The 115,343-nt window shown below is 70.3% G+C and carries 90 protein-coding genes, 10 pseudogenes and 1 riboswitch; of the genes and pseudogenes, 59 read left to right on the top strand and 41 right to left on the bottom strand.

Annotation, left to right across the window (positions count from 1 at the left end; all coding sequences use genetic code 11):
• Positions 1–102 precede the first annotated feature (102 nt).
• The gene (locus ACIRJP_RS26560; RefSeq protein ID WP_404178995.1) at positions 103–990 is read right to left on the bottom strand and encodes an SDR family oxidoreductase; all 888 of its coding nucleotides are present in this window, start codon (positions 988–990) and stop codon (positions 103–105) included.
• 234 nt (positions 991–1,224) lie between these two features.
• On the bottom strand, positions 1,225–1,689 hold the full coding sequence (locus ACIRJP_RS26555; protein ID WP_404178954.1) for a hypothetical protein: 465 nt from the start codon (positions 1,687–1,689) through the stop codon (positions 1,225–1,227).
• Between the two features lie 318 nt (positions 1,690–2,007).
• On the opposite strand from ACIRJP_RS26555, the gene ACIRJP_RS26550 reads away from it, so the two are divergent.
• From ACIRJP_RS26550 to ACIRJP_RS26510, 9 genes and pseudogenes are all read left to right on the top strand, one after another.
• Positions 2,008–3,012: an NAD-dependent epimerase/dehydratase family protein gene (locus tag ACIRJP_RS26550; RefSeq protein ID WP_404178952.1), complete on the top strand. Its 1,005-nt coding sequence runs from the start codon at positions 2,008–2,010 to the stop codon at positions 3,010–3,012.
• Between the two features lie 12 nt (positions 3,013–3,024).
• Positions 3,025–4,659, top strand: coding sequence for a carbamoyltransferase (locus ACIRJP_RS26545; RefSeq protein ID WP_404178950.1), 1,635 nt, complete (start codon positions 3,025–3,027; stop codon positions 4,657–4,659).
• Positions 4,656–5,705 (top strand): glycosyltransferase family 2 protein, encoded by a 1,050-nt coding sequence (locus ACIRJP_RS26540; protein WP_404178947.1) that lies wholly within the window; start codon positions 4,656–4,658, stop codon positions 5,703–5,705. The genes ACIRJP_RS26545 and ACIRJP_RS26540 overlap by 4 nt, the downstream gene beginning before the upstream one ends.
• Positions 5,706–5,707: 2 nt before the next feature.
• Positions 5,708–6,310 (top strand): D-glycero-alpha-D-manno-heptose-1,7-bisphosphate 7-phosphatase, encoded by a 603-nt coding sequence (locus ACIRJP_RS26535; protein WP_404178992.1) that lies wholly within the window; start codon positions 5,708–5,710, stop codon positions 6,308–6,310.
• Positions 6,311–6,314: 4 nt separating this feature from the next.
• The gene (locus ACIRJP_RS26530; RefSeq protein WP_404178944.1) at positions 6,315–7,322 is read left to right on the top strand and encodes a glycosyltransferase family 9 protein; all 1,008 of its coding nucleotides are present in this window, start codon (positions 6,315–6,317) and stop codon (positions 7,320–7,322) included.
• Positions 7,319–8,279 (top strand): annotated as a pseudogene (locus tag ACIRJP_RS26525) (glycosyltransferase). Before ACIRJP_RS26530 ends, ACIRJP_RS26525 begins: the two are co-directional and overlap by 4 nt.
• Positions 8,276–8,818 (top strand): annotated as a pseudogene (locus ACIRJP_RS26520) (glycosyltransferase); the annotation flags it as partial. The pseudogenes ACIRJP_RS26525 and ACIRJP_RS26520, both read left to right, overlap by 4 nt.
• Positions 8,819–8,825: 7 nt before the next feature.
• Positions 8,826–9,548, top strand: a pseudogene (locus ACIRJP_RS26515) (glycosyltransferase family 2 protein); the annotation flags it as partial.
• A gap of 369 nt (positions 9,549–9,917) precedes the next feature.
• Entirely contained in the window at positions 9,918–10,334 is a 417-nt protein-coding gene (locus tag ACIRJP_RS26510; RefSeq protein WP_404178941.1) for a CBS domain-containing protein, read from the top strand.
• Between the two features lie 183 nt (positions 10,335–10,517).
• On the opposite strand, the gene ACIRJP_RS26505 is transcribed toward ACIRJP_RS26510, so the two are convergent.
• Positions 10,518–10,769 (bottom strand): hypothetical protein, encoded by a 252-nt coding sequence (locus ACIRJP_RS26505; protein ID WP_404178937.1) that lies wholly within the window; start codon positions 10,767–10,769, stop codon positions 10,518–10,520.
• Positions 10,770–10,922: 153 nt separating this feature from the next.
• Here ACIRJP_RS26505 and ACIRJP_RS26500 point away from each other — a divergent pair, with 153 nt between their 5' ends.
• A complete protein-coding gene (locus tag ACIRJP_RS26500) occupies positions 10,923–11,888 on the top strand; it encodes an LLM class F420-dependent oxidoreductase (protein ID WP_404178934.1) in 966 nt (321 codons plus the stop codon).
• 61 nt (positions 11,889–11,949) lie between these two features.
• Positions 11,950–12,624 (top strand): HAD family hydrolase, encoded by a 675-nt coding sequence (locus ACIRJP_RS26495; protein ID WP_404178931.1) that lies wholly within the window; start codon positions 11,950–11,952, stop codon positions 12,622–12,624.
• Between the two features lie 63 nt (positions 12,625–12,687).
• Here ACIRJP_RS26495 and ACIRJP_RS26490 read toward each other — a convergent pair whose 3' ends face one another.
• The 3 genes and pseudogenes from ACIRJP_RS26490 to ACIRJP_RS26480 form a co-directional block, all read right to left on the bottom strand.
• Positions 12,688–13,872: an alcohol dehydrogenase catalytic domain-containing protein gene (locus ACIRJP_RS26490; RefSeq protein WP_404178928.1), complete on the bottom strand. Its 1,185-nt coding sequence runs from the start codon at positions 13,870–13,872 to the stop codon at positions 12,688–12,690.
• A gap of 161 nt (positions 13,873–14,033) precedes the next feature.
• The gene (locus tag ACIRJP_RS26485) at positions 14,034–14,213 is read right to left on the bottom strand and encodes a hypothetical protein (protein ID WP_404178925.1); all 180 of its coding nucleotides are present in this window, start codon (positions 14,211–14,213) and stop codon (positions 14,034–14,036) included.
• Positions 14,214–14,398: 185 nt separating this feature from the next.
• A pseudogene (locus ACIRJP_RS26480) lies at positions 14,399–15,701 on the bottom strand (MFS transporter).
• A gap of 640 nt (positions 15,702–16,341) precedes the next feature.
• Here ACIRJP_RS26480 and ACIRJP_RS26475 point away from each other — a divergent pair.
• Together ACIRJP_RS26475 and ACIRJP_RS26470 are read left to right on the top strand one after the other, a co-directional pair.
• Positions 16,342–17,169 carry a class II glutamine amidotransferase gene (locus tag ACIRJP_RS26475; protein ID WP_404178922.1) on the top strand — a complete coding sequence of 276 codons (828 nt, stop codon included), beginning with the start codon at positions 16,342–16,344 and terminating at the stop codon, positions 17,167–17,169.
• Positions 17,170–17,358: 189 nt separating this feature from the next.
• Positions 17,359–17,544, top strand: a pseudogene (locus tag ACIRJP_RS26470) (catalase); the annotation flags it as partial.
• 121 nt (positions 17,545–17,665) lie between these two features.
• Here ACIRJP_RS26470 and ACIRJP_RS26465 read toward each other — a convergent pair.
• The 4 genes from ACIRJP_RS26465 to ACIRJP_RS26450 all read right to left on the bottom strand — a co-directional run bounded on the left by ACIRJP_RS26465 (position 17,666) and on the right by ACIRJP_RS26450 (position 19,980).
• Positions 17,666–18,460: an RNA polymerase sigma factor SigF gene (locus tag ACIRJP_RS26465; protein ID WP_404178919.1), complete on the bottom strand. Its 795-nt coding sequence runs from the start codon at positions 18,458–18,460 to the stop codon at positions 17,666–17,668.
• A gap of 229 nt (positions 18,461–18,689) precedes the next feature.
• Positions 18,690–18,845, bottom strand: a complete 156-nt coding sequence (locus ACIRJP_RS26460; RefSeq protein WP_148833239.1) for a DUF6131 family protein — start codon at positions 18,843–18,845, stop codon at positions 18,690–18,692.
• A 240-nt stretch (positions 18,846–19,085) separates the two neighbouring features.
• Positions 19,086–19,316 carry a CDGSH iron-sulfur domain-containing protein gene (locus tag ACIRJP_RS26455; protein ID WP_404178916.1) on the bottom strand — a complete coding sequence of 77 codons (231 nt, stop codon included), beginning with the start codon at positions 19,314–19,316 and terminating at the stop codon, positions 19,086–19,088.
• Positions 19,300–19,980, bottom strand: a complete 681-nt coding sequence (locus ACIRJP_RS26450; protein ID WP_404178913.1) for a HemK2/MTQ2 family protein methyltransferase — start codon at positions 19,978–19,980, stop codon at positions 19,300–19,302. The genes ACIRJP_RS26455 and ACIRJP_RS26450 overlap by 17 nt, the downstream gene beginning before the upstream one ends.
• 414 nt (positions 19,981–20,394) lie before the next feature.
• On the opposite strand from ACIRJP_RS26450, the gene ACIRJP_RS26445 reads away from it, so the two are divergent.
• The 3 genes from ACIRJP_RS26445 (at position 20,395) to ACIRJP_RS26435 (ending at position 23,659) form a co-directional block, all read left to right on the top strand.
• A complete protein-coding gene (locus ACIRJP_RS26445) occupies positions 20,395–22,887 on the top strand; it encodes a molybdopterin oxidoreductase family protein (RefSeq protein WP_404178910.1) in 2,493 nt (830 codons plus the stop codon).
• Positions 22,884–23,375, top strand: coding sequence for a hypothetical protein (locus ACIRJP_RS26440; protein ID WP_404178907.1), 492 nt, complete (start codon positions 22,884–22,886; stop codon positions 23,373–23,375). Before ACIRJP_RS26445 ends, ACIRJP_RS26440 begins: the two co-directional genes overlap by 4 nt.
• Positions 23,376–23,536: 161 nt before the next feature.
• Positions 23,537–23,659, top strand: coding sequence for a hypothetical protein (locus ACIRJP_RS26435; protein ID WP_404178904.1), 123 nt, complete (start codon positions 23,537–23,539; stop codon positions 23,657–23,659).
• A 106-nt stretch (positions 23,660–23,765) separates the two neighbouring features.
• Here ACIRJP_RS26435 and ACIRJP_RS26430 read toward each other — a convergent pair whose 3' ends face one another.
• Both ACIRJP_RS26430 and ACIRJP_RS26425 read right to left on the bottom strand, forming a co-directional pair.
• The gene (locus ACIRJP_RS26430) at positions 23,766–24,302 is read right to left on the bottom strand and encodes a cysteine hydrolase family protein (RefSeq protein WP_404178901.1); all 537 of its coding nucleotides are present in this window, start codon (positions 24,300–24,302) and stop codon (positions 23,766–23,768) included.
• 51 nt (positions 24,303–24,353) lie between these two features.
• The gene (locus tag ACIRJP_RS26425; protein ID WP_404178898.1) at positions 24,354–24,914 is read right to left on the bottom strand and encodes a hemerythrin domain-containing protein; all 561 of its coding nucleotides are present in this window, start codon (positions 24,912–24,914) and stop codon (positions 24,354–24,356) included.
• 346 nt (positions 24,915–25,260) lie between these two features.
• Here ACIRJP_RS26425 and ACIRJP_RS26420 point away from each other — a divergent pair, with 346 nt between their 5' ends.
• The 11 genes from ACIRJP_RS26420 to ACIRJP_RS26370 all read left to right on the top strand — a co-directional run bounded on the left by ACIRJP_RS26420 (position 25,261) and on the right by ACIRJP_RS26370 (position 36,522).
• Positions 25,261–26,229 (top strand): NADPH:quinone oxidoreductase family protein, encoded by a 969-nt coding sequence (locus ACIRJP_RS26420; RefSeq protein WP_404178895.1) that lies wholly within the window; start codon positions 25,261–25,263, stop codon positions 26,227–26,229.
• The gene (locus tag ACIRJP_RS26415; protein WP_404178892.1) at positions 26,226–27,413 is read left to right on the top strand and encodes an acyl-CoA dehydrogenase family protein; all 1,188 of its coding nucleotides are present in this window, start codon (positions 26,226–26,228) and stop codon (positions 27,411–27,413) included. Before ACIRJP_RS26420 ends, ACIRJP_RS26415 begins: the two co-directional genes overlap by 4 nt.
• Entirely contained in the window at positions 27,410–28,540 is a 1,131-nt protein-coding gene (locus ACIRJP_RS26410; RefSeq protein WP_404178889.1) for an acyl-CoA dehydrogenase family protein, read from the top strand. Before ACIRJP_RS26415 ends, ACIRJP_RS26410 begins: the two co-directional genes overlap by 4 nt.
• Positions 28,541–28,711: 171 nt before the next feature.
• Entirely contained in the window at positions 28,712–30,316 is a 1,605-nt protein-coding gene (locus ACIRJP_RS26405) for an ABC transporter substrate-binding protein (protein ID WP_404178886.1), read from the top strand.
• A gap of 23 nt (positions 30,317–30,339) precedes the next feature.
• Entirely contained in the window at positions 30,340–31,305 is a 966-nt protein-coding gene (locus ACIRJP_RS26400) for an ABC transporter permease (protein ID WP_404178883.1), read from the top strand.
• The gene (locus tag ACIRJP_RS26395; RefSeq protein ID WP_404178880.1) at positions 31,298–32,155 is read left to right on the top strand and encodes an ABC transporter permease; all 858 of its coding nucleotides are present in this window, start codon (positions 31,298–31,300) and stop codon (positions 32,153–32,155) included. The genes ACIRJP_RS26400 and ACIRJP_RS26395 overlap by 8 nt, the downstream gene beginning before the upstream one ends.
• 17 nt (positions 32,156–32,172) lie before the next feature.
• Complete coding sequence (locus ACIRJP_RS26390; RefSeq protein ID WP_404178989.1) at positions 32,173–33,135, top strand: ABC transporter ATP-binding protein; 963 nt, start codon at positions 32,173–32,175, stop codon at positions 33,133–33,135.
• Complete coding sequence (locus tag ACIRJP_RS26385) at positions 33,128–33,874, top strand: ABC transporter ATP-binding protein (RefSeq protein ID WP_404178878.1); 747 nt, start codon at positions 33,128–33,130, stop codon at positions 33,872–33,874. The genes ACIRJP_RS26390 and ACIRJP_RS26385 overlap by 8 nt, the downstream gene beginning before the upstream one ends.
• 151 nt (positions 33,875–34,025) lie before the next feature.
• Complete coding sequence (locus ACIRJP_RS26380) at positions 34,026–35,141, top strand: ricin-type beta-trefoil lectin domain protein (protein WP_404178875.1); 1,116 nt, start codon at positions 34,026–34,028, stop codon at positions 35,139–35,141.
• Positions 35,142–35,275: 134 nt separating this feature from the next.
• Positions 35,276–36,160 carry a phosphatidylinositol-specific phospholipase C/glycerophosphodiester phosphodiesterase family protein gene (locus ACIRJP_RS26375; protein WP_404178872.1) on the top strand — a complete coding sequence of 295 codons (885 nt, stop codon included), beginning with the start codon at positions 35,276–35,278 and terminating at the stop codon, positions 36,158–36,160.
• Between the two features lie 167 nt (positions 36,161–36,327).
• The gene (locus tag ACIRJP_RS26370; protein ID WP_124720290.1) at positions 36,328–36,522 is read left to right on the top strand and encodes a hypothetical protein; all 195 of its coding nucleotides are present in this window, start codon (positions 36,328–36,330) and stop codon (positions 36,520–36,522) included.
• An 83-nt stretch (positions 36,523–36,605) separates the two neighbouring features.
• On the opposite strand, the gene ACIRJP_RS26365 is transcribed toward ACIRJP_RS26370, so the two are convergent.
• Both ACIRJP_RS26365 and ACIRJP_RS26360 read right to left on the bottom strand, forming a co-directional pair.
• Positions 36,606–36,929 carry a DMT family transporter gene (locus ACIRJP_RS26365; RefSeq protein ID WP_404178869.1) on the bottom strand — a complete coding sequence of 108 codons (324 nt, stop codon included), beginning with the start codon at positions 36,927–36,929 and terminating at the stop codon, positions 36,606–36,608.
• Positions 36,926–37,576, bottom strand: coding sequence for an FMN-dependent NADH-azoreductase (locus tag ACIRJP_RS26360; RefSeq protein ID WP_404178866.1), 651 nt, complete (start codon positions 37,574–37,576; stop codon positions 36,926–36,928). The genes ACIRJP_RS26365 and ACIRJP_RS26360 overlap by 4 nt, the downstream gene beginning before the upstream one ends.
• Positions 37,577–37,671: 95 nt before the next feature.
• Between ACIRJP_RS26360 and ACIRJP_RS26355 the strand changes: the two genes are divergently transcribed.
• On the top strand, positions 37,672–38,226 hold the full coding sequence (locus tag ACIRJP_RS26355; protein WP_404178863.1) for a TetR/AcrR family transcriptional regulator: 555 nt from the start codon (positions 37,672–37,674) through the stop codon (positions 38,224–38,226).
• A gap of 44 nt (positions 38,227–38,270) precedes the next feature.
• Here the strand turns inward: ACIRJP_RS26355 and ACIRJP_RS26350 are convergent, their stop codons facing one another.
• On the bottom strand, positions 38,271–38,969 hold the full coding sequence (locus tag ACIRJP_RS26350; protein ID WP_404178860.1) for a response regulator: 699 nt from the start codon (positions 38,967–38,969) through the stop codon (positions 38,271–38,273).
• Positions 38,966–40,564 (bottom strand): ATP-binding protein, encoded by a 1,599-nt coding sequence (locus tag ACIRJP_RS26345; RefSeq protein ID WP_404178857.1) that lies wholly within the window; start codon positions 40,562–40,564, stop codon positions 38,966–38,968. The genes ACIRJP_RS26350 and ACIRJP_RS26345 overlap by 4 nt, the downstream gene beginning before the upstream one ends.
• A gap of 219 nt (positions 40,565–40,783) precedes the next feature.
• Between ACIRJP_RS26345 and ACIRJP_RS26340 the strand changes: the two genes are divergently transcribed.
• From ACIRJP_RS26340 to ACIRJP_RS26330, 3 genes are all read left to right on the top strand, one after another.
• Entirely contained in the window at positions 40,784–41,599 is an 816-nt protein-coding gene (locus ACIRJP_RS26340) for an ABC transporter ATP-binding protein (protein WP_124720284.1), read from the top strand.
• Positions 41,589–42,452: an ABC transporter permease gene (locus ACIRJP_RS26335; protein WP_404178854.1), complete on the top strand. Its 864-nt coding sequence runs from the start codon at positions 41,589–41,591 to the stop codon at positions 42,450–42,452. Before ACIRJP_RS26340 ends, ACIRJP_RS26335 begins: the two co-directional genes overlap by 11 nt.
• A 71-nt stretch (positions 42,453–42,523) precedes the next feature.
• On the top strand, positions 42,524–43,561 hold the full coding sequence (locus tag ACIRJP_RS26330) for an ABC transporter substrate-binding protein (protein ID WP_404178851.1): 1,038 nt from the start codon (positions 42,524–42,526) through the stop codon (positions 43,559–43,561).
• A 78-nt stretch (positions 43,562–43,639) separates the two neighbouring features.
• Here the strand turns inward: ACIRJP_RS26330 and ACIRJP_RS26325 are convergent, their stop codons facing one another.
• Together ACIRJP_RS26325 and ACIRJP_RS26320 are read right to left on the bottom strand one after the other, a co-directional pair.
• Positions 43,640–44,923: a hypothetical protein gene (locus tag ACIRJP_RS26325; protein WP_404178848.1), complete on the bottom strand. Its 1,284-nt coding sequence runs from the start codon at positions 44,921–44,923 to the stop codon at positions 43,640–43,642.
• An 11-nt stretch (positions 44,924–44,934) separates the two neighbouring features.
• Complete coding sequence (locus tag ACIRJP_RS26320) at positions 44,935–46,965, bottom strand: transglycosylase domain-containing protein (RefSeq protein WP_404178845.1); 2,031 nt, start codon at positions 46,963–46,965, stop codon at positions 44,935–44,937.
• A gap of 493 nt (positions 46,966–47,458) precedes the next feature.
• On the opposite strand from ACIRJP_RS26320, the gene ACIRJP_RS26315 reads away from it, so the two are divergent.
• From ACIRJP_RS26315 to ACIRJP_RS26285, 7 genes are read left to right on the top strand one after another with little or no spacing between them, the layout of a single operon-like run.
• A complete protein-coding gene (locus tag ACIRJP_RS26315; protein ID WP_404178842.1) occupies positions 47,459–48,493 on the top strand; it encodes a pyridoxal-phosphate dependent enzyme in 1,035 nt (344 codons plus the stop codon).
• 2 nt (positions 48,494–48,495) lie between these two features.
• A complete protein-coding gene (locus ACIRJP_RS26310) occupies positions 48,496–49,725 on the top strand; it encodes an MFS transporter (RefSeq protein ID WP_404178839.1) in 1,230 nt (409 codons plus the stop codon).
• A gap of 60 nt (positions 49,726–49,785) precedes the next feature.
• Positions 49,786–50,859, top strand: coding sequence for an ornithine cyclodeaminase family protein (locus tag ACIRJP_RS26305; protein WP_404178836.1), 1,074 nt, complete (start codon positions 49,786–49,788; stop codon positions 50,857–50,859).
• A gap of 9 nt (positions 50,860–50,868) precedes the next feature.
• Positions 50,869–51,684, top strand: coding sequence for a class I SAM-dependent methyltransferase (locus tag ACIRJP_RS26300; protein WP_404178833.1), 816 nt, complete (start codon positions 50,869–50,871; stop codon positions 51,682–51,684).
• Positions 51,681–55,022 (top strand): amino acid adenylation domain-containing protein, encoded by a 3,342-nt coding sequence (locus ACIRJP_RS26295; protein ID WP_404178830.1) that lies wholly within the window; start codon positions 51,681–51,683, stop codon positions 55,020–55,022. The genes ACIRJP_RS26300 and ACIRJP_RS26295 overlap by 4 nt, the downstream gene beginning before the upstream one ends.
• Positions 55,019–56,773 carry an AMP-binding protein gene (locus ACIRJP_RS26290; protein ID WP_404178827.1) on the top strand — a complete coding sequence of 585 codons (1,755 nt, stop codon included), beginning with the start codon at positions 55,019–55,021 and terminating at the stop codon, positions 56,771–56,773. The genes ACIRJP_RS26295 and ACIRJP_RS26290 overlap by 4 nt, the downstream gene beginning before the upstream one ends.
• Positions 56,770–59,043 carry a M20/M25/M40 family metallo-hydrolase gene (locus tag ACIRJP_RS26285; RefSeq protein WP_404178824.1) on the top strand — a complete coding sequence of 758 codons (2,274 nt, stop codon included), beginning with the start codon at positions 56,770–56,772 and terminating at the stop codon, positions 59,041–59,043. The genes ACIRJP_RS26290 and ACIRJP_RS26285 overlap by 4 nt, the downstream gene beginning before the upstream one ends.
• 46 nt (positions 59,044–59,089) lie before the next feature.
• Here the strand turns inward: ACIRJP_RS26285 and glpK are convergent, their stop codons facing one another.
• From glpK to ACIRJP_RS26270, 3 genes are all read right to left on the bottom strand, one after another.
• Entirely contained in the window at positions 59,090–60,607 is a 1,518-nt protein-coding gene (glpK, locus tag ACIRJP_RS26280; protein WP_404178821.1) for a glycerol kinase GlpK, read from the bottom strand.
• A 46-nt stretch (positions 60,608–60,653) separates the two neighbouring features.
• Positions 60,654–61,499, bottom strand: a complete 846-nt coding sequence (locus ACIRJP_RS26275; protein ID WP_360926745.1) for an MIP/aquaporin family protein — start codon at positions 61,497–61,499, stop codon at positions 60,654–60,656.
• A 137-nt stretch (positions 61,500–61,636) separates the two neighbouring features.
• Complete coding sequence (locus ACIRJP_RS26270; RefSeq protein ID WP_404178818.1) at positions 61,637–62,110, bottom strand: MarR family winged helix-turn-helix transcriptional regulator; 474 nt, start codon at positions 62,108–62,110, stop codon at positions 61,637–61,639.
• Between the two features lie 57 nt (positions 62,111–62,167).
• Here ACIRJP_RS26270 and ACIRJP_RS26265 point away from each other — a divergent pair, with 57 nt between their 5' ends.
• Positions 62,168–62,992, top strand: a complete 825-nt coding sequence (locus tag ACIRJP_RS26265; protein WP_404178815.1) for an alpha/beta fold hydrolase — start codon at positions 62,168–62,170, stop codon at positions 62,990–62,992.
• Positions 62,993–63,049: 57 nt separating this feature from the next.
• Here the strand turns inward: ACIRJP_RS26265 and ACIRJP_RS26260 are convergent.
• Positions 63,050–63,265: pseudogene (locus ACIRJP_RS26260) on the bottom strand (transcriptional regulator); the annotation flags it as partial.
• A 196-nt stretch (positions 63,266–63,461) separates the two neighbouring features.
• Here ACIRJP_RS26260 and ACIRJP_RS26255 point away from each other — a divergent pair.
• From ACIRJP_RS26255 to ACIRJP_RS26245, 3 genes are all read left to right on the top strand, one after another.
• Complete coding sequence (locus tag ACIRJP_RS26255) at positions 63,462–63,887, top strand: hypothetical protein (RefSeq protein WP_404178812.1); 426 nt, start codon at positions 63,462–63,464, stop codon at positions 63,885–63,887.
• Positions 63,888–63,990: 103 nt separating this feature from the next.
• On the top strand, positions 63,991–64,665 hold the full coding sequence (locus ACIRJP_RS26250; RefSeq protein ID WP_404178809.1) for a DUF305 domain-containing protein: 675 nt from the start codon (positions 63,991–63,993) through the stop codon (positions 64,663–64,665).
• Positions 64,666–64,835: 170 nt separating this feature from the next.
• A complete protein-coding gene (locus tag ACIRJP_RS26245) occupies positions 64,836–65,018 on the top strand; it encodes a hypothetical protein (protein WP_404178806.1) in 183 nt (60 codons plus the stop codon).
• 26 nt (positions 65,019–65,044) lie between these two features.
• Here ACIRJP_RS26245 and ACIRJP_RS26240 read toward each other — a convergent pair.
• Positions 65,045–66,701: pseudogene (locus ACIRJP_RS26240) on the bottom strand (ABC-F family ATP-binding cassette domain-containing protein).
• A gap of 562 nt (positions 66,702–67,263) precedes the next feature.
• Positions 67,264–67,417, top strand: a riboswitch (cyclic di-AMP (ydaO/yuaA leader).
• A 4-nt stretch (positions 67,418–67,421) separates the two neighbouring features.
• Here ACIRJP_RS26240 and ACIRJP_RS26235 point away from each other — a divergent pair.
• On the top strand, positions 67,422–67,913 hold the full coding sequence (locus ACIRJP_RS26235; RefSeq protein WP_383722573.1) for a transglycosylase SLT domain-containing protein: 492 nt from the start codon (positions 67,422–67,424) through the stop codon (positions 67,911–67,913).
• Between the two features lie 45 nt (positions 67,914–67,958).
• Here the strand turns inward: ACIRJP_RS26235 and ACIRJP_RS26230 are convergent.
• Positions 67,959–69,057 (bottom strand): annotated as a pseudogene (locus ACIRJP_RS26230) (FAD-dependent monooxygenase).
• A 147-nt stretch (positions 69,058–69,204) separates the two neighbouring features.
• Complete coding sequence (locus ACIRJP_RS26225; RefSeq protein ID WP_404178802.1) at positions 69,205–69,525, bottom strand: hypothetical protein; 321 nt, start codon at positions 69,523–69,525, stop codon at positions 69,205–69,207.
• Positions 69,526–69,872: 347 nt separating this feature from the next.
• Between ACIRJP_RS26225 and ACIRJP_RS26220 the strand changes: the two genes are divergently transcribed.
• The 4 genes from ACIRJP_RS26220 to ACIRJP_RS26205 all read left to right on the top strand — a co-directional run bounded on the left by ACIRJP_RS26220 (position 69,873) and on the right by ACIRJP_RS26205 (position 74,341).
• Positions 69,873–71,270, top strand: coding sequence for an APC family permease (locus ACIRJP_RS26220; protein WP_376312677.1), 1,398 nt, complete (start codon positions 69,873–69,875; stop codon positions 71,268–71,270).
• A gap of 203 nt (positions 71,271–71,473) precedes the next feature.
• Entirely contained in the window at positions 71,474–72,583 is a 1,110-nt protein-coding gene (locus ACIRJP_RS26215) for an NAD(+)/NADH kinase (RefSeq protein WP_404178799.1), read from the top strand.
• 93 nt (positions 72,584–72,676) lie between these two features.
• Positions 72,677–73,330, top strand: a complete 654-nt coding sequence (locus tag ACIRJP_RS26210) for an HD domain-containing protein (RefSeq protein WP_404178796.1) — start codon at positions 72,677–72,679, stop codon at positions 73,328–73,330.
• Positions 73,331–73,468: 138 nt separating this feature from the next.
• Complete coding sequence (locus tag ACIRJP_RS26205) at positions 73,469–74,341, top strand: EamA family transporter (RefSeq protein WP_404178793.1); 873 nt, start codon at positions 73,469–73,471, stop codon at positions 74,339–74,341.
• Between the two features lie 25 nt (positions 74,342–74,366).
• Here the strand turns inward: ACIRJP_RS26205 and ACIRJP_RS26200 are convergent, their stop codons facing one another.
• Positions 74,367–74,687 carry a substrate-binding domain-containing protein gene (locus tag ACIRJP_RS26200; RefSeq protein ID WP_404178790.1) on the bottom strand — a complete coding sequence of 107 codons (321 nt, stop codon included), beginning with the start codon at positions 74,685–74,687 and terminating at the stop codon, positions 74,367–74,369.
• Between ACIRJP_RS26200 and ACIRJP_RS26195 the strand changes: the two genes are divergently transcribed.
• Positions 74,638–75,291: a hypothetical protein gene (locus ACIRJP_RS26195; RefSeq protein ID WP_404179001.1), complete on the top strand. Its 654-nt coding sequence runs from the start codon at positions 74,638–74,640 to the stop codon at positions 75,289–75,291. The genes ACIRJP_RS26200 and ACIRJP_RS26195 overlap by 50 nt on opposite strands.
• Positions 75,292–75,391: 100 nt before the next feature.
• Positions 75,392–75,907: a phosphotransferase gene (locus ACIRJP_RS26190; RefSeq protein ID WP_404178787.1), complete on the top strand. Its 516-nt coding sequence runs from the start codon at positions 75,392–75,394 to the stop codon at positions 75,905–75,907.
• A gap of 94 nt (positions 75,908–76,001) precedes the next feature.
• Here the strand turns inward: ACIRJP_RS26190 and ACIRJP_RS26185 are convergent, their stop codons facing one another.
• On the bottom strand, positions 76,002–76,592 hold the full coding sequence (locus ACIRJP_RS26185; RefSeq protein WP_404178784.1) for a lytic polysaccharide monooxygenase: 591 nt from the start codon (positions 76,590–76,592) through the stop codon (positions 76,002–76,004).
• A 258-nt stretch (positions 76,593–76,850) separates the two neighbouring features.
• Here ACIRJP_RS26185 and ACIRJP_RS26180 point away from each other — a divergent pair, with 258 nt between their 5' ends.
• From ACIRJP_RS26180 to ACIRJP_RS26150, 7 genes are all read left to right on the top strand, one after another.
• Positions 76,851–78,359, top strand: a complete 1,509-nt coding sequence (locus ACIRJP_RS26180) for a glutamate synthase subunit beta (protein WP_404178782.1) — start codon at positions 76,851–76,853, stop codon at positions 78,357–78,359.
• A gap of 411 nt (positions 78,360–78,770) precedes the next feature.
• Complete coding sequence (locus tag ACIRJP_RS26175) at positions 78,771–79,712, top strand: sterol desaturase family protein (RefSeq protein ID WP_404178779.1); 942 nt, start codon at positions 78,771–78,773, stop codon at positions 79,710–79,712.
• Positions 79,713–79,762: 50 nt separating this feature from the next.
• Positions 79,763–89,269: an amino acid adenylation domain-containing protein gene (locus ACIRJP_RS26170; protein ID WP_404178776.1), complete on the top strand. Its 9,507-nt coding sequence runs from the start codon at positions 79,763–79,765 to the stop codon at positions 89,267–89,269.
• Entirely contained in the window at positions 89,259–90,941 is a 1,683-nt protein-coding gene (locus ACIRJP_RS26165) for a phytoene desaturase family protein (protein WP_404178773.1), read from the top strand. Before ACIRJP_RS26170 ends, ACIRJP_RS26165 begins: the two co-directional genes overlap by 11 nt.
• Positions 90,938–92,686, top strand: coding sequence for a phytoene desaturase family protein (locus ACIRJP_RS26160; protein WP_404178770.1), 1,749 nt, complete (start codon positions 90,938–90,940; stop codon positions 92,684–92,686). The genes ACIRJP_RS26165 and ACIRJP_RS26160 overlap by 4 nt, the downstream gene beginning before the upstream one ends.
• The gene (locus ACIRJP_RS26155; protein ID WP_404178767.1) at positions 92,683–93,738 is read left to right on the top strand and encodes an MDR family NADP-dependent oxidoreductase; all 1,056 of its coding nucleotides are present in this window, start codon (positions 92,683–92,685) and stop codon (positions 93,736–93,738) included. Before ACIRJP_RS26160 ends, ACIRJP_RS26155 begins: the two co-directional genes overlap by 4 nt.
• A 74-nt stretch (positions 93,739–93,812) precedes the next feature.
• Entirely contained in the window at positions 93,813–95,015 is a 1,203-nt protein-coding gene (locus ACIRJP_RS26150) for a cytochrome P450 (protein ID WP_404178764.1), read from the top strand.
• Between the two features lie 25 nt (positions 95,016–95,040).
• Here ACIRJP_RS26150 and ACIRJP_RS26145 read toward each other — a convergent pair whose 3' ends face one another.
• The 6 genes from ACIRJP_RS26145 to ACIRJP_RS26120 all read right to left on the bottom strand — a co-directional run bounded on the left by ACIRJP_RS26145 (position 95,041) and on the right by ACIRJP_RS26120 (position 101,837).
• Entirely contained in the window at positions 95,041–95,895 is an 855-nt protein-coding gene (locus ACIRJP_RS26145) for an NmrA family NAD(P)-binding protein (RefSeq protein ID WP_404178761.1), read from the bottom strand.
• A gap of 108 nt (positions 95,896–96,003) precedes the next feature.
• Positions 96,004–97,872 carry a serine/threonine-protein kinase gene (locus ACIRJP_RS26140; protein WP_404178758.1) on the bottom strand — a complete coding sequence of 623 codons (1,869 nt, stop codon included), beginning with the start codon at positions 97,870–97,872 and terminating at the stop codon, positions 96,004–96,006.
• A gap of 99 nt (positions 97,873–97,971) precedes the next feature.
• Positions 97,972–99,228: an MFS transporter gene (locus ACIRJP_RS26135; RefSeq protein ID WP_404178755.1), complete on the bottom strand. Its 1,257-nt coding sequence runs from the start codon at positions 99,226–99,228 to the stop codon at positions 97,972–97,974.
• 43 nt (positions 99,229–99,271) lie between these two features.
• On the bottom strand, positions 99,272–99,733 hold the full coding sequence (locus ACIRJP_RS26130) for a hypothetical protein (RefSeq protein WP_404178752.1): 462 nt from the start codon (positions 99,731–99,733) through the stop codon (positions 99,272–99,274).
• 182 nt (positions 99,734–99,915) lie between these two features.
• Positions 99,916–101,388 (bottom strand): NAD(P)/FAD-dependent oxidoreductase, encoded by a 1,473-nt coding sequence (locus ACIRJP_RS26125; protein ID WP_404178749.1) that lies wholly within the window; start codon positions 101,386–101,388, stop codon positions 99,916–99,918.
• The gene (locus ACIRJP_RS26120; protein ID WP_404178746.1) at positions 101,385–101,837 is read right to left on the bottom strand and encodes a TetR family transcriptional regulator C-terminal domain-containing protein; all 453 of its coding nucleotides are present in this window, start codon (positions 101,835–101,837) and stop codon (positions 101,385–101,387) included. The genes ACIRJP_RS26125 and ACIRJP_RS26120 overlap by 4 nt, the downstream gene beginning before the upstream one ends.
• Here ACIRJP_RS26120 and ACIRJP_RS26115 point away from each other — a divergent pair.
• Positions 101,749–103,193: pseudogene (locus ACIRJP_RS26115) on the top strand (amidohydrolase). The gene ACIRJP_RS26120 and the pseudogene ACIRJP_RS26115 overlap by 89 nt on opposite strands.
• Before the next feature lie 152 nt (positions 103,194–103,345).
• Here the strand turns inward: ACIRJP_RS26115 and ACIRJP_RS26110 are convergent.
• The 5 genes from ACIRJP_RS26110 to ACIRJP_RS26090 form a co-directional block, all read right to left on the bottom strand.
• On the bottom strand, positions 103,346–105,409 hold the full coding sequence (locus ACIRJP_RS26110) for a right-handed parallel beta-helix repeat-containing protein (protein ID WP_404178743.1): 2,064 nt from the start codon (positions 105,407–105,409) through the stop codon (positions 103,346–103,348).
• A 41-nt stretch (positions 105,410–105,450) separates the two neighbouring features.
• Positions 105,451–106,317 carry a carbohydrate ABC transporter permease gene (locus ACIRJP_RS26105; protein WP_404178740.1) on the bottom strand — a complete coding sequence of 289 codons (867 nt, stop codon included), beginning with the start codon at positions 106,315–106,317 and terminating at the stop codon, positions 105,451–105,453.
• Positions 106,314–107,267: a carbohydrate ABC transporter permease gene (locus ACIRJP_RS26100; RefSeq protein ID WP_404178737.1), complete on the bottom strand. Its 954-nt coding sequence runs from the start codon at positions 107,265–107,267 to the stop codon at positions 106,314–106,316. The genes ACIRJP_RS26105 and ACIRJP_RS26100 overlap by 4 nt, the downstream gene beginning before the upstream one ends.
• A 4-nt stretch (positions 107,268–107,271) precedes the next feature.
• On the bottom strand, positions 107,272–108,534 hold the full coding sequence (locus tag ACIRJP_RS26095) for an ABC transporter substrate-binding protein (RefSeq protein ID WP_404178734.1): 1,263 nt from the start codon (positions 108,532–108,534) through the stop codon (positions 107,272–107,274).
• Positions 108,535–108,603: 69 nt separating this feature from the next.
• Positions 108,604–109,854: a Gfo/Idh/MocA family protein gene (locus ACIRJP_RS26090; RefSeq protein ID WP_404178731.1), complete on the bottom strand. Its 1,251-nt coding sequence runs from the start codon at positions 109,852–109,854 to the stop codon at positions 108,604–108,606.
• Positions 109,855–109,933: 79 nt separating this feature from the next.
• On the opposite strand from ACIRJP_RS26090, the gene ACIRJP_RS26085 reads away from it, so the two are divergent.
• A complete protein-coding gene (locus tag ACIRJP_RS26085; protein ID WP_404178728.1) occupies positions 109,934–111,085 on the top strand; it encodes an ROK family protein in 1,152 nt (383 codons plus the stop codon).
• A 216-nt stretch (positions 111,086–111,301) separates the two neighbouring features.
• On the opposite strand, the gene ACIRJP_RS26080 is transcribed toward ACIRJP_RS26085, so the two are convergent.
• Positions 111,302–112,282, bottom strand: a complete 981-nt coding sequence (locus ACIRJP_RS26080; protein ID WP_404178725.1) for an RNA polymerase sigma-70 factor — start codon at positions 112,280–112,282, stop codon at positions 111,302–111,304.
• Between the two features lie 132 nt (positions 112,283–112,414).
• Here ACIRJP_RS26080 and ACIRJP_RS26075 point away from each other — a divergent pair, with 132 nt between their 5' ends.
• On the top strand, positions 112,415–112,900 hold the full coding sequence (locus tag ACIRJP_RS26075; RefSeq protein WP_404178722.1) for a carboxymuconolactone decarboxylase family protein: 486 nt from the start codon (positions 112,415–112,417) through the stop codon (positions 112,898–112,900).
• A gap of 122 nt (positions 112,901–113,022) precedes the next feature.
• Here ACIRJP_RS26075 and ACIRJP_RS26070 read toward each other — a convergent pair whose 3' ends face one another.
• Together ACIRJP_RS26070 and ACIRJP_RS26065 are read right to left on the bottom strand one after the other, a co-directional pair.
• Positions 113,023–114,468: a glyceraldehyde-3-phosphate dehydrogenase gene (locus tag ACIRJP_RS26070; RefSeq protein ID WP_404178719.1), complete on the bottom strand. Its 1,446-nt coding sequence runs from the start codon at positions 114,466–114,468 to the stop codon at positions 113,023–113,025.
• A 388-nt stretch (positions 114,469–114,856) separates the two neighbouring features.
• Positions 114,857–115,032: pseudogene (locus ACIRJP_RS26065) on the bottom strand (AraC family transcriptional regulator); the annotation flags it as partial.
• Positions 115,033–115,343: the final 311 nt, after the last annotated feature.

Genomic DNA, 115,343 nt, shown 5'->3' with positions numbered 1-115,343 from the left:
CGGCGGGGCCCTGGAGAACGCTTCCGCCGATGTCGAACCGCGATCCATGGCGGGGGCACCGGTTGAAGGCGACGAGACACCCCAGGTCGGTACAGCGTGGCCCTACGGGAGCGGCGTCCCGCCCGTCGCGTTCAGGATCTCGCCCGTGATGAAGGAGGCGTTCGGAGATGCCAGGAACACGTAGGCGGGAGCCATCTCGGCGGGCTGTGCGGGCCTTCCGAGCGGACTCTGCTTTCCGAATTCCCGGGTTTCCGGAAGAGTGGCCGGGATGAGCGGAGTCCACACGGGTCCCGGCGCCACTGCGTTCACTCGAATACCATCCGATGCCAGCATCTGGGCAAGGCCCTGGGTGAAGGTGACGATGGCCCCTTTCGTCATGGCGTAGTCGAGGAGATGTGGGCTCGGCTTGTACGCCTGGACAGAAGTGGTGTTGATGATCGAGCCGCCGGCCGGGATGTGGGGAAGCGCAATTTTGCAGAGCCAGAACATTCCGTAGAGGTTCGTGCGCACCACGCGGTCGAACTGATCGGTGGAGATGGCCGCGATGCCATCCGGCTGGGACATCTGGAACGCCGCGTTGTTTACCAGGACGTCGATCCGGCCGAACTCCGAGACTGCCGTCCCGACCAGGCCCCGGCACTCTGCCTCCTGGCGAATGTCGCAGGCCACAGGGAGAGCGGTCCGCCCCGCCTCCTCGACCAGACGGGCAGTCTCCCGGGCCTCGCCCTCTTCGGACGCGAGATGGGTGAACAGCACATCTGCGCCTTCCCGCGCATAGGCCAGAGCGACTGCCCGGCCGATCCCGGAATCCCCTCCGGTCACGACGGCCTTGCGGTCGTCGAGAAGAGCGTTCCCGCTATAGGTGTCCTCCCCGTGATCGGGCGGCGGATCCATCGGCCCGGTCCAGCCGGGGTACTGCTGATCCTGCTCGGGGAAGTCGGGCTGCGGATACTTCCGGGTGGGGTCCTGTGGGCGTTCGGTTTCATTCATGGGTCGGCGTTCCATTTCTCGTGGTCGATGAGGCGACGGCCGCGCCATGCCGTGACGTGTTTCTTCGGGTTCCCCGGTGGAGAAGTCCAAACGTCTCGGTCAAAGCCGGGGGAGCTTCACGCACGGGAGTCGATGATGCAGTCAGACGTCCTGGCAAAGGGCTTCCGGCCGCATAACCGGCTCCGCGCCGGAGCGGTGGTGCTCGCTCTGGGTGCGGTGCCGGAGACCCTCGGCTCAGACGTGCTGTGCCACGCGTGTCCGGCGGTCGTGTGCCGCGGCCACTCCCGCAGGGGGCAGACACCAGTCCCAACAGGCGTCCAGCGCTCGCGGCGAGAGAGCGCCGCGGGCCGGCAGGACGGGCCAGCGCACCTCCGCCTGCGCGGACACCTTGGCGCCGCCCTCCACAGGGTCGACCACGAGCACCGGCACGCCCAGAGGCCGGCCCGCAGACGAACAGCACCAGTTCTCGGGAAACGCGGCGTCCAGGGAGAGCTCACCGGGAGCGTAGACCGGGCTCCATGCGGTGTCGTGGCGGACACCCAATTGGCCGAGAGAGCCGGGCACGGAGCGTTGGCCCAGCGCGTCCCCGGCCGTGACCTCTCCGTGCCGGAAACTGAACCAGCCCGTGAGCAGCACACGGCCCGTATCGCCACGTGGGGTGAGCAGTTCGCCGAGTGCGGCGCGAAGGCCACGAGGCATGACCGGGCCTGCCTTCCCTCGTCCGTTCCACGGTACCTCCGAGATGCGGGCTGTCCGTGGATGGGCTGAATCAGTATGAGTGTGTGTGCCGGAGCAGCCGAACTCCGGTCAGTGCCGTCAGCAAGCGGCGGCGCGGTCAGGCCCAGGCACGCACGCAGATGAGCCTTCGCAAGGGCCATGGAAGCGCAGCACGGCCTCCCGGCGCACGCAGTCGGGCGAGAAGACGATGTCCGCAGCCCCGTGACGCTGCCCGCAGGTTTCCGAACCATCGGCGCACGTACCCGACTTCCCGTGCATCGACGCAAGGAGAGTCCTCCCATGACGCCTTCAGTGGCTGAGCGTTGGCCGTGGCGACGAGCCGCGGTGGCCGGTGGAGCCGGCTTTCTGGGCTCACACCTCTGTGAACGCCTGAGGGCGGGCGGCGTGGAGGTCGACTGTGTCGACAATCTGTCGACCGGGTCGGCCGAGAACGTGGCGCATCTGGCCGGAAAGCCCGGGTTCAGGTTCGTGAACTGTGGCGTGGCGGGCGTTTCCTGTCCTCAGGCGCTGGCCGGGCCCTGCGACCTCGTCCTGCACTTCGCCTGCCCCGCGTCCCCGGCCGATTACCTGCGGCTGCCCCTGGAGACCCTGGACGTGGGCAGCCTCGGAACCCGCAACCTCCTGGCCGTCGCCGCCAGGGATGGGGCGCGCCTGCTGCTGGCTTCCACCTCGGAGGTGTACGGCGACCCGCTGATACATCCTCAGCGGGAGGACTACTGGGGCAACGTCAACCCGGTGGGGCCGCGCAGTGTCTACGACGAGTCGAAGCGGTTCGCGGAGGCCCTGGTCACCGCGCACGTCGGTGCCCGAGGGGCGAACGCGGGCATCGTCCGGCTCTTCAGCACCTACGGGCCGAGAATGCGGGCGCACGACGGACGGGCGGTTCCCACGTTCATCTGCCAGGCCCTCGCCGGTGAGCCGTTGACCGTGGCGGGGGACGGCAGCCAGACCAGGTCACTGTGTTACGTCGACGACACGCTCGACGGGGTGCTCAGAGTTGCCGCCAGCCGGTCCGTACGGCCCGTCAACATCGGCGGCAGCGACGAGACCACTGTCCGGGAGATCGCCCGGAGAGTTGTCAAGTTGACCAATTCCACCTCCAGGGTCGAGTACATCGATCGTCCGGTCGACGATCCCGCGCGTCGGCGCCCCGACACGACCCTGGCCCGAGAGCTCTTCGGGTGGGTGCCTCAGGTTTCCTGGGAGGAAGGGCTTGAGCGCACCATCGCGTACTTCGCCGCACGCCCCGAACCGGCAGCCGAGCAGTCGGCCCGGAATCCCTGAAGGAGCGTCCACATGCGTGTGCTCGGCATCAACGCGCTGTTCCACGACCCGTCAGCGGCCCTCGTCGTGGACGGCGAAATTGTGGCCGCCACTGAGGAAGAACGCTTCAGCAGGCGCAAGCACGGCAAACGTCCGGTGCCGTTCTCGGCCTGGGAGATGCCGGAACTCTCCGCCCGGTGGTGCTTGCGGAGCGCGGGCCTGACCCCGGCGGACCTGGATGCGGTCGCGTACTCGTACGATCCGGAAAACGCTTTGCCCGCGGACCGGTTGGGACTCGACGACCCCTGGGACGAGTTGCGGCAGCTCTATGCCCGAAGAGCTCCCGAATTCCTGGCCGAAGTGCTGCCGGGGCTGGATCCGGCCAAGGTGCGGTTCGTCGCTCATCACGTGGCACACGCGGCCTCGGCGGGTCTCGCCGGTCCATTGGGCGACTGCGCGGTGCTGGTACTCGATGGCCGTGGTGAGTGCTCCTCGCAGCTCGCCGGTCTCTACAACACTGGTGCACTGGAGGTCCTGCGTACCCAGTTGCTGCCGGAGTCGCTCGGCCTCAGCTACGAAGAAATTACTGAGCACCTCGGGTTCCTACGAAGCAGCGACGAGTTCAAGGTGATGGCTCTCGCCTCGTACGGCAAGCCGCGCTTCGCGGAGGAGGTCGCGCTGTATGTACACGGGACGGGCGACGGCGGATTTCGTGCCAGTGGAGTCCCCTGGAGCGAGTTCGTCCCCCGTCGACGGCCTGGCGAACCGTACACACAGCGGCATGCCGACCTTGCGGCCAGTGCCCAGCACTGTCTGGAGGAAACCGTTCTGGAGACGGCGAGATGGCTCCACGACCGTACCGGGGCATCCTCGCTGGCGCTCGCCGGCGGAGTGGCCCTGAACTGCGTCGCCAATGCGCGGCTGCACAGGGAAGGTCCGTTCGACAGCATTTGGGTGCAGCCTGCCGCCGGCGACGCGGGCACCGCCCTCGGAGCGGCCTTGCACCTCGCCGCCGGCCGGGAGCCGATCCGGCCGATGACGACGGCGGCACTCGGCAGGGCCTGGGACGACGAGCAACTGCGGCGCCTGCTGGAGGCGGCGGCCCTGCCCTACGAAGAGCCGGAGGACGTCGCCACGGCCGTCGCGGAAGAACTGGCACAGGACGGCATCGTCGCCTGGTTCCAGGGACGGAGCGAATACGGGCCACGGGCCCTCGGGCACCGGTCGTTGCTCGCCCACCCGGGACGCGCCGAGAACCTCCAACGGCTGAACGCGGTGAAGGGGCGGGAAGAATTCCGGCCCGTCGCCCCGATGGTCCTTGCCGAACGCGCGGCCGAACTCTTCCGGGGCCCGCTGCCCAGTCCCTACATGCTCTTCGTCCATGAGGTCGCCGAAGCGTGGAAGCCCCGCATCCCGGCCGTGGTCCACGTGGACGGCACGGCTCGGATCCAGACCGTGGACAGTGATGTGGAACCGCTCGTCGCCCGGATGCTCAGGGCATTCGAACGCCGAACCGGACTGCCCGTTGTGGTGAACACCAGCCTCAACACCGCCGGACGGCCCATGGTCGACCATCCTCGCGAGGCGTTCGAATGCTTCGGGTCCGCCCCGGTCGACCTCCTGGCCATCGGCCCCTACCTGGTCCGTCGCGCGAAGGCGTTCACATGACGAGCAACGAGGAAACCCACCGGGCTGAGCACTCGCGGTCACCAGGACAGCAGACCGGCGAGCCGCGCTACTGCGTGGTCATCCCCACCATCGGCAGGCCCTGTCTCCAGGACTGTCTGCGGGCTCTCGCCAAGGCTGCGCTGCTGCGGCCGCACGAGGTCCTTGTCGTTGATGACCGCCCGACTCCGGACGGCCCGCTGGCCATCCACGGAGCCGGCCGGCTGGCAGGCCGCCTGCGGGTGCTCGCCAGCCACGGCCGGGGCCCGGCCGCCGCCCGCAACGTCGGACTGCGGGAAGTGACCACCGAGTGGGTGGTCTTCCTGGACGACGACGTGCGGGTGCTGCCGGACTGGGGTGCCGGCCTCCGGCACGACCTCCGAGGCGCCGCACCCCGCACCGCGGGGGTGCAGGGGCGCCTGCGCGTCCCCCGGGCCGCCGGCCGCAGGCCCACCGACTGGGAGCGTTGCACAGCGGGATTGGAGAAGGCTGCCTGGGCCACCGCCGACATGGCCTACCGCACCGAGGCGGTCGGCCCGGCGGGAGGATTCGACGAACGCTTCCCGAGGGCCTTCCGCGAGGACGCCGACCTCGCTCTCCGGCTGCAGGACGCCGGCTGGATCCTGACAAGAGGCAGCCGCTCCACACTGCACCCTGTCCGGCCTGCCGATCGCTGGGTGTCCGTGCGCTCGCAGCGCGGAAACGCGGACGACGCGCTGATGCGCCATATCCACGGACGGGACTGGTGGTCCAGGGCCGAGGCACCACGCGGTCGCTTGCCGCGCCATCTCGCGGTCACCGGCGCCGGTGCCGGTGCCGTGGTCCTCGCCCTTGCCGGGCGGCGCCGGGCCGCAGCAGTCGCGGCGGGCCTCTGGGCGATCGGCACCGCGGAGTTCTCCTGGGCCCGGATAGCCCCAGGCCCCCGAACGGCATCCGAGGTCACCACCATGATCGGAACGAGCATCCTCATCCCGCCCCTCGCCGTCCGCCACTGGACCGCGGGGCTGTTGCGGCACCGGGGCGCCGCCCCATGGGGAGGCCGGTCGTGACGATGCGCCACCGAGCGGATCCTTTGCCGCACGACCCGGCCGACCACCCCGGGTGTCGGCCGGTCGCCGTGTTCTTCGACCGGGACGGAACCCTTGTCCACGACGTGCCCTACAACGCGGATCCGGACCGGGTGCGCGTGATTCCCGGTGTGCCCGAGGCCGTGCGGCTCGTTCGGGAGGCTGGGATCGCGACCGGCGTCGTGAGCAACCAGTCCGGCATCGGGCGCGGCCTGCTCACGCATGACGACGTGCGCCGGGTCAACGCACGGGTGGACGAGCTGCTCGGCGCGTTCGACGTCTGGGTCTACTGCCCGCACCACCCGGACTCCGGATGTTCCTGCCGCAAGCCGCAACCCGGCCTCGTGGCCGACGCCGCCGGGCGACTCGGCGTACGGCCCGAGGAGTGTGTGCTGATCGGCGACATCGCGGCGGACGTGCACGCAGCCAGAGCGGCGGGGGCAGAGGGCATCCTCGTTCCCAACACGGCCACTTGCCCGGCGGAGATCGCGGCCGAGGCCGACCGGGCGCCGGACGTCCTGACAGCGGTGCGCCGAGTCCTGGCCCGGCCCCGGCCGGCCGGGCGCACCGCCCGAGGAACGGGGTGACGGCATGAAGGCACTCGTCGTACGACTCGACAGCTTCGGTGACATGCTGCTCGCCGGCCCGGCCGTGCGCGCGACTGCGGCGTCGGCGTCGTGTGTCACCGTGCTCTGCGGCCCGTCGGGGGAGCCCGCGGCACGGATGCTCCCCGGAGTGGACGACGTGATCACCTGGCGGGCCCCATGGGAAGGTGCCGACGCGCCGGCTGTGGACGAATCGGACGTGACGGGCCTCGTCGAGGGCCTGCGGAAGCGGGCGTTCGACGCGGCGCTCGTACTGACCTCCTTTCACCAGAGCCCACTGCCGACCGCGCTGCTGCTCCGCCTGGCCGGGGTACACCGGATCGGCGCCGACAGCGTCGATCACGCCGGCCGGCTCCTGGACGTGCGGCATCATCGCCTGCCCGACCGCCACGAGGCGGAAGCCGCCCTCGACCTGGCCCATGCGATGGGCTTCGCGTCGGCAACGGCGGACGACGGCCGCCTGCGCGTCCTGCCGCCCCCGGACACCGCCGCCCTCACCGGGAACGGGCCCTACGTGGTCGTGCATCCCGGGGCGAGCGTCCCGGCACGGAGCTGGTCCGCCGACCGGTACGCCGAAGCGGTCGATCTGCTGGCCGACGCGGGGCACCGCGTGGTGGTCACCGGAGGGCCGGACGAGCGTCGTCTGACCCGCCTGGTGAGCGGTGACGTCGCGGTCGACCTGGGCGGGGGAACGAGCGCCCGGAAGCTGGCCGGTGTCCTGCGAGGAGCCGACGTGCTCGTCAGCCGCAACACCGGCCCCGCACACCTGGCGGCCGCCGTCGGCACCCCGGTCGTGTCGCTCTTCGCGCCGGTCGTGCCCGCCTCCAGGTGGGCGCCCTACGGCGTCCCGACGGTGCTGCTCGGCGACCAGCGAGCGCAATGCGCCGGCACCAGGGCCCGGGAGTGTCCGGTGCCGGGTCACCCCTGCCTCAACGGCATCACCGGCCAGGACGTGGTGAGCGCGGTGCAAAAGCTCGTGAAGGAGAAGGCATGAACATCCTCATCTGGCACGTCCACGGCTCCTGGCTCACCTCCTTCGTGCAGGGCCCGCACACCTACCTCCTGCCCGTGACGCCCGACCGCGGACCTGATGGGCTCGGCCGCGCACGCACCTGGAACTGGCCGGCATCGGTGCTTGAACGAACCCCCGGAGACCTGCGCGGGAGCGACATAGATCTCGTCGTGCTGCAACGGCCGCACGAGTGGGAGCTAACCCACGCGTGGACGGGCCGCATGCCGGGAGTGGACATCCCCGCCGTGTACGTCGAACACAACAGCCCGCACGAGACGCCCGCGGACACGCTGCATCCGCTCGCAGGCCGAACGGACATCCACCTGGTCCACGTCACCCACTTCAACCGGCTGATGTGGAACAACGGCCGTGCCCCCACCAGTGTCATCGAGCACGGCATCATCGACCCCGGGCACCTGTGGACCGGCGTCGAACCCAGCGGCGGTCGTCGTCAACGAGCCGATGCGGCGCGGCCGGACCACAGGGACCGATCTCCTGGCCGACTTCGCCGCGGCGGCGCCCCTGGAAGTGTTCGGCATGGGCACCGAAGGGCTGGCCCGGCACCTGGGGCTGCCACCTCAGCTGTGCCGGACTTCCGATCTGCCCCAGAACCAGCTCCACCGGGCCATGGCACGGTGCCGGGTCTATCTGCATCCCGTCCGATGGACATCCCTCTGCCTCTCGCTCCTCGAAGCCATGTTCCTCGGCCTGCCCGTGGCCGCACTCGCAACCACCGAGGTCCGCGCAGCGATACCCGCGGGCGCCGTGGTCATCTCCAACAGGCCCGAAATACTCAAGGATGCCCTGAGGCAATTTTTGGCGGACGCCGGGCACGCCGAGCGAACCGGGTGCCAGGCGCGGGCCGCGGCCCGCGCCAGGTACGGAATGCAGCGGTTTCTGGACGACTGGGAACGACTCATGAAAGAGGTCACGCGATGACGCACCCAAAGCCGCGACCCGGACGGATCGCCCTGGTCTCCGAGCACGCCAGCCCACTGGCCGAGCTGGGCGGCCCGGATGCGGGCGGCCAGAACGTGTACGTGGCACAGCTCGCCGAGCGACTGGCCCGGCACGGCCACGACGTCACGGTCTGCACCCGCCGCGACAGTCCCGAGACGGCGACCATGGTGCGCACCCCTCGCGGGGTCAAGGTCGTCCATGTGCCGGCCGGACCGCCGACCAGGGTGCCGAAGGACGAACTCCTCGCCTGGATACCGGAGTTCGGCGCATATCTGGCCAGAGTGTGGCGACTGTCCCGTCCCGACATGGTCCACGCTCACTTCTGGATGTCCGGGCTGGCCGCGCTCACGGGAGTCCGCGGCATCGACGTCCCCGTGGTTCAGACCTACCATGCGCTCGGCACCGTCAAGAGGCGCTACCAGGGCACGGCGGACACCAGCCCGCGCGAACGCATCGACGCCGAGTCGCACATCGGGCGGGAAGCCGACCGGATCATCGCCACCTGCGCCGACGAGCTGGTTCCTGCTGCTCACGCCGGGGCACAACCTCGGCGCCGTCGGCCGCAACCTCGCCGTGCGGCACGTCCGGACCCCCTACGTCGCCTTCTGCGACGACGACACGTGGTGGGAGGCCGGGGCCCTGCGCACGGCGGCCGATCACCTGGATCGTCATCCGCGGCTCGCCGCGGTCAACGCGAGAATCCTCGTCGAGCCGGAGGGAGAGGACGAGCCGGTGGTGGCGGAGTTGCGCGAATCACCGCTGACGGGGCCCGGTTGGCTTCCGGGGCCGCCCATCGGCTCCTTTCTCGCGGCGGCAACCGTGATGAGAACGGAGGCGTTCCGCGATGTCGGTGGTTTCCACCCGGGTCTCTGGCTCGGTGGCGAGGAGGAACTGCTGGCGACCGACCTGATGCGGTCCGGCTGGTGGCTGGCCTATGTGCCGGATGCGGTCATCCACCATGCGGCGTCGGCCGTGCGGGACAGCACCGCACGGCGTGTCATCGGGCTGCGCAACACGTTGTGGTTCACTTGGCTGCGCCGTCCGGCGGGGCCGGCACTGAAGCGCACGGTGCGTCTGCTCACCACGGTACCGAGAGACGGAGCCTCCCTCCGCGCGTTCCTGTACGCGGGCCTCGGTTTGCCTTGGGTACTGCGGCAGCGCAGACCAGTGCCTCCTGGGATCGAAGCCAGGCTGGCCGCGCTGGAGGAAGCACAGCGGAGAGGAAGGGCAAGGCGCTACGTCGGCTGACACGCCGAAGACGCGCCCAGCACAACCCCCGGGATGTCGCTGTGGTGGTGGGGCCCGGAGGGCTCGTCTCGTGCTTGTCGGGGCGATGGGCTTCGTGCGAGGGCCGGGCGCCCGCGTTTTCGTACCCCGTCGGCCCGAACGCGTTGCTCGGTTGCGCACCCCGCCTCCGGCGAGCCTGTGCATCCGGCGACGCAGTCGACCGGCCCGACCGGACGGGAAGGTTCGGAGACCTGGAAATTGGTGGGCGGTTCTCGTATTGGAAACCGTCGTCGAAGGGTACTCGGCGCTCGCACCGGTACAGCTGCTGACGGTGCCGGCGCCCGCGGCGGTCCGAAGCCGCGGCGGAAGAGACGGAAGGGGCATTTCCTCATGGTCACCGCACGAGAAATCATGACGCCGGACGCCGAATGCATCGGTGCGAACGATTCCGTTCTGCAGGCCGCACACAAGATGGCGGAACTGGGGGTCGGGGCCCTCCCCATCTGTGGTCTGGACGAGCGCCTGAAAGGCGTGCTCACCGACCGTGACATCGTGATCAAGGTGCTGGCCGCCGACAAGGACCCTGCGGCAACCACTGCCGGAGAACTGGCCCAGGGCGAGGCCGTCACCATCGGCGCGGACGACGACGCGTCGGAGATCCTTCGCACGATGAGCGCGCACAAGGTCCGTCGGCTTCCCGTCATCGACGGCCACACCCTGGTCGGGATGGTCGCTCAAGCGGACGTCGCACGGGCCCTGCCGGACCAGGCGGTGGGCGACCTCGTCGAAGCTCTGTCCACGGACTGACCGGCCCGTCACCGGGGATAGGGAACGGACGACGACATCGCCGTGATCGAAGTATGGACGGCTCCGGCGCCTTGCCGAGGGCCGTCCGTACAAAGGGGATGAGTGGTATGCCGGGCGGCAGGAACTGCCCCCGGCGCTGCGGAGGCCCGCGCGCTCGTTCACCGGTCCGGGCCGCGGGTGACGTCAATCTGGCGACTCGTCCGGGGCGGGAAGTCCGGGGTGGTCGCCTTGCCGCTCTTCGGCCCGGTTCGCTGCGGACTCGTCCGAAGGGGGCACTTCGTCGGCGCCGCCGTCGCCCCGCCGCTCGTCCACGCGCCGGGGAACGGGCACGTCCAGCGCGTCCTCACCGTCCCGCTGCTCATCAGGCATGTCCCGGGGGACGGGTGCGTCGCCACCCCGGTCGCCGGGAGTCTCTGGCCCAGGTCCGTGTCGCATGATGCTCCATCCTGCTGGCCCCCTGTGCCGGTGGGGCTGGGGGCAGTCCGCCGGGTACCCCCGTACGGCCTGGTGAACCTGCTTCGGGCATGGTCGTTGGGCCATTGATCTGAACCCGGGTTTCGCTGCCACGAGACCGGAGAACCGTCTTATATGGCGCAATTCGGATATACGATGATGACTGAGCAGTCCGGGCCACGAGAGCTCGTTGATGATGTGGTCGCGGCGGAGCAGGCGGGTTTCGACTTCTCCGTGACCTCCGACCACTACTTCCCCTGGCTGGCTTCCCAAGGCCATGCCCCGTACGCGTGGAGCGTGCTCGGTGCGGCGGCGCAGGCGACGTCGGCCATCCGGCTCATGACGTACGTGACCTGCCCCACGACCCGCTATCACCCTGCGGTGGTCGCGCAGAAGGCGGCCACAGTGCAACTGCTGTCCGAAGGCCGCTTCCGGCTCGGACTGGGATCCGGCGAGAACCTCAACGAGCATGTGGTCGGGGCGGGGTGGCCTGCCGCGCAGGTACGGCTGGAGATGCTGGAAGAAGCCGTGGAGATCATCAGGGCGCTTTTCGGCGGTGATTACGTCAGCCATCGCGGCACTCATTTCGATGTGGACAACGCCAAGCTGTGGGACCTGCCCGAGACACGTGTGCCGATCGGCATCGCGGTGTCCGGGCAGCGGTCCTGCGAGATCGCCGGCCGACTGGCGGACCTCGTCATCGCCACCGAACCCGAGCAGGAGCTGTTGACCGCGTTCGACCGGCACGGCGGTGGCGGGAAGCCACGGATCGGCCAGCTGCCGGTGTGCTACGACACGGACCGGGACGCGGCGGTCGAGCGCGCTCACGATCAGTTCCGCTGGTCGGTCGGCGGCTGGAAGGTCAATTCCGAACTCCCTGGTCCGGCCGCCTTCGACCAGGCCACCGAGTACGTCCGCCCCGACGATGTCGCGCGGGCCATCCCGTGCGGCGACGATGTCGAGGAGTTCGTCGACGCGGTACGCGCATACACCGAGGCGGGCTTCACCGAGATCGCACTCGTCCAGATCGGTGGTGAGCACCAGCGGCCGTTCCTGCGCTGGGCGCAGGACAAGCTGCTGCCGGCCCTGCGTGAACTCTGAACAGGTCCGGGCTCGCCCCGCGACCTGCGCACCATCGGCCCCGGAATGTGAAGGACACGTCATGACTCGCGCCGCTCTGTTCGACGTCGACGGGACCCTCGTGGACACCAACTACCTGCATGTGACCGCGTGGTGGGAGGCCTTCCGCCAGGCAGGACACACAGTGCCGATGACCGCGTTGCACCGGGCCATCGGCCTGGGCTCGGCCGATCTGATCGAGTACGTCCTCGGGGCGGACCGGAACCGTGATCAGGACGAGCGGATCAGTGGCGCGCACAGTTCCCTGTACGCCACCTGCTTCGAGCGCCTGCCCGCGCTGACAGGTGCGGCAGAACTCCTGCGCGCCCTGGCGGCAAGAGGCTGGACGATTGTTCTGGCGACGTCCGCGTCCTCCCGGGAACTGGCAGCGCTGCGCCGGGCACTCGACGCCGACGATGTCATCGCGAACACGGCGAGTGCCGACGATGTGGACGAAGGGAAACCCGCACCCGAGCCGATCCGGCAGGCGATGGAGATTGCTGGTGGAAGCCCGGAGGAGACGGTCTACGTAGGCGATTCGGTCTGGGACATGCGGGCGGCGACCGGCGCGTCGGTGGCTGCTGTCGCTCTCCTCTCCGGAGGAATCCCGCGAGCGGCCCTTGAGCAGGCGGGAGCCACCGAGGTCTACGCCGGCCCGGCCGACCTCCTCGGCCACCTCGACACCAGTGTGTTCACGCGGATCGGCGCAGTGCGCTGAAGGGTGAGCGGGTGCTCCGCCGACATCGGGCATCCATCGGTCGGCGCCTGGCGCCCGGCGCGTCTACGGCTTGAGGAGGGTCTTCACCATGCCGTCCTCCTTGGCCTGGAACCTGGCGTACGCCTTCGGTCCGTCCGACAGCGGAAGGTGATGAGTGGCGAAGTCGTCCACGCCCAACCGGTCCTCGTCGGTGAGCAGCGGCAGGATGTCCGGCACCCAGCGCTTCACGTTGGCCTGACCCATCCGGAGCTGGATCTGTTTGTCGAACAGGGTGAGCAGCGGCATGGGATCCGCCGCACCCCCGTAGACGCCGGACACCGAGATGGTGCCGCCGCGTCGTACCACGTCGATCGCTGTGTACAGCGCGGCGAGGCGGTCCACGCTCGCGTGCTCCATGAGTGTCCGGGCGATCTTGCCCGGCAGCAGGCCGGTCGCCCACTGCGCTGTCCTGGCGAGAGGTGCCCCGTGGGCCTCCATGCCGACGGCGTCGATGACGGCATCGGTGCCCCGACCGTGCGTGAGGTCCCGGATCGCGTCGGGCAGATCCTTCCCGTACCGGCTCACGTCCAGGACCTGGACCTCGCGTCCCGCCGCCCTGGCCAGCCGCTCGGGCACCAGATCAACGCCGATGACAAGTTCGGCACCGAGGTGCCGGGCGACCCGCGTCGCCATGTCACCGATCGGTCCGAGGCCCAGGACCGTGACGCTGCCCCGGGGTGGGACGTCCGCGTACGCGACCGCCTGCCAGGCGGTCGGCAGCACGTCGGACAGATAGACGTACCGGTCGTCGGGCGGGCCGTCCGGGACTTGGATCGGCAGCCGGTTCCCGAACGGAACCCGCAGGAACTCCGCCTGCCCGCCCGGAACCTGCCCGTACAGCTTCGTGTAGCCGAACAGGGAGGCCCCCGTCCCGTACTCGCGGACCTGGGTGGTTTCGCACTGGGACTGGAGGCCCCGGTCGCACATGAAGCAGTGCCCGCAGGAAACGTTGAAGGGCACTACGACGCGGTCACCCTTCCTCAGGGCTGTGACGTCCTGGCCGACGTCCTCGATCACCCCCATGGGCTCGTGGCCCAGAATGTCGCCCGGCTCCAGATAGGGCCCGAGCACCTCGTAGAGATGGAGATCGGAACCACATATTCCGGTCGAGGTGATCCGGACGATGATGTCGGTGGACTTCTCGATACAGGGATCCGGGACGGTCTCGACACGAACGTCTCGACGCCCCTGCCACGTCAGTGCGCGCATGATGGGCCTCCTCACTGCCACGCGCCCGCGAGGTGCCGGGCTCTCCCCGGCCTCCCCGGGACGGCCTTCGGGCTGACGGCCTTCGGGTCTCCCGCGCCGATATGGGAGCGGTCACCGGACCACGACATCGCCCAGGGCGAACCGCCACCCGTCGGCGCCTCTCAGCGTCGGGAATCGCGTCGACGCTCCTTCGCGCGGGCCTGCTGTTCCAGGGCCGCGGCCTGCTCGGCCCGGCCCTCGGACTTCAGGGCCTCGTCACCGAGTGCGATCCCGTCGCACTCCTTGATCTTGCCCTTCAGTCTTCGCGCCTTCGCGCGAGCGATCTCCGTGGTGGTCCCCACAACTTCCTCCGTGCGGCGCATTGGTTCGTCCCACCGTGGGTATCACGCGGTCCGTCCCTCTCGCGCGTGCGGACATGCCGCGCGACCGAGGCCGGTACCGAAGCCGAACGCGCGGACCGGCGGTCCCGGGACGTCGGAGACACCAGTATCCAGAGACGCCGTGATGAAACACCACCGCGCAAAGGTCAGGAGACCCGCGTCAGAGCGGGGGAGTGGCATCGGGGCTGCTGTGGGCTGTACCGGAAGCCGTGCCCTTCGCCGGCGCGGTGACGCAGGCCCCCGGCGAGGACGACGCCGGCGATCAGAAGACCACCCGCGACCAGAGCCACCCGCGCACCCGTGTATTCCAGCAGCAGGCCGAGCAGCGGTGGGCCCGCCAGTTGCCACCCCGTGCTGGCGCTGCGCCACACACCGAGTACCCGGCCGCGCATCTCCGGGGCAGGATCGGTCTGGAGCACCGTGGCCCCGGCCGTGTCGGAGACGGACTCCACCACGGCCATGGGGATGACCAGAGCCATGAGCACGATCAGGCCCGGGGAGAGCCCAGCGGCCATCTGCAGCACGCCCCCGCAGGCGGCCAGGACGCCGACCAGCCTCACGGTGGGATTCCGGAGCCGTCCGGCGAGCACGGATCCCACGATTCCGCCGATGGCCAGGACGGTCGAGACCGTACCGAAGTCGCTCTGGTCTGCGTGCAGGGGGCCGATGACCAGCACGGCCAGGGTCAGCTGATAGTTGCGCCCGAAGACCGAGCTCACCGCCGTGATGCCGGCGAGGGCCACGAGGCGTGGACGGCCCATGAAATAGGCGAGGCCGGCCAGGGCGCCGTCCGGCGTTCGAGCCGGACGGTTGCCTCTGCGTTCACGGGCGCGCCCTGCCGCACGGGCATCCGGCGCCCCGTGCCTCTTCGCCCCACCGGCCGACACGGTCTCCCGCAGGTTCTGTGCGGCCGGTTGCAGGAAGGGATGACCGCGGCCACGAAGAGGAAGGAGACACCATTGGCAACATAGGCGGACCCCGTGCCGAGTACGCCGACGACCACTGCGGCCAGTGCGGTACCGGCGAGTCGCCCCGCGCTGTGCACCATCGATCCCAGCGCTATGGCCGACGGCACGTCGCTCCGGGGCACCAGATCATTGCCGAGAAGGGAGGTCGCGGGCCCGTCGATGGTGCTCACGATGCCGGTCACCGCGGCCAGCAGAAGCAGCACGGGCACACTGAGCAGGTCGAATCCGATCAGGACCGCCGTCAAGAAGGCGATCGCACCGAGTACGGCCTGGCTCACCGCGGCGGTGACCTTGCGGGGCCACCGGTCCACCACCGCGCCGCCGAAGACGCCCAGCAGCAGACCTGGCCCGGCCTGTACGGCGAAGACAGCCCGGTGGCCGCGGCCGAGCCGGTGATCTGGAGCACCAGCAGGTTCTGCACCGTGAGCTGCATCCACGTGCCGGTGTTCGACACCAGGTTGGCCACGGACCACCAGCGCATGCTCGGGATCCTCAGGCACCGCCACGGGCTGCTGCCGCTTCGGCGACTGCGCCGCTTCGGTTCAGGGGCGGGCTCGGACGGACGAGGATCAGGGGCAGCAGAAGCAGGCGCAGTAAGACACATTCCGACGAGGGCGGGGAGGAGGCACACGACGGATTCCGGAAGGAGCATGGCGGTGGGTGCCTCGGCTGCCGGGCGGGCACATCGTGGATATCGAGCCACCCTCCGGCGCCCGTACATCCTCACAAACGCGGTGCCTTCGCCGGAAGGGCAGGGGCGTGACAGCAGCCTCGACAGGCACCTTGACCGGCTCAACTCCCTTGCGGAGAAGGCTTATGCGCCGTCCGGTGTCCTTGCTCACACACTTCGCCGCAGCGTCCGCAGCGCTTCTTCGTGATGGCTTCTTCGGTTACGCGCCCGCCTGCCGGCCCGAGAGCGGGTACGCGCGCTGGCGCGGACCCCTTCACGCTTCGGCCGGGCGGCCGGCACCAGTGCGGATCGCTGGGGCCGGTCGGTACCCGCGTGACGGGGAGCGCCCCGGCACGGCACCGGGCGGCGTGGGACGGCTCGGCTCGGTACCGTGGGTAGCGCGGGCGCCGCGGGCCGGGCCACCAGGGTTCGCCCAGGGAAGTGATGGTTCATGTGCAGGTGGCTTGCCTACTCGGGACAGGACGTATTGCTCGGCGATCTTCTCTACAAGCCCGAGCACTCCCTCATCGACCAGAGCCTGCACGCACGCATGGGTGTCGAGACGACCAACGGTGACGGCTTCGGCGTCGGCTGGTACGGAACCGAAGCCGCGACCCCGGCGGTCATCCGGGACACCGGCCCGGCCTGGAACAACCGCAACCTCCGGGAAATCGCCTCTCACGTGCGTTCGCCGCTTTTCTTCGCCCATGTACGCGCCTCGACGGGCACCGCGGTGCAGCAGACCAACTGCCACCCGTTTCGGCACGGTCGCTGGATGTGGATGCACAACGGGGCCATCGCGGAGTTCCACCGTCTTCGGCGGGACCTGTCCCTGGCCATCGACCCGGCGCTCTTCTCCGAACTGGAAGGCTCCACCGACTCGGAAGTCATGTTCTACCTGGCCATCACTCTCGGTCTCGACCAGGACGTCCCCGGTGCCGTCGCCAGAATGGCCGGGCTGATCGAACGAGTGGGCCATCGCGAAGGCGTGGAACACCCGCTCCAGATGACCGTCGCGGTGGCTGACGGCGAGCGACTGTGGACCTTCCGCTATTCGAGCCGACGGGCCTCCAGGTCGCTCTTCTACAGCAGCCGGGTTGACACCGTCCGGGCGCTGCACCCGGACCTGGAGTTCCTGAGCGGAGCATCCGATGAGACCCGGCTGGTGGTCTCGGAGCCGCTGGGCGATCTGCCGGGTGTCTGGAACGAGGTGCCGGAGGGAAGCTGCGGGGTCGTGCAGCCCGGCACCGATGAATTCCTTCCCTTCGAGCCGGTGTGAGCCACCGGTTCCCGGGGTGCTGACCCGCGGGCAGACGGGACACGAGGCACGGACCGAGTCTCCTCCGGGAGGAGCGGGTTACCCGCAGGGGACGTAGCCGGACCGACGACCCGGGGCCGACGCCCGGCCGCCTCGGGCGTGCCGTACCGGATGTGAGCACATCACGGAGGAGGTCTTGATGAACGACAAGGCCAGTACCCGGAGTGGGAGCTCGGCGTCCAGCTCATCCCGGAAGCGGACGAGCACTCGTTTGATTTCGACCTCCTCGACGCGACGAAGATCGTTCCCGAGGAACTGGTCCCGGTCCGGCCCATCGGCCGAATGGTCCTCGACCGCAACCCCGACAACTTCTTCGCCGAGACGGAGCAGGTCGCCTCAAGGGTGAGTCGGCAGGCGTGTGAGAGGCCCGTCGGGGGCGGGCCCCTCACACGAAGCTGCTCAACCGGCTGTGCGCGGAGTCGAGCGCGCCCATGAACCCGGGCCAGGCGTCGGTATCTCACGGTGCGTTCTGCAGGGCCTGACGGCGCAATTGTTCGCAGCACCGGGTCAGGAGCCGGGAGACGTGCATCTGGGATATGCCCAGCGCCTGGGCGATGCTTCCCTGGGTCATGTCGCAGAAGAAGCGCATGTAGAGAATGGTCCGCTCGCGCTCCGACAGGCGCCGCATGCCGGGCTTCACGGCTTCCCGGTCCACAGCCACCTCCAGGGCCGGGTCGCAGGAGCCGAGCGTGTCGCCGAGGGAGCACCCGCCGTCCGTGCCGGGCACGTCCGCGTCCAGGGACAGCGTGCTGTAGCTGTCCAGCGCCTCAAGCCCCGACACAACGTCCTCGTGGGTGAGCCCGGTCGCGTTGGCGATCTCGGCGCTCGTGGGGGTACGCCCGCCCAGCCCCTGGCTGAGGTCGCGACGCGCCACGCGTACCCGGTTGCGCAGATCCTGGATCCGGCGTGGCACATGCACGTCCCAGGTGTGGTCCCGGAAGTGCCTCTTGAGCTCCCCCACGACCGTGGGCACGGCGTAGGTCTCGAACGCCTTGCCCCGGAACGGATCGTAGCGGTCCACCGCATTCACGAGACCGATTGCCGCCACCTGGCGCAGGTCCTCCAACGACTCACCACGGTTGCGGAATCGGGAGGCGAGGCGGTACGCCATGGGCAGCCAGGCGCAGATGGTGGCCTGTCGGAGCTCATCCCGCTCCGGCCCGGGGGGCAGGGTGCAGAGATGGCGGAAGGCCAGAGCGGTCGATGGGGTGTCGCCGTGGCGACGCGGTGCCGTTCGGGTGCCGTCAGCCATAGTGGTGCTCACTCCCTCGGCAGTACCCTGACGCACCCGATCGATGTGAGTACGGTGAGCGAACCGGGTCGGGCATCAACTGCTGCGACTCGTCACCCTGACACTCGGCCCGTCAAGGTCGCACCGGAACTCAGCCGCCGCCGAAAGAGGCTTGATCTCCAGCGCGTCATGGCCCTGTTCCCGTCCTGGAGCTTTCGTACCGCCCGCCGGGACGAGTGCCGTGGCCGCTCTACCAGTAGTGCCTTCGGCCGGCGACCGCGTGCCCCATCCCGCCCAGGATCCACAGGATCAGACCCACCACGGCGAGAATGATCCCGATCGTCCACAGGATGGAAATACCGGTCACGAAACCGATGACGAGCAAGATGACTCCGAGAATGATCACGAGGTCCTCCCATCTCGTGTGAGCGCTTTCTCTTCACTCTGTGCCCGGTTGGCCGCCACGGCAACTGCGAAGGGTGAAGGCCCGGCGGCACGCCCGTGTGACCAGGATGGTCCGTGCGGCACGCCGCTCGTACGCCTCATGGGTGTACGAGCGCAACGCGGTCAATCCCCACTGCTTCCCGGCAAGCAGGGCGGTGTCCTCGCCGGCGTCGCGGCGTACGCCGCTGAGGCACAGCGCGGATCACATGTCCTCCGTCTTCGTACCAGGTGTTCGCCGGCTGGCTCGGCGCCGGTGGCTGGTGTCGCACCACGGCGGGGTCCGACTGCGCCGGCACGTGCAGACGGCAACGACGAAGCGGTCGGAGACAGCGGTCGTCCCGTCCGCGCCGACCACTTCCACCGGGCCTTCCACCAGCAGGGGGCCGCGGTCGGTCAGGGTGACACGTCGTGGGGAATCAGATTCGTTCGGCACGAATGACCACCAGTTCCTCGTATTCGTCCTCCGCACGCAAGAGCTCTCTCTCACGCAGCCAGTCCATTCGGGAGAGCAGAACCGGCCCGAGCGGTATGCGAACCCGCGCCGTGACGGACGCCTTCAGGCCGGCCCGGGTCAGGCGGCGCAGCGTGGCACTGGGATCGCAGAACCCGGAGTGCACCATGAGAAGAACCCCTTCACGACGCAGCACCCCGGGGGCGGCGTCACAGACACGGTCCACCACCGCCCGCCCGTCGGGCCCCGCATCCCATGCGCGTGAAGCACCGCGCGCGGGGACTCCCACGCTCGGGGACGGCACGTACGGAGGGTTGCAGAGCACCAGGTCGTAGGCGTGTTCGCCGAGCTCGGAAGTAAGGTCGCTACGGCGTACGGTGATTCGCCGACGGTGGAGAAGAGCGTTGAGCCGCGCCGTCGCCACGGACCGGCGGGCCACATCGACGGCTGTCACGCTTCCGCCCAGTTGCGCGGCTCGCAGTGCCAGCGCGCCGCTTCCCGTCCCGAGGTCCAGAACGTCGGTCCCGGGGCGCACACCCTCCCGCTCAAGAGCAGTCATCAGCAACTCGGTGTCCCGCTGTGGTGCGTAGACGCCTGGCAGTTTGACGAGGAAGAGACCCAGGGGTTGCTCGGTTTCCCCGGCCATACGCGTACTCCCGTCGTAGCGAACCACGCCGTGTCTCCAGGCTCCCTCCGGGTGCCGCCGACCGCCTCCCGAAAGGCGGTGCGGGCGGCCTGGCCGTACGAGCACCAGCGGCGATTCCGGCGTCGGGCGCCCCAGCCCGCGAACAGCCGATCGGGAGAGGCGGCGGCCGTCCAGTGGCGAGGTCGTGGCGGCACTCACCATGTCCGGTTCCAAACCGGGCTCGTCGCGATGGTCCGCCCGTGCGCTCACGTATCTCCTGCGTCACGGGCCCCGGGCTGCGGGTGCCACCGGCGGATGAGTGAACGGCACGCACCATCTGTGTGCGCGGCCGCACGACTCGTTATGGCCTCGGACTTCCGGGTACCTCTGACCGGACGGTGCGGCGAGTGCCGCCCGGTATCGCTGGAGGCAGGTATGGGGAACGTGGTGGACCGCATTGCTCAGCCGTGGGGCGGCCGCACTCCCTACGATCGGCACGGGGCGTGGCCTGTGCGGGTGGACACCTACCTGGCCGGGGGAGTGAGGCCCGAAGCGGTGGACCAGTGGGTGCGGACGGCTTCGATCCTGCATTCCGACGGGGATGCCATGGACGTCGCCGTCAGGCACGGTCAGGTCGTCGGCGTACGCGGACTGGTCACGGATCGGGTCAACCGTGGCCGGCTGGGCCCCAAGGATCTGTTCGGATGGCAGGCGAACGCCTCCACCGACCGTCTGACCAAGCCGCTGGTGCGCGAGGACGGAAGACTGGTGGAGTGTGATTGGGACACGGCGATGAGCCGCATCGTCTCCCACTCCCGTGCTCTGCTCAGGGACCAGGGCCCCGGATCGATCGGGTTCTACACCTCGGGCCAGCTGTTTCTTGAGGAGTACTACACACTCGCGGTCCTTGCCCGGGCAGGTATCGGGACCAACCACCTGGACGGCAACACACGCCTGTGCACCTCAACCGCGGCCGAGGCGCTCAAGGAATCGTTCGGCTGCGACGGACAGCCCGGCAGTTACGACGACATCGACCATGCCGACGTCATCGCCTGCTTCGGCCACAACATGGCGGAAACCCAACCGGTGCAGTGGATGCGCGTTCTGGACCGGCTCCACGGCGACGACCCACCCCGGCTGGTGTGTGTGGACCCCCGGCCCACCCAGGTCGCCCGCCGTGCCACCGTGCACCTCGCCCCGCGCGGCGGGACGAACGTGGCCCTGTTCAACGCGCTCCTGCACGAGATCATCCGGGCCGGCCACATCGACGGCGGCTACATCGAAGCCCACACCGTCGGCTTCGATGAGCTGGCGAAAGCGGTCGAGGAGTGCACGCCGCGGTGGGCCGCGGACATCTGCGATGTACCGGCCGCCCGGATCGGTGAAGCGGCGGAGCTGCTCGGTACGGCCGAAGCGCTCCTGTCCACCGTGCTCCAGGGCGTCTACCAGTCTCACCAGGCGACGGCAGCCGCCGTCCAGATCAACAACATTCATCTCGTGCGTGGCATGCTCGGCCGGCCCGGGGCCGGTGTGTTGCAGATGAACGGCCAGCCCACCGCACAGAACACCCGCGAGTGCGGTGCGAACGGTGATCTGCCGGGATTCCGCAACTGGGAGAACGACGAGCACGTGACTGACCTGGCCCGGGTGTGGAACGTCGATCCCGCCACGATTCCGCACTACGCACCACCCACGCACGCCATGCAGATGTTCCGCTACGCGGAACAGGGCTCGATCCGGATGCTGTGGATCAGCGGCACCAACCCGGCCGTTTCCCTCCCCGACCTGTCCCGCGTTCGCGCGGTCCTCTCCCAGGACAGGCTGTTCACGGTGGTACAGGACCTCTTCCTGACAGAAACCGCCCAACTGGCCGACGTGGTGCTGCCCGCGGCCACCTGGGGCGAGAAGAAGGGGACCTTCACCAACGCCGACCGCACTGTGCATCTCTCGGACAAGGCCGTCGAGCCGCCCGGCGAGGCGCGGCCCGACCTGGACATCTTCCTCGACTACGCGGCCCGTATGGAGTTCAGGGACAAGGACGGCGGACCACTGATCGACTGGACCGACGCCGAGTCGGCCTTCGAGGCATGGAAGCGCTGCAGTGCCGGCCGCCCGTGCGACTACACCGGTCTCACCTACGACGCACTGAGTGGCGGCAGCGGAATCCAGTGGCCGTGCAACGAGCAGGCACCGGACGGGACCGACCGTCTGTACACCGGCGGTATCACCTGGGCGCGACCGGACGAGTGCGAGACCTATGGGAAGGACCTCGTCACCGGCGCTTCGGTGTCAGCGGTCGAGTACCGGTCACTCAACCCGGGCGGGAAAGCGATGCTCAAGGGCGTTGAGTTCCTTCCGCCGCACGAGTCACCGAGCAGCACCTATCCGTTCCAGCTGACGAGCGGACGTACGGTCTACCACTTTCACACCCGCACCAAGACCGGCCGCGTGCCGCAACTGAACACCGCAGCGCCGGATGTGTGGGTGGAGACCGCGGTCCGCGACGCGGAGGCCCATGGCCTCGGCGAGGGCGACCTGGTGGAGGTCACCAGCCCGCGAGGATCCATGCGGGCACGGGTGCGGGTCACGGACATCCGGCCCGGACTTCTCTTTGTTCCTTTTCACTACGGGTACTGGGACACCGCCGGCGGTCATGAACCGAGTGGCACCACGCGCGGCCGGGCCGCGAACGAGACCACGATCACCGACTGGGATCCGGCCTCCAAGCAGCCGGTCTTCAAGACCTGCGTCGCCGCGATCAGCCTGGTCGAGAAGAGCACAGGCCAAATCTCGGCGGCCCCCACCACCACTGCCTCCGCACCCGCCCGCACCGACACCGGCGTGCCCGCCACCGAGGGCCGGGCCGCCGGCCTCGCCGAAGAGACCACCGACCCGTACGGGCACGGCACCCCTGGAGACAGGCTGTGAACGGCATCAGCGTGACACTGCGCGCGCTTTACCGCGGAGAATTCCGGCTCGCGAATGAACTTGCCGCGGCCGCCGAACGCCACAGCGCCGAGCACGGGATCCACTACGTCGCCATGGACCTGGCACAGTGGTCCGACCAGCACCACAGGCAGCTGGCCGACGTGGGCCGCAACCACGGCCTGGAGCTGGAGGGATCACCGGAGCAGTCCTCCCCAGGACCTGTTCCGGCCGGGCTGGAGACGCCCTTCGAGGCCGTCGGCCATGCGCCGGAACCGGGCCTCGTGCTCCTGTGCGACCTGCACAGACTGCATCTGGGCGCTGTCAGTAATTCCTTGTACTGGGAGATGCTCGCCCAGGCGGCGCAAGCCACCGAGGACATCCGTCTGCTGCGGCTGGCAACGGCCTGCCATCCCCGGACGCTGCGGCAGATGCGCTGGACCAACACAATGCTGAAGGACCTGGCCGCTCAGGCACTCACGAGTGTCTGAACGTGTCGACCCCACTACCGGCCGGACACGGTGGAATCGACCTCCTGAAGCTGGTCCTCGCCCCTGTCGAACTGCTACGACAGCTCAGCGACGACAGTACTTGCGGAGGGCGACGCAGGAGACCTCCCCGAGGTGCAGGAGGAGCGCCTGGGGGAGACGCTGTGCTCGATTTCGGTGGCATCGCACCGGGATCGGCCATTGCGGTGCGTTCTGCCGCAGCGCGGGACGGCTCGCTCGACGGCATGAGTCACGGGCATTTCAAGGACGCGAAGCGCGAGCGATAGGGCCCCATTCGTCGCAGCAACACACTCCACAGCTGTGCGGGACCTCGTGAGTCACCAGGTCAACCTCACCGTGCGGCAAAGCGCAGTACTTGGTCCCGGCCCGGCCTCACCACACAACCTCAGCGGCCCGTGTGATGTCCGCGTCCATGTTCCGGCGCATCATGGTCAGCGCAGCGGCCGCGAGATCCGGCTGGATGGCAGCCACGGCATCCACCGGCACGATCACGCTGAGGCGTCGGATATGCGCGTCGAGCGCCGAGTACAACACGCACTGTTCAGTCACCTGACCGGTCAGAACCAGTCGGTCCACCCCGAGTTCCGTCAGCAGATAGGTCAACGGCGTCTCGTAGAAGATGGAGTGCCTGGCCTTGACGATGAAAAGGGAATCCGCGTCCGGCCGCAGCGGCTCGACGAGAGCGGCGTGCGGCGTCTCCAGTGCCTTGTCGAGCAGTTCCCCGTGGTGGGAACGCCACTGTCCCCAGTTGTCGTTGGCGTAGATCACCGGGATCCCGTCCGCGCGGGCGCGGCTGAGCAACGAAACGATCCCGGGTAGCGCTGCCGCAGCGGCAGGCAGTAGAAGTTCCGCGTCCCTGTGCTCATAGGTGTTGATCATGTCGATGACGATGAGTGCCGAGCCGGTCATGCCGCCACCATCTCCTGTTCGAATCCGACCAGACCCGGACGAAGACTGGATTCAGCTCCTGCCGCGGCCGGTCAGCAGGTCGCGGGCGCGGTCCACCAGCCCGGTGCCGGGGGCCATCAGCTTGTTTCCGGGCGGGGTACTCGGGGCGCAGGGGTGTGGACGGGTCGGGGCCGTCTTCTTCGCAGTGCGTACCTTGTCACCCAGTTCATCCAATGCCTCGGGGGTCCAGGCCGCCGTGAGCAGGGGGAACAACCGGCCTTCCTCGTCGCGCACGTGCTCGCTCACCTCAAGCTTCAGCTGCGCCACCAGCGGGTCGAACCGTGGGTCGTCCGCAGCCATGCCTTCCAGATCCTTGAGGTGCCGCTCCACCCGGGCGTGATCGGAGAGTTCCTTGTCCGCGATCACGTCCCCGTCTGCTACGTGCTTGCGTACGGCCGGGTACAGGTACATCTCCTCTGCGACGGAGTGGCGTACCAGTTCGATGGTGAGCTCATCGGCCAGTTTCCTACGCTGCTCGTCGCCGACCGGCTGAGCCTCGATCTTCGAGAGCAGTTGGTCAACTTCCCGGTGATCGGTGGTGAGTTCCACGATCACATTGCCGCCATGTCCCATAACGGTAAATCCTTCCATTCTTGCGCGTGAACTGAAGTCAGCTCACCGTTCCACAGCAGGCAATCGGATGCCGCTCAACGCGCCTGGGGCGTGACCGTCCAGGTGACGAACCGTCGGCTGCACGGGTCCGGGGTGCGGGCGCGGCCCGCGACGGCTTCCGGCGCACCCAGGTTCGGGGCAGCAGGGGCCACCAGTGTCTTCGCGTTGACGGAAGCTGAGTACGACTCGTAGGCCGTTGTCCGCTCAGTCAGGAAACCGGCACCGGCAGGTTGTTCCCAGGGGGGCAAGCGACCGCTTAGTATGTGCCCGGAGCAGTGGAAATGCCGACAGTGTTGTGGAGGCCCTCATGCAGGCATGGCGAGTGCACCGGAACGGCGAGCCGAGCGAGGTGATGCGGCTGGACGAGGCGGACCGGCCCGCGCCCGGCGACGGGCAGGTGCTCATCGAGGTGCTCGCGGCGAACATCAACTTCCCCGACGCGCTGCTCTGCCGCGGCCAGTACCAGGTGCGGCCGCCGCTGCCGTTCACCCCCGGCGTGGAGATCTGCGGCCGGACGGCGGACGGGCGGCGGGTGCTGGCCACCCCCGCCCTGCCGAGCGGCGGGTTCGCCGAGTACGTCGTCGCCGACGAGGCGGCACTGCTGCCCGCCCCGGACGCACTGGACGACGCCGAGGCCGCCGCCCTGCACATCGGCTACCAGACCGGGTGGTTCGGCCTGCACCGCAGGGCGCAACTCGGGGCGGGCGAGACCCTTCTGGTCCACGCGGCGGCCGGCGGCGTCGGCAGCGCCGCCGTCCAGCTCGGCAAGGCCGCCGGGGCCACCGTCATCGGTGTGGTCGGCGGCCCCGAGAAGGCGAAGACCGCCACCGGGCTCGGCTGCGACCTGGTCATCGACCGCCACAGCGAGGACATCGTCGCCGCGGTCAAGGAAGCAACCGGGGGACGCGGCGCCGACGTGGTGTACGACCCGGTCGGCGGCGACGCCTACGCCAAGTCCGTGAAGTGCATCGCCTTCGAGGGCCGGGTGATCGTCGTCGGCTTCGCGAGCGGCGTCATCCCCACCCCGGCGCTGAACCACGCGCTCGTCAAGAACTACTCGATCACCGGACTCCACTGGGGCCTGTACAACACCAAGGACCCGGCCGCCGTCCGCGCCTGCCACGACGAACTCACCCGGCTCACCGCGCAGGGCGTCATCAAGCCGCTGATCAGCGAACGCGTCGGGCTGGCCGGGGCCGCGGCCGCCGTCCAGCGGGTCGCCGACGGCACCAGTACCGGCCGGATCGTCGTTCTCCCGTCAGGAGCCGCCCGATGACCGCACCCGACGCGGCCGGACTGCGCCGCCGCACCCAGGACCTGCTCGCCGCGCACCCCCCGGCCACCACCGGCCGCACCGAATTCCTCAAGGCCCGCTTCGACGCCGGACTGGCCTGGGTGCACTATCCGACCGGCCTCGGCGGCCTCGACGCGCCACGCTCCCTGCAACCCGTCGTCGACGCCGAACTCGCCGCGGCGGGCGCACCCGACAACGATCCGCGCCGGATCGGGATCGGCCTCGGCGTGGCCGCCCCCACCGTCCTCGGCTTCGGCACCGACGAGCAGAAGCAGCGCTTCCTGCGGCCGCTCTGGGTCGGCGAGGAGGTCTGGTGCCAGCTCTTCAGCGAACCGGGTGCCGGCTCCGATCTCGCGGCCCTCGGCACCCGCGCCGTCCGCGACGGCGAGGACTGGGTGGTCGACGGCCAGAAGGTCTGGACGTCCAGCGCCCACCTGGCCCGCTGGGCGATCCTCATCGCCCGCACCGACCCGGGCCTGCCCAAGCACCGCGGCATCAGCTACTTCATCTGCGACATGACCGACCCCGGCGTCGAGGTGCGACCGCTGCGCCAGATCACCGGCGAGGCCGAGTTCAACGAGGTCTTCCTGACCGGCGTACGCATCCCCGACAGCCGGCGCCTCGGCCCGGTCGGCGAGGGCTGGAAGGTCGCGCAGACCACGCTGATGAATGAGCGGGTCTCCATCGGCGGGGCACGCGTCCCGCGCGAGGGCGGCATGATCGGCCCGGTCGCCCGCACCTGGCGCGAACGCCCCGAACTGCGCACCCACGACCTCCACCAGCGGCTGCTGACCCTCTGGGTCGAGGCCGAGGTGGCCAGGCTCACCGGCACCCGGCTGCGCCAGCAGCTCGTCGCCGGACAGCCCGGCCCCGAAGGCTCCGGAATGAAGCTCGCCTTCGCCCGGCTCAACCAGGAGATCAGCGGCCTGGAGGTAGAACTGCTCGGTGAGGAAGGGCTGTTGTACAGCGACTGGACCATGCGCAGGCCGGAGCTGGTCGACTTCACCGGCCGGGACGCCGGCTACCGCTATCTCCGCTCCAAGGGCAACTCCATCGAGGGCGGCACCAGTGAGGTGCTGCTCAACATCGTTGCCGAGCGCGTACTCGGTCTGCCGGCCGAGCCGCGCAACGACAAGGACGTCCCCTGGAAGGACCTGGCCCGATGACCGCACCGACCGACGAGACCCCGACACCCGATCTGCTGTACTCGGAGGCCGAGGAGGACCTGCGGGCAGCGGTCCGCTCGCTGCTCGACGACCGGAGCGACGCGCCGACGGTGCTCGCCCGGGCTGAGTCCGACACGCCCTACGACCCGCAGCTCTGGAAGGCCCTCGCGGCGGACATCGGCGCCGCCGGGCTGCTGGTGCCGGAGGAGCTCGGCGGGCAGGGCGCGGGCCCTCGCGAGGCCGCGGTGGTGCTGGAGGAGCTGGGCCGCGGTGTCACTCCCGCGCCGTATCTGACCAGTGCGGTCGTCGCCACGGAGACCCTGCTCGCGCTGTCCGTGCGGGAGGGGCCGGCCATCGGACTCCTCGGTGAGCTGGCTGCCGGGCGCAGGATCGCGGTGCTCGCCGCACCGTTCGCCGCCGGGCGCCCCGGCGGCGCGCAGCCGGTAGCCGCGGTCGCCGACACGCTGGAGGGCACGGTGACCGGCGTCGCCGACGCGGCCGCCGCCGATGTGCTGCTGGTGCCCACGACCGACGGGCTGTACGCGGTCGAGCCGGACGCCGAGGGGGTCGCCGTCGAGCCGCTCGTACCGCTCGACCTGACCCGCCCCTTGGCCACCGTCACCCTTCGCGGGGCGGCCGGGACGCGGCTGGCCGACGGCGCGTCCGCCGTCGCCGCCGTGCGCCGGGGCCTGCTGGCGGGCGCCGGACTGCTCGCCTCGGAGCAGCTCGGACTCGCCGAGTGGTGCCTGACCGAGACGGTCCGGTACACCCGGGAACGGCACCAGTTCAACCGGCCGGTCGGCTCCTTCCAGGCGCTCAAACACCGCATGGCGCAGCTCTGGCTGGAGGTCGTGTCGGCCCGCGCCGCCGCCCGTAACGCCGCGGACGCCCTGGCGAGCAGCAGCCCCGACGCGCCGTTGGCGGTGGCCGTCGCGCAGGCGTACTGCTCGGGGGTCGCCGTGCGTGCCGCCGAGGAGTGCGTCCAGCTGCACGGCGGCATCGGGATGACCTGGGAGCACCCGGCGCACCTGTACCTGAAGCGGGCCAAGGCCGACTCGGTCGCGTACGGCACCGCAGGACAGCACCGCGCGACCGTCGCCGAGCTCGTGGAGCTGCCCGCACCGTAACGGCAGGAGAGGCAACCGTCCGCGGAACTGCGGGACTTGGAGCGGAGGTGCGTGAAGACGTGCCTCCGCTTCTGCTGTTCCCCATCGGGCGGGGTACCGCGCACCCCTTTACCTGCTGTTTAATTGCGACCTGTTCGCAATAACGTTTGATCTTGAATAAGGAGTGCGGGTATGACGGCCCGATCGATACGCGGAGTGGCCGCCGCGACCCTGGCGACGGTGCTGTTGTCTGCCGCGACGGCCTGTTCGCAGCCGGGAGGCCCGGACGACGGCGGCTCCGGGTCGGGTGCGCGGGACTCGGCGGTGGTCGGCATCGCCTACGAGCCCGACAGCCTCAGCCCGCTGCTCGGCTACGGCAAGGACGGCAACTCCAAGATCTTCGACGGGCTGCTCACGCTCGACGACAACATGGAGCTGCGGCCCGCGCTCGCCACCGCCCTGCCGGAGGTGAGCGACGACGGGCTGACGTACACCTACCGGCTCCGCAAGGGCGTGAAGTTCAGCGACGGGGAGCCGTTCGGTGCGAAGGACGTGGTCTTCACCTACCGGGCGGTCCTCGACGAGAAGACCAACAACGCCTCCCGCACCGAACTCGACGCGGTGAAGAGCGTCGAGGCGGCCGGGGACCACACCGTCGTCTTCACGCTCAAGTACCCCTACGCACCCTTCGCCCGGCGCACCGTCCTGCCCATCGCACCCGAACACATCGCGGGCAAGCAGGACGTCAACACCGGCGACTTCACCACCCACCCCGTAGGCACCGGACCGTACCTGCTCACCAAGTGGTCCAAGGGCGAGAAGATCGCCTTCAAGGCCAACCCCGGCTACTGGGGCGGCGCGCCGAGGGTGAAGAAGTTCATCATGGCGATCATCAAGGACGACGACGTACGTGCCACCCGGCTGCGCTCCGGCGAACTCGACGGCGCGATCCTGCCGCCCGACCTGGCCAAGGGCTTCGCCCGCACCGGCGGCACCCGGACGTACGCCGCCACCACCTACGACTACCGCACCGTGACCCTGCCCACCCACAACGAGGTCACGGGCGACATCGCCGTCCGGCGTGCCCTCGATGTCGCCGTCGACCGCAAGGCCATGGTCGACTCCCTCCTCAACGGCGAGGGCCGGCCCGCCTACGGGCCCGTCCCCACCGACAGCGAGTGGTTCACCAAGGGAACCGAACGCCCCCACGACCTCGCCGCCGCGAAGAAGATCCTCGACGACGCCGGATGGAAGCCCGGCAAGGACGGCATCCGCACCAGGGACGGCGTGCGCGCCGCTTTCCCGCTCTGGTACCTCACCGGCGACAAGCTGCGCCAGGACCACGCGCTCGCCTACGCCTCCGACGCCAGGAAGGCAGGCATCGACATCACCACCGAGGCCGGGACCTGGGAGGTCATCGAGCCCCGGATGAAACAGGACGCGGTCCTCGCGGGCGGCGGATCACCCGCCGACCCCGACTTCGACCAGTACACCCTGCTGAAGTCCTCGCTCGCGGGCGACGGCTTCAACAACATGGCGTGGTACGACAACAAGGCCGTCGACCGCGCCCTGGAAGCGGGCCGCAGAAGCGGTGACCGCGCCGCACGCAAGGCCGCGTACGACACCGTCCAGCGCGAACTGGTGAAGAATCCCGGCTACACCTTCCTCACCCACATCGACCACCTCTACGTCGTCAAGGACCGCTTCGGCACCCTCACCACCCAGGTCGAACCGCACGACCACGGACTGGCCTCCGGTCCCTGGTGGAACGTCGAGGACTGGACGCCGAAGAAGTGAACCACCATCTCCCCTGGGGGCCGATGGGCAGGATGGCTGGACGGCGGGCACTGCTCGCCGTCCCCGTCCTGGCCGCCGTGACGTTCGGCGTCTTCGCCGTCGCCGCGGCCTCCCCCTTCGACCCCGTCAAGGCGTACGCGGGCACCGCCGGCCTCACCGCCTCGCAGGACAACCTCGACCAGTTGCGGGCCAACCTCGGCGTCGACCAGCCGCTCGTCAGCCGCTGGTGGAACTGGCTGACCTCCGCGCTCGGCGGCGACCTCGGCGACTCCGCGGTCATGCGCCAGCCGGTCGCCGACGTCATCGGCGAACGCCTGGGCTGGTCCGTACTGCTCGCCGCGACCGCCTTCGCCGTCGCCGTGGTCCTGGGCACGGGCCTCGGCGTGCTGGCGGCACGCAGGCCGGGACGCCTGCTCGACCGGTGCGCAAGCTCCGCCGCGTACACCCTCGAAGCCGCCCCGGCCTTCTGGCTCGGCCTGCTCGCCATTTGGCTCTTCGCCCTGGAACTCGACGTGCTCCCGGCCGGCGGCCTCACCGACGCGGCCAGCGACACCGTGACCCCCGGGCAGGTCGCCACCCATCTGGTGCTCCCCGCGGCCGTGCTCGGGATCTCCCAGCTGCCGTGGTTCTTCCTCTATGTGCGCCAGGGTGTCGCGGACGCCCTCGGCGAGGATCCGGTGCGCGGCGCCCGCGCCCGCGGACTGCGTGAACGCACCGTACTGCTCGGCCACGCACTGCGCTCCGGAATGTTGCCGATGCTCACCCTCATCGGCTCCCGCGTCCCCGAACTCATCACCGGTGCCCTGCTCGTCGAGACGGTCTTCAGCTGGCCCGGCATCGCGGCCGCCACCGTGCAGGCCGCCACCTCCGTCGACTTCCCGTTGCTCGCCGCGCTCACGGTGCTCGCCACCGGGGCCGTGGTGCTCGGCAACCTCCTCTCAGATCTGCTGTACGCGATCGCCGACCCGAGGGTGGGCTTCGATGGCTGAGACCGACCTGCGACCCGCGCGTCGCACCACCCGCCGGATCCGCGTGATCGCTTCCGCCGGGATCACCGGCGCGGTCCTGCTCGCTGTTCTGCTCGTGCCGCCGCTGGTCCAGCTCGACCAACAGGCCGTCGACCTCGCCGCCAAGCTCCGGCCACCGTCCTGGGAGCACCCGTTCGGCACCGACGACGTCGGGCGCGACCTGCTGCTGCGCTGCGTGTACGGGCTCCGTGTCTCCCTGCTCGTCGGCGTCGTCGCCGGGCTCACCGCGACCGTCATCGGGACCGCGGTCGGGGCACTGGCCGCGGCGTCCGGCGGCTGGACCGACCGCGTCGTCATGCGGCTCGTGGACACCTTCTCGTCCGTGCCGCATCTGCTGCTCGGCATCTTCGTCGTCGCGATGTTCCGGCCCGGCGTCGGCCCGGTGATCGTGTCGGTCGCCCTCACCCACTGGCTCTCGACCGCCAGGATCGTCCGCGCCGAGGTGCTGTCGCTGCGCTCCCGCCCGTTCATCGACGCGGCGGTCTCCGGCGGCGCCTCGCGCGGCCGGGTCGTCGCCCGGCACCTGCTGCCCGCCGTGCTCCCGCAGGCCGGCCTCGCCGCGGTGCTCATGGTGCCGCACGCCATGTGGCACGAGTCCGCGCTCTCCTTCCTGGGGCTCGGACTGCCCACCCATCAGGCGAGCCTGGGCAATCTCGTACAGACGGCCCGTGGTTCGCTGCTCGCGGGGGACTGGTGGCCGACACTCTTCCCGGGCCTGTTCCTGATCGTCCCGACCCTCGCCCTGGCGGGACTCGCCGGAGTCTGGCGGGAGCGGATCAACCCGCGCCGCCGATCGGAGCTGATGCTGTGACGACCACCCCCGGCCCGATGACGCCGGTGCTCCGTGTCCGTGGACTCACCGTGCGCTTCCGGATGCGCGGCGGGCGGCACATCGCCGCCGTCGACGACGCGCACTTCGACCTCGCGGCGGGGGAGTGCCTGGCCCTGGTCGGCGAGAGCGGCTGCGGCAAATCCGTACTGGCCTCCGCGCTGCTGGGACTGCTCCCCGGCAATGCGCGGACCTCGGGCTCGGCGCTGCTCGGCGACGGCACCGAACTCCTCACCGCCGATGAACGGACCCTGGCCCGCACGGTACGGGGCCGCCGCATCGGACTCGTCCCGCAGAGCCCCACCGCACACCTCACCCCGGTCCGCACCGTGCGCGCCCAACTGGAGGAGACCCTGCGCGAGCTGACCGGCACCCGCGGCCCCGCCCTGCGCCCGGCCGCCGAACGGGCCGCCGCACGCGCCTCGTTCCCGGCCGGGCACCTCGACCGGTATCCGCACGAACTCTCCGGCGGCCTCGCCCAGCGTGCCGCGACCGCGCTCGCCCTGATCGGCGACGCGCCCCTGCTCCTCGCCGACGAACCCACCACCGGGCTCGACCGCGACCTCGTCGAGCGGACCGTCGACGAACTGCGCCGCCACACCGAAAGGGACCGGGCGCTGCTGCTCATCACCCACGATCTCGCGGCGGCCGAGCGGATCGCCGACCGGGTCGCCGTGATGTACGCGGGCCGCATCGTCGAACTCGCGGACGCCGCCGTATTCTTCGGCGATCCGGGACCGCGCCACCCGTACGCGCGCGGCCTCCTCGATGCCCTGCCGGAGCGCGCCTTCGTGCCGATCCCCGGCATGCCGCCGGAACTCGGGGCGCTGCCGGACGGGTGCGCGTTCGCGGCCCGGTGCGGCCGTGCCGACGACCGGTGTGCCGAACTGCCCCTGTTCGACGGCCGTCTCGCCTGCCACCACGGTGTGCGGGCGGACGGGGAGGAGCCGGTCCGTGCTTGAACTCACCCGGGTCACCGCCGGATACGACCCCCGGGACCCCGTCGTCCGCGAGGCGTCGCTGAGCCTCGTGGCGGGGGAGTCGGTCGGGCTGCTGGGCCCGAGCGGCTGCGGCAAGTCCACCCTGGCGAGGGTCGCCGCACTGCTGCACCGCCCGTACGCGGGCACGGTCGTGCTCGACGGCGAGCAGGTGCGCGGCTGGCGCCACGCCGCCCCGCGCGCGCAGCGCACCGCCGTCGGCGTCGTCTTCCAGCAGCCCAGGCTCGCCGCCGACCCCCGGCTCACCCTGCGCGAACTCATCGCCCAGCCGCTGCGGGCCACCGGCCGCCGGGCCCAGGTGCCGGACCGGGTGGCCGAACTGGCGCAGGCCGTCGGACTCACGGCCGAACTGCTCGGCCGACGCCCGCACGAGGTGAGCGACGGCCAGTTGCAGCGCGCCTGTCTGGCCAGGGCGCTGGTCCTGCGGCCGCGGTGGCTGATCTGTGACGAGATGACCGCGATGCTCGACGCGTCGACGACAGCCGCGCTGGTCGCGGTGGTGGAGACCTACCGGCGGGAGTCGGGGGCCGGACTGCTGGCCGTCGGCCACGACCGGGTGCTGCTGGAACGCTGGTGCGACCGGACGGTGGGCTGGACGACGGTGTGCGGGGCGGGCGGCACGGCGCAGGAATCCATGAGCCCGACCGGACGGTGGGCTGGACGACGGTGTGCGGGGCGGGCGGCACGGCGCAGGAATCCATGAGCCCGACCGGATAAGTCCATGCCCCTGGCGGTCCGCCGCCCCTCACCCTGTTTGACGAGTCCATGGCCAATGGGCGAGTCCATGACCGAAGGGCGGGTCCACGGCCGACCGACGGGTCGGCCCGTCGACCCGTCCGGACAAGGAGTGGGACATGCACGGAGCACGCGCCACCGCCATGGTGGTGATCCTCGCCGTCGCCGCCTGTCTGGGCCTGGCCGGTCCGTCCGCGGCGGCCGGCCAGACCCCGGGTTCCTACAGCAATTACACGTTCCCGGCCGGGACGACCGCTCTCGACGAGGTCACCTTCGGGACGACCGTCCAGTCCGACCCCGGCCGGGCGAACGTCTTCTGGTCACATCAGTTCGGCTTCACCAACGGGGTCGGCGGCTACATCGGCATGCAGCGCAACCGCTCCGGCGGCGGCCTGTTTCTCTTCTCGCTCTGGGACTCCACCGGAGGCAGGGCGGGAAGCACGGGCACCTACTGCCAGACGTTCACCGAGGGCGGCAGCGGCTACACCTGCCGGCTCGGTGAGCGTTTCGCGGCCGGGCACCACTACCGTTTCCGTATAGCACCCGACGCGACGGCCGGCTGGTACCGGGCCACGATCACCGATGCCACGGCAGGGACCTCGTTCCTGCTCGGCAGCCTGCAGACCGGCACCGGCGTGAAGATCGCCACCGGTGGAATGGTCGACTGGGTCGAGTACTTCGACTGGAACAACAGCGCCGCTACCTGCGCCGACTCGCCGTACTCCAAGGCCCGCTTCGACCTGCCCGGCGGTACGACGGGCAGCGGGGCCGTCACCGCCGCCCTCGGCGGCACCAGCGTCAGCGGCACGTGCTCCAGCGGCGCCGCGGTGCGGGGCCAGAGCGGCGGAAGCGTGCACGAGGACGGCATCGGCAACTCGTCCTCCGGCTCCGTCACCGGCGTCGGGGGCGCCTGCGTCGACATCCCCGGCGGCACCGCGGGCACCCAGCTGAACCTCTGGAGCTGCAACGGCGGAAACAACCAGAACTGGGTACGGGCCGCCGACGGAACGCTCCGCGCACAGTTCCACTGCATGGCGGTCAGCGGCGCCGCCGTGCGGACCGCGGCCTGCGACGGCTCGGCCGCCCAGCAGTGGCGGACCGACGGAGCGGCCCTGGTGAACCCCGCCACCGGGAAGTGCCTCGACGCCTACGGGGGCGCCAGCGCGAACGGCACTCCGCTCGGCATCTACACCTGCACCGGTGGAGCCAACCAGCGCTGGACGCTCCCGGTCTGATCGAGCGAACGGCAGCCGACGGACGGACGACGGCAGGGACAACTCTTTTGCGGGGTCTGCCCGTTGAGGTGATCACCGTCGCATACTCGGTCGCGTCCGCCCGTCCGGTCCACCACCGAATCCCGGGAGAATCCATGGCGTTCCCGACCCGCCGATCCGTCGTCACCACCGCGCTCGCCACCGCGGCCGCAGGCACGTTCCTGTCTTCGCGGACGGCCGTCGCCTCCGACGCGGCCGCCACGTCCCCGGCCGCACGGCACCACCGCACCCGCGCCCTGCCCAGGGCTCACGCGCACAACGACTACCTGCACCCGCGCCCGCTGCACGACGCGCTCGCGCACGGCTTCACCAGCGTCGAGGCCGACATCTTCCTGGTGGACGGGGAGCTGCTGGTAGCCCACGAGGCCACCGACCTCGACCCCACGCGGACCCTCGCTTCGCTCTACCTCGACCCGCTGCTCGCGAGGGTCCGGGCCAACCACGGCACGGTCCACCCCGGCTACCGCGAACCCGTGCAGCTGCTGATCGACATCAAGACGGACGGAGCCGCCGCCTATCTCGAACTGGACCGGCAGCTCCGGCGCTACCGGTGGATGCTGACGGCGTACCACCACGGCCGGGTGCGGCCCGGCGCGATCACACCCGTCATCTCCGGCGACCGCGCCGCCCGCGTCCCGATGGAGGCGCAGAGCACCCGGTACGCCTTCTACGACGGGCGGCCCGAGGACCTCGGGGGCGCGGCCGACGCCACATTCGTCCCGCTCATCAGCAGCAGCTGGACCGACGGCTTCAGCTGGCTCGGCGCGGGCCCGTTCCCCGTGGCCGAGCGGGACAAACTGCGCGCACTCGTCGCCACGGCCCACCGGAGCGGCCGGCGCATTCGCTTCTGGGCCACTCCCGACACGCCGGGACCGGAGCGGGAGGCGCTCTGGACGGAGCTCCTGGCCGCCGGGGTCGACCACCTCAACACCGATGATCTGGCGGGACTGGAGCGCTTCCTGCGCACCCACGACCGGTAGCACCGGACCGAGGTCGTTCGGCCCCGCGAACGGACCGGACGCGACGCCCCGAGCGTGACAGCCAGTCAACACCCGGATGGCGGACACGCCAGTCGTCCGGATGGCTCCTCCGCTACGCCACACTGGCGGCCGAATGCCGCATTCCGGCGCGGCGGAGGAGGTTGGCCATGGCCATTTCTATCTCACTGGTGCTGCTTCTGCTGATCCTCGCGGTGATCTTTCTCCGCAACGGGGGGCTCAAGATCTCGCATGCGCTGGTCTGCGCCATGCTCGGGTTCTTCCTCGCGGGTACGAGCATGGCGCCGACCATCCAGGACGGCCTGGCGGCCACGGCCGACGTCGTCAGCAGTCTCAAGCCCTGAAGCCCCCGAGCTCCGCGCGGCCGCTTCGTGACCGGCACGCGCGGAGCCGGGTGCCCGCCCTCCCCGGGGCGGGCACCCGCCGCTCACGCGGGCGGGGTCGTCATCCGCGCCAGCGCCACCCCGCCGACGATCAGGGAGAGTGCCGCCAGCCGTCCCGGACTCACCGGATCGTGCTGGACGAGGATCCCCAGGGCGATGGCCCCGATCGCCCCGATGCCCGTGAAGACCGCGTACGCCGTGCCCACCGGCAGCCCCTCCATGGCCCGCGCGAGCAGATACACCGCGCCGATCATGAGCACGGCGCACACCAGCGTCGGCAGCGGCCTGGTGAACCCCTGCGTCGGTTTGATGCTCTGGGACCAGGCGATCTCGACCATCCCGGCGCAGATCAGCAGCAGCCAGCTCATCGGATGCCTCCGCCCAGTTCGCGCGCGGCGGTGAGGGCGGCCGCGCGCGACTCGTCGTGCTGGGTGCGCCGGGGGGCGAGCGAGGGATCGATCCGGGAGTTCACCAGCTCGGTCGAGAGGAAGACCGGGTCGTCGATCGCGAAGTGGCCCGCGAGGAAGTCCCGCAGGTAGCGCTCCTGGTGGTCGTACGGTTCGCGAGGGGTACCGGGACCGTACGCCCCGCCCCGGGCGGAGGCGATCACGAAGCGGCGGCCCGCCAGCGACATCTTGGGAAACGTCACCTGGTCGATCCACGCCTTCAGGGAGGCGGGGACGGAGAAGTTGTACATCGGGGTCGTGATCAGTACGACGTCCGCGGCGACCAGTTCGGCCAGCAGCGGCTCCAGCACTTCCCAGGCCCGTGCCTGGTCCGGGGTCCGCACCGCCTCCTCGTACCGGGCGATTTCGGTGATGCCGTTCCGCAGGACGTGGTCGCAGAGCTCGGTCCACGCCTCGTCGATCTGCGGCGCCGGGTCGGTACGCAGATCGCGGAGCACGTAAGTGCCGGCCGGATTCGCGCTCTGCCAGGCGGCGGCGAAGACGTCGCCCAGCTCGCGGCTGTAGGAGTCGCGCCGCGCGCTCGCGGCGATGTGCAGCAGTACAGGCATGGGTCCCCCCGGAATCGGTAAGTGGACATCGTGTCCGCTTAGCTTGACCAGGGTAACCGGACATCGTGTCCACTTATTCCTGTACGGTGGAATCCATGGAACGCGCGGACGCAGCAAGGAACCGGGCCAAGGTGCTCGCCGCGGCAAACCGGCTCTTCGCCGCGGGGGATCCGCGCAAGGTGACGATGGACGCCATCGCCCGGGAGGCCGGCGTGGGACGGGGCACGCTCTACCGCCGGTACCCCGACATCCCGTCCATCGCCACGGCGCTCCTCGACGAACACGAACGCTCGCTCCAGGAGAAGCTGCTGCGGGGCGAGCCGCCGCTGGGGCCGGGTGCGCCGCCCGCGCGGCGGCTGGGCGCCTTCTACGCGGCGATGACCGATCTGCTGGAGCAGCACATCCATCTCACCCTGGGCGCCGAGTCGGGCGCCGCGCGGTTCGCCACCGGGGCGTACGGTTTCTGGCGCGCGCATGTCCGCATGCTCGTCAACGAGGCGGGCGTCCCCGGCCCCGACGCGCTCGCCGACATCCTGCTGGCCCCGCTGGGGCCCGAGCTGTTCGCGTATCAGCGGAGCCGGGGCCGTGGCGTCGACGAGATCAAGCCGGCCCTGGAAACACTCGCGGAACGGACACTCGGCGCGAGCTGAGGAGTGCGGGGGTCAGTTCCCGGCCGTGGGTGCCCAAGCGCTCCTCAACTCGCCTTCGCCCACGCGTACCGGTGCTCGGGGCGGCCCGTGTCGCCGTACTTGAGGCTCAGGCTGATGCGGCCCGCGCCCTGCAGATACTTGAGGTAGCGCTGGGCGGTGGAGCGGCTGAGACCGGCCCGGGCGGCGACCTCGTGCGCGGACAGCGGCCCCTCGGCGGCCGACAGGACATGGCGGATGACGTCGGCGGTGGGCGCGGAGTGCCCCTTGGGCAGCCCGGCCGCCGAGCCGGACTCCATGGTGCGCAGGGCGCCGAATATCTGGTCCACCTGCTCCTGCCCGGCCTCGCCCCGGCCGCCGCCCACGCCTTCGAGGGTCCGGCGCAGGGCCGCGTAGCTCTCCAGCTTGGACCGCAGACCGCTGAAGCTGAACGGCTTGACCAGGTACTGGAGCGCGCCGTACCGCATGGCGGTCCGGACGGTCGCCACATCCCGGGCCGCGGTCACCATGATCACATCGGCTGGGTGGCCGAGCTGGCGCAGCCGCCGCACCAGCGTCAGCCCCGTCTCGTCCGGCAGATAGTGATCGAGCAGGACGAGGTCGACATGGTCGCGCTCCAGGAAGGCCAGCGCCTGAGCGGCGGTGTGCGCACGGGAGATGACCCGGAAGCCGGGCACCTTGGCCACGTACGCGGCATTGATCTCGGCAACCCGGAAGTCGTCGTCCACCACCAGGACATCGATCATCGCGACTCTCCCACTTCTGTCAGCGGCCGGACGGTGAGCGCCTCGGGCAGGACGACGGTGAAGACCGCGCCGCCGCCGGCCCGGGCCGTGACGCGGGCCGCGCCACCGTAGCGCTCGGCCAGCCGGCGCACCAGCGCCAGCCCCAGGCCGCGTCGTCGGTGCGCGGGGGACTCCTTCGTGGACCAGCCCTCGGTGAAGATCTGCTCACGCATCCCGGGAGGCACCCCCGGACCGTTGTCGCTGACCCGCAGCACCGCCGTACTGCCTTCCGCGAGCAGTTCGACCTCGATCAGCGTGGCGACGTCCAGCGCGTTGTCGATCAGATTGCCGAGCACGGTCACCAGATCGCGCGGGTCCACCACCACGTCCGGGAGCCGGGTGCCCGGCGATATGCGCAGGGAAGCGCCTCGCTCCGCCGCGATGGCCGACTTGCCGACCAGCAACGCGGACAGCAGCGGGTCGTTGACGCGCTCCGCGACCTGTTCCGCCGAAGCCCGGTGACCGCTGGTCACCTCCTCGACGAACTCCACCGCGGCATCGTGCCTGCCGAGCTCCAGCAGCCCCAGCAGGGTGTGCAGCCGGTTGGCATGCTCGTGGTCCTGGGCGCGCAGAGCGTCCAACAGGCCGTGCGTGGAGTCGAGTTCACGGCCCAGGAGCTCCAGCTCGGTACGGTCGCGCAGGGTGACCACGGCCCCGCCGTCGCCGGTGGGCATGCGGTTGGCGATCAGCACCCGGCCCCGGCAGACGGTGATCAGGTTCGCGCCGTCTACCCGCCCCGTCAGTACTTCCGCCGTACGGCCCGGCGGCAGCACCTCGCCCAGTGGACGCCCGACGGCCTCCTGGTCCAGCTCCAGCAGCCGCTGCGCCTCGTCGTTGAGCAGCCGGATCCGGCCCCGCGCGTCGAGCGCGAGCACCGCCTCACGGATGCTGTGCAGCATGGCCTCGCGCTCGTCCAGCAACGCGGAGATGTCGGCGAAGGCGAGCCCGTGCGTCGAGCGTTGGAGCCGCCGCGAGACGGCCAGGGCCGCCAGCACGCCCACGGCGAGTGCCGCTCCGGAGTACTGCAGCAGACCGGGAATGGTTCCCAGCAGCCGGTCGTGGACGCTGTCGTAGGCGATGCCCACCGACACGGCGCCCACGATCTTCCCGCGCCGGTCGCGGAGCGGGACCTTCGCGCGTGCCGACCGGCCCAGGGTCCCGTCGTCGATCTGCATGATCTCCCGGCCGCCCAGCGCCGTGCTGGGGTCGGTCGAGACATGCCTGCCGATCTGCGCGGTGTCGGTGTGTGACCAGCGCACCCCGCGGGTGTCCATGACGACGATGTACAACGCGCCGGTGGCCCGCCGGATCCGCTCCGCCTCGGCCTGCACCGGTCCGCCGGGGCTGGGGCCGGTGCTCCTCAGATCGCGTACCAGACCGGGTTCGGCGGCGGTGGTCTGGGCGATGGAAAGGGCCTGGTGCATCGCCTGGTTGTCGAGCTGATGGCTGAGCGGGGCGAGGAAGAGCCCCGTGACGAGCATGATCACGCCGGTGGTGATGACCACCTGGGTGAGGAGGACCTGGGCGAAGACACGGCGCGGCCAGTGAATGCGCATGTGCTCGCCCTCTGCCTTCCGCCTGCCAGGAACATGATGCTCCGTTTCGTCCTCGTGTGAACGCAACGTAAACGTCGTGGTCGCCGATGACCAGTCCTCGTGGCGCATTCGTTGCCGGAGCGCGAGCAGAACGAGCAGAACTCCGGGTTATGAGCAGAACCCGGAGTTGTGGGCGCAAGGGTGCCCGGATCCTTCGGGCCGCATCTAGCGTCCCGCTCCATGAAAAGCGAAACGAGCCCCGCCATCGAACTGCGGGGGGCGAGCAAAGCGTTCCGGACTCCGTCGGGGGCGCTCCACACCGCCGTGCGGGATCTGGACCTCACGATCGGGCGCGGCGAGTTCGTCGCCGTGGTGGGCCCCACCGGATGCGGCAAGTCGACCACGCTGACCCTGGTCAGCGGGCTGGAGGAGCCCACCGAGGGCGAGGTGCTGGTGGCCGGGGAACCGGTGCGCGGCATCGGCGACAAGGTCGGCTTCGTCTTCCAGCAGGACGCCGTCTTCCCCTGGCGGACCGTGCTGTCCAATGTGATGGCGGGGCCCCGCTTCCGCGGCGTGCCCAAGCCCGAGGCGAAGGAGCGGGCCCGGGAGTGGCTCGCCAGGGTCGGCCTCTCCTCCTTCGAGGACCGCTACCCCCACCAGCTGTCCGGCGGCCAGCGCAAGCGCGTCGCGCTCGCGGCGACGTTCGTCAACGACCCCGAGATCCTGCTCATGGACGAGCCCTTCTCCGCGCTCGACGTGCAGACCAGGGCGCTGATGTCGGATGAACTGCTGGAGCTGTGGGCCGGTACCGGCGCCTCCGTCGTCTTCGTCACCCATGACCTGGAGGAGTCCATCGCGCTGGCCGACAAGGTCGTGGTCATGACCGCGGGACCGGCCACGGTCAAGGAGGTCTTCGAGATCGACCTGCCCCGTCCCCGCAAGGTCGAGCAGGTGCGCCTGGAGCCCCGGTTCGTCGAGATCTACCGGGAGATCTGGTCCTCGCTCGGCGAAGAGGTCCGCATCACCCGCGAGAGGGGTGCCCTCGATGTCGCCTGACACCATCACCGTGAGCGCCGCCGTGACGAAGACCGAGCGGACCCGGGCCAGGGCGAGAGCCGCCAGGAACCGCAAGTACCTGGTGACGGCGAGCCGGATCGCGGTGCTCCTCGCGGTCGTCGGACTGTGGGAATGGCTGGCCCGTGCGGCGGTCATCGACCCGTTCAACTTCTCCATGCCGTCGAAGATCTGGGACCAGATCCGCACCTGGGTCGTCGACGGAACCGCCCAGGGATCCCTCTGGGAACAGATCTGGTACACGCTCTACGAAGCGCTGCTCGGCTGGGTCATCGGTGTGATCGCCGGGGTGCTGCTCGGGATCGCGCTGGGCCGGGTGCGGTTCGCCGCCGATGTCCTCGGCCCGTACATCAAGGTGCTCAACGCGCTGCCCCGGATCGTGCTCGCGCCGATCTTCCTCATCTGGTTCGGTCTCGGCCCGGCCTCGAAGGTGGCCTCCGCGGTCGTCCTCGTGTTCTTCCCCGTCTTCTTCAACGCCTTCCAGGGCGCACGGGAGGTCGACCGCAATCTCGTCGCCAACTCCCGCATCCTCGGCGCCAGCAACCGCCAGGTCACCCTGCAGGTGGTCATCCCCTCCGCCACCTCGTGGATCTTCACCAGCCTGCACGTGAGCTTCGGCTTCGCGCTCATCGGCGCGATCGTCGGCGAGTACATCGGCGCCACCAAGGGACTCGGCCTGCTGGTCGCCGCCTCCCAGGGCACGTTCAACGCCGCCGGTGTCTACGCCGCGATGGTCATCCTCGCGATCGTCGCGCTGCTGGCCGAAGGCCTGCTGACCTTCCTGGAGAAACGGCTCTTCCGCTGGAAGCCGGCCGACGCCGACACCGCGCGCTGAGCCGACACCGCTCACTGACGCCCCGTCGCCACGACTGTCCCCGAATGTTTCTTCACAAGGACGTGAATCAGATGCGTGCATCCACCCGGATCCCGGCCCTCGCCGTCGTCGGCGTACTCGCCCTGACCAGCCTCACCGCCTGTGGCGGCGACTCCACCTCGGCCTCGGGGGACAAGAACGACAAGGTCAAGATCATGGTCGGGGGCCTGGACAAGGTCATCTACCTGCCCGCGATGCTGACCGAGCGGCTCGGCTACTTCAAGGACGAGGGGGTGTCGGTCCAGCTCCTGACCGAGCCCGCCGGCGTCCAGGCCGAGACGGCACTGGTCTCCGGAGACGTCCAGGGCACGGTGGGCTTCTACGACCACACCCTCGACCTCCAGGTGAAGGGCAAGCAGGTCGAGTCGGTCGTCCAGTTCTCCCAGGCCCCCGGCGAGGTCGAGATCGTGTCCAACAAGGCTGCGGGGGAGGTCCGTTCGGCGAAGGACTTCAAGGGCAAGAAGCTCGGTGTCACGGGCATCGGCTCCTCGACCGACTTCCTGACGAAGTACCTCGCCGTGAGCAACGGTGTGAAGACCAGCGAATTCACACCCGTGGCCGTCGGAGCCGGACAGACGTTCATCTCCGCCCTCCAGCAGGGTTCCATCGAGGGTGGCATGACCACCGACCCCACGGTCGCCACCATCCTGGACAAGAAGCTCGGCAAGATCCTCATCGACATGCGGACCCCCGAGGGCTCCAGGCAGGCGCTCGGCGGGCTCTACCCGTCGTCCAGCCTCTACATGCAGACCGAGTGGGTCGACAGCCACAAGAAGACGGTCCAGAAGCTGGCCAACGCCTTCGTCAGGACGCTGAAGTGGATGTCCACGCACAGCGCCGACGAGATCGCCGCGAAGATGCCCGCCGACTACGCCCAGGGCGGCGGCAAGGCCCTGTACGCGCAGGCGATCAAGAGCACACTGCCCATGTTCACCAAGGACGGCGTCATGCCCGCGGACGGCCCCGCCACCGTCGAGCGGGTCCTGAAGGCCTTCAACCCGAACCTGAAGAACGCCGAGGTGGACCTCGCCAAGACGTACACGACGGAGTTCGTCGAGAAGGCGAACTGACCGCCGCCGCCCGCGACACCCGCACACCCCGGCGGCGCGGCTCCCGGAAACCGGAGCCGCGCCGCCGGGGCGCGCCGGTCACTGCTTCCAGTTCGGGGGCTGGGCGGGGTCGAGGGTCCGCCACTGCGCGAGAACCTTGGGGTCCTGCGCGTCGAGCCAGTCGGTCAGTTCACGGAAGGACACACAGCGGACCTCCTTGCGGGGGCAGACCTCCCGCATCGTGTCCTCGACGGCGTCCATGTAGATCCCGCCGTTCCAGTCCTCGAAGTGGTTTCCGATGAACAGCGGTGCGCGGCTGCCGTGGAAGACCCGGTCGAACCCCGCCACGTATGCGTTCAGTGCCTCCTTGCGCCACGTCGGGTACTTCGCGGGATCACCCTCGGTGCTGCCCTCGGACTGGTTGTAGAGGAAGTTGAAGTCCATGGACAGCACCTGGAAGTCCTTCCCGGGGAACGGCAGCATCTGCAGCGGGAGGTCCCAGATGCCGTTCTTCTTGGACGGCCAGATCTGGAAGTCGCCCGGGGAACTCGCGTCGTAACGCCAGCCGAACGGCTTGGACGCCGACAGCAGGTTCTTCTGGCCCTCCAGGCACGGTGCCCGGCCGCCGACGACCTCACGGGTGGGGTCGAAGGGGAGCGGGTCGAGATCCTTGAAACCGGTGTTCGTCTTCCAGTTCTGCACGAAGGAGTAGAACTGGCCGATCTCGCTGATCCACTCGTCCTTGCTCCAGTCCCCACCGCCCTTCTTCTCGCAGAAGTGGCCGTTGAAATGCGAGCCGATCTCGTTGCCCTCCTGCCAGGCGCCGCCGAGCTGCTCCAGCGTCATCCGGATGTGCTCGCGCGTCGGGTACGAGATCGCGGCGGCGCCCGCCTTGTGCTGGGGCGGCCGGTAGAGGTCCCGCTTCTCCTTCGGGAGCAGATAGATGCCGGTGAGGAAGAACGTCATGTGCGCGTTGCTCTCCTTCGCCGCACGGCGGAAGCGGGAGAACATGCGGTCGTCGCCCTCCAGCGCGCCGTCCCACGAGAACACCACGAACTGCGGTGGCCGTTCACCAGGCTTGAGCCGCTCGGCCTTCAACTGGTCCGGCTGGGGACCGGTGTAGGACGTGGAGCCGTCCCCCAGGATCTTGACCTTCCCGTCCCACTCCTCCTCGGTGCTCCCGCCGCCGCCGCGATGCTCCCGGGCGGTCGGCGTCGGCGCGGCGATGGTGCGCGTGCCCTCCTGCGGGGTCCGGGCGTCCGAGGCATTGTCGGACAGCAGCGGGACGAGGGCCGCGGAGCCCGACACCACGAGACATGCCGCGAGTCCCAGGACGATGCGGGGCGTGAGCCGGGCCCGTATTCGGTGTGCGGTGGACTTCACTCTGTTATCCGTCACTTCGTCGTGGCTTTCGTGTATGTGTTCCAGATCTGTGCCGGGAGCTTCCCGTCGTCCTCGGGGCCACCGGCCAGCCCCTTGAGCGGTAGCGGCGCGAGGCTCTTGGCCAGGTCCATGCGGTAGACGACGACGGCGGTGGACGCGGCCGGGCCGTATCCGACGTACCAGCGCGCGGTGTCGTCCTCGGTGGTTCCGGCCTTGGCGGCGACCGGCGCGGACATGGCGACCCCCCTCATGTCGGGCCGGGTGAGCGATCTGGTGATCGCGTCGGCGACGTCGGACCGTACGGCGCGCCTGGGCCGCGGCAGGTCGAGCCGGACCGGCTCGCCGTTGCGGGTGACCTTGCGGACCGAGTACGGATCGGTGTGCACGCCGCGGGCTGCGAACGTTCCGTAGGCGTCGGCCATCCGGATGGCGCTGGGGGTGGAGTTGCCCATCGCGAACGCCGGGACGGGCGGGCCGAAGCTTGCCGGGAGCAGCCCCGATGCCTCGGCTGTGCTGCGGACCAGTTTCAGCCCCGTGTCCATGCCGAGTTGGAGGAAGGGGGAGTTCACGGACTTCGCCATGGCGTCGTGCAGGCTGATCCGGCCGAAGGACTTGTCGCCGTCGTTGTTGCCCTTGACCATCTTGCCGCTCCGGTCCCAGTAAGGGCCTTCGGGTGTGATGACGGGAATGTCGTCGTCGCCGTCGTACTCGGTCGCCGGTGTGACGGTGGAGCGCGGGCCGTTGCGTTCGTGCGTCACACCGTGCTGGAGGCCGGCGGCGTAGACGAAGGGGGTGAACGCCGAACCGGCCGGGACGGTGCCCGCGTTGGATTCGTTGAAGGCCTGCCGTTCGAAGTCCGGTCCGCCGTACACCGCGAGTATCCGGCCGTCGGGTGCGACGGTCGAGGCGCCGAACCGGACGAACCGGTCGGCCTTGCGCTGCTTGGGATCGAGCTCGTCGCGCGCGTCGCGGACGGCTCGGGCGAGGGCGGTCATCCGCGGCTTCTCGAACGTCGTGTAGATCTGGTAGCCGCCGAGGTCGAAGCGTGCGTCGGAGATGTGGCCGGCCCGCTTGGCGTACGACTCGGCGAGCTGTACCAGATAACCGTCCTGCCCGCCCGCGCTGTTGGGCCGGTGCGGGGGTTTCGGCTCGGGGAAGGTGGTGTACGTGGCCCGTTCGGCCGGACTCAGCCTGCCGATCTCCACCATGCGGTCCAGCGTCCACCCCCAACGCTCCACGGCGCGTTCACGGTTACGGGGGTTGACGGCGGGGTCGTACAACGAGGCCCCCTTGAGCAAGGAGGCGAGGAAGGCGCCCTCGCTGGCGTTGAGCTGGGTGACCTCCTTGCCGTAGTAGGCCTGCGACGCGCGCTGGAGACCGTAGGTGCCACGGCCGAACCAGCTGGTGTTCAGGTACTCCTGAAGGATCTTGTCCTTGCTCAGGCGGCGGTCCAGTTTGACCGCCAGCAGCATCTCGGTGAACTTCCGTGAGAAGGACTGGTCCTGAGACAGATAGACGTTCTTCACGTACTGCTGGGTGATGGTGGACCCGCCCTGGGTGTCACCGTCGCCGACGGTGCGCCACAGCGCACGGGTGATCCCTTGCGTCGATATGCCGTGGTCGGAGTAGAAGTCGGCGTTCTCCGCCGCCAGTACGGCCCATCGGACATGGTCGGGGATCTTCGACAGGGGCATCTCCTGGCGGCTCACCCAGCCGGTCCGGGCCATCGGCGTGCCGTCGGCCCAGTAGTAGACGGTGTCCTGCTGGGTGGCGAAGGCGTTGAGGTCCTCCGGTATGTCCGTACGGGCGTAGGCGATGCCCACCACGGTCGCCAGGGTCGCGGTGAACATCAGCGCCGAGCCCAGGACCAGCCGCCACGAGGGAATCCATCTCCGCCAGCCGCGCCGTCCCGTGCGTGGATAGTCCGGTCTGCGCAGCCGGCGGGCGATCGGGCGCTTCGTCTGCTTCCGGCGCCCCGTCCCCGGGATCAGCACCGCTCGTGCGGCCAGCGCCGCCCTGCTGAATTTGTTGTGCTGTGTCATTTCGTCCAGCCAGGACAGGCCGGGCCGGCCGCGTTCCGCGACCGTGCCCGTGCAGTGGTCATTGAACGTCCGCCGCCACACGTCGGCACATCGACGCCGACAGATCAAAGGCCAAAGCATGACCGAGAGTTCTGTCGCGAAGTCACGTAAAGATAACAGGCCCCTGGGAGAGGTGGTGCCGGGCGGCACCCCCCGTCATGGCGACCGTCCGGTAGTCCGGGCCACCAGGTGCGGAACCGGCCAATTCGATTCTTCTCGCGCGCGGACCCCGGCGGAACACCGGACCGGTACCGCGACTTCACCGGGCCGGGCAGCGGCCGGGGGACGAGAGCGAGGCGAACGTCAAGCACCGTTCCCGGCCAACGGTGACACGCGGGCGTGAGAGTGTCGTGGTGACACCCGGGGCCACCTGCCTAAGGTCTGAGAGCGCGCAGCTGGGCCGGCCGGTCGACCCATCGCCATCGTCGAACGACGCATCGCACAGGGAGAAGCAGTGTCGCGTGTCAATCCCGTCCTGGCGCGGGCTCTCAGCACAACACCCTTACTCCGCCTGGACGTCACCCACCGGGGTCGGGTGCGGCGTCTGGGCCTGAAACTCGAACAACACGGCCCCACCGGATCGGTGAAGGACCGCAGCGCCGTAGGACTGTTGCGGGCGCTGCACGACGAACGGCCGCTCACCCCAGGCACCGTGGTGGTCGAATCCACTTCGGGCAATCTGGGCCTCGCCCTGGCCAGGCTGCTGCCGGCGGTCGGCTGCGACTTCCTCGCCGTGGTCGATCTCAAGACCCCGCACGCCACACGTCGCGGGCTCGCGGACAGCGGGGCGCGGGTGATCGTCGTCGACGAACCCGACGGCCTGGGCGGCTACCTGCTGAGCCGGTTGCGCCGGGTGCGCGAGCTGTGTGCGGACAACCCCGGATACCGCTGGCCCGACCAGTACGAGAACTGGGCCGCGCCCCACATCCACCGGCACACCACCGGACCCGAGCTCACCGCGCAGGCGGGACCGGAGCTCGGCGCGGTGTACATACCGGTCTCCACCGGCGGCACCCTCGCGGGCATCAGCGCCCATCTGCGCGAGCACCGGCCCGACGTCGCCGCGGTCGCCGTGGACGTACGCGGCTCACTGGCCGTCTCGGGCAGCGGCGGACGGCGCCTGGTCCCGGGCATCGGAGCCAGCCGCCCGTCCGTCTTCCTGAAGGCGCCGCGCAGCTACCACCGCGCGGTGCACGTCGACGACATCGAGGCGATCGCCGTCTGCCGGATCATCGCCGAGGACATCGGGCTCGCACTCGGCGGCTCCAGCGGCTGCGCCGTGCGCGCGATGCTGACCGATCAGGACGAGGCCGGGACGGACGGCCGGCTCGCGGTCTGCCTGGCCGCGGACGGCGGCGCCAAATACCGGGACACCCTCTACTGCGACAACTGGGCGACCGAACAGGGCGTCGCCAAGGAGATCACCGCCGCCGCGGAACGGCTGCGCAGCGAAGGACTCTTCTTCGACCGAAAGCACCAGGAGCACTGAGCATGGGCACCAGCACCACCCTTGACCGGCAGCGGACCCGCCCCGGCCGCCGGCAGTACCTGCCGCTGGTGCAGGGCGCCACGCTGATCGAATGGACCGGCACGGGCCTCTTCCTCGCCGTCTCGACCATCTACTTCGTCAAGGTCGCCCATCTCAGTACCTCGTCCGTCGGCACCGGCCTGACCATCGGCGGGGCCGTCGCCATCGCCGCCGCCGTGCCCATCGCCCGGCTGGCCGGGCGCTTCGGGCCGAAGCCGGTGCTGATCGGTGTGATGCTGCTCCGCGCACTGGCCACCGTCGGTTACCTCTGGGTGGACGGCTGGTGGAGCTTTCTGCTCGTGGTCGCCGTCATCGCCGTCACCGAGCAGTCCTCCCCCCCACTGGTCCAGTCGTACGTCGGTGCGCGCACCCCGGAGAACCTGCGCGCGAAGGTCATGGCCGTGCAGCGCACCGTCGTCAACCTCGGCATCAGCCTCGGCGGACTGATCGCCGGAGTCGCCCTGGGCTCCGGCGCGCCGGGAGCGTTCCGGCCGCTGCTGGTCGGTGGCGCGGTCGCCTACGTGGCGGTGGCCGCCGTGTACGCCACCGCGCGGCGGGAGGAGGAGACGGCGCCGGCGGTCGGGAGCGCCCGGGTGGCGGATCTGCTCAAGGACCGCCGGCTGCTCGGCTTCACCGCGTACAACGCACTGGTGTCGCTCTGGATGCCGGTGCTCAATGTGGCCTTCCCTCTGTGGCTGGTCACCGAGACAGAGGTACCGGAGCGCTATGTGGGCATCCTGTACGCCGTCAACACCGTGTTGTGCATCGCCCTCCAGTACCCCCTCAACCGCTGCTACAGCACCACGCGCCGGGCCTGGCTCTCGTACGCGGGTGCGGCCCTGCTGCTCAGCTGCGGCGCCCTGGCCTTCGCCGCCGCGCCCGGTTTCGGGGCGCGGGAGGCACTGCTGGTGCTCGGCTCGGCCGTCGTCCTCCTGACGTTCGCCGAACTGCTGCAGGTCGGCGCCTCGTGGACGCTCTCCTTCGACCTGGCACCGGAAGGGGCGCGCAGCGCCTACCTGGTGCTGTTCAACACCAGCCGCACGGTGGCCAACCGGGTCGCGGGCCCGGTGCTGATGACCGGCGTCGTCCTCGCCCTCGGCACGGCCGGCTGGATCGCACTCGCCGGTGTACTGCTGCTCGGTGCGCTCGTCCCCTTCGTGATGCTCCGCGCGGCACACGCCCCCGGCGGCTGAACCCGCTCCCGCGCCGTCCCCACCGCAACCGACCCCTCTCGCCAAGGAGCCACGCCCGTCATGGACTTCGAGCAATACCCCGACAGCCACTTCCGCTATCTGACCCGGGCGGACGTCATCGAGGCCGCCCGCGACGTCGACATCGTGGCGACGGTGGCCGAGGCGCTCAGACTGCACTCCGCCGGTCGGTCCGAGCTTCCCGAGGAGGCCTACCTGGGCTGGACCACCCCGCAGGGCGACTCGGCCAGGCTGCTGGCCATGCCGGGCGCACTCGTCCAGGAGGGGCGGCCGCCGGTCATCGGCATGAAGACCATCAACGCCTCGATCGGCAACCCAGCGCGCGGAATACCCCGCTCCCAGGGCTTCACCCTGCTCCTCGACCCGGAGACCGCCCGCCCCCTGGCCCTGATGGAGGCCGCCTACATCAGCGCGATGCGCACCGCGGCGGTGACCGCGCTCGCCGTGCGCCATCTGGCGGTGGCGGAACCGCGCGGGCTGGCACTCCTCGGCTGCGGCGCCCTCGCCCAGGCGCACATCGCGCTGCTGCTGCGTACCGTGCCCACTCTGCGCCGCATCGCGCTGTACGACGTGGCGCCCGACCGTGCGAAGTCCGTCGCCCACCACATCGCCTCGCTGCCGGGTGCGGCGGACATCGAGCCGGTGGTCGCCGACGGACCGCGCGAGGCGGTGCGGCACGCCGAACTCGTCGTGCCCGTCACCACGGTGACCCAGGGGTACATCGAGCCCGACTGGCTGCTGCCCGGCGCGCTCGTCTGCCATGTCTCGCTGGACGACCTCACCGAAGCGGCCGTGCTCTCGGCCGACGCGGTGATCGTCGACGACTGGAGCCTGGTCCGTGACGACCCGCGACGGCTGCTCGGCCGCATGCACCGGGCGGGCACCCTGCTCGGCCCCGACGGCACCCCGCGGGAAGGAGTGACCGCCCGGCCCGGGGCCCGCCGCGTCGACGGCACGCTCGGCGATGTGCTCGCCGGGCGGCACCCGGGCCGCCGCGGCCAGGACGAGATCGTGATCAGCAACCCGTTCGGGATGTCGATCCTCGACGTCGCCGTGGCCGACCGCATCCACACCCGCGCCGAAGCCGCCGGTCTCGGCGCCCGGCTCACGCTCTGAGGGGGATACATGACGATCGATCAGAACATCCAGGAGATCAACCGGACCATGTGGTCGTACGGCGAGTACCGGCACGTCGCCGATCTGCTGCGGCCGGGCGCCGTCGAGCTGGTCGACCGGCTGGCCCCCGCGCCGGACACCGCTCATCTCGATGTCGCCACCGGCAACGGCAATGTCGCGCTGCTGTCCGCCCTGCGCGGCTGCGTCGTCACCGGGCTGGACCTGACCGACGAGTTCTTCCCCGACGCACGCCAGCGGTTCGCCCAGGCAGGCGTCCAGGTGGAGCTGCGACGGGGAGACGCCCAGGAACTCCCCTTCACCGACGCCTCGTTCGACCTGGTGACCTCCACCTACGGGATCCAGTTCGCGCCGGACCACGCCGCGTCGAGCGGGGAGATGGCCCGGGTACTGCGGCCCGGCGGCCGCATCGGCATGTGCAACTGGACGGCGCGCAGCTGGACCGCGCACTTCCAGGAGATCCTCTCCGCCTACTTCCCCTCGCCCAACGGCCATCAGGGACAGCCCATGCTGTGGGGATCGCCGGACTACCTCGCCGAGCTCCTCGGCCCCGGCTTCACGGTCATCTCCGAACGCCGGGAACTCTTCTACCCGTTCGCGGCGGCCGAGGACCTGGTCACCTTCTTCGAGAACTGCTTCGGCCCCTGCATCGCGGCGAGGAACACCATCTCGCCGCCCTCGCGGTGGAAGGAACTGCGAGCGGAAATGGTCGAGATGACCGAGGGATTCCACACCACGGACGAGCGCGGCACGGGCGTACCTGTCGAGTACCTGCTGGTCATCGCCGAGAAGCGGGCGGGCCGGTGACCGGCCTGCCCGAGCACTACCCCCGCCTTCCGCTGGCCGACGGGGCGCGGGAGCGTGCCGTCGCCGCGGCACTCACCCGCCACGAACCGTACGAGCTGGGGGAAGGGGTCCATGCCTACGTCGAGCGGTTCGCGGCCACACACCCCCACCGGACCGCCGTCGAGGACGGCGAGGAGTCCCTCGGATACGGCCGGCTGGCCGACCGGATGCGCCGCATCGCCGCGCAGCTGGCGGCCGAAGGGATCTCGCGGGGGCAGATCGTCGCGGTCGGCGGGCGGCGCGGCGCCGATGTCGTCACGGCCTTCCTCGCCCTGGAGCTGCTGGGCGCCGTCTACCTGCCGGTCGATGCGAGCTGGCCCGCCGCACGCGTCGAATCCCTGCTCACCGACAGCGGCGCGGCACTGATGCTGGCCACCGGCGCGCCGACGGACACCGGGGAACTGGTCAAGGGTGCCCGCGCGGCCGGCGTACCCACCACGACACCGGAACCGGCCGATGCTCCGTACACCCGGACTCTGTCGCCCGGCCCGGACGAGGTGCGCTACGTCCTCTACACCTCGGGGTCGACCGGCCGGCCCAAGGCCGCGATCGTCGAGCACCGCGGAATGCTCAACCACCTCTGGGCCAAGATCGATGATCTGGGGCTGACCGCGGACGACCGGCTGGCCCAGACCGCGCCGCTCAGCTTCGACATCTCCGTATGGCAGATGCTCGCCCCGCTGCTCCTCGGCGGCCGGGTCCAGATCTTCGCCGACGAGCAGGCACAGGACGGCGCCCTGCTGCTGGAGGCGTTGCGCGGACACGGAACCACGGTGCTGGAGACCGTACCCACACTGATCCGCTTCCTGCTCGACGCCCAGGAGAGCGCGGGAATCCGGCCCGGCGCGCTGCGCTGGATGATCGCCACCGGTGAGGAACTGCCACCCGCGCTGGCCCGGCGGTGGCACGACACCCTGCCGGGCATCCGGCTGCTCAACGCGTACGGCCCCACCGAGTGTTCGGACGACGTCACCCATGCCGAACTCGGTCCTCCGGCCGCCGGAGTACGCCACCTGCCGATCGGCTCGCCCATCGGGAACGCCGAACTGTACGTACTGCGCGAGGAGAACGGGCAGTGGCATGCCTGTGCGCACGGGGAGACGGGGGAGCTGTTCGTCGGAGGACTCGTCGTGGGCCGTGGCTACCTCGGTGACCCGGAGCGCACCGCTCTCGCCTTCTTCACCGACCCGTTCGGCACCGGTGGGGGACGCCTCTACCGCACCGGGGACGCCGTACGCGCGCTGACGGACGGCCAACTGGAGTACCTGGGCCGGGTGGACCGGCAGGTGAAGCTCGGCGGCGTACGCATGGAGCTCGCCGAGATCGAGGCGGTGCTGGGCGAGCACCCCCGGATCGCCGCCTGCGCCGTCACCGTCCATACCCCCGACGACACCGTAGCCCTGGTCGCCCGGGAGAGCGCGCACACTCCGGTGGCGGCGCAGCCTCCCCGGCTCGTCGCGTATGTCGCCGCCTCCGGCGACGAGCCGACGGAGGAATCACTGCGCGCCCATCTGAGCGGCCGGCTCCCCGCTCCCATGGTGCCGCACACCTTCGTCGTCCTGCCCCGGCTCCCGCTCACCCGCAACGGCAAGACGGACTACAAGGCCCTGCCCGCACCACCGCGCCGCAGCCGCCCCGACACGCGCCCGTACGCCCCGCCGCGCGGCGCGGCGGAGACCGCGATCGCGGACGTCGTCGCCGGGCTGCTCGGCACCGGACGGGTCGGCAGGAACGACAGGTTCCTGGAGCTGGGCGGCGATTCGCTGCTGGCCATGCGGCTGGTCGCCGCCCTTCGCAGGACGGGATCGGCCGCCGGCCTGCGTGACGTGCTGCGCGACGGCAGCCCCGCCGCGCTCGCCGCGCTCGGCCAGGAACGGAAGCCCCTGCCCGGTGCCCGCACGGAGGCGGTGCGGGACTACACGCCGCGCACCCGGCCGCTCACCCCGCAGCAGGCCGGCGTGTACTTCCACTGGCGGCTCGACCCGCTCAGCCCCTACTACAGCTACCAGGGCTCCCTGGAACTCGACGGACCCCTCGACGTGGCAAGGCTGGCCCGGGCCTGGCAGCTGCTGCTCGCCGAGAATCCACTGCTCCTCGCCCGATTCTCGGAGAACGACGAGGCCGACGGGAGCGACGGGGCGGACGGGCAGGACGCGGCGCAGGAAGTGGTGCACGAGGTGGTGCACCACTACCCGCACTGGGAGGTGCCGCTGCCAGGCAGCGCCCAGGACGTCACCGCGGACGCATTTCGCGCGACGGCCGCCGAGGAGGCGGCCAGGCCCTTCGACCTGCTCACCGAACCGGCCCTGCGGATCGGCCTGTTCCGGTTGCCCGACGGGCAGCACCGGCTCCTGGTCACCATGCACGAACTGCTCCTCGACGGCTGGGGAGCGACCGTGCTGTTCCAGCGCCTGGCCGAACTCTACGAACAGCGGCCCGCCGGGCCCGACCCCGAACACGCCACCCGCTACGACCGCTATCTCGACCACCTCACCGAGCGGCTGGCCACCGAGGAGGTGGCCGCGGCGGGGGAGTACTGGCTGCGGCGGCTCGCGGACGGACTTCCGGTCCTCCAGATCGCACAGAAGCAGCGGCCCGCCGCACCCACCTACCGGGGCGAGATCACCGAGGCGGTCCTCGACGAGCAGCTGTCCCGGCGGCTGCGCGACACCGCGCTGGCCGCGTCCGCCACCGAGTTCGTACCGCTGCTGGCCGCCTACGCACTGGCCCTGAGCTACTACAGCGACGCCGACGACGTGATCGTCGGCGCCCCGATGGCGGGGCGGGAGCGTCCGGAGACCGCCGATGTGCCCGCCTTCGTGCTCGCCATGCTGCCGCTGCGCCTGGACATCGACCCGACAGTCACGCTCGCGGAGTTCACCGCACAGGTGAGGGAGACGGTGTACGACGCCTACGCCGCGGCCGAGCACCCCTTCGGCTGGACGCTGCGGCGGCTTCCGGCTGCCTCACGGAGCTCATCGGCGACCCCGGTCTTCCAGACCATGCTCAACATGCTGCCCTACCCGGCGCGCGCCACCACCGCGTCGGACGTCCGGTTCCGCTTCGTCGAACTGGACACCGGCTACACCAAGTACGACTGCGCCCTGTACGTCCAGCCGCACGGCCCCGGCCGACTGCTCCTCCAGTACGCGTACCAGCGGGAGCTGCTCGATGCGCCCGCCGCCCGCAACGTACTGGAATCCACCCTGATCGCGCTCCGGGCCCTCACCGACCCGGAGCGCGCCGAGCACACCACCGTTCGCTCCCTCGATCTGCTGCCCGGAGACGATCACCGATGACCACGCCGACCCTGCTGGAACGCTTCGACGAGCAGGTGGCGGCCCACCCCCGGGCCGTCGCCCTGCGCCATACCGGCACCAGCGTCACCTACCGCGAACTCGACGAATGGAGCGGCCGGCTGGCCGCCCGGCTCATCGCCAAGGGCACCGGTCCGGGCTCGCTGGTGGCACTCGCCGCCCAGCGCGGCCCCGCCGCCGTCGCCGGCGTCCTCGCCGTACTGAAGACCGGCGCCGCCTACCTCGGGCTGGACCCCGCGATACCCGTGCGACGGCAGCGCCGGATGGTGGAGGAGACCGGGCCGCACTGCGTGCTGGCCGAGCCCGGACTCGACCAGTTCCCCACCCTGGACGCCCCCCGCGTCACACTGGCGCCGATTGCCGAGGGCCCGCTGCACCAGGCCCCCGAGCAGGAGCCCGACGAGGACGCGCTGTTCCACATCGTCTACACCTCGGGGACCACCGGAGACCCCAAGGGCATACGCATCAGCCACCGTTCGGTCCGTGGCCGGCTGGAGTGGATGTGGCAGGACCACCCGTTCCCCGAGAACGCGGTGCTCGCCGTCCAGAAGTCCCTGGCACTGGTCGCCTCGCCCTGGGAACTGCTGGGCGGACTGCTCAAGGGCATCCCGTCCGTCGTGCTCGCCACCGACGAACTCCTCGATCCGGCGCTTTTCGCCGCCGCCGTCGAGCAGGAACGGATCACCCATCTCTTCCTGACCCCGCAGCTGATCGCCGGACTGCTCCAGGAGTACACCGAACGCCCCGGCGGGCACCGCCCGGTGCTGGTCACCAGCGGTGCCGACACCCTGCCCGTGGAAACCGTCCTGCGCTTCCGCGAGGTCTGGCCCGACACCACCCTGCTCAACCTGTACGGCATGACGGAGACCGCCTCCAACGTCGCCGCCTACGACACCGTCCGGCTGCCCGCCGACGCCGAACGCGTCCCGGTCGGCAGCCCCGTGGCGGGCGCCTCGCTCTCGGTCCGTGACCGGCTCGGCCGACGCCTTCCGGCAGGTGTGACCGGCGAGGTGTGGGTCTCCGGACCCCCACTCGCCCTCGGCTATGTCGGCGGCGACGTCGAGGACCGCTTCACCACCGATGACGCCGGAGTTCTGCACTACCGCACCGGCGACCGTGGCCGCCAACTCCCCGACTCCGTACTGGAGATCACCGGACGCGCCGACAACCAGATCAAGGTGCGCGGCTACCGCGTCGAGCTGGAGGAGATCGAGGCCACCCTGCGCAAGGCGCCGGACGTCACCGACGCGGGGGTCTACGCGGAGACCGAGGACGGCGAAACACGCATCGTCGCCTGTGTCACCGCCGACGAGGAGACCGGCGCCGCCGCACTGCGCGGGTATCTGCGCGACCGGCTGCCCGACTACATGCTGCCCGCCCGCATCCAGCAGGTCCCGCGGCTCCCGCTGAGCACCAACGGCAAGCTGGACCGCACCGCCCTGCGCACACTCGTGGCAGGCATCGGGCAGGAACGGGCAGCCGGATTCACCCCGTCCGACGCCACCGAGACCGCCGTCGCCGCGCTCTGGCAGGAACTGCTCGGCGCACCGCCCGCGTCGGCGGACCAGAACTTCTTCGACGCCGGAGGCCACTCCCTGCTCGCCGTCCGGCTCGCCAACCGGCTGGCGGCGACGGCCGGCCGCCGCGTGCCGCTGCGCCGCATCCTCGGCGCACCCACCGTCACCGCGATCGCCGCCCTGTGCCGCGAGATCCAGCAGGAGGAGCAGAAATGAACGACCCATGGCTGACCGTGCCGGGCGAGCAGCCGCAGGGCGCCGCCCCCGGTACCCTCGCTGTCTGCTTCGCACCCACCGGCGCCCATGGCTCGACGTTCGCGAGCTGGCGGGGCCTGACTCCCGAGGACACCACCCTCGCGTTCGTCGCACCGCCGGGCCGCGGGACCCGCGTCGACGAGGAGCCGGTCACCGACATGGCCGCCTATGCCGACGCGGTGGCGGCCGGGATACGCGAACTGCTGGGCGGGCGACGGCTGGTACTGATCGGAGTCAGCCTCGGCGCCCTGCTGGCGTACGAGACCTGCCGCCGGCTGCTCGACGCCGGGGTGCCCGTCACTCGGCTGTGCGCCGTTGCCGGACAGTGCCCCGGCGACTTCCACGGCCGCGGCGAGGACGTGACCGTCGAGGACGCCCGCGCCTTCGTCGCCGGAACCGGACTGACCGACCCGGAGCTGCTCGCGGACCCCGAGTTCGAGGAGGTGCTGCTGCCTCCCGTCATCGCCGATCTGCGGCTGGCCGCCGGGTACGACGGCCGGCGGGGAACCGTTCCGCAGGTCGAGCTGCGTGCGGTGTGGGCCACCGACGACCCGCACGTGCCCGAGGTCACCGTGCGCCGCTGGGCCGAGTGGACCCGGGGCGAATGCACCCTGAAGTCCGTCGGGGGCGGCCATTACGCGCACCAGGAGAATCCTGCCGCGGTCGTCTCCGCCTGCCTCGACGGACTTCCCGGAACCCGGCCGTCACGGCGTTCCGTGCTCGGTGCCGGCGCGACGGCCGTCGCGTCCACGGTGCTGGGCCTCGGCGCGGTGGCATCGGTGTCACCCGCGGCGCGGGCCGACGCGCCGTCGGGGACGGGCGGAGCGTCCTTCGACGGCGATCCCACCGACCCCGTGGCCCTGGCCGTCGCCATGATCCGCCAGAACACCAGCAACCCCGGCGACGGCGCGCTCACCCTGCCGTTCGCCCGGATGCTCCAGGGCATCTTCCGGGATGCCGGAGTCGGCACCGAGATCGTGCCCACTCCGAAGGACGGCAACGTCCACTTCTTCGCCCGCGTACCCGGCAGCGGACCGGTCACGAAGAAGCCCCTGATCCTGCTCGGCCACTCCGACGTGGTGCCCGCAATCGGCGACAGATGGGAGACGGACCCCTTCGCCGCGGAGATCAAGGACGGCAAACTGTACGGCCGCGGCTCGCTCGACATGAAGGGCGTCAACGCCGCCTTCGTCACCGCACTGCTGCGCCATGTCCACGAGGGAGCGGCCTTCGACCGCGACATCGTCCTCTGGTCCGACTGCGACGAGGAACAGGGCCCCTACGGCGTGCGCTGGTTCCTCACGGAACACCCGGGCAAGGTGGCGGCGGGCGCGGTCATCACCGAGGGCGGCTGGGTACTCAACCAGCGCGACGGCACCACGCCCATGATCGCCTCGCTCACCTGCAACGACAAGCGCTCCCTGCTGATGCGCCTGGAGACGGCGTCGTACGCCACCCACACGTCCAAGCCGTTCAGCGGACAGGCGGTGATCCGGCTGGGCGAGGTGCTCGACCAACTCGGGGGGTGGCGTGCCCACATCCGCCCGAACGCGCTGTCCCGGCAGTACTTCACCGAACTGGCCGAGGCCACCACCGACCGGCCGTTCGCCGAGGCGATCCGGGAGATGCTGGCGGCCCGCACGGACCAGCGGCGGGACCGGGCGGGGGAAGCGGTGGTGCGGCTCAGCGAGACCCCGGAGCTGCACAACGCGATGCTGCGGACCACGCTCGCCTTCACCTCCGCCCGGTCCGGCTACTACCCGAGCATCGTGCCGGGCACCGCGACCGCGGAGTTCCGGGCGGCCTTCCTGCCGGGGGCCGATGACCCCGGGCGCATCGTCGCCGAGCTCCGCTCGCTGATCGGCAACCGGGCGACTCTGAGTGTGGTCGGAAACCCCGGCGAGAGCGAGCGGCAGGCCCTGGACCGATTGCGCGGCTATCTGGCCACCCCCGACTCCGACCACGACACGGACGTCTTCCGCGCCTGGCAGCGCGCTGTACGCCGGACCCACCCCGGAGTACGGGCCACCGCCTGCCAGTTCGAGGCGGTCACCAGCGCGGTGCCGTTCCGGGAACAGAACGTACCCGTGTACGGCATGTACCCGTTCACCGTGAACCGGGACATGTTGAAGCGCATGCACGGCACGGACGAACACATCGGCGTCGAAGCACTGCGACAGGGCACCGAGACCGTCTACCAACTCCTGGCCGGTCTGCGGACGCGGGCCTGAGCCCCTGGCGCACTGTGCGGGCACGCCCGCACAGTGCGCCGGACCGTCATCCCACGCTGACCCAGTTCAGGGTGCGCTCCACCGCCCGCTTCCAGTTCGCGTAACCCTCCGCCCGCTGATCCTCGCTCCACTGCGGCTCCCAGCGCTTCGACTCCTGCCAGTGCTCGCGCAACTCGCCCTGGTCCCGCCAGAATCCGGTGGCGAGACCGGCGGCGTAGGCGGCGCCGAGAGCGGTCGTCTCGGCGACCACGGGGCGGCTGACGGGGACACCGAGCACATCGGCCTGGATCTGCATGCACAGGTCGTTGGCCGTGACCCCGCCGTCGACCTTCAGCACGTCGAGATGGACGCCGGAGTCCTGCTCCATCGCCTCCACCACGTCCCGGCTCTGGTAGCAGATCGCCTCCAGCGTGGCCCTCGCCAGATGGGCGTTGGTGTTGTACCTGGCCAGACCGACGATGGCGCCCCGGGCGTCCGAGCGCCAGTACGGGGCGAAGAGCCCCGAGAAGGCCGGCACGAAGTACATCCCGCCGTTGTCCGCGACGGACCGGGCCAGTCGCTCGCTCTCCGCCGCATCGGTGATGATCTTCATCTGGTCCCGCAGCCACTGCACCGCGGACCCGGTGACCGCGATCGACCCCTCCAGTGCGTAGACCGCCGGGCTCTGCCCGAACCGGTAGGCGACCGTGGTGAGCAGGCCGTGCTGCGACCGGATGGGCTTCGTACCGGTGTTGAGCAGCAGGAAGTTGCCGGTGCCGTACGTGTTCTTCGCTTCGCCCGGCTCGAAGCACACCTGCCCCACGGTGGCCGCCTGCTGGTCGCCGAGCACCCCGGTGACCGGGACGGCGGCCCGCAGCGGACGCGAGGTGCGGGTGCGGCCGTACGCCTGAGCGTCGGAGGAGGGATTGATGGTGGGGAGCATCGCCCGGGGGATGCCGAAGATGTCCAGCAGTTCGTCGTCCCAGTCGAGCGTCTCCAGGTTCATCAGCATCGTGCGGCTGGCATTGGTCACATCGGTGGCGTGCGTGCCGCCGTCGGGGCCGCCGGTGAGATTCCACAACACCCAGGAGTCCGTGTTCCCGAACACCGCGTGCCCACGCTCCGCGGCCTCGCGGACCCCGTCGACGTTCTCAAGGATCCACTTGATCTTCCCGCCGGAGAAGTAAGTGGCGGGAGGAAGCCCCGACTTGCGCCTGATGACCTCGCCGTGCCCCTCCTTCTCCAGGGTCTGGGCGATCGAGTCGGTGCGGGTGTCCTGCCACACGACGGCGTTGCAGTGCGGACGGCCGGTTCGGGGGTCCCAGACGACGGTCGTCTCGCGCTGGTTGGTGATCCCGATGGAGTCGAGATCCGTGCCGCTGAGACCACCGGTGCGCAGGGCGTTCTGCATCACCGAGTTGGTGCGCTCCCAGATCTCCACCGGATCGTGCTCGACCCAGCCGGGGCGGGGCAGGATCTGTTCGTGCTCCAACTGGTGTCTGGCCACTTCGTTGCCGTCGTGGTCGAAGATCATGAAGCGGCTGCTGGTGGTGCCTTGGTCCACTGCGCCGATGAAGTCCGCCATGGCATGCTGCCTCTCCTGAGCCCGGGCTCGGTGATGGGAACGGGCGTCACGTCTCCGGCGGTAGGGGGATGGTTCCCTCCGGTTCCTCTTCCGCCGTGGGGAGGAAACGGCCGATGAACACCTTGTAGACGAACGCCCCCAGTGGGCCACCGACCAGCGGGCCCACGATCGGCACCCAGAAGTAGAAGTTCCCGTACTGATCCCGCCACGCCCCGCCGTAACCGGTGAGGAAGCTCGCGAGCCGGGGGCCGAGGTCACGGGCCGGGTTGATGGCGTATCCGGCGTTGGTGCCGAACGCCATGCCGATGGCGACCACGATGAGGCCCACGATGAAGGGGCCGAGATTGGCGCCCGGTGGGGTGTTGAGGAGATCGGTGACCGCGAAGATGAGCAGCACGAGGATCGCGGTGCCGATGACCTGGTCCCGGAACGCTCCCCATTCATGGACCGGAAGAGCGGGGTTGCCGTTGGCGGGAAGCGTGGAGAACACGAACTGCGTCTTGATCGTGTGCCCCGGGTCCGCCTTCGCCAGCGCCTCCGTGTAGTTCCACCGCACCAGCAGCGCCGCGACGAACGCCCCTGCGACCTGGGCGAGCGAGTACGGCGCCACCTTCTTCCAGGGGAAGTCCTTGAACGCGGCGAGGGAGACGGTCACGGCGGGGTTGAGATGGGCTCCGCTGAGCCGGCCCGCCACATAGACGCCCAGTGTGACTCCGAGCCCCCAGGCCCAGGCGATGCTGTCGTGATTCCCGAGCCCGCCCGGCGGATCGGTGAGCGCACCGCCCGCGACGACCTGGGCCACCACTCCACAGCCGAAGAGAATGAGAATCATCGTGCCGAGGAATTCCGCGGAGAGTTCCCCGACGAGCCCCGACCGCTTGAGCCGCTCCATGGGGTCTCGCTTCCTGTCGATTCACGACCTCTTGCGGCATAGATTCAGATCTGAGCGTAGACGGGGGCAGTTGGATCCGCACTCGGTGGCATACGCACCGTTCCCACCCCCTCCCGGGGCGGGAACGGCGCCCGGTCTCAGTCCACGTCGACGTGGTCGAAGAGCTCCAGCATCCGCCCGAGCACCCGTACGCACGCCGTCACATCGCCATCGGTGAGGTCCCCGTCCACCTGGCGCAGCAGTGACTGCTCACGGGCCAGGGCGGCGGTGATCGCCTCCCGGCCGCTCGCGGTCAGCCGGACCAGCGACGACCGCTGGTGCGCGGGGTTGGGGATGATCTCGGCCAGTCCCGCGGTCGCGGCGTCATTGACCATGCGCTGCACGAACTGCCGGCTCAGCGCCTGCGCCCGGCCCATTTGGGGGACCGTCATGGGGCCGTTCTCACGCAGCAGATCCAGTACGGCACGCACGCCGACGGACAAGCCCTCGATCGGCGCGGTCTGTTCCACCTTGCGCTGCACACGCCGGTAGAGCGGGCCGACCAGGGCAAAGACCTCCGTGAGCCGGTGGGCCAGTTCTTCGGGCGGCAGGGGCGGGTCGATATCGGTCATTCGGCAATCATGACACCTTGGTTGTCAATGTGGCGAGGGCATGGCACCTTGGTTGTCATGAGTGCTGCTTCCGAGCTGAAATCCTTCGAGACCGAGGACGGCCGCCTCGTCCACCGGGACACCGGCGAGGGCCCACTGCTGGTGCTGCTGCACGGCGGATTCCTGGACCACGGGATGTGGGACGATCAGGTGCCGGAGCTGTCGCGCCACCACCGTGTGATCGTGCCGGACGCCCGTGGACACGGTGGTTCGGCCAACGCGACCAGGCCCTTCCGGCACACCGACGACCTGGCCGCACTGCTGCGCCACCTCGACGCGGGGCCCGCGGTCCTGGCCGGAGTGTCGATGGGGGCGGCCACCGCGGTCGACACCGCGCTGGAACACCCGGATCTGGTGCGTGCGCTGGTCGTCGGCGGCGCGGGGACGAGTGAGCCCGAATTCGACGACCCCTGGGCCCAGGGGGTCCTGGCCGCGCAGGCCCGTGCCCTGGGCGCGGGTGACATCGAGGGCTGGATCGATGCTTTCATGCTCTTCGTGGCGGGCCCGCACCGCACGCTCGGCGAAGTCGACCGCGACGTGGTGGCGAGGGTGCGCGAGATGGCGGCCCGGACGCTGTCCAAGCACAGCGATGGCGAAGCCGATCTGAGGGTGCCCGTTCCCGACACCTGGGCGCGTGCGGCGGGGATCGCGGTCCCGGTTCTGGCCGTCAACGGGTCCATCGACGCGGCGGATCACCTCGCCATGGCCAGGCGCCTGGTGCGAACGGTCGCCGACGGACGGGAGCTGATCGTCGAGGGTGCCGCCCACCACCCCAACATGGAGAAGCCGGACGAGTTCGACCGGATCCTCGGGGAGTTCCTGGCGGCCCTGCCCGCGCCGTAGGACGGCTGTACCTGCCCCGTGGAACAGCCGTACCCGCCCCACGGGGCGCAACCGTCCTCAGCGGCCGGCGGCGGCCACCGTGCCGTCGGCCCCGGCGGTGGCCTGAGCCGGGGTGTCGTGCAGCCCCAGGCGCAGGTGCTCGACGTGGAAGAGGGCCTGGTCGAGGAGTTCGGCGACGTGGTTGTCGTACAGCGCGTAGATCACCGAGCGGCCCCGGCGCTCGCCGGTGACCAGGCCGAGGTTGCGCAGCAGCCGCAACTGGTGGGAGCAGGCGGGCTCCACCGTCATCGTCGGCCTCAACGGCCTGCGCCTGCTCCGCGACGCCGCCTGGACGCGCGCCGAGCGCCACCGCTGAACCCGGGGCAGGCGGGGCAGTACGGAACGGGGAACCCGGTGGGGGTATCGTCTGGCAAGCACCGCAGGACCCGTCGACCTGTACGACCCGTACGAGCGAGCAATCGAGGCAGCCGTGGAACGCGGACGGACACGCACACCGGGAGCGTCCCGGCTGTTCGTGCTCTGCGCCGTCCTGCTCGGGCTGTTCCTCATGCACGGAGCACCCGCGAGCGCCGCGGAGGGCTGCCACGACGCGATGACCGTCACGGCGGCCGCACCCGCGCCAGAGCCCATGCAGGCGACCGCTGGCCACTCGGCCATGGGGGCCGGGCCCGGTTTCGCTCAGGCGGCTGCAGCCATGCCCGCGATGAACGGCGAGTCGTGCGTATTCACCCACGCCCGTGACCGGGTGCTGCCGCTGCTGATGTCGCTGGGCCTGGCGCTCGTGGCGGTTCAGGCACTCTCCGGGCGCCGTACGGCTGTACGCGGACCGGCCCGGCGGGGGCCGCCGTCGGCCGGCAGGGTGCTGCTGCTCCAGGTGTGCATCGCGCGGACGTGACAGGGATCCGCCGGTCCCCAGCCCTTCGAGGCCGGACCGGTTGGACGAACCTGCCCCATTCGCGCGCCACGGACGTGGCGCAACCACCTGGAAAGAACCTCTGATGTCCGCTTCCCGCTGCTCCGCCGCCCGCCGTCGCACCCTCGCGGCCGCCGGCACCGTCGCCGTCCTCGCTCTGGCACTGACCGCCTGCGGCTCCTCCGACAGCTCGAAGTCCGACGGTTCGTCCATGCCCGGCATGGACCACGGCTCGGCCGGCGCCTCCGCACCGGCCACCCCCGGCGCCGGGTTCAACGACGCCGACGTGAAGTTCGCGCAGCAGATGATTCCGCACCACCAGCAGGCCATCGAGATGGCGAAGCTGGCCGACGGCCGCGCCGCCGACCCCGAGATCAAGAAGCTGGCCACCGCGATCGAGAAGGCCCAGGACCCCGAGATCGACACGATGAAGGGCTGGCTGAAGTCGTGGGGCAAGCCGCTGCCCTCGTCCTCGTCCTCGATGGGTGACATGCCCGGGATGGATCACGGCTCGGACGGCTCGGCAATGCCCGGAATGATGTCCGGCAAGGACATGAGCGATCTGGAGGCCGCCAAGGGCAAGCACTTCGACAAGAAGTTCGCCCAGCTCATGATCGGGCACCACCAGGGCGCCGTCACCATGGCCGAGGACGAGCAGAAGAACGGTGTCAACGCCGACGCGAAGAAGCTCGCCGGTGCCGTCGTCACGGCCCAGACCGCCGAGATCGAGCAGATGAACAAGATCATCGACAGGCTCTGACCCCGGCAGGGGTGCGGGCCGCCGGCGTACGAAGGCCCGCATCCCCTTTCCCTGTCCGGCCGGTACGGGCACGTCCCACCGACCGCCGTTCGGCCGGCGGCCTCGGCGCCACTGCCGGGCTTGCGGCAAGGAGGTAGCCGACCCGCCAACCGCGCGTCTAGCGTGACCGCATGGATCGTGGCGAACAGTTGCTTCACGCCTCGTCGGCGGGCGGGGTGCTCGTCATGCCGGAAGAGGAGCGAGAGGCCTTGCTGGGCAGGATCCGCGCCTTCCTCGCAAGCAGACCTGAGACCGCCCGCGGCGAGTTCACCCTCCCGATGCTGACCGGCGTGATGCGCGTCCGGCGGCTGTGAGGCGCACGAGGCCGACAGCCCCGGCATCAACGGATCGGGGCGCGTAGCAGTTCGGCCACCTCCTCGGCGCCGGTCTCCCGCAGCTCCTCGCCGACCAGCAGCCACCTGGTGACACCGACCGATTCGAGGAAGGCGAGGTCGTGACTGGCGATCAGGAGTGCGTCCCCGTAGGACTCGAGCGCACCGGTCAGCTGTCGCACACTGGCGATGTCGAGGTTGTTGGTCGGCTCGTCGATCATCAGCAGCTGCGGGGCCGGTGCGGCGAGCATCGTCGCCGCGAGGGCGGCACGGAAACGTTCGCCGCCCGACAGTGTGGCCGCCGGCTGTTCCGCGCGCTTGCCCTGGAAGAGGAAGCGCGCGAGCTGGGCGCGGATGTGGTTGTCGGTGACACCGGGCGCCATCCGGGCCACGTTCGCCGCGACGCTCAGTTTGTCGTCCAGCACATCGAGCCGCTGCGGTAGGTACCGCGCCGGTACGAAGGTCCTGGCATCGCCCGACAACGGGGCCAGCTCACCGGTGAGCGTGCGCAGCAGCGTCGTCTTACCGGCGCCGTTGCGGCCGACGAGCGCGATGCGCTCCGGCCCGTTCACCTGGAGGGTTCCCTCGCGCAGCCCCCCGAACCGGGGCGCAGCCCGTTCAGACTCAGCACGGTGCGCCCGGTGGGCACCGCCGTGTGCGGGAGGCTCACGCGGATCCCGGCGTCGTCGCGGATCGCGTCGGCGGCCTCCTCCAGGCGTTCGAGCGCCTCGCCGAGGCGCTCCTCGTGGACGCCGCGAAGCCTGCCCGCAGACTCCTGTGCCGATCGCTTCCGGCGGCCCGCCAGGATCTTCGGGAGGCCGCCCTCGGCCTCCGCCTTCCGGCCGTTCCTCTGGCGCCGGGCCAGCTTCGCCTGTGTCTCCTCCAGTTCACGCTTCTGGCGGCGCACATCGGCCTCGGCGGCCCGCAACATCCGCCGGCGGCCTCCTGTTCGGCGGCCACGGCCTCCTCGTACGCCGACCAGCCACCGCCGTACCAGTTCACCGAACCGGTGCGGAGCTCGGCGATGCGGTCTACGCGCTCCAGCAGTTCCCGGTCGTGGCTGACCACGACCAGTACGCCCGAGCGCCAGGAGTCGACGGCTTCGTAGAGCCTGCGGCGCGCGAACACGTCGAGGTTGTTGGTGGGCTCGTCCAGGAGCAGGACGTCGGGGTGCTCCAGCAGCAGCGCGGCCAGCCGGAGCAGGATGGTCTCCCCTCCGGACAACTGCCCCACGGCGCGGTCGAGTTCGATGCCGCCGAGACCGAGCGATCCCAGTGTCGCCAGGGCCCGTTCCTCGACGTCCCAGTCGTCGCCGACCGTCTCGAAGTGCTTCTCGTCGACGTCGCCGGCCTCGATGGCGCGCAGCGCGTCGCGCCGCTCGGCGATGCCCAGGGCCCGGTCCACCCGCAGTGTGGTGTCGAGGGTGATGTTCTGCGGAAGGTGGGCGAGACTGCCGCCGACGGTCACCGACCCCTGGGACGGGCGCAGTTGACCGGCGAGCAGCCGCAGCAGGGTGGACTTGCCCGCACCGTTGGCGCCGACGAGCCCTACGCGCCCCCGGCCGATGCTGAGCGAGAGACCATCGAGGACGGTGGTGCCGTCCGGCCACCGGAAGGTCAGGGCCGAGCAGGTGAGGGAGGCGTGGGGGGTGGTGGGTGTCGCCATGAGTGTTCCTCGCATTCGCAAGCGCAGTGAAGGGGGCTTCGTATGCGAGCACCACGCGGCGACCGGGCAGCGGAAGGAGGTGCGGCGGTCCTGAAGAGCGAAGGACGGCTCATGCACCGAGGTCGCATCCACGCGGGGTCACGGGCAGTGCGAAGCACTGCTACTGCGTGACGGGCGTACGGGGAAAGCCGTACGGCGTGATGTTCGCGAACCTCAGATGCGCAACGTCCACCTCAATCGGAGATAACAGGACATCGAAACTGTAACGACCGGGGGGCGGAAAGGCAATGTCACCGGGTCTTGGCGATCACTGGGCGAAATGCCCGCTTTTGTGAATTCGTGGCGCGAGTCACGTTGGGCCCGGGGGGTGCCGTGCCCCGTGAGCCGGTTCCCTTTCCGCGCAAGGGGAGCGGGTCGTGCGGTGTGAGGTGGATTACCGAAATTCCCGTTAATCGATCTTGTGGGCGAATTGCATTCGGAAATTGGGGTCTTGTCCCGTTCGGCTCTTCTCGCCTACGGTCACCGTCAATCCGGACGGAACGCCGAATCCTGCCGCCGTCCGACCATCCGACCACCCATGCACGGCAGGAGCGGGGGACCCAGGTAAGCCGCCGGTCCGGAATCCGGAACGGCTCGGGGTGGAGCCGCGCTCGCGTGCGGCCAGGCATCTCCAGCCTGAACCCGACAGCTCACCCCGCAGGCGACGGAGAGGAATCCACCATGTCCGCAACGGGTACGTACCGTCGTCGCAAGTCCACCCCGCTGACCCGCGGTTTCATAGCCGTGGGCACCGGCGCCGCCGCGCTCCTGCTGCCGCTGCTCGGTGCCCACACCGCCTCGGCGGCTCCGGCACAGTCCGCCGCCGCACCGGCCGCGCAGTCCGCGACGTACACCAACGATCTGGACGGCTGGATCAAGGAGTCGCTGGCCGTCATGGCCGAGCACAACATCCCCGGCAGCTACGACAGCATCCACCGCAACATCATGCGCGAGTCGTCCGGCAACCCCCGGGCAATCAACAACTGGGACTCGAACGCCGCCGCCGGGACGCCGTCCAAGGGTCTCCTCCAGATCATCGATCCGACGTTCCGGGCCTACCACGTGCCCGGGACCTCGACGGACAGCTACGACCCGGTCGCCAACATCACGGCAGCGTGCAACTACGCGGCCGCCAGGTACGGCTCCATCGACAACGTCTTCGGGGCCTACTGACGTACGCGACACCGCCGCCGCACCGCCGGGTGCCCCGTCCCGAGGTCAGCCCAGCCTCGGGGGTGTCCAGTCGGTGTGGCGGAGGATCGTGCGGACCGTGACACGGGACGGCGCGAGACGCATCGCCGCGTTGCGCAGCGCGACGGCCGCCGGGTGGGACAGCTGCTGGCCCATCCGGCCGGCCTGCCGCGCGGCCCGCGCGACCGACTGGCTGCGGGGTCGGCGCTCCGCGTCGTAGCTGCCGAGCGCCGACTCGACGGTCGCTTCGCCGGACACTGCGGCGGCCAGTGTCGCCGCGTCCTCCAGTGCCTGGCAGGCCCCCTGGCCGAGATTCGGGGTCATGGCGTGCGCGGCATCGCCGAGCAGTGCCACCCGGCCCACCACGTAGAAGGGAAGCGGGACGACCAGTTCGTGGACGTCATGGTGCAGGACGGCATCGGGCCGGGTCGCCGCCGGCAGGGCGGGAATCGGGTCGTGCCAGCCGTCGAACCGGCGGCGGACCTCCGCGAGCGGGTCGGGATGGCGCACACCGGCGGGAGCGTTGAGCACCGCGTGCCACTCGGCCCTGCCGTCGGCGAAGGCGATGCGGCCGAACTCGGCCCCCGGTCCCCAGGTCAGCTCGAAGTCGGCACGCAGGTCGACCGGCGACTCGGTGATGGCGCGCAGCACCGTCGAGCCGCTGTGGGCCGGACGGGGGATGTCCCGGGAAGAGCAGGCCGCGCAACCGGCTGCCGATCCCGCCGACGGCCACGACCAGCTCCGCCTCCAGCCGGGTGTCACCGGCGGCCGGTCGCACCCGCGAGGCGTCGGACCGGTCGACGGACGTCACCTCGGCCCCGATGACCAGGGACTTTGGAGGCAGGGCCGCGCGCAGCAGGCGGTGCAGCTCGGCCCGGGGGATGCCCACGATCGGTGTCCCCAGCTCCCGTTCCAGCGCGGCACCGTTCATGCGCGCCAGCAGGCGGCCGTCCGGGGTGCGGGTGCCGCCGGTGTACTGGGGCCGCGCGGCCGCGCGCACCGCCGCCCCGACACCGAGGGCGTCCAGCGCGCGCATGCCGTTGGCGTGCAGGGAGATGCCCGCGCCCACGTCGTCGAGGGTGCGGGCGCGTTCGACGACCATCACCTTCCAGCCGACGAGCCGCAGCCCTTGTGGACGGGCTGGTCTTCGGCCGGCCGGTGGGCGGCGGGGGAGTACCGGGGAACGAGATCTCGGGGCTGGTCGCCGCAGCCCTCCGCGACTCCGGCTCCGATGGGGGCGTGGCGACGCCCCGGGGCGATGCCAGGCTCCATGTCACTCCTGGGCGGGTTCCGCCGCCTGCCGCCGTGGTTCGCGGCGGGGCAGTACGGGAACGGTCGCCGCCTCCCCGCCCCGGACCGCCTGCACCGCCGCGTCGTGCAGGCTACGGCTCTCCTCCTCCGAACAGCACGGCACCGGACTGCCCGACATGGTGAACCAGTCGATCGCACCGGTGTACTGCACAGTGACCTGGGCCGAGTCGTCCGCCCAGGTCGTGTGAACTGTCAAGTCCCCGGAGAGCACACCGACCTCGTCCGTGAGCACGCCACCGCGTCCCGAGAACACACCGCAAGTCGTCCACGACGCCCAAGCCATGACTCCAGGCTGGCACCACGACAGCGGTTGCGCGACCCGTGAGCCCCGCACGTCGGTCCCGCTCAGGCAGCCCCTTCCTTCCGGATGCTGGAAATGGGGGAAACTTTCCACCGGGCCCGGCTACGGTTCCCGCACCCCCGATCCCCATGCATTGACGCGTTGTTAGCGCCAAACCGTCGAATCGGCCCCTCGTCGCAACGAATTCCGAAGGTGAACACCTATTGACCTGCGGATCACGTCAGGATTGCATGTCGCGCTGGGAGCGACGAAACCACTCACCACGTCCTCGTCTGGAGGCGATAGCGCTCCCGTGCTCGAACACCGCACCTGTTGATCGGAACCGCACGATGACCGAAACGCTCAGCGCTCCCCAGGCGCTCGCACCAGCGACCGGCCCCACTCCACAGAAGCTCAAGCGTTCCATCGGCGTCGTGGGCGGAACACTGCTCACGCTCTCCTGCGTGACGCCCGCCTCGACCCTCTTCGTGGTCGTACCGGACCTGTTCTCCAGCCTCGGCACGTACACCGCCCTCACCATCGCCATCGGCTCGCTGCTCTGTATCGCGGTCGCCTTCTGCTACTCGGAACTGGGCACGCTCATTCCGAGCGCCGGGGGCGAGTACGCCATGGTGTCGACCATGGCGGGCCGGCTCGCCGGGTGGCTCGTCTTCGTGCTCTCGCTGCTGGTCGTGATGATCGTGCCCCCGGTCATCGCCATGGGAACGGCCGACTACCTCGCTCCCATCGTGCACATCCCGGCCTCCGTCGCGGGCGCCGGCGTCATGGTGCTCGCCACCCTCGCCGGTCTGCTGGACCTGCGTGCCAACGCATGGATCACCGGCATCTTCCTCGTCCTCGAAGTGATCGCGGCGGCCGTCGTCGCCGTGCTCGGCTTCGCGCACTCCGAGCGCGGCGCCTCGGCACTGGTGCACGGCTCGGTCGCCTCGCCGGGCGGCGGGAGTTCGACCGTCACCGCCATGATGGTGGTCTCCGGGCTCGCCATCGCGCTCTTCATCACCCAGGGCTTCTCCACGGCCGTCTATCTCTCGGAGGAACTGGAGAACCCGCGGCGCAACGTGGCCCGCACCGTGCTCGCCACCCTCGCCATCTCCACGGCGGTCATCCTCGTCCCGGTCATCGCCATCACGCTGGGCGCCCCCGACCTGGCGGCACTGACCTCGGGCGACCTCAACACCATGGTCGCCGCCTGGTCCAATTCGGCCGTCGGGACCTTCGTCAGCCTCTGCGTCGCCCTCGCGATCATCAACGCGGGCATCGTGATGGTCATCCAGAACTCGCGGGTGCTGTTCGCCTCCGCCCGTGACAAGGCCTGGCCCGGGCCGGTCAACAACGCCCTGTCCCGGCTCGGCCGCTTCGGCTCCCCGTGGGTCGCGACCCTGGTCGTCGGCGTTCCCGGCGCGGCGCTCTGCTTCGTCAACCTCGACACCCTGTACGGCGTCACCGGAGTCTCCGTCACCGCGATGTACCTGCTGGTCGCCGTCGCCGCGCTGCTCTGCCGCCGCGGTGCGCACCGCGAGGCGCCGGCCTGGCGCATGCCGCTCTGGCCCGCCATTCCGGTCCTGCTGATCGCCGTACTGGCGTACATCCTGACCCAGCAGGAGACCGAGTACCTGCTGTGGACCGGCGGGATCACGGCGGTCGCCACGCTCTACTGGGCGTTCTACCTGCGGCCCCGCAAGGAGACCCGCTGGCTGGTCAGCATCCCGGAGGACGCGCAGTCCTGACCCGGACGTGTTCCGTGCCGTGCCCGGCCCGTCGGCGGAGACCATCCGCAGGCGGGCCGGGCACGTGTCCGTCCGGGCCGCCGTCGCGGGCCGGATCGCCCGACCGGGCGCCGTGACGGCCCGACGACGGGCGGACCCACCCCCGATTCCCGCACAGTGGGGTGAGGACAGGCCGTCGTCACAACACGGGGAGTCGGAGCGGGATGAGCGTGGCACGGGTCGGACTCGTCGTACACCAGGGCCGTCCCGATGCCGTCGTCGCGGCGGGAGTCGTACGCGACTGGTGCGCCCGCGAAGGCATCCCCTGCACGGACATCGACGTGTGGCGCGACGACGAGCGCAGGCGCGGCGGGCGCGAGGAGGCCGACGTCGCGGGCAATCCCGATCTCATCGTGACGCTCGGCGGCGACGGGACATTCCTGCGCGGCGCCCGGATCGCCGCCAAGAACGACGGGGCCGTCCTCGGGATCGACCTGGGCCGCGTCGGCTTCCTCACCGAGGTCCCGGCGAAGGACGTGGTCCGGGCGCTCGACGCCGTCCACCGGGGCCGGGCGGCGGTCGAGGAGCGCATGACCCTGACCATGCGGGCCTCCCGCGTACTCGAAGTGCCCAAGGACATCGACGCCCTGATGGCCTACGGGCGACGCCCGATGCTGCCGCCCCCGCACGTCGACCTCGAAGCGGAGGCAGCGGCGGAGGACTGGGGCGTGGCCCTGGACGTCACCGCGCTCAACGACGTCGTCGTGGAGAAGCTCGCCCGCGACCGGCAGGTCAGCCTCGGCGTCTACATCGGCGGCCGGCTCCTCGCCTCGTACTCGGCCGACGCGGTCATCATGGCCACCCCCACCGGCTCGACCGCCTACAGCTTCGCCGCAGGCGGTCCGGTGGTCTCGCCACGCATGGACGCAGTCCTCTTCACGCCCGTGGCGGCGCACATGACCTTCGACCGCACCGTCGTCGCCGCGGCCGACGAACCGATCGCCGTCCGGGTCCTGCCGCACTCGGGGCAGGGCGCGGTGACCATCGACGGTCAGTTGCGCGGCGTGCTGGACGCCGGGGACTGGATCGGGGTGTACGCGTCACCGCACCGCCTCCGCGTCATCAGGCTCGGCCCGCACGACTTCTACGGGCGGCTGCGCACCCGTCTGCGTCTCACCGACGCTCCGGCCACGGCGGCCGACGGTGCGAGCGCACCGCTCTTCCGCCCCGACGGACCGGTCCCGCACGACCTGGCCCACCTCCATCTCTCCCTCGCGGACCAGGACGCGGCCGACGGTGGGCCACGCACGGCACCACCTGGATCCCGCCCGTGAACCCGGGCCGCAGGGAGCCCCGTGCGCCGAAGTCCCTTGCGCCGAAGTCGCTCACATTCGATTCGAAAGGTCCCTTACGCCGAAGGAGTTCCCATGGCCGGCAACGCCGATCTCCCCGCCCCCACCACCGTGACGGTTCCCGACACCGAACTGACCGCAGCCGCCACCCAGTTGGTGAGGGACACCACCGACGACCTGATCTACCACCATTCCCGCCGCGTCTATCTCTTCGGCGCTCTCCAGGGACACAACAGGGGGCTGAGCTTCGACCCGGAACTGCTCTACGTCGCAGCCATGTTCCACGATCTCGGTCTCAACGAGGAGTTCCGTGCCAGCGGGCGCCGGTTCGAGGTGGACAGCGCCGACGAGGCGCGGCGGTTCCTGCAGAGCCGCGGTGTGCCCGAGGACAGCATCCGCCGCGTCTGGACGGCGATCGCGCTCCACACGACGCCAGGGATCCCGTCGTTCATGGAGCCGGAGGTCGCACTCGTGACGGCGGGGGTGGAGTACGACGTACTGGGCATCGGGTACGACGACATCAGCGAGGCGGACCGCGCGGCGATCGTCGCCCTGCACCCCCGCCCCGACTTCAAGCGGCGCATTCTCAGGGCCTTCACCGAAGGCGTCGAACCCAAGCCGGAGACGACGTTCGGCAATGTGAAGGCCGATGTGCTGGCGCGTTACGTGCCCGGGTTCGAACGGGGCGACTTCGTGGACATCATCCTGGATTCGGCCTGGCCGGAGTGACGGCGGTGAGCAGACCGCAAGGCCCGGTGGAGGCGACCCCCGTCGTTATAGTCGGCATCTACTGGAAAGTGGCCGTGCGGGGTCGAACGGCTCGGCGCCCGCCGCCCGTTCCTCCACCGTCCATGGAAAGGGCGAGCGATGCCGGCCGTCCTCGTACTGCTGCTCGCCGGAACGTGGCTGCTCTCGGGCGCCCTGGTCACCGGGACCGATCCGCTGATCGTCGCCGTGGGCCGCACCGCGGTGTGCTGTCTGGTGCTCACCGCTGTCGCGGCGGCCACCGCCGAGGGCAGGGCCGATCTGCGCCGGGCCGCCGCGAGGCCGGGCACGGTATGGCTGCTGGGCCTGCTCGGCTTCGCCGGGTATGCCGCAGGGACCCTCCTCGCCATTCCGCGCATCGGGACCTCGCTCACCAATCTCGTCGTCGCGCTGATGCCGTGCGCCTCGGTGGCCGTGGGCGCGTTGTTCTTCGGCGAACGGTCCGGGCCGCGCAAGGCGGCGGGGGCGGTACTCGCCTGCGCGGCGGCCGTCGGATACGCGGCGCTCGGAGCGGACGCGGGCGATGCGGACGGGCCTGGGCTGCTGCTGGTCGCGGCGGCGACCGTGGCCTTCGCCGGGTACGGGTTCCTGTACCGGCAACGGCTCTCGGGGCTGCCGCCCCTCGCCGTGCTGCCCGTACTGCTCGCGGCAGCCACCTGCCTGCTGCTCCCGATGGCGCTGCCCGCGCTGATCTCCCACCCGCCGACCCCCGCCGCGATCGGCGGCACGGTCGTGCTGGGCGCGGCCGTGTACGCACCCGCCTACCTCGTACAGCACCGGCTCATCCTGCTTCGCGGGCCGGTCTTCACGGCCGCCGTGCAACTGGCCGTTCCCTTCACCGTGCGACTGGGCGACTGGGCGCTCGGTACCGCGTCCGCCCCCTCCGCGGCCGAGCTGCTGCTTCTCGTTGTGTGCTGCGGGGGCATCGCCCTCGTGACCGTCCAGCCCGCTCCTCGGTTCGCCGCCGCCGAGTGAGCGCGGGGCCGCCGGGCGGACCGGCTCAGCCCTCCGGGCGCGGTCCGGCCGTCGTCGCGCCGACCACCAGTGTGCACCGGTGGGCATGTGTCCCGGGGGCGTCGCGGCCGTCGGCCGCCTGGGCCGCGGCGGCGGCGCCCAGAGCGGCCAACCCAGTGTCCACGGTGGTGAGATGACGGGTGCTTTGACCACTGATCACGTACTCCCCGTTGTCCACGCCGACCAGCGCGACATCGTCCGGCACGCGCGTTCCCGACTCCCGCAGCACGGACTTTGCGCCCAGCGCTATCTGGTCGTTGCCGCAGAACACGGCGCCGAACCGGCTGGGCGGCTCAGGCGAGAGCATTGCCGGGCTCCGGCAGCGGATCCGCGCAGCCAACGGTGGCGAGGACAAGCCGATCATCCGCGGCGAGATGGGCCGGCCCACCGGCACCGGTCACGGCACCACCGAACGCCAGCAGGCAGACAACCTCATCCGGCTCCACGCCACCGGCCTGGCCAACGGTGTGACCCGGATCTACTGGTGCGACCTGGTGGACGACGGCAACGACCCCGCCGACAAGGAACACAACTTCGGCATGCTCCGGCAGCCCGTGACCGCCTCAGCCGAGAACCCGGTCTCGGTCACCGCCTACGCCCCGAAACCGGCCGCGATCGCCCAGGCCGTGGTGGCCCGGTTGCTCGGTGGCAAGACGTACGCCGGTGACGAAGGCCTGGCCGCACCGGCCCACTCCCTACGATTCACCGGCTGCGGCACGACCCGCGTGGTGTGGGCGACCACCGTCCGTGACCTCACGGCCTCGGCGACCGGCCCGGTCACGCTGGTCGGTTCCCGGGGCCGGCGCTCGGTCAGGCAACCGACGGACGGCCGCTTCACGTTGGCGGCCGGGCCGTCCCCGGTGTTCGTCGAGGGTCCCGTCACCGAAGTCGCAGCGGCGGCGACGCCGTGATGGGGCCGGCCGGGGAAACGCGTCGACAGGCGGGTGCCGGTGAGGCTGTGACGTCCGGTACTGCCCGCCGCTCCGAGCGGGCCGGAGGCGGGAGCCGTCCTTGACCGGGGAGCGAACGGCGGACATCCGCCCCGTGATCGACACCGCGCTCGTCAGGCGGCTGGTCCACACACAGTTCCCCCAGTGGGCGGGGCTGCCGCTGAAGCTGCTCGACCGGGCCGGCTCGGATCATGTGATCCACCGGCTCGGCGAGGAACTCTCCGTCCGGCTGCCCCGCCATCCGGGGGCCATGGGGCAGGCCCGGAAGGAGGCGGCATGGCTGCCCCGGCTCGCCCCGCACCTGCCGCTGGCCGTCCCGGTGCCGATGGCGGTGGGGGAGCCGGATTTCGGCTACCCGTGGCCCTGGGCGGTGTCCCGCTGGCTGGACGGCGAGGTGGCGACCGTCGAGGGCCTGGCGGAATCGGCGGACGCGCTGGGCGTGGACGACGCGACCTGGACCAGGGGGCGGGGCTGGGCGGTGGCCACCGGCCTGAACGCCTACACCGCGTACGCCGCCGACCACCCCCGGGTCGCCGCGCAGACCAGCCGCCAGATCACCGAGGCCCTCATCGGCTGACGAGTCCGGCGGCCCGGCGTGCCGCCGGCCGACCTCCGCTGCCCGGGGTGGGCTCCGTGCCGGGCAGCGGAAGCCGACCGGGTGCGGACCAGGATCAGAAGGTGACGTCCGAGCAGGCGTAGAACGCGTTGCCGGTGTCGGCGATCGTCCAGAGGCCGAGGATCAGGTGCTTGCCCGACTTCTGCGGCAGGATCCCGTCGTGGGTCATGGTGGATCCCGGCAGACGGCCGCCGAAGGGCACTGTCAGGAACGGCTGGGGATCCAGGTCGGCCCTGGTGAGGTGCTTGGCAGGGTCGTAGCCGTCCTTGGTGATGTAGTAGCGGAAATCGGTCGTGGCGTGCCGGGCCTCGATGCGCCAGCGGAAGGTGTAGCTCTGCCCGCCGGTGACCTTCGTCGCGGGCCAGGAGCCGCCACGCGGGTCGTCGAGCTCGGAGAACCGGCCGTTGCCGCCGGCGCAGAGGGTGCCGTCGACCGGGCTGCGGGCGGGGAAACCCTTCGGGCCCTCGACGCTCGGCGGCTCCCACTGGATCTGGCCGCAGTTGCGCACGGTGCCGTTGCCGCAGAGCTGCTGACGGCTGACCGGGGCGTCGGTGTAGCCATGGCTCTGAGCGCTGCCCGTGGTGACGAGGAGACAGGCTCCGGCGATCCCGAGGCCGAGGGCGGGCGAGGTGATCTTTCTGCGCATGCTTCGCTCCTGGAGGAGGTGTCGGGCGCTGCGTGACGAGGGGGGAGGGCGCGCTCCACCCCACTAGGTCTAGACCAACTTCGAGACCAGTCAGGGGGATTGGTCATGTCCAGACCAGTAATGCGCCGTCGGTCGGTGGGCTGGTGATGGTCGTGATCCGGTCGGGGGAGAGCCGTCGGCGTGGTGGGCCAAGGGGCAAAGCAGGCGTACGCTGACAAAAACGCCTGCGCACCGCGAGTGAGCGATGGAGGCGGCCCCATGACCGACCCGCACGGCTTCCTCAAGTTCCCCCGCCGGCCCGTCCCGGCACGCCCTGTCCAGGAACGGCTGAGCGACTGGAACGAGGTCTACGCGGGACAGGCGCGGCTCCCCCTGGTGTCCGAGCAGGCCGGCCGCTGCATGGACTGCGGCATCCCGTTCTGCCACAGCGGCTGCCCGCTGGGAAACCTCATCCCCGAGTGGAACACGTACGTCGGGCGGGAGGACTGGCGGGCCGCGGCCGAACGGCTGCACGCGACGAACAACTTCCCGGAGTTCACCGGACGGCTGTGCCCGGCCCCGTGCGAGGACGCCTGTGTGCTGGCCATCAACGCCGACCCGGTGACCATAAAGAACGTCGAGCAGGCCATCGCCGACCAGATCTGGGAACGCGGATACGCTCCACCGCGGCCGCCCGAGCGGCTCAGCGGTAAGACCGTCGCCGTCGTCGGCTCCGGTCCGGCAGGCCTGGCCGCGGCGCAGCAGCTCACCAGAATCGGCCATACTGTCGCCGTCTACGAGCGCGCCGACCGCATCGGCGGACTGCTGCGCTACGGCATCCCCGAGTTCAAGATGGAGAAGCGCCACCTGGACCGCCGCATCGAGCAGATGCGGGCCGAGGGCACCAGGTTCCGTACCGGCGTGGACATCGGCAACGGCCTGGGCGCCGCCGAGCTCGCCGGGCGAAACGACGCGGTCGTCATCGCCGTCGGTGCGCGTGGACAACGGGAGTTGCCCGTACCCGGTCGTGAACTGCAGGGTATCCATCAGGCCATGGACTATCTGACCCTGGCCAACCGGGTCTCCGAGGGGGACTGCGAAGCTGCGGCCGTCACCGCCGAGGGCAAGCGTGTGGTGATCATCGGGGGAGGGGACACCGGATCGGACTGCATGGGCACCGCACTGCGCCAGCGAGCCGCATCCGTGGTGCAGTTGGACATCAACCCGGAGCCCGGCGGCGACCGCCGCGAGGGCGAGCCCTGGCCCGTCTGCCCGAAGGTCTACCGGATCTCCCATGCCCATGAGGAGGCCCGGGGGCTGGCTGGTACGGATCCCCGGGTCTTCTCCTCGGCCACCCTCTGCTTCGAGGGGGACCGGACCGGGCGAGTGCGAGCCTTGCGTCTCGCGGAGGTGGAGCCGCAGGCCAGAAGGGTGCGCCCCGGGACGGAGCGGGGGATCCCGGCGGATCTGGTCCTGCTCGCCCTCGGCTTCTACGGCCCCGAACACGGCACGGGGCTGATGCGGCAGCTCGGACTCACCCTGGACAGCCGGGGGAACTTTGCCCGGAACGCCAGCTTTCGGGCCGAGACGGCGGAGCCGTCCGGGCGAGCGGCCCGCCCCGGGACGGACGGGATCTTCATCGCCGGTGACGCGGGACGTGGCCAGTCCCTGGTGGTGTGGGCCATCGCGGAGGGGCGGTCCGCCGCCGCCGCGACGGACCGCTACCTGACCGGCTCCACGGCGCTCCCGGCACCGATCGCACCGCACGACCGACCCCTGGCGGCTTGAGCTCCCCTCTGGGCGGTCGACCTCCTTGCGCCTGTATTACTAGTAATTCATATCCATGGTGGACTGGATGGGTGGGGCGGGTGGGGTGGCCAGGGCGGACCCGGCGGGCCGGGTGGGCGAGTCCTTGTCGACGATTCTCGCCACGACCATCGGCGGGTGTCAGCATGCGGCTTGAATTCGACGGTTGAGGTCGCCGAGTGAGGAAAACTTAGTAGAGCGGGCCGGCCCGGCGAGGGTTCTCGGGTCCGTGGGGTCCGTCAGGCGATCCCTCTCGCGCTTCAGCGCATATTCCTTTCCTGCGGCACGTGGTGACCGGTGTGCCGGTCCCGTGTGCCCGCATGTGGTAGATCAGTATCTCTTTCCTGGCCAGTGCACTCCGCTGTGCCGGTTTCTTTCGTAAAGGTGCTGTGAGTGGAAAATCGTGAACCGCTGCCCGGTGGTGCTCCGGAGGCGGATGCCGGTCGGGCCGGAGGGAAAGGTGCTCCAGTGTCGGCCATGCGCGCAGTCCTGCGTGTGGCGGCGTACCCGTTCCTGCTGGCGGGCGCGGTTTCGGTGGCTGCGACGGCACTGTGTCTCGACTGGGACCCCGACCGTGTGAGCCCGCTCTTCCTGCTCGGTGTCATTTCCTATTTCACCGTGCTCGAACGACTGATTCCGCACCGCCGGGCCTGGCACCCGAATGCCGGTGAATGGTACTGGTACGGGGTCTATTTCGTGCTGACGACGGTGTCCAGCGCATTCGCGCAGTACCTTGTCTCCGCCGGGGTGTCCGAGGTGTCGCCGAGGGAGTCGGATCTCAATCTCTGGGCAGAAATACCGGCCGCAGTGCTGACCGGTTCTCTTGCCAGTTATCTGGTGCACCGGCTCGGCCATACCAATGCGATATTGTGGCGGCTTCACGGCGTGCATCATGTGCCGGAAAAGGTCAATGTCGCCAATAATGGCGTCAACCACGTCCTTGATATCGTTCTCGCGCAGGGAACCGTTCAGCTGGCTCTGGCGCTGGTCGGATTCTCCCGGGACTCCGTGTTCGTCGTGGGCCTTTTCGTGGCCGCCCAGGGCTATTTCATCCACGCCAACATAGACGTGCGCATCGGCCGGCTCAACCATGTGCTCGCCAGCCCCGAACAACACCGACTGCACCACAGCACAGACCTGTCCGAGGCGGGCCACTACGGCTCGGACCTGTCGATCTGGGACCACGCCTTCGACAGCTACACCTGGCGGCCCGGCCGCGAACCGGTCGCGGTCGGGCTCGGCGATCCCGCGGCCTTCCCCCGTACCGGGGAGATCGTCGCCAGCCTTCTCCACCCCTTGCGCCGTGCGAAGGGGCCCGGGACCGGTTCTGTCTGAACTGCCCTTCCATGCCGGTCCTCGGCGTTACGACTTGAGGAGTCACAGCCTTGCCCGACGAGAACAGCGCCTCCGTGAGCGAAAAAGTAGCGATCATCGGCATGGGGTGCCGACTGCCCGGCGGTGCGTCGGATCACCGCGCGTACTGGCAGAACCTCATGGAGGGCAAGGACTGCATCACACCGACACCGGCCGATCGCTATGACGTCGGCAGTCTCGGCAGCAGATACAAGGAGAAACCGGGACGTCTGATCGGCGGCCGTGGTGGATATATCGACGGTTTCGACGAATTCGACCCCGCCTTCTTCGGCATCAGCCCGCGCGAGGCCGACCACATGGACCCGCAGCAGCGAAAACTGCTCGAAGTCGCGTGGGAGGCGCTGGAGGACGGTGGGCAGCGGCCCGCGGAGCTCGCGGGCAGCAATACCGCCGTGTTCGTCGGTGCGTTCACACTGGACTACAAGATCCTGCAATTCTCCGACCTGGGCTTCTCGTCACTCGCCGCCCACACCGCCACCGGCACCATGATGACGATGGTCTCGAACCGTCTCTCCTACTGCTTCGACTTCCGCGGACCGAGCCTTTCGCTCGACACCGCGTGCAGTTCCTCCCTGGTCGCCGTGCACCTCGCCTGCCGGAGCCTCAACAACCGGGAGACCGATCTCGCGCTGGCCGGTGGTGTCCTGCTGCACATGGCGCCGCAGTACACCATCGCCGAGACGAAGGGCGGATTCCTGTCGCCCGACGGCCGTTCACGCGCGTTCGACGCCACGGCCAACGGCTACGTACGGGCCGAGGGCGTCGGCCTGGTCGCGCTGAAACGCCTCGACGACGCCCTGCGTGACGGCGACCCCATCCACGCGGTGATCCTCGGCGCGGGGGTCAATCAGGACGGCCGGACCAACGGCATCACCGTGCCCAACGCGGACGCCCAGGTCTCCCTCATGCGGCGCGTCTGCGGCGAGGCCGGCATCACGCCCGGCGACCTCCAGTACGTGGAGGCGCACGGCACCTCCACGCCGGTGGGCGACCCTATCGAGGCGAACGCGCTGAGCCGGGCGCTGGCCGAGGGCCGTCGGCCGGACGCGCCCTGCTACGTGGGCTCCGTCAAGACCAACATCGGGCACACCGAATCGGCGGCCGGCATCGCCGGCCTGATCAAGACCGTGCTCTGCCTCAAGCACCGCATGATCCCGCCCCACATCAACCTGGAGCAGCTGAACGCCGCCATCGACCAGGAGGCGTCCCCGTACCGCATCCCGACCGAGCCGACCCGATGGCCCGCACACGAGGGACCCGCACGGGCCGGGGTGAACTCGTTCGGGTTCGGTGGCACCAACGCGCACGTCGTGCTGGAGCAGGCACCGGAGCGGAGCGCTCCGTCGGCCCCGCCCGCCGAACGGGACTGGAACATCCTCCCGTTGACCGCCCGCGCCCCGGAAGCCCTCCCGGAGGTGGCGGCCGGCATCCGCCGCGAGCTGTCAAAAACGCACGGCCCAGAGGCGTCGCTCCCCGACCTGGGCTACACACTGGCCCACCGCCGACAGCACCTGGAGTCGCGGCTCTCCGTCGTGTACTCCTCGCGGGCGGGACTGGACGAGGCACTCGACGCCTTCCTGCGCGGTGAACCGCACCCCGGAGTCGTCCAAGGCCGGCAGCTCGAAGCCGAACAGCGCGGTTTGGTCTGGGTCTTCACCGGGATGGGGCCGCAGTGGTGGGGGATGGGCCGCCAACTGCTCGACGGCGACGAGGTGTTCCGGGATGCCGTGACCCGCTGCGACCGAATCATCCGATCGATCGCGGGCTGGTCCCTGATCGAGGAGATGAGGGCCGACGAAGCCGGGTCGCGCATGGGCGAGACCTGGCTCGCACAGCCGGCCAACTTCGCTGTCCAGGTGGGACTCGCGGCCATGTGGCGTCAGTACGGTGTGCGGCCCGACGCCGTCGTCGGTCACAGCACCGGAGAGGCCGCCGCCTTCTACGAGGCGGGGGTCTACTCCCTGGAGGACGCGGTGAAGGTGGTGCTGCACCGCAGCCGTCTCCAGCAGAAGCTGACCGGGACCGGCACCATGCTCGCCGTGAGCCTGCCCGAGGACGCGGCGCAGGCCCGGGTGGCCGAGTTCGGGGACCGGGTGTCCGTCGCCGCGGTCAACAGCCCCTCGGCGGTCACCCTGGCCGGCGACCGCGACGCGCTGGCCGAGCTGGCGGACCGGCTCCACGCCGAGCAGGTCTTCGCCAAGTTCCTCACGGTGCAGGTTCCGTACCACAGCGCGGGCATGGAGGTGATCAAGGACGAACTGCTGGCCTCGCTGGAGGATCTCGCTCCCCGGGCGGCGACGGTTCCGCTGTACCTGACCGGGCAGGAAGGCACGGCGCACGGCAGCGAGCTGGACGCGAGCTACTGGTGGAAGAACGTCCGCCACCGGGTCCGTTTCCGCTCGGCCGTCGACCGGCTCGCCGACGACGGATACGGACTGTTCCTGGAGATCGGTCCGCACCCGGTGCTCGGCCACTCCATCCGCGAGTGCCTCGAAGACCGGGGCACGGCCGCACGGACCCTGCCGTCGATCCGCCGCCTGGAGAACGAGCCGGAGCGCTTCGCCGCCTCGCTGGCCCAGCTGCACAACCTCGGCGTCCCGATCGCCTGGGACACCCTGCACCCGGCGGGCAGACCGGTCGTCCTGCCCCGCTACCCGTGGCGGCGCGACCGCTACTGGACGGAGCCCGCACCCGTGGCCCAGGTCCGTCTCGGCCACGCCGACCACCCTCTCCTGGGCCGTCGCGCCGCGGACAGCGAACCGACCTGGGACACCGCCCTGGACACCGAGCGGCTGCCCTACCTCGACGACCACCGCATCCAGTCCACGGTGGTCTTCCCGGCAGCGGGATACCTGGAGATGGCCACGCAGGCAGTCCGCGCCCTGACCGGCGGAACCCATGTCGTGCTGACGGACATCGAGTTCCGCAAGGCGCTGTTCCTGCCGGAGGGCGAGGACCGGGCCGTCCGGCTGACCCTCTCCTCGCAGAACGCGGCGTTCACGATCGCGTCGAAGGGGCCGGACGAGGGCGGCCGGGCGGTGCACGCGAGCGGAGTCGTGCGCTCGGGGCAGCCACGGCCCGCCGGGCCCCCCGCCGACACCGAAGCCCTCCGGGCCGGCGCCCGGCGCCGGCTGGGAGGCGAGGACTGCTACGCGGAGCTCGCTGCCCTCGGCTACCACTACGGGCCGGCGTTCCGGGCCATCGACGAGGTGTGGATCGGCTCCGGAGAGGTGCTCGCCCGTCTGCGCCCGCCCGCGGTGATCGGTGACGACGCGGCCGTACACCACATCCATCCCGTAGTGCTCGACGCCTGCTTCCAGTCGCTGCTGACGACACAGCTGCTCGAAGCCGAAGGCACCGGCGCGGTTACCGGTGGACAGGAACGCCGGACGACCGGGATCCGCCTGCCGCTGTCGATCGAGGAACTGCGCCTCGCCCCGGTGGGAGACCGGCAGATCTGGGTGCACGCCACGGTGACCCGCGACGGCGCGGACGAGCTCGTCGGGGACATGGCCGTCTACGCGGACAGCGGCGAACCCCTCGGTGGCATCATCGGCTTCCGCGCCGCCGACGTGGAGAAGGCCTCCACCACGGTCGGACTCGGCACGATCGACTCCTGGCTCGCCGAGACCGCCTGGATCGACAGCCCCCTCGACCCCGCCACGGACGAGGCCGGACACGGCTCGGCCACCGGCACCGAAGGCCGCCCCACCGAGCCCACCGGCGGCGCCTGGCTGGTGTTCGCCGACAGCCAGGGCGTCGGCGACGCGCTGAGCGCCCTGCTGGCCGCCCGGGGCGAGCGCTGCCACCTGGTGCGTCCGGGCGACACGTACCGGCGAGGAGGCGAAGGCGACGGGTTCACGGTCGTCCCGGGGTCCGCCACCGACCTGGAGCGGCTCTTCACCGACCTGGGCGAAGGCAGCGACGGCGAGCACAGCGGCGGCGCGGGCGGCGCGGGGAGCGTCAGATCCATCGTGCATCTGTGGAACCTCGACCTGCCTCCGCTCGCCGAGGCCTCACCGCAGGACCTCGTACGGACCAGCACCGCCGGGGCCTATTCGCTGATCGCGCTCGCCCGCACGCTGCTCCGCCGCGGGCAGGCCGGCCGGCTGCACATCGTGACCCGTGGCACCCAGCACGTCGAGCCCGGCGAGACCGTCGAGCCGCTGGGAGCACCGGCGTGGGGAGTGGGCCGGGTGCTCAGGCACCAGGAGCTCACCTCCCACCCCGGCAAACTGATCGACCTGGGCCCCCGGGTGCCGGGCGAAGAGGAGTGCCGGGCCGAGGCCCGTGCGCTGCTGCGTGAACTCCTCACCGACGACGAGGAGGAGATCGCGCTCCGTGGTTCGGCCCGCCGGACCAGCCGCATCCGACGGGCCGAACAACTGACACACCCCCTTCCGCTGAGATTGCGCACCGATGCGAACTACCTGGTCACCGGCGCCTTCGGAGCGCTCGGCCGGCTGCTCTGCCGGACGCTCGTCCGGCGTGGCGCGCGCAGCCTGATCCTGATCGGACGCACCACACTGCCGGAGCGCTCCACCTGGCGGGAGCTCGACCCCGACACCGCCGCGGGCCGTGCCACCGCCTTCGTCAAGGAACTGGAGGCGCTCGGGGCACGGGTCGTCCTGGCACCGCTCGACATCACCGACGAAGCCGCGCTCACGACCTGGCTGGACGCTCACCGGCGCACCGATCCGCTGCCGGTGCGCGGCGTGTTCCATCTCGCCGGGCAGGTCCGCGACACCCTCGTCGAGGACATGGACCACCGCACGTTCGCCGAGGCCCACGACCCCAAGGCCATCGGTGCCCATCTGCTCCACCGCCATCTGCGGGACGAACCGTTGGACCACTTCGTGCTGTTCGCCTCGATCGCCTCGCTGCTGACCACTGCGGGGCAGACCAACTACGCCGCGGGCAACGCCTTCCTGGACGCGCTGGCCCAGCACCGCCGGGCACTCGGGCTGCCGGGGCTGAGCGTGGACTGGGGCCCCTGGGCCACCGGCATGATCGAGGAGCTGGGGCTCGTCGACCACTACCTCCACAACCGGGGGATGAGCTCGCTCGCACCGGACGTCGGCATGGCCGTGCTGGAACGCGTCATCGGCCAGGACCGCGCCCAGCTGCTCGTGGCCACGGTCGTCGACTGGCCGGTGTTCCAGGCCTGGTACGCCTCACCGCCCCGGCTGGTCGCCGAGCTGGCGGCGGCGGCCCCCGCCAGGGCGGCCTCCGGGCCGGGCGAGGGCATCCTCGAAACCTTCCGGCACGCGGACACGGCGCAGCGCCTGTCCCTGGTGACCGGACGGTTCGTCGAACTGACCGCCTCGGTGCTGCGGACCGGCCCCGACCGGGTCGATCCGCAGGCCGGGCTCAACGCGCTGGGGCTCGACTCGCTCCTGGCGATGGAGCTGCGCGCCCGCATCAGCTCCGAACTCGGCGTCGCCCCGCCCGTGGTGGCACTGCTGAGCGGCACCCCGGTCGCCGAACTGATCACACAACTCCACGACGCCCTGAGCGAGTTGGTAGCCCACGAGTCCGGCGGAACGGACACGGGCGAGGTGGAGGTGTTCGAGGACGAGCTCAGCCACCCGCTGACACAGAACCAGAAGGCCCTGTGGTTCCTCAGGCAGCTCAACCCCGAGGGCTACGCGTACAACATCGGCGGCGCGGTCGAGGTCCGGGTCTCCCTCGATCCCGACCTCATGTTCGAGGCCGTGCGCCGCATGGTGGCACGACACCCCGCCCTGCGCACCAACTTCCGCACGGTGGACGGCGTGCCGCTGCAGCAGGTGTCGCCGGAGGCGAGCCCGGACGTCGCACTGTTCGACGTACAGGAGCAGGAGTGGGAGGACATCCACCGCACGATCGTCGCCGAGTACCGAAAGCCGTACGACCTGGAGAGCGACCCGCTCTTCCGCTTTCGCCTCTTCAAGCGCGCCCCCGACCGCTGGGTGATCATGAAGGCGGTGCACCACATCGTCTCCGACGCGATCTCGACGTTCACCTTCATCGAAGAGCTCCTGGCGGTGTACGAGGGGCTGCGTCAGGGGCAGGCCCCCTCGCTGCCGCCCGTCACCGCCCGCTACCTGGACTTCCTCAACGCGCAGAACCGCTTCCTGGCCGGACCCGCCGCGCCGCGCATGCTCGACTACTGGCGTTCGCACCTGCCGGCCGAGGTGCCGACCCTGGAACTGCCCGTCGACAAGCCCCGCCCCGCCGTGCAGACACACAACGGCGCCTCGGAGTTCTTCGTCCTGGACGGCGAGCTGAGCGCCCGGGTGCACACCCTGGCCCGCGAGCACGACGTGACCCCCTTCATGGTGCTGCTCAGCGCCTACTACCTGCTGTTGCAGCGCTACTCCGGCCAGGACCAGGTCATCGTCGGCAGCCCGGTGACCGGGCGGACCGAGCAGGATTTCGCCTCCGTCTACGGCTACTTCGTCAATCCGCTCCCGCTGCACGCGGATCTGTCCGGCGACCCGTCGGTGGCCCGGCTGCTCCAAGAGGTCCGCACCACGGTGCTGGGCGGCCTGGACAACCAGGAGTACCCCTTCGTCCTGCTGGTCGACGAACTGGGGCTCCAGCACGACCCCAGCCGCTCCGCGGTGTTCCAGGCCATGTTCATCCTGCTCACCCACAAGGTCGCCACCGAGAAGTACGGCTACCGGCTCCAGTACATCGAACTCCCGGAAGAAGAGGGGCAGTTCGATGTGACGCTGTCGGTCTACGAGGATGAGGCGGAACGCCGTTTCCACTGCGTCCTGAAGTACAACACCGACCTGTTCCTGCCGGAGACCATGCGGCGGATGGCAGCGCACTACACCGCACTGCTCGACAGCATGACCCGAGCCCCGGCGGACCGGCCCACCTCCCGGCTGGAGATGCTGGACGCCCAGGAGCGCGAGCGGCTGATCAGCGAGTGGAGCGGCGCAGGACTCATCGCCCTGCCCCCGGCCGAGGGAGAGGGCAGGACGGACGGATTCCGCCCGGTGCACCGGCTGATCAGCGAGACCGCTGCCAGTTGCCCGGACGCCGTGGCCATCACGGCCCCGGCGCTCCAGGGGCCGGCCTGCCGGCTCACGTACGCGGAACTGGACCGCGGTTCGGACGAGCTGGCCCGGCGGCTGCGCGCGCTCGGGGCCGGTGCCGGGTCGGTGGTGGCGCTGTGCATGGAGAAGTCGCCCGACCTCGTCGTCGCCCTGCTCGCGGTCCTCAAGGCCGGCGGCGCCTATCTCCCGATCCCGGCCGACCATCCGGCCGATCGCGCCGCCCACGCCGTCCGGGCCGCGGGCGCCACCCTCGTCGTCGTCGAGGACGACGCCTGCCGGGACCGGATGACAGGGCTGCCGGTCCGGGCTCTCACACTGCGGGAGCTGCACGAGGCGGACCCGGAAGCAGTTCCCGACCCGGACGGCCGGAGCGAGGGCGGGACCGGCGCCGTGGACCCGAGCGGTCCCGACTCGGCCGCGTACATCATCCACACCTCCGGCTCGACCGGCCTTCCCAAGGCCGTGCGGGTCAGCCACCGCAACCTCGCCTCGGCCTACGCGGCCTGGCTCCAGGAATACCGGCTGGACCGCGACGTCCGGGTACACCTCCAGATGGCCGCGCCGTCGTTCGACGTCTTCACCGGCGACGTGGTGCGGGCGCTGTGCTCCGGCGGCAGCCTGGTGCTGGTCGACCGCGATCTGCTCTTCGACACCGAGCGCCTGTACACCACGATGCGCCGGGAGCGCGTCGACTGCGCGGAGTTCGTGCCCGCCGTCGTACGCGGACTCATGGACCACTGCGAACACCGGGACCTGCGCCTGGACTTCATGCGTCTACTGGTCGTCGGGTCGGACGTGTGGAAGGCCGGGGAGTACCGACGGCTGCACGACCTGTGCGGACCGCAGACCCGGCTGATCAACTCCTACGGAGTCACCGAGGCGACCATCGACAGCGCCTTCTTCGAAGGACCCGTCGACGACCTGGAACCGGGCCGGACGGTACCGATCGGACGGCCCCTGGGCAACAGCACGCTCCATGTGCTCGACCGGCACGGCGAACCGGTGCCGCCCGGTGTGCCCGGAGAGTTGTGGATCGGAGGCGAGGGCGTCGCCCTCGGCTACGCGGGCGACCCCACACTGACGGACCGGCGCTTCGTCACCCGCACCCTGAGCCGGGAGCCTGGCGCCGGCCCCGTACGCCTCTACCGTAGCGGCGACGCGGCACGCTGGGACGCGGACGGCCGGGTCCATCTGCTCGGCCGGGTCGACGACCAGGTCAAGCTCCGGGGCCACCGGATCGAGATCGGCGAGATCGAGGCACACCTCGCCCAGCGCCCCGAGCTGGCCCGGACGGTCGTCACTGTGCGCCCCGACGCCCGCGGCGAGGACGTGCTCGTCGCCTACTGCGTACCGGCCCAGGGGGCCGCACCGGACCGGCGCGCGCTGCGCCGCCACCTCGGGGACCGGCTGCCCGCGTACATGGTTCCGGCACACTTCGTCGTACTGCCGCGACTGCCGCTGACCGCGAACGGCAAGGTCGACACCACCGCCCTGCCGATGCCCCGGTTCGACGCGGACGACGAACCCGAGGAGACGCCGCGCACCCCCTTCGAGCTGAGCATGGCCCGGCACTGGGAGGAGCTGCTGGGACTGGAGAGGGCCGGCCTGACACAGGAGTTCTTCGAGGCCGGCGGCAGCTCCATCAAACTGATCGAGCTGATCCACCGGCTGCGCAAGGAATTCGGCGTCGGCATCCCCGTCAGCCTGCTGTACCGGGTCACGACCCTGCACGGAATGGCCGCGACGCTGGAGCGCCTGGCCACCGGATCGATCGCCGACGACCTGCCCTGTCTCAGCTTCAACAGCGAGCGGGAGCGGACCGTGTTCTGCTTCCCGCCGGCCGGCGGCCATGGACTCGTCTACCGGGGGTTCGCCACCGCACTGCCCGAGTACCGGCTGATCGCCTTCAACTACGTCCCCGGTGCCGACAAGGTGGCCCGCTACGCAGACCTCGTCGAGTCGCACCGGCCCGAGGGCCGATGCCTGCTGCTCGGCTACTCGCTCGGCGGCAACCTCGCCTTCGAGGTGGCCAAGGAACTGGAGAGCCGGGGACGCGAAGTCGCCCATGTGATCGTGCTGGACTCGCACCGCATCGTCGAACCGTACGAACCAGGCCCCGAGCACATCGAGTTCTTCGAGGCGGAACTGGCCGAGCACTTGCGCAAGCACACCGGATCGGACGCGGTGGCCCGCGAGACCCTCGACCACGCCGCGGAGTACCTGGCGTTCTGCGGGCGCACACCGAACCTCGGCACAGTGTCCGCGACCGTCAGCGTGATCACCGACCAGGAGAAGACGGCACTCTACGCCGCCGGCGAGTCCGGCACCTGGCACGGCAGCTCGACCACGGCCACGGCCCTGCTGCGCGGCTCCGGGATCCACGCCGACATGCTCGACCCCAAGCACGCGGCCCGCAACGCCGAGCTGGTGCGCGGCATCCTCCAGGACGGCGGCGCCGATGTCCGATGAGACGGAGGACGACTGGAGCGTTCCCGGCCGGGAGAAGGACGGCAGCCCCCGGGTCATCGTGATCGGCGCCGGCGTCGCGGGAATGTCCACCGGGTGCTACGCGCAGATGAACGGGATGCGCTCGCGCATCTTCGAGAAGCATGTGCTGCCCGGAGGCTGCTGCACGGCCTGGTCGCGCGACGGCTACATCTTCGACTACTGCATCGAATGGCTGATCGGCACGGCCACCGGCAACGAAGCCAACCAGGTGTGGCGCGAACTGGGCGCGCTCGACGGCAAGACCATCACCAACTTCGAGATGTTCAACCGGGTGGTCGACGAGAACGGGCGCTCGGTGACCTTCTACAACGACCCGGACCGGCTGGAACACCACCTGCTGGGAATCTCGCCCGCCGATGCCCGGCTGATCCGCTCATTCTGCCGTGATCTGCGCCGGTTCACCGACATCGAGCTGTACCCGTTCCTCACCGCCCCCGCCCTGCGCACCGTACGGGAGAGAGCGGCGCTGCTGCGCACCGTGCTGCCCGCGTTCCGCCTGTTCTGGCGCACCGCGGCGACACCGATGCACGAATTCGCCGACCGGTTCCAGGACCCCTTGCTCCGCAGGGCGTTCCGCAACATCTTCTTCCAGGACCCGGAGGGCTTCCCGCTCCTGCCGTACCTGTTCAACATGGCCGGCGCCCACCACGACAACGCCGGTTTCCCGCAAGGAGGTTCGCTCGGCCTGGCCCGGTCGATCGAGGAACGCTACACCGGGCTCGGCGGCGAGATCAGCTACCGGGCGCGCGTCGAACGGATCCTGGTCGAGGACGGGCGCGCCGTCGGGATCGAGCTGCGCAACGGCAGGCGGTACTACGCCGACCACGTCGTCGCGGCCTGCGACGGCCACACCACGATCCACGGCCTCCTGCAGGGCCGGTACACCGGACCGCGGATCGACAAGCTCTACGACGAACTGCTGCACCGCCCCGGCACGCTGTTCCCCGCGGTGGTCTCCGCCTTCGTCGGCGTCCGGGGCGAGCCGGCCCCCGACCGCGCCCACAGCACCACCTACCTGCTCGACCCGCAGGACGCGGAGCAGCTGCCCGGTGCACTGCAGAGCAGCGTGGTGGTGCAGATGCGCTCCGACTACTCGGACGGATTCGCGCCGCCCGGAAGATCGGTCATCCACTGCACCTACTTCAGCGACTTCGCGTACTGGAAGGAACTGCGCGCCGCCGACCGCAAGGAATACCGGGAGAGGAAGCGCCAAGTGGCCGACTTCGTCAGGAGATTCCTGGAACGCCGGCTGCCGGGCACGGGCGAGCGCATCGAGCTGGTCGATGTCGCCTCCCCGGCGACGACCCGGCGCTACACCGGCAACCACGACGGTTCCATCCTGGCCTGGAAGGCGTTCTCCGAGGCCGACGACATCGCGGCCAAGCTGGTCGGCAAGGACCGCATGCGTCTGCCGGGCCTGCGCGGATTCTCGATGGCCGGTCAGTGGGTCGGCATGGGCGGACTGATCCGCGCCGCGTCCACCGGGCGTTTCGTCGTCCAGTACCTCTGCGACGAGCTGGGACGCGGTTTCACGGCAACCGAGAGCCGGGGCACCGAACCCTGGCATCCGGGAAAGCTGGGCCGGCTGCCCCAGCTCGACAACTGGTCCATGCGTGGTGACACCCGCACATGAGCACCGAGGAGAACAGGTTCATGCCGCGTTCCGAACGAGAGTCGATGATCATCATCGGCGCAGGGCTGGGTGGGCTGTCCACCGGGTGCTACGCCCGGATGAACGGCTACCGGACCCAGGTCCTGGAGATGCATGAACTGCCCGGCGGCTGCTGCACGGCCTGGGACCGGGGCGACTTCAGACTGGACCCCTGCGTCAGCTGGCTCCTGGGCAGTGGTCCCGGCAACGAGATGCACCAGATCTGGCTGGAGCTCGGCGCGTTGCAGGGCAAGGAGATCCGGCACTTCGACGTGTTCAACGTCGTACGCGGCCGCTGCGGACGGGCCGTGTACTTCTACTCCGACCCCGACCGGCTCCAGGCCCACCTCACCGAGCTCTCGCCCGCCGACTCGGCCCTGATCAGGGACTTCTGCAAGCAACTGCGTGCCTTCCGCAAATGCCTGGCCGTCTACCCGTTCCTCAGACCGGTCGGACTGATGCCGACGACGGAACGCTGGCGCATGCTGGCCTCCTTCATCCCTTACTTCAACGTCGTGCGCAAATCCATCGGCGTACTGATGACCGACTTCTCGTCGCGGTTCAAGGACCCCCTGCTGCGCGAGGCGTTCAACTTCATCCTGTACGAGAAGCATCCGGCGTTCCCCGTACTGCCGTTCCACTTCCAGCTCGCCTCGCACGCCAATCTCTCCGCGGGCGTCCCCGAGGGAGGCTCGCTCGGGCTGGCCGAGTCGATCGAGCGGCGCTACCGCGCGCTCGGCGGCGAAGTGACCTACAACGCCAAGGTCGAGGAAGTACTGGTCGAGGACGACCGCGCGGTCGGGGTGCGGCTCAGCGACGGCCGTGAACTGCGCGCCGACATCATCGTCTCGGCCTGCGACGGACGCACCACCATGATGGACCTGCTGAAGGGCCGCTACCTCAACGAGGAGTACCGGCGCCTCTACACCCGCACCATCCGGGAACCCGGCATGGTGTTCCCCGGCTACTTCACGCTCTTCCTCGGCCTGCGCCGGGACTTCCCCGACGCCGACCCCTGCACCACCTATCTGCTCGACGAGACGGAAGCGGCCGCACTGACCGGCATCCGGCACCCCAGCATCAACGTCCAGTTCCGCAATCAGCACTACCCCGAGCTCTCCCCACCCGGGACGAGCGTCGCGTACGTCACCTACTTCTGCGACATCGCCCCCTGGCGCGCCCTGGACGAAGGCCCGGAACAGGCGACCCGCAGCCGGGGCGGGCAGGAGCTGCACACGCTCCCGGTGCGTCACGGCCGCGGCTACTACGCGGCCAAGCGCCGGGCCCGCGAGACACTCGTCGCGTTCCTGGAGCGGCAGCACCCCGGCATCGCCGACGCGATCGCCGTCCGTGACGTGTCCAGCCCCCTCACCCAGGTTCGCTACACGGGCAACTACGACGGCACGGTGCTCGGCTGGCAGCCGTTCGTGGAGAGCGGCGAAACGCTGGAGAAGCTCGTGAAGCGGCACGGCCCCGGGCTGCCGGGGCTGCGGAACTTCTACCAGTCCGGCGTATGGGCGACGACCGGCGGCCTGATCCGCGCTGCGGCCGCAGGCCGGCACGTCATGCAGTTCATCTGCCGCGACGACGGCCGCGCGTTCACCGCTTCCATCGACGAAAGCGGTCCGTCACCGACCCATCGGGTCATCGAGGTGGGGCCCCGGCCGGTGCCGCGGCCCCTCACGGAGGGCCGCCCGGCCCCCGTCGGGAGAGAGGTAGCGGGATGAGGGCCAGGAAATGGGTGGTGCGCGAGCACGTCGAGGGCATCCCCGACGTCGAGCGGATCTACGGCGAGGTCGAGGAGGAGATCGACACCGAACTCGCCCCGGACGAGATGCTCCTGAGGACGCGCTACGTATCGGTGGACCCCTACCTCCAGGGCATCGCGCTGGACACCCCGCTCGGTGCGCACATGGGCGCGGACTCGATCATGGAAGTGCTGGAAGCGGGTCCGCTCGCCGCCCACCGCCCCGGTGACCTGGTGCAGGGGTTCGGCGGCTGGCGCACCCATCTCGTCAGCAACGGCGCCGCCACCCCCTGGCAGACCGGCACGTTCCCGATGGTCTTCCCGGCCTTCCGTCGCCTGGACCCCGACTGGTACGACGACGTGCTGCCGCTGCCCACCGCGCTCGGCGTGATGGGCGGCCCCGGCATGACCGCCTGGGGCACCCTGACCAAGTTCATGTCTATCCGCCCGGGGGACACCGTCGTGATCAGCGGCGCCTCCGGCTCCGTCGGCTCGCTGGTCGGCCAGCTGGCCAAGCTCGCGGGGGCCAGGGTGGTGGGCACCACATCGACGCCGGAGAAGGCGGACCACCTCGACGAGCTGGGGTTCGACGCGGTCGTCGTCTACCGCCACGGGGACAACAGCGAGGCGGTACGGGACGCGCTGCTGTGGGCCGCGCCGGACGGCGTCGACAAGTACTTCGACAATCTGGGCGGGACCGTCACCGACGCCGTGTTCTCCATGCTCAACATCGACAGCCAGGTGGCCGTGTGCTGGCAGTGGGCCACCCAGGTGGGCCGCGACGTCACGGGACCGCGACTGCTGCCCTACATCATGTTCCCGCGCACAAATATTCGGGGCATCTTCTCGCTGGAATGGTTCACCGAACAGAACTGGCGCGCGCTCCACGACGAGCTCGGCGGCCTGGTCCGGCGGGGCGAGGTGCGCTGCGGACACACCCTCCACCACGGCTTCGAGAACATCCCGGACGCCTACCGGAGCCTCTACCGGGGCAGCGGGGCCAACCGGGGCAAGGTACTCGTCGAGCTCTGACCCCCGGCCCGGCGCAACACCCGCACCCGCCCGCCCCCAGCAGTTCGCCGCACCCGCGCAAGCCAGGAGGCCCCGTGTCCCGCTCCGCCGACGCCCACACCCGCCCCGGACCGTCCCTGCCCCCGCTGCACCGGCTGGACTTCGACCCAGCCGGCCCGCCCCGGCCCGTCGAGTTACCCGATGGAACCCCGGCCTGGCTGGTGAGCCGATACGCCGACGTGCGCATGGTGCTGACCGACTCCCGGTTCGGACGCGCCGAGCTCCACCCGCCGGACTCCCCGTCCCTGTCGGGCGAATCCGGCTTGGTGAGCAGCATCGACCTGATCTTCAACCAGGACGGCGAGGACCATCTGCGCCTGCGCCGCACCATGCGGAGCGCCTTCACGCCCAGGGCCGTCGCCCGCTGGCGGCCCTGGATCGCCGAGATCGTCGAACAGCGCCTGGACGAACTCGCGGACAGCGCCCGCCCGGCGGACCTGGTGGCCGGCTTCACCCTCCCGCTCCCGATCGCCGTGATCAGCAGGGTGATGGGCCTCGACAGCGAAGCCCAGGAGCCGCTGCGTCACTGGAGCCAGTACGCCTTCTCGGACGGCTCCCACCCCGAGGAGGAAATGGCGTCCGTGCTGGCGGAGTTCGCAGCTTTCGGAGCCGGGCTGCTGACCGAGCGGCGGAAGGAGCCGGGCGACGACCTGCCCAGTGTGCTGGTACAGGCGGCCGACGAGGAAGGCGGCATCCCGGAGAGCCAACTCGTCCACCTGGTATGCGGGCTGGTCGTGGGCGGTCATGACAGCACGATGACGATGCTCAGCAATTCACTGCTCTATCTGCTCGGCGAGCGACCGGAGGTCTGGCCCCGGCTAGGAGCGGACGAACAGGCCGCCGGCACACTGGCGGACCGCCTGCTGCACCTGATTCCGCTCGGCGACGACCGGGGCACCGCACGCCACGCCGCCACCGACACCGAGGTCGGCGGCGTGACGATCCCGGCGGGAGCGGTGGTCCTCGCCGACTGCGGCGCGGCCAACCGCGACCCCGAGGTGTTCCCGCCCCGGCCGCTCGACGACCTGTTCGCACCCCTGGCGGCGCCCACCCTGGCGTTCGGAGCGGGGGCGCACTACTGCCTGGGCGCCTGGCTGGCCAGGCTGGAACTCCGGCTCGCCCTGCACCGGCTCGCAGCGCGCTTTCCCGGCCTGCGCCTGGCCCAACCCCCGGAATCCGTCGAATGGCGCCTGGGCAGCACCTCCCGCAGTCCGCAGCGGATCGCCGTGACCTGGTAGGAGCACCCGTCCGGGGTGCGCGGAGTCACCCCCGGGGTTCGGGCCAGTCCTGGGCGTCCGCCCACGTGGCGTAGGAGGTCCAGGGGATGGCGGGGAACTGTGTCCGCAGCGCCGCCATGTCCACCCCGTAACCGCCTTTCGCAAAGAAGCTGTACATGGCAAACATGTCGGGGTTCACAGTGCGCAGTTCCTCCAGTGACGACTGGTGGAACGCGACCGTGCCACCCGCGGCCCGCCCGATCTCCTCAGCCATCCGGACCGGCGTGGGATCGTCGCCCGCGACCTCGATCCGCTGCCCGGTCCAGCGGTCCGGATCGGCGACGACCGCGGCCACGACCCGTCCCAGATCCTGCCGCGCAACCTGCTGGAGGGGAGTGTCACCGGGCATCGGCATGGTGAGGAGACCGGCGGCCACCTCGTTCCGGGAGCCCAGGGCGTTGTCGTAGAAATAGGTCGGTGCCACCACCGTCGCCGGCAGCCCCGAGCGGGCCAGCAGTTCCTCGGTCCTGGCCTTGGTCTCGAAGTGCGGGACACCGGTGTCCTGGTCCGCACTGGCGACGGAGGCCAGCACCAGATGGGGCAGCGCGGCGTCCGCGGCCGCCCGCACGATGGCCGCGCCCTGGGCGACCTCGGCATCCAGGCCGTCCTGGAAGGGGGTGGTGACGGCGAACGCGGCCTTCGCACCCCGGAACGCCTCCGCGAGCGAGGCCGCGTCGAACAGATCGCCCGGCACGACCTCCGCTCCGGCCGCCGCCAGGGCACGGGCCCGCCCACTGCCGGGATCGCGTACGACGGCCCGTACGGCACGCCCCGCCTCCAGCAGGGCGGCGACCACCGCGCCGCCCTGACCACCGGTCGCACCGAGTACCGCTGTAGGCATGAGGTCTCCTTGATCGAGCGACATGGGTCAATGCTGTCCCGGATCCGGCCGGCCCTGCCACCGGGAGGACGCCGGAACCCCGGGGCGACGTACTGTACTGCGCAGGGCTCAGCTGCCGGCGGCGGTCCCGGCGGCGTTGCGCCAGACGGTGAGGTCCAGCGTCATGTACTCACTGGGCGAACCCTCGCTCGGGAGCCCCTGGACCGTCACGAGGCCCATGTGCCCCGTACCTGTCGTGACGCAGATCTGCCTGCCCTTGGAGAGCGTGCTGAGCTCGATGGTCTCGGTGAACCGGGTCTCCGCGCGGCAGACATCGAGCGATCCCACCTGCCCCGGATCGAGCAGCACGAGAGTGCCTCCCGTGGTCTCGGAGTCGAGGTACCGGCCGGTGTCGTAGGAGAGTTCGTATTCACCGTCCTCGCCCTTCTGGGGCCGGACGTCGTCGTCCCCGAGCGTCAGGTGGTAGCCGGCCGGCAGGTTGATGCCCTTGTACTCGACGGGCTCCGGCTGGGGCTTGGTGCTCGGCTTGGAGTCGGTCTCCTTGTCCCCGCTCGGCTTCGGGCTGCCGGTCGTGCCGCTCGTCTGGCTGCCGCCCGAGGAGCCGCTCGCCTGCGACTTCTGATCGTCCTTCTTGAGCAGGAAGTACAGTGTGCCGCCGGCCACGACGCCGAGGACCAGCGCGGCGGCGATGGCGGTGACAGCACGCCGCTTGCCGGAGCCCTGGGGGCGCTGGGGCGCCTGTGGCGCGGTCTGCGACGCGGGGGTGCCGGGGTACGTATGCGCCTGCGTCGGGAACTGGGTCGGGGCGTAGGCGTTGGCGTGCGCCTGGCCCTGGGCCGGATGGGGCACCTGGTACGGGGGCTGGGGCTGGGGCTGTGGCGGGACGGGAGAGGGCTGAGCCGGCTGAGTGGGCTGCTGCGCCACGGGCGGACCGTAGCCCGGAGGCGGGGTGGCCGGTGCCACCGGCGCGGTGGGCGAGTAGCCCGCGGGCGTGGTGGGCGGGTACGCCGCGGGCGGGGCGGCGGCCGGAGGGGGCGGGGTCTGGACCGGGGCCGGGGCCGCCGCGCGTACCGTGATGTCGGCGGAGACCGGGGCGGGCAGCCAGTCCTCGGGGCGGCGCAGCACCGTCTCCGCGTTCGCGGACTGGCAGAGCGCGATGACCTCGGCGATCGACGGCCTGGCCGCCGGGTCCTTGGCGAGGCAGCGGCTGACGAGCTCCATCAGTCGTGGCGGGACGTGGGTGAGGTCGGGCTCCTCGTGGACGATCCGGTAGAGAACACCGTGCGAGGTCCCCTCGCCGAACGCCGGTGTCCCCGTCGACGCGTACGCCGCCACCTGGCCGAGCGCGAAGACGTCGGTGGCCGGGGTCACCTTGCGCCCGGCGGCCTGCTCCGGCGCCATGAACGAGGGGGTGCCGATGGTGACGCCGCTGCCGGTGAGCGAGGTCGCGTCGGCAGCGTGGGCGATGCCGAAGTCGATGACACGGGGGCCGTCGGCGGCGAGCAGCACGTTGGACGGCTTGAGGTCGCGGTGGATGATGCCCGCGCCGTGGATGACGTGCAGTGCCTCGGCCATGCCCGCGATCAGCAGGACCACCGTCTCGACGGGCAGCGCCCCGTGCGCGACGACCGCGTCGGCGAGCGAGGGGCCCGGCACGTACGCGGTGGCCAGCCACGGGTGCGCGGCGTCCGTGGCCGCGTCGATGACCGGCGCGGTGAACAGGCCCTGCACGCGCTGCGCGGACTTCACCTCCTGGGCGAACCGGCGGCGGAATTCGGCGTCCTCGCCGAACTCGGGCCGGATCACCTTGATGGCCACCGGCCGCCCGCCGGGTGTGTACGACAGGTACACCTTGCCCATGCCGCCCGCGCCGAGCTTGGCGGCCAGCCGGTATCCGGCGATGGTGGTCGGGTCGTCTCCCTCAAGCGGTTGGAAGACCTGAGAGGCCCTTTTCGGGTCCGGCTGCTGACCACTCATCACTAACGTCTCCCACGCAGAACGCCGATATCGAAACGGCACCTTATACAAGTACGGGCCCTGGGCGCCCGTTCCGGCCGGGCAAGGGCTGTCCCGTACTCAGGACCGGGAGGACGCCGTGGGTGGTGGTCCCGGTTGCAGATCCGGCACCCGGGGCAGCCTGCGCGCCGCGTACGTGCCCGCGCCCGCCGCCAGCAGCATCACGCAGCCTGCGAAGATCAGACCGGCCTGGCGCAGCCCGAGCCAGGTCGCCAGGGCGCCGACGCCGACCACCGGCAGCGAGATCCCGCCGTACGCGACGACGAAGAACGCCGAAATGGTGCCGCCGCGATTGAGTGCCGGGGCCACGCCGCTGATCAGGGTGAGCGCGGCACGGAAGGCCAGCCCCTGGCCGGTGCCGCCGCACAGGGCGCCCAGTACGAGCAGGAGCAGGGATTCGGCGATCAGTGAGGACGCCACCAGCAGTAGCCCGGCCACGAGGATGCCGCAGCCGACCGGGAGTGCGAGTCGTGCGCCGATCCGCTGGGACAGGGACTGTCCGACCGTCGAAGCGAGGAACACGGAGAAGACCACGGCGCCCGAGACCGCCAGATTGTGCACACCGAGCGTCCGCGCGGCGAAGCTCGGTGCGACCGCCGTGAACAGGCCCAGTAGCGCGAAGCCGGCGAAGGCCGCCAGTGAGGCGGGCAGGAAGACCCCCTTCACCTCGGAGGGGACGGACAGCCCCTGTGGCCTCAGGCGCGGCCGGCGCTTCGGCTCGGCGACGGTCTCCGGCAGGAGCCAGGTGATCCTGCAGGCCAGGGTCACCAGGCCCAGATGGACCCAGAACGGGAGCGTCAGCGGCCAGGGCGTGTACTGCGCGAGGATCCCGGAGAGCAGCGGCCCGCAGCCCAGACCGCCCATGTTCGCCGCCGTGGCGGCGAACCCCGCACGTGCCTTGTGCCCGGGGCCCGCCAGTTCGATCACGGCCGCCGTCGCCGCGCCGCTCAGCAGACCGGCCGCGCAGCCGGACAGCAGCCGCCCCGCGAAGAGCAGCGGCAGGCCCCCTTCGGCCAGGAAGCACCCCGCGCTCGCCGCCGACAGGCCCAGTGCGCACAGCAGCACAGGTTTTCGGCCGCTCTCGTCGGAGTAGTTCCCCGCCACCAGCAGCACCGTGATCACGGCGACGGCGTAGACGGCGAAGACGACGGTCACCATCAGCTCGGAGAATCCCAGCTGTTCCTGGTAGAGCCCGTACAGCGGGGTGGGCAGGGTGGTCCCGGCCATCCCGATGGCGAAGACCGTTGCGGCGGCCACGTACCCGGGCCGCCATCGGCCGCCGGTCTTCCCTGTGCATTCGCGACCGTTCACGCACATCACCTCGCGGGCGGTGTTCCGTCGCGGCCGGGCCCGGGGGCGGTCAGTCCCAGAGCTCGTGCGTCGTGACCCGCTCGGTGTATGCCGGCCTGCCGTCGGTGTACACGAGCTGCATGCGGGTGAACTGCCGCAGCTCGGGATGGGCCTTCCAGGCCTCCGGTCGGTCCAGCCGGATGATGACGGGATAGGTGTGGAATTTGCCGGCCGCGCAGTAGGGGTCGCAGTCGTTCACCGCGTCAAGTGCCCTGCCCGCGGCGGAATTCGATCCCCAGTGGGACCAGTGGATGTCGATGAGGCGGTTGTTGCCGTCGCCGCAGGCGAGCAGGAAGTCGTCGGGCCGTACCTGTGGCTTCGAGAAGCAGTCGACGACCACCACGCGTGTCGATGAGCGGGACTCCGTGGTGGCGCGTGCTGACACGGAAGCGGATGCCGGAACGGGAATCGCCGCCGCGAGCGCCGTGGCGGCGCACAGCATGAGCGCTGTCCTGAATTTGCGTGTGTGCATATCGGCTCCTCGGCTGCCTGAGGCCGGTCCCACGCCGACCGGCGCAGTCGTCGGTCGTGGGCCCTTCTTCCAGCCGTCGTCCCTGAAACGACAATATGGCCACCCCCAGTGATACACCACCCGTACTGGTTACGACAGTGCGAAAATGGTACGAAAGGTTGCGCGGGTGCTTCCGGTGCCCGTCAGCGGCCGGGCCGGGCGGCGCGCAGGGTGCGGCCGGTGTCCTCTGTCCGTTCCGCGGCGTTCTCCGTCCGGCCTATGGCCGACTCCCATTCCGCCCGGTCGGGGCCGTCGAACCGGGGTGCGAAGTCCGGGTGTTGGCCGAGCCAGTGGGCCAGCCGGGCGCGTACCTCCTCGGTGCCGTAGGCCTGATCGGCGGTGAGCTGGAGGTGGCGGACCTTCGCTCGTGCGCGCATGACCAGCGGGTCGTCGAACGCGCAGGCGGCGAGGGCGGCCCGCTCGCGGGCGGCGGTGGTGGGGGGACCGGTGGACACCCTTGCGGGATCGCCGAGTTGAGCGGCGTTGGCCCGGTCCGCGGCGACCTGGGCGTCGAACCGCAGGCGCAGGGTCTGCGAAAGCCATCGGTGGTATGCGTCGGTGAACGCCGCCGGATCCGAGGCGCCGCCGGCGTTCCGGGCCACCCATTGCGCCGCCTCCAGGGCCATGGCCACTCCCTGTCCCATCGTGGGATTGGTGTACGCGACCGAGTCCCCGACGCCGACGAGGCCGGTGACCACGGGCCCGTCGGCGTCGGCCGGTGTCGTCCAGCGATTGTGCAGGCCCCCCATCGCGAGCACTCCGGAGACCGGCTCGGGCTCCAGCGCCAGCCAGGCCGCGATGGCTGGAAACGTCCGCGCGACCCGCTCGAACACCGCCGGGTCCCGGAGCGCCGCGCGGGTCGGATCGGCGGTGGACACCGTCAAGGAGGCGGCGAAGATGCCGTTGTCCGACGGGAACACCCCGCCGATCGCGAATGCAGAGGTCGAACCCGCCTTGACGCGTCCGGCATCACGCGGTCCGGCGGGGCGCAGCCGGTACCAACGGCAGAAGTACGCGATCCGGACGCGGTGGTTCTCCACGACGGCGTCCCGGCAGCCCGCCGCGGACAGCCAGCGGGGCACCGGCGAGCGGCGGCCCCCGGCATCGAGCACCAGATCCGCATCGTGCGTCCCGGAGGCGGACCGTACCCCCGTGACCTGCGGGACGTCCCCGCGCCGGTCGACGAGGAGCCCGTCGACGGGCTCCCCGAGCCGTACCTCGACGCCCGGATCGCGGTGCACCGCATCGTGCAGGGCGACCTCCAGCACGATGCGCCGAGTCTGGATCGTCACCAGGTCCTCGTCGCCGGGACGGGCGGGCCCGCGGTCGTCGAACCACTCGAATTCATTGCGTTCCCGGGCGCCCATGCGCAGCATCGCGCGGTACACATCCGGAACCTCGGCGCGAAGTACGGTCCGGACCGGGGCCAGGAGGCCGTGCGGCTGGACCGCCTGCGGCACACCGGGGCGGTGCCAGTCGAAGAATTCCCGGTCGGCATCCGGTCCCGGACGGTGACCGTCGCGTTCGAACAGAGTCACTCGATGACCCCGCCGCCCCAAGAACAACGCGGCGGCCAGGCCGCCGATCCCGCCACCGACAATCGCAACCCGCGTCAATGTGGTCCCCTCCACGCCGTGTTGCGGACCAACCGTATCCCAGGGCCGGGGGGCGAGCCGCTGCCGGGTCCGGGGCCCCGGCGTGACTGGAGCGGGAGAGCCCAACCCCGCTCCACCAGCCGCTCGGTCACCGAAAGCGCCATGCGCAGCGCGCTCGCCCGGTCCGCACCGCGCTGGCCGAGGACCACACGGGTACTCAACCCGTCTAACAGGGCCAGGAGTTCGGAAGCGCGGGTCGCCGTGTCGGGGTCCTCGGCGAAGCGGCCCTGCCGCACGCCCTTGGCGAGAAGCGATTCGAGGTCCTCCTGCCAGCCGCGGTCGATCTCGGCCTGCGCCTGTCGCAGCGGCTCGTTCGACGCGGTGCGCGCCCACAGTTCGATCCACAGCGTCCAGCGCGGATCGCGCGCTCCGAGCGGCGCCGCGACCCTCGACGAGGTCCACGCCCGCATCCGCGCCTGGCACACCGCCGACCCCGACGCCGGGTGGATCGAGGCGGAAGCATTCGACTACTCGGCCATCCCGGACGGCCGGATGCCCACCGCCGCCGACCTCGAACCGGTCACCGGCGACGTACCGGCCTTCGTGCTCAGCTACGACGTGCACACCGCCTGGGTCAACACCGCGGGCCTGCGCCACATCGGCATCGACCGCGACCGCACCCACCTGCCGTTCGGCGAAGCCGTGACCGACCCGGCCACGGGTGGACCCACCGGTTTCATCAAGGACTTCGCGGTCAAGGGCCTGTCCCGCGACGGCCACCGCGCCCTGAAGCAGCTGGGTCTTCCGTGGGCCTCGCCCGACCGGCAGTACGGGCGGCTCGCCAAGTCCCTGGACGACGCCATTCGCTTCGGCATCACCACCGTGGTCGAACCCCAGAACTCGCTCGACGACCTCCCGCTCTTCGACCGCGCACGCGCCGAGGGCCGGCTCAAGTCCCGCATCGTCGCCGCCCTCGTCCACCCGCGCGGCACCACCGACGCCGACCTCGACGACTTCGCCACCGCCGCCCACCGCTACGACGACGACCGGATCCGGGTCGGACTGCTCAAGCTCTACATCGACGACGTGGTGGAGCCGCGGACCGCGGCACTGCTGGAACCCTACGCGGGCTGCCGCCACCACCGGGGCGACACCTTCTACCCGCCCGAGGAGTTCGCCGAGCTGCTGACGAAGCGGACGCCCGCGGCTTCCAGTGCTTCGTCCACGCTACCGGCGACCGGGGCATCCGCACGGTACTGGACGCCGTCGAGCGGGCCCGCACGGTCAACGGGGAGCGGGACGCCCGCCACCCGGTCGTCCACGTCGAGTGCCTGGACCCCGAGGACACCCCGCGGTTCGCCGCCCTGGGCGCGGTCGCGTGCATGCAGCCCCGGCACTGCGCCCCCGAGGTCGCCGGCCCCGGCAAGGACTGGGCACAGAACATCGGGGAGGAGCGCTGGCACAAGGCATGGCCGATGCGCAGCCTGCACACGGCCGGGGCCGTGCTCGCGCTCTCCAGCGACTGGAACGTGGCGGAGATGGACCCGATGATCGGCATCCACACCGCGGTCACCCGGCGTCCGCTCGGCGGTGGTGAGCCCTGGATACCGCAGGAGACGATCAGCGTGGAGACCGCGGTCCACGGCTACACGATGGGCTCGGCGTACGCCAACTTCCTGGACGACGAGCGGGGTTCGCTGACCGCCGGCAAGGCGGCCGACTTCGTGGTCCTGTCCCGTGACATCCTGCGCGCCGCACCCGAGGACATCCCCGGCACCGTCGCGGAGCCCGTCGTGGTCGGCGGAGTCGTGGAACACACCGCGTGAGAGGACCGGGCCTCCCGGACCGAAACGCCCCGACGGCCTCCCGGAGTGCCACGCTTCCGCGTGCCCCGGGAGGCCGTCGGCATTCATGCCGTATGTGGTGCGAGGTGGGGTGACCCGCGACGCCGTCAGGTGCCGTACGGACCACCCACCGGTCAGGCGGCCTGGATCTCGTAGAGCGCGAAGTTGCCCCACTGGAGGTTGGCGTCACGGACCGTCAGCCGCAGTCGCTCGGTCGTCACCCGCTGCGGCAGGGTGATCGTGCGCTGCTCGACGGTCGACGTGTTTCCCGCCCAGACCAGTTGCTGCCCGGCGACCTGGGTCACCCAGGCCGAGCCGTTCCAGGTCTGCACATCGAGCTGTTCGATGCCCTGGCCGGCGGCGAAGGCGGTGTGCAGGGTGACGGTGCCGACGCTGGTGGGCCGGCGGAAGTCCACGTCGATGGTGCCGGGAAAGGTGACCCCGGAGGACACGCTGCTCCACGCGGTCGCGGTGTTCCCGTCGACCATCCGGTAGGCGTGACTGTTGCCGAGCGTGGCGTACGAGGTGGTGACGACCGGCTGCAGCGGGGCTCCGGTGAACTGGTGGAAGCCCCGGTCGGGAGCGGTGGCCGGGACCGTGTTGCCGAAGTAGTCCTTGATGCCCTGCGTCACCGTCGCGCCGCGTCCCCTGGCGGGGGAGTCGGACTGGAGCCCGTAGCCCGCCGCTTCGGTGCCGATGGAGACCAGCTTCGGGTCCGCCTTGATGGCGTTGATGTCGCCGGAGGGGGCGACGGGAGTGTCGGTGCCCCAGTAGAGGTTGGAGTCGTAGACCGTGTTGTTGGCGGTGTCGTAGCCGGCCGTGGTCCGGTTGTAGAAGATGTTGTTGCGGATGTCGATGCCGCCGGCGTTGTTGTAGATGTGCACGATCTTGCCGAGAGGATAGTCGCCAGCCCCGGTGTACGGCGGGTGCACGGTGACGACCCGGCCGCTCGCGTAGATCGTGTTGTTGTAGATCGCGGTGCCCGACGTCTCGGTGGAGAGGCTGAAGACCTCGAAGCCGTCGTCCTTGCTCAGGTTGTAGCGGACCACGGTGTCCTTGGTCGGCGCTCCCTTGAAGGAGACGGTGATGAAGAACCCGCCGTCGTTGTCGTGGCTGTAGTTGTACTGGACGACGCTGCGGTTGTTGTCGGCGTCCGCGTCGAAGCCGTGACCGTCGGTGCCCGGCCCGTTGAAGCCGGAGCCCGACACCTCGTTGCGCTGCACGAGCAGGTCGTCGTTGCCCTGCCACCAGATGCCGACGTTGCCGCCCTTGGTGTTGAGCCGGCCGGTGGCGGCCTTGTGGACGCGGTTGCCCTCGATGACGGCGCCCTTGGTGTGCATGGGGGTGATGCCGCCGGCCGTCACGTCATGGACGTAGTTGTCACGGATCTTGACATTGGTGCTGGGCGTCCAGGTGACGACCTCGCTGTCGGGGATTGCGGTCTCCACCGGGTACAGGCTCGTCATGCCGTTGCGCCGGGACCAGGTGGACCAGTTGATGATCCCGTACGAACGGATCTTGCTGACCTCGTTCTTCTCCACCACCAGGTTGTCGAAGAACGTGGGCGTCGTGTTGCCGCGGATGGAGATCAGCAGCCCCGCCGAGCTGACCGTGCTGCCGCCGGGCCCGTCCACGTCATGGATGTTCAGATTGCGCAGGGTGACGTTGGACAGCTTGCCCGCGTCCTTGCCGAACAGGTTCACACCGGAGCGGGGCGTGGTGCTGTCGCTCCAGTTGGTCACCTCAAGACCGTCGAGCGTGAAGTCGTGGACGTTGTTGAGCTTGACCGCGACATCGGTCGTGCCGCCGCCCTCGATCAGCGGCTTGGCACCGGTGCCGTACGAGCCGACGAGCGCGGGACTGCCGACCGCCCCCGCCCCCTGCACATCCAGCCGTCCCTTCCACCGCTGACCTGCCTTGAACAGCAGCTGGTCACCGGGGCCCAGCGTCAACTGGCTGGCCCTGGCAAGGGACTTCCAGGCAGCCGCCGCGTTCCGGCCCGATGCGCTGTCATTGCCGGATTCGGCGTCGACGTAGTACGTGATGCCGGCCGCGCGCGGATGGGACTGCTTCGCGGGCGCCGCCTGCGCGGGCGCCACCGCCACCGCGGAGAGGGGGAGAGCGAGAGCCGCCAGGAGCGCCCCCGCGATCCGACTTCGCCGGGCGGGTGGGGTACTCGGGATACGTGAGGTACGCAAGTCTCGGTCCTTCCGATTGGATTGCCGGTCTCTGTTGCGCGTTACTTGCCGATCCCTGCAGTCATGCCTTCGACGATGCGACGGCCCAGCCAGAGGTAGAGCACGATCATGGGGTAGACCAGGATCACGATTCCGGCGAACAGGGCGCCCCAGTCGGAGCTGTACTGCATGGAGCTATAGAGGCTGAGAAGGGCCGCGGGCAGCGTGCGCTCCTCAGGCGTCGGGGTGATCAACAAGGCGAGCAGGGTCTCGTTCCACAGGCCGATGACGTTGAGGATGAGCACCGTCATCACACCCGGCTTGGCCACCGGCAGCACGACCTGGACGAAGGCGCGCAGCGGACCCGCACCGTCCAGCTCGGCCGCCTCCTCGATCTCGTGGGGCAGTGAGCGCATGTAGCCGGTCAGTACGAACACGGCGAACGGGAGCGACAGCACCACCTGGAAGACCAGGAGCGTGATCCGGTTGTCCCACCAGCCGGTCACCCAGTCGATCATGAACGTGGACACGGAAAGCTTGATCACGATGATGGGGATCACGATCGTCTGGACCGGGATGCTGAGTCCCATCGCGAAATACCCGGTGAGCCGCCCGGCGGCGCGCCGGTCGGAGCGGGCCAGTACATACGCGGCGGGCGCCGACAGCGCGACGATCAGCAGGGCTCCGACCACCGTCAGGACGGTGCTGTTGAGCGCGGCGGCGGAGAAGCCGGCCGCCTTCCACGCCGCGGAGTAGTTGCCCCACTCGATGGGGTCCGGCAGCGCGAACGGCGAGAGCCAGACCTGCCCGGAGTCCTTGAGCGACTGGAGGCCCACCCAGGCGACCAACGCGAGGTTGAAGACGACCCAGGCCCACAGCGCGACGGTCGTCGCACGCGGCACCAGAATGTCGCCGAGCAGGCGCCTCATGAAAGCTCCACACGTTCGCGGCGGGTGACACGCCGGGTCAGTACGATGAGGATCGTCGTGACGATCAGGATGACGACGCCCATGGCGGCACCCGAACCCAGCTCGGGCACACCGCTGCCGGCCACCGAGGCGTACTGCTGCACCGCCACGGTGCGGGCCTGGATCGGCGGACTCGCCGGTGTGCCGGCCGTGGTGAAGGCGATCACGATCTCGAACACCTTCAGGCTGTTGACCACCCACAGCACGGCCGACACCGCGAACACGTCCCAGGTCAGCGGGAGTGTGATGTGCCGGAACTGCTCCCACTTCGTGGCGCCCATCAGCTTGGCGTCCTCGTAGAGGTAGGGCGGGATGGAGTCGGCGGCCGACATCATCAGCGCCACGTAGAAGCCGGTGCTCGACCACACAAGCCCGGCGACGATGCACTTGAACACCATGTCCGGGCCCAGCCACGGCCGCCCCTGGATGCCGACCCAGCCCAGGACCGTATTGACCGCGCCGTCGGGATTGAGCAGGAAGCCGATGGCCACGCCGACCGCGATCACCGAGATGATCATCGGCAGGAAGATCACGGACCGGATGAAGGCCCGGCCCTTGAGCTGCCGCAGCACCATCATGGACAGGAACGTGAAGGCGAAGACCAGGACCCCGCCGCCGAAGGCCAGCACGAAGGTGTTGACGAAGGCGGTGCGGAAGGCCTCGCTGCGCGTCAGGTCGAGGTAGTTGCCCAGACCGTTCCACGTCATGGCGGAACCGGGCCCCGTCCATTTGTTGAAACTGACCCAGAAGCCGAACAGCGAAGGCAGGACGAAGAGCGCGGAGTAGGCGATCAGGGCGGGGAGAAGGAAGGGCCAGAAGGCGCGCTCACGTGCCGGCCGCACCCGTTTGCCCCCCTTGCCCGCGGCGGGTGCCGCCACTGCCGCGGGCGGGGTGAGTGTTGCTGTCCCCATGGGCTCAGCCCTTGCCGGCGAGGTAGTCGGTGACCTTCTTCTTGCCGGTCTTCACGAAGGCCGCGGCATCGATCTTGCCGGAGAGCAACTCGTCGTCCAGGGGCAGGAAGACGTTGTTCCACCAGTTCTTGTCCGTGACCATGTCGTCGTAGGTGCGGTGGGTGAACTTCGCCTCGGCGACGTCCTTCTGCACACCCGCCAGGTAGCCGGGCGCGGGGACGTCCGGACGCGCGGGGATGTTGTGCGCGGCGGTGGAGATCTTCTCCGCGTACTTCTTCTGCATCGCGAAGGCGAGGAACTCCTTGGCCGCCTCGATGTTGTGGCCCTTGGCGTTCACGCCCCAGCCGAGCGTGCCGACCTCCACGGAGTTCTTGCCGCCGGCCGGCAGCTGGAACGAGGCGACCTCGGTCCCCTTGGCCTGCTTCGCGTCGGTCTCGGCGGCCAGCCAGGTGCCGTTGAGGTTCAGGTCGTACTTGCCCTGGGCCCAGGCGTCCTGCGCCGCAGGGTACTTGGTGGCCATGAAGTCCTTCTGGAAGTAGCCGCCGTCGGCCAGCTGCTCCACCTTCTCGGCCGCCGCGAGGACGGCCGGCTTGTCCCAGGCGGCCGGGTCCTTGCGCAGGGCGTTGAGGCTGCCGGCCCCCTCGGATCGGACCAGGGCCGAGTAGAACCAGTACGCGTTGTAGAAGTTGACCGTGCCGTCCTGACCCAGCGGCGTGCGGCCGTCCTTCTTCGCCTTGTCGAGATAGGCGATGAACTCGTCCCACGTCTTGGGAGCGAGCCCCGCGTGCTTGGAGGCGTCGTACCAGACCGCGGTGGAGATCACGGTGTGGGCCATGAAGCGGACGTGGTCCTTGTCGGTCGACGCGTTCACCACCGACTCCGGCAGCACGTCCCGCACCTTCTTGCCCTCGCCGGGCACCTTCATGTCCAGGACGTCGTCGAGCGGCGCGGCGAGGTTCTGCGTGACGAAGGCGCCGACGCTGTCGGTGGAGGTGTCGAACAGGTCCGGGCCCTGGCCCGCGTTCATCTCGGTGGGGAGGGTGTCGGTGCCCTTGCGGCCCACGAACTTCAGGTCGACCTTGGTGCCGGTCGCCTCGGTGAAGTCGTCGGCTATCGACTTGATGAGCTTGCCCTGCGGCTCGTCGGCCCCCCAGGAGGAGGTGTAGACGAGCTCCTTCTCCGAGGTGGCGGAACCGTTCTTCTTGCCGCAGGCGCCTACGCTCAGGGCGAGAGCTCCGACGGTGAGCATGACTGTCAACTTACGCACGGGGGTGTGCCTTTCGTGAGGGTGACCGGTGAGCGCGGGATCCGGCGGGCGTGGCGCCACGGCCGGGGATCAGTGCGACAGGAGGGACACGACGGTGCCGGTGCGGCGGGCCTGCTCGGCCGCCCAGACGACCCGGTGCGTGGCCAGGCTCTCCGCACCGTCGGTGAGTACCAGGGAGGGCTTGTTCTTGTCGATGGCATCGACGAACGCGTCGAACAGGGCCGCGTCCCCGCCGCCGTGCCCGGTGGCGGCCGTGGGATCGCCGCTCGCTCCGGTGTCGATGACGGTGACCTCGTCGGTCACGAAGTCGTGCACGCGCAGCACGACTCCGTCCCCGTCGATGGAGCCCCGGGTGCCGAAGATCCGGGTCTTGCGGTGCTCCAGCGCCGCGAACGCGGTGACCGTGCAGGTGGCGGAGGTGCCGTCGGTGAACTCCATGGTCACCACCTGGGTGTCGACCACGTCGTTGTCACAGGTGTACGCGCATCGGCCGTACGGGCCCTCGCGCAGCGCCGCGAGCACGCCTTCCTTCGTGTGGTCGGACGTGACCGCGGACAGCGGCCAGAACTCCTTGTCCGCGTCGCCCAGACAATCGAGGTAGATGCGCTTGGCGGAGTACGGGCAGGTGGATTCCACCGGGCACTCCACGCAGCGGTCCGTCGCACCCTCGGGCCGGTTCTCGGCCCGGAAGTGCACCAGATTCCCGAAGGACGACACCCGCTCGGGCAGCGCCCCCTTGACGTGGGCGATCCAGTCGAGGTCGTGGCAGGCCTTGGTCATCAGCATCGGCCCGGACCCCTCCTCGCTGCGCCAGTTTCCCCGTACGAACGAGTGGGCCTGATGCCACCAGCCGACCTGTTCCAGGTGCTGGATGTTCATCACGTCGCCGATCCGCCCCTCGGCGATCAGCTCCCTGAGCCTGATCGTGTAGGGCGTGTAGCGCATGACATGGCAGACGGCCAGCAGAACGTCATTGCGGTCGGCGGCCGAGGAGATGGCGGCAGCCTCCTCCTCGCTCTGCGCCATCGGCTTCTCCAGGAGCAGGTGGTAGCCGAGATCGGCCGCCCGCACCGCGGGTTCCGTGTGCATGCTGTCCTGCGTCGAGATCACCGCCGCGTCGGCCAGCCGGTCCCGGGCGAGCAGATCCCGCCAGTCGGCGAAGACGTTCTCGGCCGGTACGGCGTGCGCGGCTGCCATGTTCTGCCTGCGTTCCGGGTCAGGTTCGGCCACGGCCACAACACGCGCCATGCCGGTCTCCAGAGCACGCCGCGCATAGCTCATACCGCGCAGCCCCGCCCCGATGATGGCGAGAGTGACCACAAAAACCCCCTCGGACTTGCGACTTACTAATGCAAGCTGTTTTTATTTCTCATGTACAGAGCCTGTCAAGGGAGTGACGGTGACAATTTCCGGAGGCGACACCTCGCGGCTGCGGCGCATCAATCTGGTCACGACGCTTCGCGCCCTGCGCGGCCAGGGCCCCCTCAGTCTCACCGAGGTCACCAGACGCACAGGTCTGTCCCGCCCGACCGTGGAGAGCCTGACGGAGGAGCTGCTCGGCTCGGGATGGCTGAAGGAACTGCCACCTCAGCCGGGCCACATGGGCCGCCCCGCCAGACTGTTCACCTTCCACTCGACCGGCGACTACGTGCTCGGGATCGACATCGGCTCGTACAGCATCAGAGCGGCCGTCGCCGACCTCGACGGCACGGTAGTGGCGGCCCGCACGGAGCGGGTGAGCGCGGACGCGGGGCGTTCCGTACGCCTGGCCGCCGTGCGCGCGACGGCCGTCGGGGCGCTGGAATCGGCGACGGTCCGGTCCGCCCAGCTCGCCGCCGTCTGCGTCGGCACCACAGGCGTGGTCAGCCATGACGGCCGGGTCAAACGCTGCGTCGGCCTGCCGGAATGGGACGGTCTGGACCTTGCGGGGGAGTTGGGCGCCGACTTCGACTGCCCGGTCCTGGTGGAGAACGACTGCAATCTCGCCGCACTCACGGAGGGCTGGATCGGCGAGGCCCAGGGTGTGGATGACGTGGCCTTCGTGCTGTCCGGAGTGCGCACCGGTGCCGGTCTGCTGATCGGCGGCCGGGTGCACCGGGGGCGCGGGGGAGCGGCCGGTGAGATCGGTGCCCTGCCCCTGCTGGGCTGGCACCGGGCCACCTCGCATCTGACGGGCTATCCGAAGATACCGGCGGACATCCTGCCCCAGGAGGCGGCCGAGTACGTCTTCGCCCAGGCCCGCACCGGCGAACCGGCCGCCCGCTGGGCCGTGGAGCAGTACGCCCACGACCTGGCCGAAGGCATTGCCGCACTGGTCCTGGCCCTGGACCCCGAGCTCGTCGTGATCGGCGGCGGGGTCTCGCGCTCCGGTGACGTACTGCTGGAGCCGCTGCGGCGGCACCTGGACCCGCTGTGCCTGGAACCTCCGGCCCTGGCGGTCTCCACCCTCTCCGACCAGGCCGTGGTGCTGGGCGCCGTCCGGCTCGCCCTCGACCATGTGGACGCCCAGCTCTACGACGTGGACACGGTGCTGCCCGCACCCTCGTCCTGAACCCCGCCCCTGGGCGCGGCGCGTCCCTGTCCGTCCCGTCGCGCACCTCTTGTCCTGTCACCACCCCCTCTTAATAAAAGTCTCTGTATATGTGGGGCGGGTGTCCTCAGGGGGACGGGTCACAGCCACCGTCCTGACACTGCGGGCGTGGCCGGGGGTTTGTCTGCCGCTGCCGCCGCTGCCGCCGCTGCCGCCGCTGCCGCCGCTGCCCCGCGCTCAGCGGCGCAGGGCGGTCTCCTGCGCCATGTGCGACAGCTTCTCGGGATTGCGCACGGCGTAGACCGCAGAGACGAGACCGCCGGTGATGCGCAGCGTGATGACGGTGTCGAGCACGCCGTCGAGCCGGACGATCAGCGCCGGGTAGGCGTTGACCTGTGCCGGCAGCAGCGAGACCTCGGTGACCCGTCCCAGCCCGGTGGCCAGCAGGCGGGCCACCCTGTCGACCCCCACGACCGGGTGCAGGACGGCCTGCTTGATTCCGCCGCCGTCGCCCATGAGGGCCACGTCCGGCGCGAGGATGTCGAGCAGGCCCTGCAGATCGCCCGTCTCGGTCGCCCGCCGGAACGCATCGAGTGCTTCGCGGGTCTCGGCCGGGGAGACGACCTCGCGCGGTCGGCGCGCGGCGACGTGGGTCCGTGCCCGGTGCGCGATCTGGCGGACCGCGGCCGGGCTCTTCTCGACGGCCTCGGCGATCTCGTCGTACTCGACGTCGAACACCTCGCGCAGCACGAACACCGCCCGCTCGGTCGGTGCGAGGGTCTCCAGCACCAGGAGCATCGCCGTCGAGACGCTGTCCGCCAGCTCGATGTCCTCGGCCACGTCGGGTGCGGTGAGCAGCGGTTCGGGCAGCCAGGAGCCGACGTAGGACTCCTTGCGGCGGCCGAGCGTACGCAGTCGGCTCAGCGCCTGACGCGTGGCGATCCTGACCAGGAACGCGCGCTGGTTCTGCACCATGCCGAGATCGACACCAGCCCACCGCAGCCAGGTCTCCTGCAACACGTCCTCCGCGTCGGCGGCCGAGCCGAGCATCTCGTACGCGACGGTGAACAGCAGGCCGCGATGGGCGACGAACGCCTCGGTGGCCGGGTCCGTGCGTACGCCGTCTCCGACCCACCCGGCCGTGTCCGCTCCGCCCTCGCTGTGCTCGCTCTTCACCGGCTGCTCCTGCCTGTTCGCTCTCGACGGTGCCACGCGCACAAGACGCCGCTCCGCGCCGGTCTGTGACACCGATGGGCAGTGGCGCAGGTCACACAGAAGGAACTGTCACAACGATCGGGGCGGCGGCGTCTGGTGTCCGTCGAGTGCAACACCACGAGTGAGGACGAGGCCATGGACGCCCGATTCAACCTGTTCGAGAACGAGACCGCCGCCAAGTTCGCCAAGCGGTTCGCCAACGCCGGCCTGGTGATCCAGCAGTCGTCGCTCCCGCAGTCCACCCAGGAACTGGTGTCGCTGCGGGCCAGCCAGATCAACGGCTGCGGTTGGTGCATCGACATGCACACCAAAGAGGCCGCGGCCGCCGGTGAGACCGCGCTCCGGCTCAACCTGGTCGCGGCGTGGCGAGAGTCCACCGTGTTCACCGAGGCCGAACGGGCCGCGCTGGCGCTCGCCGAGGAGGGCACCCGACTCGCGGATGCCCACGAAGGCGTGTCCGACGAGACCTGGGCCGCGGTGCGCAAGCACTACGACGACGACCAGGTCGCCTCATTGGTCGCCCTGGTCGCCCTGATCAACGCGGCCAACCGGCTCGCCGTGATCGTGCATCTGAAGGGCGGTTCCTACGAGCCCGGCATGTTCGCCGCCTCGCTCGACTGACCGGCGGACGGCGGACGGCGGCAGGGCGAGAAGCGCGAAGGGCGCCTGGGGAGCAGCTGCTCCCCAGGCGCCCTTCGCGGCGTGTCCGGACAGGGACGGCCGGGACAGTGGGCCCGGCCGGATCAGACCGCCGGTGCCGGGTAGGTCGGGTACTCCACACCGGAGACGTGCTGCACGACGCGGATGACCTGGCACGAGTAGCCGAACTCGTTGTCATACCAGAGGTAGAGGATCGCGTTGTCGCCGTCGACCTTGGTGGCGCCGGCGTCGACGATCGAGGCGTGGCGCGAACCCATGAAGTCGCTCGACACGGCGTCGGGCGCGGTGGTGAAGTCGATCTGGCGCTTGAGCGGCGAGGTCAGCGACACGTTGCGGAGGTAGTCGAGGACCTCCTCACGGTTCGTCTCGCGCCCGAGCCGCAGGCTGAGGATCGCGATCGAGACGTCCGGCACCGGGACCCGGATCGAGCTGCCGGTGATCGGCGCCTTGAGCTCGGGCAGCGCCTTGGCGACGGCGGACGCGGCACCGGTCTCGGTGATGACCATGTTCAGCGGCGCGGAACGGCCGCGGCGATCGGCCTTGTGGTAGTTGTCCAGCAGGTTCTGGTCGTTGGTGAACGAGTGGACGGTCTCCACGTGGCCACGCAGGACGCCGTACTCGTCCGCCATCGCCTTCAGCGGCGGCACGATCGCGTTGGTGGTGCAGGACGCGCAGGACAGGATCTGCTCGTCCGGCTTGATCGTGTCGTGGTTGACGCCGTGCACGATGTTGGGGACGTCGCCCTTGCCCGGAGCGGTCAGGACGACCTTGTCGATGCCGGGACGCAGGTGCTTGGACAGGCCCTCGCGGTCGCGCCACTTGCCGGTGTTGTCGATGAGGATGGCGTCCTTGATGCCGTACGCCGTGTAGTCGACCTCGGACGGATCGTTGGCGTAGATCACCTTGATCTCGTTGCCGTTGGCGACGATGGTGTTCTTCGCCTCGTCCACGGTGATCGTGCCCTGGAACTGGCCGTGGATCGAGTCGCGGCGCAGCAGCGAGGCACGCTTGACGATGTCCTGGTCGCCGCCCCGGCGGACGACGATGGCGCGCAGCCGCAGTCCGTTGCCGGAGCCGGCCTTCTCGATCAGCAGTCGGGCGACGAGGCGGCCGATGCGGCCGAATCCGTACAGGACGACATCGCGTCCGTCACCGCGCTCGATCTTGTTGGCACCTGTGGCCCCGGCGACGGCCCCGGCGGTGAACTCCTCGATGGAGAGACCGCGGTCGTCGGCCGCGTAGGTCGCGGCGAGCATGCCGATGTCGATCTGGGAAGGGCCGAGGTCGAGCGTGGTGAGGGCCTGGAGGAACGGCAGCGTCTCGGTGACCGACAGCTCCTCACCGGCGATCTGGCGGGCGAATCGGTGGGTCTTCAGGATGCTGACCACCGACTTGTTCACCAAGGATCGGCTGTGGAGCAGGATCGTTACGTCCCGCTCCCGGTGCAGTTTCCCGATGACCGGGATCATCGACTCCGCGATCTCCTCGCGGTTCTTCCAGCTGGTGAACGAGTCGTCATTGACAGTCACAGGTTTATCTTTCGAGCTAGGCGGCGCTCATATGCTAACCCCTCGCTACTTTGATCATTCAAATGGGTCGTCGGAGACGGGTCCGAGCGCCCCGTGCCGGGACCGTCCTCGGCCGGTGCCGGGCTGGCGAGATGGTCCGGCATGGCCGGTCCGGGCAGGCCGCGGTACAGCAGCCGGCTCGGGGCGGGCGTGAGGGTCGGCGGGGTGAGCGCCGTCTGCAGGGATGTGGCGTCGGCGACGCCTCCGATGAGCGGGCCGGCCAGGCCGCCGACACCGGCGGACGTCGATGAAGGTGCTGGTGGACGACCAGCCGCAGCGATGGGCGACCGTCGTCACCGGTACGTCGTCGGCCGGCATGCGAAGGGCGTGGTGCAGGCGCAATTGGGCAGATGGCCCGGTTGCCGGGCGCGAACCAGGTGCCCGCCCCGGTAGTGACCGCGAGGACGCCGGAGCCCGCGTAGGCGACCTGGTGGTCGTCGTGGCGGTGTGTGCGTCGGTGCGCTCGCCGGGGGCCATCGTCTGCGTGGGGGCGGGTGCCTCGGGGGAATGACGGATGTCCGGCATGATCCGAACGAGAGGCTCTGGTTGAAGGGTGCCCAGGCTGCGCGGCCCGACGTTCCACCGTGCGCAGAACGCCCGCCTGAACCCTCGAAATGGCTCTGTGGATGTGATGCCACGCATAGGGGCCACGTCACATCCTAGGCCGGATAGTAGAAACAGTACCCCCCCAAGCAGCGCGAAAACGGTCCAGAGTATTTCATTTCGGACATTGCTCCGTATTGGGGTAGTACGTCACATCATTGACCCTCGTCCCGGCCGCCGCTAACCATGGTTCCCGTCGCAGTCCACCGCGACCGGCCCGGACGGACCACCCG

The sequence above is a fragment of the Streptomyces sp. NPDC102437 genome, assembly GCF_044765565.1.
Classification (GTDB): Bacteria; Actinomycetota; Actinomycetes; order Streptomycetales; family Streptomycetaceae; genus Streptomyces.
This window is presented reverse-complemented; position numbering and strand designations above follow the sequence as displayed.

Excerpts from the sequence above, each read along its gene's own strand:
- ACIRJP_RS26555 (WP_404178954.1), bottom strand. The coding sequence starts at position 1,689 with ATGCCTCGTGGCCTTCGCGCCGCACTCGGCGAACTGCTCACCCCACGT.
- ACIRJP_RS26290 (WP_404178827.1), top strand. The coding sequence starts at position 55,019 with ATGACCACGCCGACCCTGCTGGAACGCTTCGACGAGCAGGTGGCGGCC.
- ACIRJP_RS26495 (WP_404178931.1), top strand. The coding sequence starts at position 11,950 with ATGACTCGCGCCGCTCTGTTCGACGTCGACGGGACCCTCGTGGACACC.
- ACIRJP_RS26225 (WP_404178802.1), bottom strand. The coding sequence starts at position 69,525 with ATGGCTTGGGCGTCGTGGACGACTTGCGGTGTGTTCTCGGGACGCGGT.
- ACIRJP_RS26235 (WP_383722573.1), top strand. The coding sequence starts at position 67,422 with ATGTCCGCAACGGGTACGTACCGTCGTCGCAAGTCCACCCCGCTGACC.
- ACIRJP_RS26205 (WP_404178793.1), top strand. The coding sequence starts at position 73,469 with ATGCCGGCCGTCCTCGTACTGCTGCTCGCCGGAACGTGGCTGCTCTCG.
- ACIRJP_RS26320 (WP_404178845.1), bottom strand. The coding sequence starts at position 46,965 with ATGACACAGCACAACAAATTCAGCAGGGCGGCGCTGGCCGCACGAGCG.
- ACIRJP_RS26200 (WP_404178790.1), bottom strand. The coding sequence starts at position 74,687 with ATGCTCTCGCCTGAGCCGCCCAGCCGGTTCGGCGCCGTGTTCTGCGGC.
- ACIRJP_RS26475 (WP_404178922.1), top strand. The coding sequence starts at position 16,342 with ATGTGCAGGTGGCTTGCCTACTCGGGACAGGACGTATTGCTCGGCGAT.
- ACIRJP_RS26140 (WP_404178758.1), bottom strand. The coding sequence starts at position 97,872 with ATGAGTGGTCAGCAGCCGGACCCGAAAAGGGCCTCTCAGGTCTTCCAA.
- ACIRJP_RS26545 (WP_404178950.1), top strand. The coding sequence starts at position 3,025 with ATGCGTGTGCTCGGCATCAACGCGCTGTTCCACGACCCGTCAGCGGCC.
- ACIRJP_RS26530 (WP_404178944.1), top strand. The coding sequence starts at position 6,315 with ATGAAGGCACTCGTCGTACGACTCGACAGCTTCGGTGACATGCTGCTC.
- ACIRJP_RS26420 (WP_404178895.1), top strand. The coding sequence starts at position 25,261 with ATGCAGGCATGGCGAGTGCACCGGAACGGCGAGCCGAGCGAGGTGATG.
- ACIRJP_RS26430 (WP_404178901.1), bottom strand. The coding sequence starts at position 24,302 with ATGACCGGCTCGGCACTCATCGTCATCGACATGATCAACACCTATGAG.
- ACIRJP_RS26180 (WP_404178782.1), top strand. The coding sequence starts at position 76,851 with ATGACCGACCCGCACGGCTTCCTCAAGTTCCCCCGCCGGCCCGTCCCG.
- ACIRJP_RS26275 (WP_360926745.1), bottom strand. The coding sequence starts at position 61,499 with ATGGAGCGGCTCAAGCGGTCGGGGCTCGTCGGGGAACTCTCCGCGGAA.
- ACIRJP_RS26415 (WP_404178892.1), top strand. The coding sequence starts at position 26,226 with ATGACCGCACCCGACGCGGCCGGACTGCGCCGCCGCACCCAGGACCTG.
- ACIRJP_RS26360 (WP_404178866.1), bottom strand. The coding sequence starts at position 37,576 with ATGCCTGTACTGCTGCACATCGCCGCGAGCGCGCGGCGCGACTCCTAC.
- ACIRJP_RS26395 (WP_404178880.1), top strand. The coding sequence starts at position 31,298 with ATGGCTGAGACCGACCTGCGACCCGCGCGTCGCACCACCCGCCGGATC.
- ACIRJP_RS26400 (WP_404178883.1), top strand. The coding sequence starts at position 30,340 with ATGGGCAGGATGGCTGGACGGCGGGCACTGCTCGCCGTCCCCGTCCTG.
- ACIRJP_RS26105 (WP_404178740.1), bottom strand. The coding sequence starts at position 106,317 with ATGAGGCGCCTGCTCGGCGACATTCTGGTGCCGCGTGCGACGACCGTC.
- ACIRJP_RS26505 (WP_404178937.1), bottom strand. The coding sequence starts at position 10,769 with ATGCGACACGGACCTGGGCCAGAGACTCCCGGCGACCGGGGTGGCGAC.
- ACIRJP_RS26405 (WP_404178886.1), top strand. The coding sequence starts at position 28,712 with ATGACGGCCCGATCGATACGCGGAGTGGCCGCCGCGACCCTGGCGACG.
- ACIRJP_RS26350 (WP_404178860.1), bottom strand. The coding sequence starts at position 38,969 with ATGATCGATGTCCTGGTGGTGGACGACGACTTCCGGGTTGCCGAGATC.
- ACIRJP_RS26285 (WP_404178824.1), top strand. The coding sequence starts at position 56,770 with ATGAACGACCCATGGCTGACCGTGCCGGGCGAGCAGCCGCAGGGCGCC.
- ACIRJP_RS26380 (WP_404178875.1), top strand. The coding sequence starts at position 34,026 with ATGCACGGAGCACGCGCCACCGCCATGGTGGTGATCCTCGCCGTCGCC.
- ACIRJP_RS26185 (WP_404178784.1), bottom strand. The coding sequence starts at position 76,592 with ATGCGCAGAAAGATCACCTCGCCCGCCCTCGGCCTCGGGATCGCCGGA.
- ACIRJP_RS26445 (WP_404178910.1), top strand. The coding sequence starts at position 20,395 with ATGGGGAACGTGGTGGACCGCATTGCTCAGCCGTGGGGCGGCCGCACT.
- ACIRJP_RS26250 (WP_404178809.1), top strand. The coding sequence starts at position 63,991 with ATGTCCGCTTCCCGCTGCTCCGCCGCCCGCCGTCGCACCCTCGCGGCC.
- ACIRJP_RS26355 (WP_404178863.1), top strand. The coding sequence starts at position 37,672 with ATGGAACGCGCGGACGCAGCAAGGAACCGGGCCAAGGTGCTCGCCGCG.
- ACIRJP_RS26075 (WP_404178722.1), top strand. The coding sequence starts at position 112,415 with ATGGACGCCCGATTCAACCTGTTCGAGAACGAGACCGCCGCCAAGTTC.
- ACIRJP_RS26345 (WP_404178857.1), bottom strand. The coding sequence starts at position 40,564 with ATGCGCATTCACTGGCCGCGCCGTGTCTTCGCCCAGGTCCTCCTCACC.
- ACIRJP_RS26370 (WP_124720290.1), top strand. The coding sequence starts at position 36,328 with ATGGCCATTTCTATCTCACTGGTGCTGCTTCTGCTGATCCTCGCGGTG.
- ACIRJP_RS26130 (WP_404178752.1), bottom strand. The coding sequence starts at position 99,733 with ATGCACACACGCAAATTCAGGACAGCGCTCATGCTGTGCGCCGCCACG.
- ACIRJP_RS26210 (WP_404178796.1), top strand. The coding sequence starts at position 72,677 with ATGGCCGGCAACGCCGATCTCCCCGCCCCCACCACCGTGACGGTTCCC.
- ACIRJP_RS26375 (WP_404178872.1), top strand. The coding sequence starts at position 35,276 with ATGGCGTTCCCGACCCGCCGATCCGTCGTCACCACCGCGCTCGCCACC.
- ACIRJP_RS26465 (WP_404178919.1), bottom strand. The coding sequence starts at position 18,460 with ATGGCTGACGGCACCCGAACGGCACCGCGTCGCCACGGCGACACCCCA.
- ACIRJP_RS26310 (WP_404178839.1), top strand. The coding sequence starts at position 48,496 with ATGGGCACCAGCACCACCCTTGACCGGCAGCGGACCCGCCCCGGCCGC.
- ACIRJP_RS26155 (WP_404178767.1), top strand. The coding sequence starts at position 92,683 with ATGAGGGCCAGGAAATGGGTGGTGCGCGAGCACGTCGAGGGCATCCCC.
- ACIRJP_RS26410 (WP_404178889.1), top strand. The coding sequence starts at position 27,410 with ATGACCGCACCGACCGACGAGACCCCGACACCCGATCTGCTGTACTCG.
- ACIRJP_RS26490 (WP_404178928.1), bottom strand. The coding sequence starts at position 13,872 with ATGCGCGCACTGACGTGGCAGGGGCGTCGAGACGTTCGTGTCGAGACC.
- ACIRJP_RS26550 (WP_404178952.1), top strand. The coding sequence starts at position 2,008 with ATGACGCCTTCAGTGGCTGAGCGTTGGCCGTGGCGACGAGCCGCGGTG.
- ACIRJP_RS26500 (WP_404178934.1), top strand. The coding sequence starts at position 10,923 with ATGGCGCAATTCGGATATACGATGATGACTGAGCAGTCCGGGCCACGA.
- ACIRJP_RS26145 (WP_404178761.1), bottom strand. The coding sequence starts at position 95,895 with ATGCCTACAGCGGTACTCGGTGCGACCGGTGGTCAGGGCGGCGCGGTG.
- ACIRJP_RS26365 (WP_404178869.1), bottom strand. The coding sequence starts at position 36,929 with ATGAGCTGGCTGCTGCTGATCTGCGCCGGGATGGTCGAGATCGCCTGG.
- ACIRJP_RS26165 (WP_404178773.1), top strand. The coding sequence starts at position 89,259 with ATGTCCGATGAGACGGAGGACGACTGGAGCGTTCCCGGCCGGGAGAAG.
- ACIRJP_RS26305 (WP_404178836.1), top strand. The coding sequence starts at position 49,786 with ATGGACTTCGAGCAATACCCCGACAGCCACTTCCGCTATCTGACCCGG.
- ACIRJP_RS26245 (WP_404178806.1), top strand. The coding sequence starts at position 64,836 with ATGGATCGTGGCGAACAGTTGCTTCACGCCTCGTCGGCGGGCGGGGTG.
- ACIRJP_RS26510 (WP_404178941.1), top strand. The coding sequence starts at position 9,918 with ATGGTCACCGCACGAGAAATCATGACGCCGGACGCCGAATGCATCGGT.
- ACIRJP_RS26535 (WP_404178992.1), top strand. The coding sequence starts at position 5,708 with ATGCGCCACCGAGCGGATCCTTTGCCGCACGACCCGGCCGACCACCCC.
- ACIRJP_RS26425 (WP_404178898.1), bottom strand. The coding sequence starts at position 24,914 with ATGGGACATGGCGGCAATGTGATCGTGGAACTCACCACCGATCACCGG.
- ACIRJP_RS26340 (WP_124720284.1), top strand. The coding sequence starts at position 40,784 with ATGAAAAGCGAAACGAGCCCCGCCATCGAACTGCGGGGGGCGAGCAAA.
- glpK (WP_404178821.1), bottom strand. The coding sequence starts at position 60,607 with ATGGCGGACTTCATCGGCGCAGTGGACCAAGGCACCACCAGCAGCCGC.
- ACIRJP_RS26215 (WP_404178799.1), top strand. The coding sequence starts at position 71,474 with ATGAGCGTGGCACGGGTCGGACTCGTCGTACACCAGGGCCGTCCCGAT.
- ACIRJP_RS26220 (WP_376312677.1), top strand. The coding sequence starts at position 69,873 with ATGACCGAAACGCTCAGCGCTCCCCAGGCGCTCGCACCAGCGACCGGC.
- ACIRJP_RS26300 (WP_404178833.1), top strand. The coding sequence starts at position 50,869 with ATGACGATCGATCAGAACATCCAGGAGATCAACCGGACCATGTGGTCG.
- ACIRJP_RS26540 (WP_404178947.1), top strand. The coding sequence starts at position 4,656 with ATGACGAGCAACGAGGAAACCCACCGGGCTGAGCACTCGCGGTCACCA.
- ACIRJP_RS26390 (WP_404178989.1), top strand. The coding sequence starts at position 32,173 with ATGACGCCGGTGCTCCGTGTCCGTGGACTCACCGTGCGCTTCCGGATG.
- ACIRJP_RS26265 (WP_404178815.1), top strand. The coding sequence starts at position 62,168 with ATGAGTGCTGCTTCCGAGCTGAAATCCTTCGAGACCGAGGACGGCCGC.
- ACIRJP_RS26270 (WP_404178818.1), bottom strand. The coding sequence starts at position 62,110 with ATGACCGATATCGACCCGCCCCTGCCGCCCGAAGAACTGGCCCACCGG.
- ACIRJP_RS26120 (WP_404178746.1), bottom strand. The coding sequence starts at position 101,837 with ATGCGGGCGTGGACCTCGTCGAGGGTCGCGGCGCCGCTCGGAGCGCGC.
- ACIRJP_RS26450 (WP_404178913.1), bottom strand. The coding sequence starts at position 19,980 with ATGGCCGGGGAAACCGAGCAACCCCTGGGTCTCTTCCTCGTCAAACTG.
- ACIRJP_RS26160 (WP_404178770.1), top strand. The coding sequence starts at position 90,938 with ATGAGCACCGAGGAGAACAGGTTCATGCCGCGTTCCGAACGAGAGTCG.
- ACIRJP_RS26135 (WP_404178755.1), bottom strand. The coding sequence starts at position 99,228 with ATGTGCGTGAACGGTCGCGAATGCACAGGGAAGACCGGCGGCCGATGG.
- ACIRJP_RS26335 (WP_404178854.1), top strand. The coding sequence starts at position 41,589 with ATGTCGCCTGACACCATCACCGTGAGCGCCGCCGTGACGAAGACCGAG.
- ACIRJP_RS26330 (WP_404178851.1), top strand. The coding sequence starts at position 42,524 with ATGCGTGCATCCACCCGGATCCCGGCCCTCGCCGTCGTCGGCGTACTC.
- ACIRJP_RS26560 (WP_404178995.1), bottom strand. The coding sequence starts at position 990 with ATGAATGAAACCGAACGCCCACAGGACCCCACCCGGAAGTATCCGCAG.
- ACIRJP_RS26100 (WP_404178737.1), bottom strand. The coding sequence starts at position 107,267 with ATGGGGACAGCAACACTCACCCCGCCCGCGGCAGTGGCGGCACCCGCC.